Source organism: Candidatus Hydrogenedentota bacterium, from assembly GCA_016791475.1.
In the GTDB taxonomy this organism is placed as follows: Bacteria; Hydrogenedentota; Hydrogenedentia; order Hydrogenedentales; family JAEUWI01; genus JAEUWI01.
Map to the genome: position 1 here is coordinate 1 of JAEUWI010000007.1, position 115,343 is coordinate 115,343.

The 115,343-nt window shown below is 61.2% G+C and carries 76 protein-coding genes (1 of these 76 running past the window's edge); 40 read left to right on the plus strand and 36 right to left on the minus strand.

What is annotated here, in order from left to right; genetic code table 11:
• The 3 genes from JNK74_05210 to JNK74_05220 form a co-directional block, all read right to left on the minus strand.
• On the minus strand, nt 1-3,647 hold a 3,647-nt coding region (locus tag JNK74_05210; protein ID MBL7645572.1), incomplete at its 3' end, for a hypothetical protein.
• Between the two features lie 305 nt (nt 3,648-3,952).
• Nucleotides 3,953-5,011: a methyltransferase domain-containing protein gene (locus JNK74_05215; protein MBL7645573.1), complete on the minus strand. Its 1,059-nt coding sequence runs from the start codon at nt 5,009-5,011 to the stop codon at nt 3,953-3,955.
• A gap of 91 nt (nt 5,012-5,102) precedes the next feature.
• The gene (locus tag JNK74_05220) at nt 5,103-5,684 is read right to left on the minus strand and encodes a TetR/AcrR family transcriptional regulator (protein ID MBL7645574.1); all 582 of its coding nucleotides are present in this window, start codon (nt 5,682-5,684) and stop codon (nt 5,103-5,105) included.
• Nucleotides 5,685-5,881: 197 nt separating this feature from the next.
• On the opposite strand from JNK74_05220, the gene JNK74_05225 reads away from it, so the two are divergent.
• The 8 genes from JNK74_05225 to JNK74_05260 all read left to right on the plus strand — a co-directional run bounded on the left by JNK74_05225 (nt 5,882) and on the right by JNK74_05260 (nt 15,972).
• Nucleotides 5,882-7,819 carry a DUF1592 domain-containing protein gene (locus JNK74_05225; GenBank protein ID MBL7645575.1) on the plus strand — a complete coding sequence of 646 codons (1,938 nt, stop codon included), beginning with the start codon at nt 5,882-5,884 and terminating at the stop codon, nt 7,817-7,819.
• A gap of 71 nt (nt 7,820-7,890) precedes the next feature.
• Nucleotides 7,891-8,151 carry a type II toxin-antitoxin system RelB/DinJ family antitoxin gene (locus JNK74_05230; GenBank protein MBL7645576.1) on the plus strand — a complete coding sequence of 87 codons (261 nt, stop codon included), beginning with the start codon at nt 7,891-7,893 and terminating at the stop codon, nt 8,149-8,151.
• Nucleotides 8,151-8,423: a type II toxin-antitoxin system YafQ family toxin gene (locus JNK74_05235; protein ID MBL7645577.1), complete on the plus strand. Its 273-nt coding sequence runs from the start codon at nt 8,151-8,153 to the stop codon at nt 8,421-8,423. The genes JNK74_05230 and JNK74_05235 overlap by 1 nt, the downstream gene beginning before the upstream one ends.
• Nucleotides 8,424-8,846: 423 nt before the next feature.
• Entirely contained in the window at nt 8,847-10,169 is a 1,323-nt protein-coding gene (locus JNK74_05240; GenBank protein ID MBL7645578.1) for a DUF1552 domain-containing protein, read from the plus strand.
• 223 nt (nt 10,170-10,392) lie between these two features.
• Nucleotides 10,393-11,895, plus strand: coding sequence for a metallophosphoesterase (locus JNK74_05245; GenBank protein MBL7645579.1), 1,503 nt, complete (start codon nt 10,393-10,395; stop codon nt 11,893-11,895).
• A gap of 18 nt (nt 11,896-11,913) precedes the next feature.
• Nucleotides 11,914-12,642, plus strand: coding sequence for a hypothetical protein (locus JNK74_05250; GenBank protein MBL7645580.1), 729 nt, complete (start codon nt 11,914-11,916; stop codon nt 12,640-12,642).
• A 27-nt stretch (nt 12,643-12,669) separates the two neighbouring features.
• The gene (locus JNK74_05255) at nt 12,670-14,436 is read left to right on the plus strand and encodes a YHYH protein (protein MBL7645581.1); all 1,767 of its coding nucleotides are present in this window, start codon (nt 12,670-12,672) and stop codon (nt 14,434-14,436) included.
• A 6-nt stretch (nt 14,437-14,442) separates the two neighbouring features.
• Entirely contained in the window at nt 14,443-15,972 is a 1,530-nt protein-coding gene (locus JNK74_05260; protein MBL7645582.1) for a sulfatase, read from the plus strand.
• A gap of 67 nt (nt 15,973-16,039) precedes the next feature.
• On the opposite strand, the gene JNK74_05265 is transcribed toward JNK74_05260, so the two are convergent.
• On the minus strand, nt 16,040-17,050 hold the full coding sequence (locus JNK74_05265; protein ID MBL7645583.1) for a nucleoside hydrolase: 1,011 nt from the start codon (nt 17,048-17,050) through the stop codon (nt 16,040-16,042).
• Between the two features lie 238 nt (nt 17,051-17,288).
• Between JNK74_05265 and JNK74_05270 the strand changes: the two genes are divergently transcribed.
• Nucleotides 17,289-18,149: a sugar phosphate isomerase/epimerase gene (locus JNK74_05270; GenBank protein MBL7645584.1), complete on the plus strand. Its 861-nt coding sequence runs from the start codon at nt 17,289-17,291 to the stop codon at nt 18,147-18,149.
• A 17-nt stretch (nt 18,150-18,166) separates the two neighbouring features.
• Here JNK74_05270 and JNK74_05275 read toward each other — a convergent pair whose 3' ends face one another.
• The 3 genes from JNK74_05275 to JNK74_05285 all read right to left on the minus strand — a co-directional run bounded on the left by JNK74_05275 (nt 18,167) and on the right by JNK74_05285 (nt 22,414).
• Complete coding sequence (locus JNK74_05275; GenBank protein ID MBL7645585.1) at nt 18,167-19,405, minus strand: hypothetical protein; 1,239 nt, start codon at nt 19,403-19,405, stop codon at nt 18,167-18,169.
• 35 nt (nt 19,406-19,440) lie between these two features.
• Nucleotides 19,441-21,702 carry an SUMF1/EgtB/PvdO family nonheme iron enzyme gene (locus tag JNK74_05280; GenBank protein MBL7645586.1) on the minus strand — a complete coding sequence of 754 codons (2,262 nt, stop codon included), beginning with the start codon at nt 21,700-21,702 and terminating at the stop codon, nt 19,441-19,443.
• Nucleotides 21,703-21,796: 94 nt separating this feature from the next.
• On the minus strand, nt 21,797-22,414 hold the full coding sequence (locus tag JNK74_05285; GenBank protein ID MBL7645587.1) for a DUF502 domain-containing protein: 618 nt from the start codon (nt 22,412-22,414) through the stop codon (nt 21,797-21,799).
• 296 nt (nt 22,415-22,710) lie between these two features.
• On the opposite strand from JNK74_05285, the gene JNK74_05290 reads away from it, so the two are divergent.
• On the plus strand, nt 22,711-24,825 hold the full coding sequence (locus JNK74_05290; GenBank protein MBL7645588.1) for an alpha-galactosidase: 2,115 nt from the start codon (nt 22,711-22,713) through the stop codon (nt 24,823-24,825).
• A gap of 510 nt (nt 24,826-25,335) precedes the next feature.
• Here JNK74_05290 and JNK74_05295 read toward each other — a convergent pair.
• From JNK74_05295 to JNK74_05310, 4 genes are all read right to left on the minus strand, one after another.
• On the minus strand, nt 25,336-27,360 hold the full coding sequence (locus JNK74_05295) for a hypothetical protein (protein ID MBL7645589.1): 2,025 nt from the start codon (nt 27,358-27,360) through the stop codon (nt 25,336-25,338).
• A 248-nt stretch (nt 27,361-27,608) separates the two neighbouring features.
• Nucleotides 27,609-28,586 carry an OmpA family protein gene (locus JNK74_05300; GenBank protein ID MBL7645590.1) on the minus strand — a complete coding sequence of 326 codons (978 nt, stop codon included), beginning with the start codon at nt 28,584-28,586 and terminating at the stop codon, nt 27,609-27,611.
• A 162-nt stretch (nt 28,587-28,748) separates the two neighbouring features.
• A complete protein-coding gene (locus JNK74_05305; protein MBL7645591.1) occupies nt 28,749-29,066 on the minus strand; it encodes a type II toxin-antitoxin system PemK/MazF family toxin in 318 nt (105 codons plus the stop codon).
• The gene (locus tag JNK74_05310) at nt 29,063-29,272 is read right to left on the minus strand and encodes a hypothetical protein (protein MBL7645592.1); all 210 of its coding nucleotides are present in this window, start codon (nt 29,270-29,272) and stop codon (nt 29,063-29,065) included. Before JNK74_05310 ends, JNK74_05305 begins: the two co-directional genes overlap by 4 nt.
• A gap of 216 nt (nt 29,273-29,488) precedes the next feature.
• On the opposite strand from JNK74_05310, the gene JNK74_05315 reads away from it, so the two are divergent.
• Nucleotides 29,489-30,388, plus strand: a complete 900-nt coding sequence (locus JNK74_05315; protein ID MBL7645593.1) for a trypsin-like peptidase domain-containing protein — start codon at nt 29,489-29,491, stop codon at nt 30,386-30,388.
• 214 nt (nt 30,389-30,602) lie between these two features.
• Here JNK74_05315 and JNK74_05320 read toward each other — a convergent pair whose 3' ends face one another.
• Both JNK74_05320 and JNK74_05325 read right to left on the minus strand, forming a co-directional pair.
• Nucleotides 30,603-32,039, minus strand: a complete 1,437-nt coding sequence (locus JNK74_05320; protein ID MBL7645594.1) for a DUF1501 domain-containing protein — start codon at nt 32,037-32,039, stop codon at nt 30,603-30,605.
• Nucleotides 32,040-32,398: 359 nt separating this feature from the next.
• Complete coding sequence (locus JNK74_05325; GenBank protein ID MBL7645595.1) at nt 32,399-35,440, minus strand: PSD1 domain-containing protein; 3,042 nt, start codon at nt 35,438-35,440, stop codon at nt 32,399-32,401.
• Between the two features lie 338 nt (nt 35,441-35,778).
• Between JNK74_05325 and JNK74_05330 the strand changes: the two genes are divergently transcribed.
• The 4 genes from JNK74_05330 to JNK74_05345 all read left to right on the plus strand — a co-directional run bounded on the left by JNK74_05330 (nt 35,779) and on the right by JNK74_05345 (nt 39,601).
• On the plus strand, nt 35,779-36,975 hold the full coding sequence (locus tag JNK74_05330) for a hypothetical protein (GenBank protein MBL7645596.1): 1,197 nt from the start codon (nt 35,779-35,781) through the stop codon (nt 36,973-36,975).
• A gap of 14 nt (nt 36,976-36,989) precedes the next feature.
• Nucleotides 36,990-37,934: a hypothetical protein gene (locus JNK74_05335; protein ID MBL7645597.1), complete on the plus strand. Its 945-nt coding sequence runs from the start codon at nt 36,990-36,992 to the stop codon at nt 37,932-37,934.
• 45 nt (nt 37,935-37,979) lie between these two features.
• Entirely contained in the window at nt 37,980-38,888 is a 909-nt protein-coding gene (locus JNK74_05340) for a hypothetical protein (GenBank protein ID MBL7645598.1), read from the plus strand.
• 269 nt (nt 38,889-39,157) lie between these two features.
• Nucleotides 39,158-39,601: a hypothetical protein gene (locus JNK74_05345; protein MBL7645599.1), complete on the plus strand. Its 444-nt coding sequence runs from the start codon at nt 39,158-39,160 to the stop codon at nt 39,599-39,601.
• A gap of 95 nt (nt 39,602-39,696) precedes the next feature.
• Here JNK74_05345 and JNK74_05350 read toward each other — a convergent pair whose 3' ends face one another.
• From JNK74_05350 to JNK74_05365, 4 genes are all read right to left on the minus strand, one after another.
• Nucleotides 39,697-40,845, minus strand: a complete 1,149-nt coding sequence (locus JNK74_05350; GenBank protein ID MBL7645600.1) for a hypothetical protein — start codon at nt 40,843-40,845, stop codon at nt 39,697-39,699.
• Nucleotides 40,820-41,422 carry a hypothetical protein gene (locus JNK74_05355; GenBank protein ID MBL7645601.1) on the minus strand — a complete coding sequence of 201 codons (603 nt, stop codon included), beginning with the start codon at nt 41,420-41,422 and terminating at the stop codon, nt 40,820-40,822. Before JNK74_05355 ends, JNK74_05350 begins: the two co-directional genes overlap by 26 nt.
• Nucleotides 41,423-41,514: 92 nt before the next feature.
• The gene (locus JNK74_05360) at nt 41,515-44,622 is read right to left on the minus strand and encodes a PSD1 domain-containing protein (GenBank protein MBL7645602.1); all 3,108 of its coding nucleotides are present in this window, start codon (nt 44,620-44,622) and stop codon (nt 41,515-41,517) included.
• A gap of 126 nt (nt 44,623-44,748) precedes the next feature.
• A complete protein-coding gene (locus JNK74_05365; protein MBL7645603.1) occupies nt 44,749-45,651 on the minus strand; it encodes a LysR family transcriptional regulator in 903 nt (300 codons plus the stop codon).
• Nucleotides 45,652-45,865: 214 nt separating this feature from the next.
• Between JNK74_05365 and katG (JNK74_05370) the strand changes: the two genes are divergently transcribed.
• The 11 genes from katG (JNK74_05370) (at nt 45,866) to JNK74_05420 (ending at nt 61,826) form a co-directional block, all read left to right on the plus strand.
• Nucleotides 45,866-48,037, plus strand: a complete 2,172-nt coding sequence (gene katG / locus JNK74_05370) for a catalase/peroxidase HPI (protein MBL7645604.1) — start codon at nt 45,866-45,868, stop codon at nt 48,035-48,037.
• Nucleotides 48,038-48,418: 381 nt separating this feature from the next.
• On the plus strand, nt 48,419-50,587 hold the full coding sequence (gene katG / locus JNK74_05375) for a catalase/peroxidase HPI (protein ID MBL7645605.1): 2,169 nt from the start codon (nt 48,419-48,421) through the stop codon (nt 50,585-50,587).
• A 190-nt stretch (nt 50,588-50,777) separates the two neighbouring features.
• Nucleotides 50,778-51,479, plus strand: a complete 702-nt coding sequence (locus JNK74_05380; protein MBL7645606.1) for a GAF domain-containing protein — start codon at nt 50,778-50,780, stop codon at nt 51,477-51,479.
• A 136-nt stretch (nt 51,480-51,615) separates the two neighbouring features.
• The gene (locus JNK74_05385) at nt 51,616-52,503 is read left to right on the plus strand and encodes a sce7726 family protein (protein ID MBL7645607.1); all 888 of its coding nucleotides are present in this window, start codon (nt 51,616-51,618) and stop codon (nt 52,501-52,503) included.
• A gap of 6 nt (nt 52,504-52,509) precedes the next feature.
• Nucleotides 52,510-53,454, plus strand: a complete 945-nt coding sequence (locus JNK74_05390) for a sce7725 family protein (GenBank protein MBL7645608.1) — start codon at nt 52,510-52,512, stop codon at nt 53,452-53,454.
• Between the two features lie 7 nt (nt 53,455-53,461).
• Nucleotides 53,462-54,508, plus strand: a complete 1,047-nt coding sequence (locus JNK74_05395; protein MBL7645609.1) for an RES family NAD+ phosphorylase — start codon at nt 53,462-53,464, stop codon at nt 54,506-54,508.
• Between the two features lie 87 nt (nt 54,509-54,595).
• Nucleotides 54,596-56,650, plus strand: a complete 2,055-nt coding sequence (locus JNK74_05400) for a hypothetical protein (protein MBL7645610.1) — start codon at nt 54,596-54,598, stop codon at nt 56,648-56,650.
• 104 nt (nt 56,651-56,754) lie between these two features.
• On the plus strand, nt 56,755-59,088 hold the full coding sequence (locus JNK74_05405; GenBank protein ID MBL7645611.1) for a PAS domain-containing protein: 2,334 nt from the start codon (nt 56,755-56,757) through the stop codon (nt 59,086-59,088).
• A gap of 116 nt (nt 59,089-59,204) precedes the next feature.
• Entirely contained in the window at nt 59,205-60,239 is a 1,035-nt protein-coding gene (locus JNK74_05410; GenBank protein MBL7645612.1) for a DUF1559 domain-containing protein, read from the plus strand.
• 54 nt (nt 60,240-60,293) lie between these two features.
• On the plus strand, nt 60,294-61,433 hold the full coding sequence (locus JNK74_05415) for a radical SAM protein (GenBank protein MBL7645613.1): 1,140 nt from the start codon (nt 60,294-60,296) through the stop codon (nt 61,431-61,433).
• Nucleotides 61,434-61,520: 87 nt separating this feature from the next.
• Complete coding sequence (locus JNK74_05420) at nt 61,521-61,826, plus strand: winged helix-turn-helix transcriptional regulator (GenBank protein MBL7645614.1); 306 nt, start codon at nt 61,521-61,523, stop codon at nt 61,824-61,826.
• On the opposite strand, the gene JNK74_05425 is transcribed toward JNK74_05420, so the two are convergent.
• Nucleotides 61,806-64,196, minus strand: coding sequence for a response regulator (locus JNK74_05425; protein MBL7645615.1), 2,391 nt, complete (start codon nt 64,194-64,196; stop codon nt 61,806-61,808). The two genes, JNK74_05420 and JNK74_05425, sit on opposite strands and share 21 nt — an antisense overlap.
• A complete protein-coding gene (locus JNK74_05430; protein ID MBL7645616.1) occupies nt 64,193-64,867 on the minus strand; it encodes a RedB protein in 675 nt (224 codons plus the stop codon). Before JNK74_05430 ends, JNK74_05425 begins: the two co-directional genes overlap by 4 nt.
• Before the next feature lie 1,077 nt (nt 64,868-65,944).
• Here JNK74_05430 and JNK74_05435 point away from each other — a divergent pair.
• Entirely contained in the window at nt 65,945-67,252 is a 1,308-nt protein-coding gene (locus JNK74_05435; protein ID MBL7645617.1) for a hypothetical protein, read from the plus strand.
• A 128-nt stretch (nt 67,253-67,380) separates the two neighbouring features.
• Here JNK74_05435 and JNK74_05440 read toward each other — a convergent pair whose 3' ends face one another.
• Nucleotides 67,381-68,832 carry a DUF1501 domain-containing protein gene (locus JNK74_05440; GenBank protein ID MBL7645618.1) on the minus strand — a complete coding sequence of 484 codons (1,452 nt, stop codon included), beginning with the start codon at nt 68,830-68,832 and terminating at the stop codon, nt 67,381-67,383.
• Nucleotides 68,833-68,840: 8 nt separating this feature from the next.
• A complete protein-coding gene (locus tag JNK74_05445) occupies nt 68,841-72,410 on the minus strand; it encodes a PSD1 domain-containing protein (GenBank protein MBL7645619.1) in 3,570 nt (1,189 codons plus the stop codon).
• Between the two features lie 405 nt (nt 72,411-72,815).
• On the opposite strand from JNK74_05445, the gene JNK74_05450 reads away from it, so the two are divergent.
• From JNK74_05450 to JNK74_05475, 6 genes are all read left to right on the plus strand, one after another.
• Nucleotides 72,816-76,541: a PAS domain S-box protein gene (locus tag JNK74_05450; protein MBL7645620.1), complete on the plus strand. Its 3,726-nt coding sequence runs from the start codon at nt 72,816-72,818 to the stop codon at nt 76,539-76,541.
• A gap of 135 nt (nt 76,542-76,676) precedes the next feature.
• Entirely contained in the window at nt 76,677-78,920 is a 2,244-nt protein-coding gene (locus JNK74_05455) for a hypothetical protein (protein MBL7645621.1), read from the plus strand.
• A gap of 104 nt (nt 78,921-79,024) precedes the next feature.
• A complete protein-coding gene (locus JNK74_05460; protein MBL7645622.1) occupies nt 79,025-80,416 on the plus strand; it encodes a sulfatase in 1,392 nt (463 codons plus the stop codon).
• A gap of 20 nt (nt 80,417-80,436) precedes the next feature.
• Nucleotides 80,437-81,648, plus strand: a complete 1,212-nt coding sequence (locus tag JNK74_05465; GenBank protein ID MBL7645623.1) for a metallophosphoesterase family protein — start codon at nt 80,437-80,439, stop codon at nt 81,646-81,648.
• A 47-nt stretch (nt 81,649-81,695) separates the two neighbouring features.
• Complete coding sequence (locus tag JNK74_05470) at nt 81,696-82,496, plus strand: hypothetical protein (protein ID MBL7645624.1); 801 nt, start codon at nt 81,696-81,698, stop codon at nt 82,494-82,496.
• Nucleotides 82,497-82,815: 319 nt separating this feature from the next.
• Nucleotides 82,816-84,345, plus strand: a complete 1,530-nt coding sequence (locus tag JNK74_05475) for an arylsulfatase (protein ID MBL7645625.1) — start codon at nt 82,816-82,818, stop codon at nt 84,343-84,345.
• 89 nt (nt 84,346-84,434) lie between these two features.
• Here the strand turns inward: JNK74_05475 and JNK74_05480 are convergent, their stop codons facing one another.
• On the minus strand, nt 84,435-85,805 hold the full coding sequence (locus tag JNK74_05480) for a Gfo/Idh/MocA family oxidoreductase (GenBank protein MBL7645626.1): 1,371 nt from the start codon (nt 85,803-85,805) through the stop codon (nt 84,435-84,437).
• Nucleotides 85,806-86,158: 353 nt separating this feature from the next.
• Between JNK74_05480 and JNK74_05485 the strand changes: the two genes are divergently transcribed.
• Together JNK74_05485 and JNK74_05490 are read left to right on the plus strand one after the other, a co-directional pair.
• Complete coding sequence (locus JNK74_05485) at nt 86,159-86,338, plus strand: DUF1328 domain-containing protein (protein MBL7645627.1); 180 nt, start codon at nt 86,159-86,161, stop codon at nt 86,336-86,338.
• A gap of 73 nt (nt 86,339-86,411) precedes the next feature.
• On the plus strand, nt 86,412-87,344 hold the full coding sequence (locus tag JNK74_05490; protein MBL7645628.1) for a hypothetical protein: 933 nt from the start codon (nt 86,412-86,414) through the stop codon (nt 87,342-87,344).
• Here the strand turns inward: JNK74_05490 and JNK74_05495 are convergent.
• Together JNK74_05495 and JNK74_05500 are read right to left on the minus strand one after the other, a co-directional pair.
• Nucleotides 87,331-88,248, minus strand: coding sequence for a tetratricopeptide repeat protein (locus JNK74_05495; protein ID MBL7645629.1), 918 nt, complete (start codon nt 88,246-88,248; stop codon nt 87,331-87,333). The genes JNK74_05490 and JNK74_05495 overlap by 14 nt on opposite strands.
• 4 nt (nt 88,249-88,252) lie before the next feature.
• Complete coding sequence (locus tag JNK74_05500) at nt 88,253-90,274, minus strand: metallophosphoesterase family protein (protein ID MBL7645630.1); 2,022 nt, start codon at nt 90,272-90,274, stop codon at nt 88,253-88,255.
• Nucleotides 90,275-90,562: 288 nt separating this feature from the next.
• Between JNK74_05500 and JNK74_05505 the strand changes: the two genes are divergently transcribed.
• Entirely contained in the window at nt 90,563-93,385 is a 2,823-nt protein-coding gene (locus tag JNK74_05505) for a PAS domain S-box protein (protein MBL7645631.1), read from the plus strand.
• Between the two features lie 4 nt (nt 93,386-93,389).
• On the opposite strand, the gene JNK74_05510 is transcribed toward JNK74_05505, so the two are convergent.
• The 3 genes from JNK74_05510 to JNK74_05520 all read right to left on the minus strand — a co-directional run bounded on the left by JNK74_05510 (nt 93,390) and on the right by JNK74_05520 (nt 96,779).
• A complete protein-coding gene (locus tag JNK74_05510; GenBank protein ID MBL7645632.1) occupies nt 93,390-93,911 on the minus strand; it encodes a rhodanese-like domain-containing protein in 522 nt (173 codons plus the stop codon).
• Between the two features lie 67 nt (nt 93,912-93,978).
• The gene (locus JNK74_05515) at nt 93,979-94,287 is read right to left on the minus strand and encodes a helix-turn-helix transcriptional regulator (GenBank protein ID MBL7645633.1); all 309 of its coding nucleotides are present in this window, start codon (nt 94,285-94,287) and stop codon (nt 93,979-93,981) included.
• 98 nt (nt 94,288-94,385) lie between these two features.
• Nucleotides 94,386-96,779, minus strand: a complete 2,394-nt coding sequence (locus JNK74_05520) for a DUF4838 domain-containing protein (protein ID MBL7645634.1) — start codon at nt 96,777-96,779, stop codon at nt 94,386-94,388.
• Between the two features lie 346 nt (nt 96,780-97,125).
• Between JNK74_05520 and JNK74_05525 the strand changes: the two genes are divergently transcribed.
• Nucleotides 97,126-98,988 carry a metallophosphoesterase gene (locus JNK74_05525; GenBank protein ID MBL7645635.1) on the plus strand — a complete coding sequence of 621 codons (1,863 nt, stop codon included), beginning with the start codon at nt 97,126-97,128 and terminating at the stop codon, nt 98,986-98,988.
• Nucleotides 98,989-99,343: 355 nt separating this feature from the next.
• Here JNK74_05525 and JNK74_05530 read toward each other — a convergent pair whose 3' ends face one another.
• Nucleotides 99,344-100,582: a hypothetical protein gene (locus tag JNK74_05530; protein MBL7645636.1), complete on the minus strand. Its 1,239-nt coding sequence runs from the start codon at nt 100,580-100,582 to the stop codon at nt 99,344-99,346.
• A 164-nt stretch (nt 100,583-100,746) separates the two neighbouring features.
• On the opposite strand from JNK74_05530, the gene JNK74_05535 reads away from it, so the two are divergent.
• Both JNK74_05535 and JNK74_05540 read left to right on the plus strand, forming a co-directional pair.
• Nucleotides 100,747-100,983: a hypothetical protein gene (locus JNK74_05535; protein ID MBL7645637.1), complete on the plus strand. Its 237-nt coding sequence runs from the start codon at nt 100,747-100,749 to the stop codon at nt 100,981-100,983.
• Nucleotides 100,967-101,386, plus strand: coding sequence for a putative toxin-antitoxin system toxin component, PIN family (locus tag JNK74_05540; protein MBL7645638.1), 420 nt, complete (start codon nt 100,967-100,969; stop codon nt 101,384-101,386). Before JNK74_05535 ends, JNK74_05540 begins: the two co-directional genes overlap by 17 nt.
• Before the next feature lie 366 nt (nt 101,387-101,752).
• On the opposite strand, the gene JNK74_05545 is transcribed toward JNK74_05540, so the two are convergent.
• The 5 genes from JNK74_05545 to JNK74_05565 form a co-directional block, all read right to left on the minus strand.
• A complete protein-coding gene (locus JNK74_05545; GenBank protein ID MBL7645639.1) occupies nt 101,753-104,542 on the minus strand; it encodes a hypothetical protein in 2,790 nt (929 codons plus the stop codon).
• Between the two features lie 130 nt (nt 104,543-104,672).
• Nucleotides 104,673-106,121, minus strand: coding sequence for a hypothetical protein (locus JNK74_05550; GenBank protein ID MBL7645640.1), 1,449 nt, complete (start codon nt 106,119-106,121; stop codon nt 104,673-104,675).
• 16 nt (nt 106,122-106,137) lie between these two features.
• Entirely contained in the window at nt 106,138-106,920 is a 783-nt protein-coding gene (locus tag JNK74_05555; GenBank protein ID MBL7645641.1) for a glucose 1-dehydrogenase, read from the minus strand.
• Between the two features lie 292 nt (nt 106,921-107,212).
• A complete protein-coding gene (locus JNK74_05560; GenBank protein MBL7645642.1) occupies nt 107,213-108,259 on the minus strand; it encodes a galactitol-1-phosphate 5-dehydrogenase in 1,047 nt (348 codons plus the stop codon).
• Nucleotides 108,260-108,378: 119 nt separating this feature from the next.
• Entirely contained in the window at nt 108,379-109,791 is a 1,413-nt protein-coding gene (locus JNK74_05565) for an Nramp family divalent metal transporter (GenBank protein MBL7645643.1), read from the minus strand.
• A 342-nt stretch (nt 109,792-110,133) separates the two neighbouring features.
• Between JNK74_05565 and JNK74_05570 the strand changes: the two genes are divergently transcribed.
• Nucleotides 110,134-110,361 (plus strand): amphi-Trp domain-containing protein, encoded by a 228-nt coding sequence (locus JNK74_05570; GenBank protein ID MBL7645644.1) that lies wholly within the window; start codon nt 110,134-110,136, stop codon nt 110,359-110,361.
• A 34-nt stretch (nt 110,362-110,395) separates the two neighbouring features.
• On the opposite strand, the gene JNK74_05575 is transcribed toward JNK74_05570, so the two are convergent.
• The 3 genes from JNK74_05575 to JNK74_05585 all read right to left on the minus strand — a co-directional run.
• Nucleotides 110,396-112,519, minus strand: coding sequence for a hypothetical protein (locus tag JNK74_05575; GenBank protein ID MBL7645645.1), 2,124 nt, complete (start codon nt 112,517-112,519; stop codon nt 110,396-110,398).
• Between the two features lie 123 nt (nt 112,520-112,642).
• The gene (locus JNK74_05580; protein ID MBL7645646.1) at nt 112,643-114,511 is read right to left on the minus strand and encodes a hypothetical protein; all 1,869 of its coding nucleotides are present in this window, start codon (nt 114,509-114,511) and stop codon (nt 112,643-112,645) included.
• Nucleotides 114,512-114,861: 350 nt separating this feature from the next.
• Nucleotides 114,862-115,343 carry the 3' end of an acyl-CoA dehydrogenase family protein gene (locus tag JNK74_05585; protein MBL7645647.1) on the minus strand. Its footprint extends 667 nt past the window's final position, so the window shows 482 of its 1,149 coding nt (coding positions 668-1,149); its start codon lies off the right edge, out of view; the stop codon is at nt 114,862-114,864.

Here is a 115,343-nt window from a genome sequence, read left to right on the forward strand (position 1 = left end):
CCTTCACCCTCACCCTCACCCTCACCCTCACCCTCACCCTCACCCTCACCTTCACCTTCACCTTCACCTTCACCTTCACCCTCGCCCTCGCCCTCGCCTTCACCCGCATTACCCTCGCCATGAAGGACCAATCCGCCATTCGTTTCTGTGAACGCGACTCGGTTCACAAAGAAATCCGTCAGCGAAGTCGCATCAATCAGGCTGAGGCTTCCGTCCGCGACGAAGGTGAGCGAGGCATCGTTGGTGAAATACACGCCCGTCAAATCGCGGAAGTTTATTGCCCCGCCATTGGTGGCGGAAATGCCGAGGCTGGCACTGCAACTCGGTATCTCGATCCAAATCGTAAAGAGCTGAGGCAGGTCAATTATGGACCCCAGGCCGTCGGCCGACAGAAAGGTATCATCGGCGCAGTTTGCGCTTTGCACAATCGTTGCGACGTTCGGCAGCGTTACCTGTGCGCCGCCGGTGACCGCGATTTGAAGACTGTCGATATCCGCCAGCAGCGGGGCAGCGAATGTGCCTGTGCCGTCCACGGTCAGGATGCCCATGTTGGTGTTCGTTGATCGGTAGGACGCAAGCTCCGGAACATCGAGCGTTCCGCCCGTCGCTACCGTGACGGAACTCGTCGTCAGCGTCGTCAGGGAAGGGAGATTCCAGGTGTCCCCTGCCAGAACGGAGATCTGCGAATCGCTCACCGTAGCGAGCGCGTCGAAAGCTACGGCATCGCCCACGTCGGGCACGTCGAAGAAGACTTCAGAAACCGTGGCGAGACTGGGTGCGGTCAATCCTCCGCCGTCGAACACACGGAAGCGGCCTTTCGCAACGGAAGCAAGGGACGGCAGCGACATGGACGCGTCGGCGCTCACATCAAAGTCGGTTCTGGAGACCGTGGTCAGACTCGACAGATCGATGGCGCCGCCCGAGCGCACGTCGAAGGAAAAAGTACTCAGATTCTCAGCGGTAACGGTCTCAAGGGCCGACAAGTCCAAGGTTCCACCATCGGACGCTTCCACAAAGGGGGTTTCGGTGCAATTGGGCGGGTTTACGTTAATCGAGACCAGCGCCGGGAGGCTGAGCACAGAATTCTCTCCGGAAACGGAAAAGATCGCGTCACTGGCGCACAGCAGGTTCCAGTTGCACTCGGTTACGGCGGGCATTTCCACATTGGCGCCACCATCGATCCGGGCCCGCAGGTTGGAGATGTCGCTCAGCATCGGTACGGAAAACAAGCTGACGCCGGATACCCTCAGCCCGAAATCGCTCGCGTTGTCAAAGGTGAAGCTTTCCAGCGAAGTTGCTTCAAGGCCGGCGCCGTCCGGGATTGTAACGACCGTATTAAACATGGAAGTGAGCCCGGGGAGGCTCCATACGCCACCCTCGGCGACCAGGATGTTGGAGTTGGTGATCGTGGTCAGGCCATCGAAAGCCACAGCGCCCCCGGTGCTGACGATGGAAATATCGGAGTCGGCTACGGTCGCCAAGGTCGCCGACGTCAACAAGCCTCCGGGTGACACGGTGATCGTGCAGCCCGTCAAAGATTCCAACTTTGGCAAATTCAATGCGGATGACTCGTCTATGTTAAGGACGGTCTCCGTTGCCGACTCGAGCGATTCCAAATTGATTTCGCCGTCGCCGGACAGGTCGAACCTCAACCGGTCCCGGTCGCTCGTTGTAATGGTTTCGAGGTCTGGCAAGTTGAGCGAGCTGCCATTCAAGGATTGGATGATCGGCACAGCGCCGCAGTCCAGTGCGCCAAGATTGATGCTGCTGAGGTTCGGGAGGCTAAGAATGGAACCATCGTCCACCACGATCAATACTCGGTTGGCACAATAATTCCACTCATAGGAAAAAACCGACGGCAGGACTACGATCGCATCCAACACCAATCGGAAACGCAGGTTGGTGATGTTCGAAAGCTGCTCGGCGTTAAAGTCCCCCGTGCCACTGACGGTAAGAATGGTCGAGCCGTTATCGGAAGTGAAGCTGGTTAGCGCGGGCAGGTTCAGCGCCGCGTCTTCCGGAACCGTGACGGACGTGTTCAGGAGCGTGGTTACCCCGGGAAGGGACCAATCATCCGCTTCCATGAGTGTAAGAGCGGTATTCGAGATGGTCTGCAGCGAATCGAAGGAAACGCTGCCACCGACGTTGTTTGAACTCAGGGTGACCGCGTCCATCGTCAGGAGGTTGTCGGCGGTCAAGGCGCCACCCGGGAGAACTTCGAAAAGACCGTGGGAGAACGTCGCCAGCGCCGGGAAGTCGATTGTTATGGACGCGTCAATTTCGATATTGGTGTTCGTGGCGGTCTGCAGCGAAGAAAAATCCATTTCCCCACTCGTTTCGAGGTCAATGTTAAGATGATCGTCTTCGCCTGTAGCCACTATAGAGGTCAAGCCGGACAGGTCGATCTGTCCGCCCATTGAAGCTTTGATCCATGGCTCACCCGCGCAATTCGGCGTATTGAGGGTGAGTGTATCGATTCCAGAAAGGCCAAGAGAGGATCCGGCGCCGTCCGACAGGAACACAATGGGGCTGCCGCACGCCGCGAATTCATAATTCGTGACCAGCGGAAGCGAAAGTGTGGCGCCGTCCAGAACCTCGATCCGCAAATTATCGATGTCGACCAGCATCGGCGCAAGCATTTCGCCCGTGCCGGTGATGCTCAGCAAGGCGTCCGCACCCCCTTCCACGGTGTAGCTGTTCAATGCGGGGACGTTCAGCGTGCCGCCGTCCTGAATGGTCACGGCGACGTTGAGCATGGTGTTCAATTCCGGTAGATCCCAGGTGCCTCCCTCGATCAGGGTGAGCCCCACAAATCGGATCGCTTTCAAGCCATTAAACGCGACGTCTCCGTTGATGTTTGTCGCAGAGATGGTAACGTTTTCGATACTGGCGAGATTGGCGGCGGTAAGTCCGCCGCCATCGGCCACGTCGATGGAGCCATTGGCGGCGCTCACTAGGGCAGGCAGATCGAGCGACGAAGTCGCGTCCACCTGGAAGACGGCGCTGTTCGCGATTTCCAGCGCGGAAAGATCCATCTCGCCGCCTCCGGCAAGATTGAACTTCAATTTGCTGGATGAGGCTATGGAAAAGCCTTCGAGTGCGGGTAGATTGAGCATCCCGCCGTTCGTGGCCTGCAGGAGGGGAATTGAAAAACACTCCGGCGCGGCAAGATTGATCGATTGCAGATTGGGGAGACTCAGGAGCGAGTTCGCTCCATCCGCCGTGAAAAGGGTATCGTCACCACACTGGCCCCGTGTGTACGTGGTGACGTTGGGAAAGGTCGCCTGGCCATCGTCCGATACCACGAGCCTGGAATCATCGATAATCGTGGGACCGTTGGCCACAAATACGGAACTGCTTCCAGAAATCGTCAGAATCGCATTGCCGCTCAGCGTGAGTGAGCCTTCAATGGCGAAATCGCCAACGAATGTAACCTGCGCGCCGTTGATGGTGACATTGTCCGAAGGTTGGGGGACCTGATTGTTGCTCCAATTGCCCGCCGTGAGCCAGTCCCCGCTCGATGGACCCGTCCAGAAGACGTCCTCCGCCGCCGCGGGCAGCACCGAGAGGACTGGCGCCAGCGCCGCGACAAGAAGAAAGACGAGGTCAGGGGCGCGCATTGCATCGAAGCGGTTGGAGAAGGACATGGCGAACTCCATGGTATTGGCGCGATAGTGCCGCCGTCTTGGGAGACTCACTGCAGTGAAGACAAAAGCCCAGATAGTCGTGCGCGGTCATTATTGATCAGACACACCGATTAGTCAATAGTATTCGGCGAAGGAGGTGGCGCAGAAATAGACAGAGCTGATAGAGTGGAGAGCTACTATTGTGTCGGGGCGTAGAAAGGGTGGCAGGGGGCGAAGAAAACCTGCAGCGACGCGGTCGATCCTCAGGCTGGTTGGCGTGGGCGAATATTGGGGCGGGCCGAGCCGGGCCCGCCCCGTGGGCTAGGTTAGTTTTTCGCTTCCAGCACCAGGTTGAAGGGGCTTTCGGCGGCGAGGCGCACGTTGCGGTAGCCGCCTTCGGCGAGGACCGCGCGGAGTTTGGATTGTCCCGCCTGGGCCCCGAGGGCGAGGCCCACTTCCTGGCTGAGGGAGGAGGGTGTGCAGATGGCGGTGGAGGCGGCGTAGAAGGCGCGGCTTACCGGGTTCAGGTTGTGCTCCAGGTGGTCGTGGGCAAAGGGCTCCACGATGAGCAGTGTGCCGTCGGCCTTGAGCTGCGTGCGGGCGTGGGCCACGGCACCCACGGGATCGCCCATGTCGTGGAGGCAATCGAAATAGGCGATAAGGTCGTAGGGTCCGCCGGAAAGGGCCTTTGCGGCGGCGACCTCAAAGCGCACGTTGCTCAGTCCCGCTTCGCTGGCGAGCTTGCGCGCTTCCACGATGGAAGGTTCGTGGTAGTCAAAGCCGAAGAAGCTGCTCTCCGGGTAGGCCTTTGCCATGAGGACGGTGGAGTAGCCATAGCCGCAGCCCACATCCGCCACGCGGGCGCCCGCCTCCAATTTCGGTACCACGCCCTCCAACGCGGGCAGCCAGGTCTCCACCAGATTCGCGCGGTAACCGGTCTGGAGAAATTTCGCCGTGCCGCAGAAGAGACAGCCGTCGTGGTTGCCCCAGTCGATGCCCTGGCCCGACTGAAAGGCGGCGTCCAGCTTGTGACCGTCGCGGATCACGGAGATGGAGGTGGTGAATCCCCCCAGGAGGTAGACCGGGCTTTCCTCGTCCACGAAGATCATTTCCTGCTCGGGGGAGAGGGAGAACTGCGTCGTGGCGGGGTCATAGGTCACATAGCCCGAGGCCGCCTGGGCCGAGAGCCACTCGCGGAGGTAGCGCTCGGCGCACCCGGTGCGCTCGGCGAGTTCCTCCGAGGTGGCGGGTCCTTCCGCCAGGGCCTTGAAGAGGCCGAGGCGCTCCCCGGCCGCCACCAGGGCCGCGTTGGAAATGGCGCCCACGTCGTTGATTACGGTGCCCGCCAGGGCATGAAGTTTTTCCAAATCGATGGTTGTCTGCATGATGCTGTTCCTTTCGTTCACTGTGGTGTGTTCTGCCCAACACGTAGTTCTTCTAAACCGACCAGTTGGTTTAGTGTACAGGTAAAATTTTTTATGCGTACTTCAGGCCATCCAGGTAAGTCCGAAACTGGCGCAGGGCCGCCGGGATGCGTTCGGGGTCGTTGTAAGCCCTTGCCAGGACGATACTTCCCTCCAGGGTGGCGATATAATGCTCGGCCACCTGAAGCGGGGTCACCGGGCAAGACACCGGCAACAGCGCCTGAAACATCGGAGCCAGACCGGTGATGATGTCATCGAAGAGCCGGACCACTTCCGCCCGAATCCGGGGATGGGACTCGGCCATGTCCACCACGAAGGTGGCCAGCAGACAGCCCTGCTTCCAGTGATCCGCCGCAAGCGCCTCCGTGTGGGTGAGAAAGCCATCGGCCCGCTTCGCGGGATCGGCCTCGCTGGCAAAGGCGCCGTCCATCAACAGCGCCGTGCCGTTGGCGTAATAGACCCGCAGCGTCTCCAGCCCGAGATCTTCCTTGGATTCAAAATAGTGGTAGAAGCTGCCTTTGCTCACACCGGCGCGCTCGCAGATCTGGTCCACGGTGGTGGAGGGAAAGCCCTGCTCTGCGATGAGTGCCAGGGCGGCCTCGATTAGTTTGTCTTTGGCGGTAATACGACTCATGGTGTAATTTTAGACTGACTAGTCGGTTTTGTCAAGGGCGCTGCGGATTTACGGAAATAGATTGGGCCCGGTGAAACCTTCTGGTACAATTGTGCATCCAAACCATTGGGATAACCACAATCTCGCCAGAGCCTCCGGGCTCGCGGCGCGGAACTTACTGTTGCCCGCCGGGGGGCGCAACTGAACGGGAATTGACCGTGATCAAGAAGTTGAGCGATTACGTTTTGTCTGCCGGGGCCTCGCTGGGCCTTTCGGGGCTTGTTTTGCTTTCCGTCGCCGCGCGGGCCGAGGATGAGATCCCTTTCGAGACTGCGGTTCGTCCGCTGGTGGTGAAATACTGCACGGAGTGTCACGATGCGGATGTGACGAAGGGCGACCTAAACCTGGATCGCTTCACCACGCGGGATCAGGCGATTGATTCGCTGGCGCTGTGGCAGCGGGCGGGGATGCGGATCGAAAACAAGGAAATGCCGCCGCGCAAGGAAGAGAACCAGCCCACCGATGAGGAGCGGGCGCTGCTGACGAAGTGGATCGGCACACTCCAGATCGACGAGGCGGACTGTAATCTGCTGGCGAATGAAGAGTCCGTGGCGTGGTACAGCGGCGACGTGATGAGCCGGCGTCTGAACCGGATGGAGTATGAGTACACCCTGCGCGATCTGCTGGGCGTTGAGCTGAGCGTGGCGCATTTATTTCCTGCGGACGGCGCGGGCGGCGAGGGCTTCGACAACGACGGCGCGGCGCTTTTCCTCTCGGCGATCCAGATGGAGAAATACCTCGCGGGCGCGGATGTGGCGCTGGAGACGGCCCTGCCGGAGCGCGCGGAAGAAGCCGGGGAGCGTTTGGCGAAATTGATTCCCGTGCAACCTTCGGGGAGCCTGTCCGCGCGCGACGCGGCGAAACAGGTGCTGGAGGCTTTTGCCTACCGCGCCTGGCGCAAGCCACCGCCTGCGGAGTCGCTTGAAGGCTTGTTGCAGATGTTCGACCGCGGCCAGGCCCGGGGCGACAGCTATGAGAAGTCGATCAAGCTGGCGATGAAGGCCGCGCTGGTGTCGCCCCATTTCATGTTCCTCGCGGAGCCTCACCCGGAAGAGAAGGGCAACTATGCCCTGGGCGGCTACGAGCTGGCCTCGCGCCTGAGCTATTTCCTGTGGTCCAGCATGCCGGACGACGCGCTCCTGGCCTCCGCCGCTTCGGGCGCGCTTCAGGATCCCAACGAGATCCAGGCGCAGGTGAAGCGGATGCTGCTGGACCCGAAGGCCGAAGCGCTGGGCAAGCAATTCGGCGGGCAGTGGATGGGCATTTCCCAATTGGGCGAGATGGTGAAGCCCGACGAGAAGCGTTTCCCCGAGTATACGCCGGCCCTGCAGTCGGCCATGCGCGCCGAAGCCTACACCTACTTCAACAGCATCATCCGCGAAGACCGGAGTCTGCTGGAGTTGATCCAGTCGGACTACGCCTATGTGAACAAGGACCTGGCGGCTATCTACGGGATCCCCGGTGTGGAGGGCGAGGCCCTCCAACGCGTGCAATTGGCCGATGCGAGCCGGGGCGGGCTGCTGGGCATGGGGGCCATGCTGATGCAGACGTCGCACCCCCTCCGCACGAGCCCGGTGCTCCGAGGCAAGTGGGTGATGGAGACGATACTGGGTGCCCACGTGCCGCCGCCGCCGCCCAACGTGCCCGCGCTGCCGGAAGACGACCACAATACGGCGGGACTGACCTTCCGCCAGCAGCTTGAAGTGCACCGCGAGAACGCCGAGTGCGCCGGATGCCACAGTAAGATGGACCCGCTGGGCTTTGGCCTGGAAAACTATGACCCCATCGGACGCTGGCGCGCGACTCAGGCCGACCAGCCCATCGACGCCTCCGGCGTGTTACCCACCGGCGAGACCTTTAACGGACCGGCGGAATTGAAGACGATTCTGCTGAATCAGAAAGACGCCTTCGCGAATAACTTTACGCGGAAGATGCTGGGTTATGCCCTGGGCCGGGGACTGAACCGCTTCGACAATTGCGTGGTGGACGACAGCATGGAGGCGCTGCGGGCGAATGACTACAAGCCCAGCGCACTGATCAGCCAGATTGTGTTGAGCTATCCGTTCCGGCACCGATACAGCAGCGGGACGAATTGAAGAAATCTGATCGGTCGGCAGCAGGATGTGTCCCGTTTGTGCTACAATTGTTTCAGCACGGAGAAAATAGCATGAGCAAGAGCGCCGTAGTGCGGGCACGTATTGAGCCCGAGTTGAAGGAAAATGCCGAAGCCATACTCGATCAGCTTGGGCTGAATCCTACACAGGCCATCACGATATTCTACCGTCAGGTTGAATTGCGAGGCGGCCTCCCGTTCGATGTGTCCATTCCCAATGCCGCGACGCGGCGAGTTTTCGAATCGACGGACGCGGGCCGCGAACTCGTCGTATGTGACGACGCGGAGGATATGTTCGCGCGACTGGGTATCTGATGTTGACTCCGATTTATACTCGCCAATTCGAGAAGGATGTGAAGCGAGCAAGGAAACAGGGTAAGAATCTGGAAAAGTTCAAAATCATTGCAAGCGCCTTACTCGACGAGCAACCATTGGATCCGATCCATCGCGATCATCGTCTGGTCGGGGCCTATGCGGGACGCCGTGAATGTCATATGGAGTCGGATTGGCTCTTGATCTATAAATTGGAACCACCAAAGCTAATATTCGAGCGAATGGGAAGACATTCCGATCTTTTCAAGAAGTGAATCGGGATTCTTCGCTGTGTCTTGGAGGCGTTGCGGGCGAACGAGTATCGGCCTGGCGCGCTGATCAACCAGATTGTATTGAGCTATCCGTTCCGGCATCGGTACAGCAGCGGGACGAGTTGATTTGTTACCACGAAGAACACGAAGAGCACGAAGAAAATAGAGGAAGGGTGGTGGAGGGAAAAACCTGGAGCGCCCTTTGCGTCTTCGCGCCTTTGCGTGATTCTATTGAAAATTTCTCACGCAAAGACGCAGAGCCGCAAAGGTAGGAATTGGAAATGTTTTCATCGTGTGCATCGCGGTGAGACCTGGTTGTATGCCGCAAAGGCCCGAGGTTATAGTAGTTCGCAGTAAGAAACAACGGGATTTACCATGAACATTATCAAGAATCACCGGATCTCCCGGCGCACGATGTTGCGCGGCATGGGCGCGGCCTTGGCCCTGCCCGCCCTCGACCTGATGATGCCCGCGCGGGCGTCGGCGGCCGCCAAAGCGCCCGTTCGCATGGCCTGCCTCTATTTCCCCAACGGTGTCTGGCAGGACAACTGGATCCCCAAGGAGTCCGGGCACAACTACACCATGCCCTACTCACTGGAGCCACTGGCGGAGTTGAAAAAGGACTTTAACGTGTTCTCCGGTCTGGACAAGGCCAACAGCCGCCAGGGCGACGGGCACTATGCGAAGACAGCAAACTTTCTCACGGGCGAACCCGTGGCCAAGACCACCGGCAAGAATATCAGTGCCGGCGGTATCTCCATGGACCAGCTCGCCGCGCAGCAACTGGGTCATTTGACGCCCCTGCCCTCCATGGAGCTGGGCATCGACCCGGTGATCTCCGGCATCGACAGCAACGTGGGTTTCACGCGCCTCTACGGCTCTTACATCTCGTGGCGTTCGGCCACTCAACCCGTGGCGAAGGAGATCAATCCCCGCTTCGCCTATGAGCGTCTCTTCGGCAGCAAAGACGGTGGCGGTGTGGTCGCGAATGCGGATTTCCAGAGCTTTCTCGATCTTGCGCTGGAGGATGCGAAGCGCCTGCGCGGCCAGCTCGGCCGGGATGATCAGGTGAAGCTGGACGAATATATGGATTCCGTGCGCGCCGTGGAAGAGCGGATCGCATTTGCGTTGAAGCCCGATCCGCGAGACTGGAAGCCCGATACCCCGGCGGATCTGCCGGGATCGCCGGTGGTGCCCGCGAGCTTTGAAGAGCACGTACGCATCATGATGGACCTCATGGTGCTCGCCTTCCAAACCGACTCCACGCGGGTCATGTCCTTCATGTTTGCCAACGACGTGTCGGGCCGAAATTTCTCCTTCGTGCCCGGCGTGAGCGGCGGCCACCACGACATGTCGCACCACGAGCACAAGGAAGAAAAAATCAAGCAGTACAGCGAGATCAACCGCTGGCACTGCGGGCAGTACGCCTACCTGCTCAACAAGCTCAAGGCCATTCCCGAGGGCGAAGGCAACCTGTTGGACAACAGCATGATCCTCTTCGGCTCCAGCATTTCCGATGGCAACCGCCACGACCCGAACAACCTGCCCATCCTCGTGGCGGGCAAGGGGGGCGGCGTTTTCGAGACCGGCCAGCACGTGGCCAGCCCGAAGAACACGCCCCTGTGCAACCTCTACCACACGATGCTCGGTGCCATGGGCGTGGAGACAGAATCCTTCGGCGACAGCAACGGCGTTTTGAAAGATGCGCTGGTCTCGGAGCGGTATTGCGATCGGAACGGGATCTGCTGAGGATCGGCGACAGAGCGTTTTTTGAAAAGGCCCTTCGGGGCCTTTTTTATTGTTGCGCTGCAACAAGACCGATGGGTTCCAGCGGGGATCCGGTTATCGGGTTCCACATTACAAAATTGTAATCCTGGGAGGGGAACCTGCGCTCGATGCGGGTGTTTAGATGGGGCAACAGGGCATGGCGCCCGCGCACATCTAAGCCGCAACGAGCACAGGATTCTGCCAAGTGAAGTATACCCGTATAACAGTATTGGCTCTGGCTGCCTTCAGCGTGGCGGTAGTCTGCGTGCAGGGGCAGGATTTGCCGAAGTCCGGACCCCGTCGCGCGAAGGAAAAGGGGGCGGGTCGGCAGGGACAGCAAAGCGGCGGCGCATCTCCCCAGTCCTTTTCGTTCCACACCGAAGTGCCGGCCCACGACGCAGATATCGTGTTGTGCCGACCAACCGCAACAGGGGTTACAGCGAGCGTGCTGGTCTATGCCGGAGCCTCAGGCCAGATTCGCTTCGGCCTGACCGCCGAGAAGCTGGACCAGCAATCACCAGTTCAGGCTTTAACCGCCGGTGAGCCGGCCTCGATAGTGCTGGATGGTCTCATGCCGGATCGGCAGTACTTTTACCAGTTCGAGGCCCGCAGTGAGAATGGCCAGTTGCTTGCGTCGCCCCCCGTTTCGAGTTTTCACACCCAGCGCGCCCCCGGAAGCGCCTTTACCTTTGCGATTCAGGCGGACTCGCACCTGGACGGGGCGACCAACCCTGCCGTGTATCTGGAGACCTTGAACAACGAACGGGAGGCAAAGGCGGACTTTCTGATCGACCTGGGCGACACGTTTATGACGGACAAGCATCCGGATCGGGAATCCGCCCACCGGCAATATCTGGCGCAGCGTTACTACTTCGGCCAGGTAGCCCACGCCACCCCGCTGTTTCTGGTGCTTGGGAATCACGACGGCGAATCAGGACGACTGGCGGCGGGTCCGGACAGTCTGGGCGTCTGGTCCAATGGGAGGCGAAAGAAGTACTTTCCCAATCCGGTACCCGACGGCTTCTACACCGGTAACAGTGCAGCCCATGCAGAGGCGGGCATGCTGGAGAACTACTACGCGTGGACCTGGGGCGATGCGCTTTTCGTCGTTCTCGATCCCTTTTGGTATACGGGCACGAGCAATCGTGGGCCGACGGCCTTCTGGGATCGAAGCCTGGGCGAGGCGCAATACGGTTGGCTGGTGCAGACCCTTTCCCAGAGCAAGGCGGCGCACAAGTTTGTCTTCATTCACCATCTGGTCGGCGGCGCGGACAAGAACGCGCGCGGTGGAGCGGAGGCCTCACACTTTTTCGAGTGGGGCGGTCACGAGCTGGACGGAAGCGAAGCATTTGACGCCAGGCGTCCGGGTTGGTCGGAACCCATTCACGATCTGATGCTGAGTCAAGGCGTATCGGCCGTGTTTCACGGGCACGATCACTTCTTTATGAAGCAGGAGCGCGACGGTGTGGTGTATCAACTCTTGCCGCAACCCGGCCACAAGGGTCAGGGTAGTTCGCGGAGCGCGGCAGAGTACGGCTACATCTCGGGTGACATTGAAACGGGCTCGGGCTATCTGCGCGTTTCAGTTCGCCCCGAGTCGGCCACAGTGGCGTTTATGAGGACGCCCCTGAGCGCGGGCGGCAGTGGGGCGTTACCGAACGCAGAGGTGGCCTATGAATATACGATTCCCGCCCGCGGTGCAAAGTGAATGGAAAGGATAAGGACGATGAGACAGCGACGTGGACAGGTACTCATGGTTGTGTTTTCGATCGTGGCGCTATGCCTCGGGTGTCGTGCACCGGCTCAACCCGCGCGTGAAGCGAAACCCCGGAAGCCAACCCTACAGGACACGGTCAAACTAACCGTATACGCAGACAATTGGTTTCAACTCTACATCAACGGCGAGCTGGTGGCCGTGGATCCGATTCGCTTCCTGCCCCACAATGTCGTTTCGGTCGATGTCCTTCCCGACTACCCCATGACCATCGCGGTGATGGCCTGCGACAATGCGGACTCGAAAACAGGGATGGAGTACGCCAACACCAACGTGGGCGATGGCGGATTTATTCTCAAGCTGGGCGACGGCACCGTTTCCAATGTCTCATGGAAGACCCGGGTGGTTTCCAGAGGTCCTGTGAGCGCCCAGGGCTCCCAGCCGAGGGCGGAGCACGAGCCACTTCCCGAAGGCTGGTACTTGCCGGAATTCGACGACAGCGCCTGGGAGGCCGCAACCGAGTACAGCCAGGCCGAAGTGGATCCAAAGGGGCCCTACTTCGAGCACGATTTTTCGGGGGCGCGATTCATCTGGGGTCGGGACTTGAAGATCGACAACACGGTGCTGTTCCGCTGCACTGTGACTGCGCCGCCTGATGGTGTGGCCCGGCCAGATTTCAGCGGGATCAATGATTTGCCCATGAACGCCCCCGGCGCAAACGGAAAACGGCGTCAGGGCTAAGGCCGACTGACGCGACTGGAGAGAGAAATGAAGAGCCGAACTATTCTTGTATTGCTGTACGCGCTTGCGTTGCTTCCGGTGTCCACCGTATTCGCCCATGCGGGCCATGGGGAGTCCAGTTCAGACTATCGGCAGTGGTCTGATTCGGTTGGGGCCCATCAGTGGGATGCTGCCTTTGTGCTGGAACGAAATGGGACCGTGTTGTTGCGGAAACCCGACGACAGTATGGTGCGCGTAGGGATGGAAGAGCTCAGTGACAACGATAGAAGCTGGGTGGTGCAGCGCGTCGCCCGTATTCACGCGCTCAACATGACGCTTGCCGCACCCGCCGACGCGCCGGGTCAGTCTGCCCCAGCGTCCGCCGGAGAAGGAAAAGTACCGGTGCCCGTGCGCTACTTTGAGCCTTTTGTGCCGCATGTTTCCGTTACCTGGAACGATACCCACCTGGTCGTTGAGTCCGACGGCATGCCGGATCACCCCATGATGGTGGGGATCCGCGCTTGGAATCAGCAGGTGCCGCTTCCGCAGGCCTACCGGGGCAACAACGCCTTTCGTATACCCATTAATCCGCAGGTGGCTCCTTCGTCCACTCCGGCCCCATACCTTAATGCGATCGCGGTGGCGGTAAACGGTGTGCCAATCTTTCATCCAATCAAGCAGGACGGCCGCACCGACACCGTCGCCAATGGCGAGCTCGATGAGTATGGCGGACACTCGGGTCGCGCGGATGATTATCACTACCATATTGCACCGCGTCACTTGGAAAAAATTGTGGGCGAAGGGAATCCGGTGGCCTACTCCCTTGACGGCTATCCGATCGTAGTGGCGAAGGAGGAGCAAGGTCGACCCGTGGTAACCCTGGATGAGAATCACGGGCATCTTGACGGGGCGGGAAATTACAGCTACTACAGTACGACGGCCTTCCCCTATCTGAATATCAGTTACCGCGGCGTGGTCGATCTGGAGAATCGGCCACGGGCATTGGGTGTCCGGCCCTACACGCAACCGTTGCAGGGCGCGCGCATTACAGAATTCGAGAAAGTCGCCGATGGAAGCTATCGTCTCACCTATGATGTGGCGGGGGCGACAGGTTCCATTGCCTACACCGTTGGAAATGATGGCGCACGGTTCACCTTTACGGGCGCCGATGGGACTTCGACAAGCGAGTCTTATCCACCGGCATCCGAGGGCCGCGGTGGTAAAGGGGGTGGTGGCGATGGAGGCGGCAATAAGGAAGGCGGGAAAAGGGGTGGTGGCAACAAGGGAGGCGGCAATAAAGGAGGGGGCAACCGAGGTGGTGGCCCTGTTGTTGAGGGTGGCGGTTCTGCGTCGTCCCCGCGCGAAGGCTCCCGCGGGCCTGCCCCATCGGGTGATGGCGAGCCGCGCCAACCGTGGATTCTGGCCCACGCGGCCGAACTCGACACTGATCAGGACGGCGCTATCTCGCGCGCTGAGGTGACGCTGGAAGCCAACCGCGCGTTTGACGGCTACGACGGGAACAAAGATGACTCGCTCAGTTCCGACGAACTCGCCAAACAGTCCAGTGTTCGCTCCGCCATGGGAGGTTTCATTAAAGGCCACGCGAAAGAGGTCAATCAAAACGGGGACGCCGGACTCACCCGGGATGAACTCCTGGCGGTGGCCACGCGGATGTTTGACCGAATGGACAGCGACGGCGACGGAATAGCTTCCGCCACCGAATTGAAGGCGTCGCAGCGTGGAGCCGGACAAGAGTCGAAGGGTCGGCGAAACAACCAGAATGGCGCGGAAGACCGCAGCCGGTCGGGAGAATAGAGCATCATGAAACGAACCAATTTTCAAGAAGCATTCCGCGTGCTTACAGCCAGCGTATTCCTGGCAGCTTCCGTACTGTTCGTCTCCTGCGCGTCGGCGAAAGAGTCAGGCATGGCGAAGCGCCCCAACTTCATCCTGATCCTCTCTGACGATCAGGGTTGGGATGGGTTGTCGGTTTCCATGCATCCTGAGGTTGCCGCATCGAAAAGTCCGGTCTGCGAGACGCCCAATCTTGAGCGTCTTGCCGCGCAGGCCATGCGCTTCTCCAATGCCTACGCCCCGGCCCCGGTCTGTTCGCCGACGCGCATCAGCATCCAGACGGGCAAGAGTCCCGCGCAGGTTCACTGGACCCAGGCGGCCCCGTCCATGACCGCGGCCGATGGCTATCCCCTGGTACCGCCTTCTCAGCATCGCTCGATAGCGCCCGAGAGCGTGACCATAGGAAACCTGTTGAAGTCTGCGGGCTATGGGACGGCCCACTACGGAAAGTGGCATCTCAGCGGGGGCGGGCCGGGAAATTTTTGCTACGACGAGCATGACGGCGACACGGGAAATGAGGATGCCGCACCCTTTGTGGATCCCAATCCCGTGGATATCTTCGGCATGTCGACGCGTGCTTGCCAATTCATGGAAAAGAACGTCGCGGCGGGTCGTCCCTTCTACATCCAGCTTTCCTATAATGCGCTCCACTATTCCGAGAACGCCCTGAAGTCCACCATAGAGAAGTACCGGGCGAAGATGCCCAATGCGACAGAGCGTGTGATAACCCGTGCGGCTATCACCGAGAACCTGGACAGCGGCGTCGGGCAGGTGCTTGCCACGGTCGAAACGCTGGGTGTCGCGGACCAGACCTACGTCATCTACATGTCGGACAACGGGTCGGGCGGTGGTGGCAAAGGGGCTCGAGGAGGACTGAGCGGCGGCAAGGGCGCGCTGGCGGAGGGCGGAATACGGGTGCCCTTCATCATTCGCGGTCCCGGCATTCCCGCCAACTCGTGGTGCCATGTGCCCATTGTGGGTTATGACCTGTTGCCCACGCTTTGCAGCCTCGCCGGGGTGGAGGGGGCGCTTCCCGTCGGCCTGGAGGGGGGCAATATCGCACCGCTCTTTGCCGACGGAACCGGCGAAGTTTCGCGGCCACTGCCTGGACTGCTTTTCCACTTCCCTCACTATCAGGGAAGCAACACGCCACAGTCGGCCATACGTGTCGGCGACTTCAAACTCCTCAAGTTCTATGAAACCGGCGAGCTTCAGTTGTACAACCTCACAACGGATATCAGCGAGCAGCACAATCTAACCGCGAGCATGCCGGAGAAGACTTCCGAATTGGCCGCCCTCCTGGAAAGTCGACTTCGCGCCGTGGGAGCAGGATTGCCCGAAAAGAATCCGCAGTATGACCCGTCCAAACCCCCGTCGGGTCGAGCGAGCCGAATCGCCGGAGAAGCTGGGAAGGCTCAACGGTCAGGCAAATCGGGCAATGGGGGCGCGGGAGAGAAAAAGGTTCAGGGAATGAAGAAGCAAAAGCCTGTTCAATAGCCCAGGGCAGTGGAGAGGGGCCTGAGTTGCGGCAGCACACCGCGCTCCGGCCCCTCGCCCGCGATTCTCACTTCGTCCCCGGCTGGCTCGCCAATGTGGCCAGGACTTCCTTCACCCGCTCGGCCTGGCCGGGGCTGGCGATGAGGTGCCGGTGGGCGCCTTCGCCGGTTTCTTCAAAGCTCGTGAAGCCCTTGTCGTCAAAGCTGACGACACCCTTGGGGGAGAGGGTGAAGTAACCGCGCTCGGGGCGGACGGCGTAGAGCACGCTGGTGAGATCCCAGGAGGGCTGGTCGGTGTACTGGCCGTGGTAGGTGCGGTAGGACACGTCGAGGATGTGGTCCTTTTCGTAGTTGTAATCAAACATGAGGCTCTCCTTGTAGAGCGCCGTCTCGATTCCGATCTCAAAGCCGCTGACGATAATGGGCGTGGGCCACTCTTCCGCAAGCTTTTGCGCCGAGGGGATGTCTTCCACCACGTTGTATTCGGGGTGGGGCTGGCCGTTAAAGGGCTTGAAAGCGCCGGCCATGATGGAGATGAACTTCACCTTGCGTTTGGCGAGTTCCATGCCGTCCATGGGCGAGTAATCGTCGCCTTCCGAAGCGAGGAGACGAGCGAGGTTGGTGGAGAAACCCACCTGCGCAATGACGACGGAGTTGTCCGGCTGTTCCGCGAGGATGCGGCGCAGGAGCATGGTGGCCTCAGGCGCATCTTTGCCGTCGAGCAGATCGTGGGGATATTTCAACTTGCCGTCGACTTCCTCCTTCACGATAAACGTGTATTTGCTCGGCTGTTTCGTGGCGCCCTCCTTCACGACCCCAATGGGGATATCGGGCCGGCCATAGAAGGTGTTGACGGCGTCGATGTAGGGCGCGGCCAGGGCTTCGTCTTTGGTGACGGTAACCGCGAGCAGTTCGCATTCGCCCCGCGACTGGAGGGCATGGATTACGCCAAGTGCGAGGGCGTCGTCCACGTCGTTGCCCATGTCGGTGTCGAAGATGAGTTTGACGGGCGCCGGGGCGGCGGGCTTTTCGGCGGGTGCGCCGAGGGCGAGAAGACCGCAGAGGAGGATGTCGAGCATGGTGAATTTCCTTGTAACTGCCGGAGGTTTGTTGCGGATTGTCGAATGGACAGGGTATAGCGGGGGCTCAGGGCTTGTCAATGGTTTGAAGGATTTAAAGGACAGAAGAGACTTAAAGGTCTTGGGCGGGACCTGGGTAGGGCCTGCATCAGGCGGAGAGCCTTGCCCTTGGGTTGGTGGCGATGGTTGTTTGCGCGTAGAATGGTTTCTCTGGCGGGCACAACCTGGAAGGAACGGCATGAAGAAGAGCATCAGTTACTGGACTTTGGGCGGATTCGACGGCGCAGTGCCGGTGGTGAATGCGGCGCGGCTCGCCCGTGAAATGGGCTATGACGCCATCGAGCTTTGCTATGGCGAGGGCGAACTGGCGCCGGAGTCCACACCCGAGTCGCTGACGGCGATTCGCGCGGCGCTGGCGGAAATCGGGATCGGGGTTACCTCCCTCTGTTCTGGCAACTACTGGACGAAGTCGCTCTCGGCGGAAGACGAGGCCGAGCGGGAGGCCGCCATCGCCTTTACCGAGTCGTATATTGCGGCGGCGGAAGCGCTGGGCACGGACACGGTTCTGGTGCTGCCGGGCTCGGTCTATGTGCCGTGGAACCCGGCGCGGCCTGTAGTGCCGGCGGCCAGGGCCTGGGAACAGGCGCAGGACTCGATCCGGCGATTGATCCCCGTGGCAAAGCGGCACGGCATCGTTATGGCGCTGGAAAATGTTTGGGCGAAGTTTCTCACCGGGCCCTTTGAATTCAGGAGCTTTGTGGACGCCTTCGACTCGCCCTGGGTGAAGTGCTATTTCGATGTGGGAAACGTGGGTGCGAGCGGCTATCCCGAGCACTGGATTGAGATCCTGGGCGACCGGATTACGCGGGTACACGTCAAGGGCTTTCGCGAGCAGCCCCAGGGCGGCGGCACCATGAGCGATTTCACGGAAAGCCTCTTCGACAGCACGACCAACTGGCCGGCGGTGATGGCGGCCCTGCGTGCGGTGGGTTACGATGGCTATCTGACGACGGAGCTGATCGTGAGCGCGACGGGCCTTCCGAATGCGGAACTGGGTTGGAAGGGCGCGAAAGAGCTGGATCTGGTGCTGGCGATGTGAAGATTTTGCGGCAGGAATCAGCCTGGAGCCATAAAGAAAATTTGTCGCGTCCGCGCCGCGTCGTCTGCGAGAGCGGGGAAGGCGATGGCGTTGTTTTCGCGGTTCCAGGTGGGCGCGGGATCGATGCGGAGGGGGCCTTCGGTCCAGTTGTCTATGGGGCAGACTCCCGAGCGAAGCACGCGGCCATCCTTGCGATTGAGAAAGACGTAGGTGTTGCCTGGGCCGGAGCGGGCGCCATTGACGAGCCATTCGCCGCTGGGGGACAGGGCCACATCGCCGCCGGGTTTGGGGAATATGCCCGGGTCGCCAAGTTGACCTGCGACGGACTTCGTATCTGTATCGTATAGCACCTGCTTCCCGTCGAAGCTTCCGATGACCGTGTGTTCCTCGGCCCATTCCGGGTGGCCGCCTATGTGCGTTTCGTGCAGGGTGAGGCCGGTGCCGTCGGTGTTGATGGTGAAGGGCACGTCGATCCGCTCGCCTTTCACTTCGAAGTCGCCCCGTGCATAGAAGTAGACCCGGTCACCCTCGCGGTTGTTCAGTGTGTGATTGATGAAGAGGGCCTTGCGCTTTACATCGGGTCGCGTGGGGCGCAGCGCTTCGGCGAGTTGGTGGAAGGAGACCAGCAGCGACTTCTCGCCGGTTTGGATGTCTACTTTGAAGAGTCCGTCGTCCTTTGGGTGTAGCACACCCGCCGTCCAGTCAAAGGCATCCGGATAGCCCGTGACGGGCCGCAGCCAGGCGAGGCGGGCATAGTTCAGCCCAAGGAAGAAGCCGCCCTTCTGTGCTACGCCGCCATTGGCAAAGGGCGTGTCGTCAAAGCGAAACTCGCGGATGCGCCTTCTCTCCGCGATGTCGTAGAGCACAGTGAAGACGTGGTTGGTTTCCGTATCGCGGTCGTTGAAGAAGAGCTGGGTGTCGGGCGCTTCGGGGTTCCAGTAGAACATGGTGCCTTGCTGGAAGTTCCAGGCGCGGGTCTCTTCGATCTTCGTGACGCTGTAGTTGTCGTGGGCGTCAAGGAGGACGACATCGGCGGCCTCGTCGGGCGCGGGCATGTGATCTTGAAAGGTGGTCCGGAGGGCGACGAGGTAGCGACCGTCGCCGTTCCACGGGGTGTTGCCCACGTGGCCGATGTAGCCGAAGAAGTGGTGCTGCGGGCCATGGGTGATCTGGACGGCCTTCAGGGGCTCGGCGGCTGGGGACGGCACGGTGATGGAAAACAGGGCCAAAACAGCCAAATGGAGTGTCACGCGCATAGGACTTTCCGGGTAGTTTATGGGTCTTATGGGTCTTATGGGTCTAGGGGGGCTTGGGGCGCTGAGGCTAAGACAATACGGAAGCAGTAGCCGATGTCGGGGGCGTAGCCGTAGCGGGCGGCGGAGCGGATGAATTCGGCTTTGCTCTTGGCCCGTCCGCCGCGCATGACTTTTGCGCCGTTTCCTTCGGGGCCCATGGGGTCGGTGACGGGCTCCGTGGTGTAGACGCGGCCCACGTTGTCGAGGCAGTACTGGGACTGATTGCCGTGCATGTCGTAGAGTCCCCAGGGATTGGGCGGGAAGGTGGCGACGGCGATGATGTCGCCGCGATAGATCCCGGCCGGGTTGTAGCGCGTGGCCTCCTGTCCGTCGAAGTTGGCCTGGTCCGTGGTGATCGTGTCGCCGGTGTAGAAAGCGGTCGTGGTGCCCGCGCGGCAGGCGTACTCCCATTCCGCCTCGGTGGGCAGGCGAAAGGTGCGGTCGAGTTTTCTGCCCAGGCGCTCGCAGAACTCCATGGCGTCGAACCAGTTCACTTCTTCCGCGGGGAAGTCCTCTTCTTCGGCCTGGGAACGACGTTCTGTTGGGCCCATGACCGCGTTGAATTGCCGGTTGGTAATCATGGTGGCCGACATGTGGAAATCGCGGCTGATGGTCACGGGCTGCTGGGGATGTTCATCGGTCGCCCCGCCTTCACTTTCGGGCGAGCCCATGAGGAAGCTTCCCGCCGGGATGGGCTCCATCACGATGGTGGCCTCTCCGCCTAGATCGATGATCTGGCCGCCGGGGCGCCCACCCTCGCGCGGAGTGAGGGTGATCTCCATCGCGGCGAGGGTCGCGTCGCGCTGGGCTTCGCGCTCCTTCGCCAGGGCTTCGTTGCGCTCCTTGAAGGCGCGCCCGGCTTCCGCGCAGCGATCAATGGCTTCCTGCTGGAGCTTGCGAAATCGCTCGCCGTCGAGCAGCGCGGCCCCTTCGGCCTTGTTCGGATCGGTGGCGTTTAGGAATTCCTCAATGTTCGGGTAGCCATCGCCATCGGTGTCCGCGAGGGCCTCCGCAATCTCGTGTTGTGCTTCCCAGGTATCGGGAAGGCCGTCGTTGTCTGTGTCCGGGGCTGCTTCGCCGGCGGCAAGTTCGGGCCAGCCGCCCACGTCTATCGGCGAGTCGATGATGCGGCCCGTACCGGTGCGGATTTCCTTCATCAGGCGGGCGTCGGTGCTGTCGCGCAGGGGCAGGGTGGCCCCGGATTCCGCGAGGACCCGCTCCATCGCCACTTCCGCGGTATCCGTGGCGACGTCCGGCGCGGCGAAGGCTTCGTTCACGAACACGAGCTTCGCAAAGGCGTCCTTGTCCGCGTTCTTGGGCGTCCGGATCAGGAGCTGGTTGTTCCCGGTCTGATCCGGGCCGTCGGCGAGCACGTTGCCCGAGAAGTAGAAGCGGGGCGTGTCGTCGCCCGGTTCGAAGACGCGGGTGCGCACGCCCTTACCGGTGTCTGGCCCTGCCTTGAAGTAGTTGTTGACGTAGTTGATGAAGGCGGGGCCGGCGGTGGTGTAGCCGCCGCGATAGCCCCAGTTGTAGACGATGTTATTGCGGAAATCGAGGACGATGGTGTTGACCCGGGCGTTGCGGGCCGCGTTGTGGGCGTAGATGCAATGGTGGACCGTGAAGCCGCCCGTTCCATCGAGGATGGAGCCCTTGCTGTGTTCGCCCTTGGGGTGGAAGGAGCGCGAGAGCCCCTCGGCGATGGTGCTCCATTGCACGGTGAGGTTGTGGGCCCCGAAGGCGCTCATGACCTCGTCGATGGCCCAGGACATGGAACAGTGATCGATGATGCTGTTGCTGCCGCCGAAGATGCCGACGGACATTTGCTCTTTTTTCGTGCGGTCGCCCGAGCGAATCCGGAGGTGGCGAAGGATCACATCGTTTGTGGCGATGACGACCTGGTAGTCGCGGATAGCGATTCCACCGCCCGGCGCAGACTGGCCTGCAATGGTAATGAAGGGCTTCTGAATCCAGAGGTCGGCCTTCAGGGAGATGGTGCCCGCGACGCGGAACATGACATAGCGAGGTCCCTCTGCGTCCACCGCAGCGCGGAGGCTGCCGGGGATGGGTGCCTCCTGGCCGGGGATGTAGTCATCGAGGGTGGTGACGAAATGGATCTTGCCGCCACGTCCGCCTTGCGTTGCCGCGCCGAAGCCTTCGGCGCCGGGAAAAGCGGGAAGGAGGGACTCGGCGGGCGCCCCCGCAATTCCGGCGAGCGACAGGATTGCGATTGCGACAGGGAGGAGGAGGAATCTTAACATGGTGGAGACGCCTTGCCAGGGTTTAGCGACGGGCACGATACCGCGCTTGCGCCGTTTCACTATAGCCGCCGGGAGGCGACCGCCTCAAGGGCGGCTACAGGTCGATGCTCTCGGCCAGACCGGGTGGCTTCAGGATGCCACCGGACATGATGAACTGAACGGCTTCATCGGCGTCGACATCGAGTTCGTGGACGACGTCCACGGGAAAAACCTGGAGGAAGCCGGTGGTCGGATTGGGCGTGGTGGGGATGAAAACGGTGGCCATCCTGCGCCCGCCTTCCACGACAATCTCGCCGGTTTTGAAGCCCATGGCCCGGGTTTCCGGGTGGGGGAAAGGCACGATGACCACGGTTCGCCGGGAGACGCCGGGCTGGGTGCGGAACATTTCCACGATTTGCTTTGCCGTGGAATAGATGGAATCGATGAGGGGGACACGGGCGATGAGGCGCTCCACGAAGTGGATCAACTGGCGGCCGAGCATGTTGGTTGCCAGGACGCCGACGACGTAGAGGAGGAGTATGAGCGTCAATACGGAGATGAGCACGACGCCGGACGTTGGCATACCCGGGAAGAGGGGGCGTACGGCGTTGGTAACGATACCGACGGTAAGGTTGTAAACGAGCTTCAACACCATGAAGCTGATGACTGCGGGAATAAGGACGACAATGCCGGAGATGAGGCGGTGTCGCATGTGGGGGATAAGTTTTTCCATGGTGATTGTACAGCTCTGTCCGGAATCTGCTGAAATCCGGTCCTGATAAGACCATTGCTGGTGAGAACCAGCGTCGCGGTTCGAGAAGGGAGCCGCGTGACGCACTGGCCTTCTATTGAAGCAGATAGGGGGCGCGAAGCGCAAGCCGGACGCGCGCACTGGCCCCGCGGCGGGCCCGCAGGAGCGGCCACGAGCGCTTTTTCAGCATTGACGGTTCCGGCGGTGGGCGACTAGAATTCGACCGGGCGAATCCGCGGATTTTTCCGGGAGTACGAAGCGAGAGAGGAGTTCCATCCATGCATCCGTGTTCCTTTTTTCGATTTATTTGGCTGATTTCGCTGTTTTTTGTGTCGGGCGTCGTCGCCGTGTCGGGCGAGCGTGCCGAGATCCGGATAGACGATGACGCCGGGCCCAGCCTGCGTTATACGGCCGGTGAGATGCTCTACGTGGAAACCCTTCGCGACGGACGCCTGAATGTCGACTTTCGCTCGGGCGACGGACGGCTCAATATGTCCAATGAGGTTTGGGAGAGCCCGGCCTTTGCGCTGGACATTGGCTACCAACGCCTGGACACGGGTTGGGCCTATGCGGGGTTTTCCCAGACCAAGGGGAACAACGGTTCGGTTGAGGGGGTCTTGTCGCTGCGCCACGCCGGGATGCGCCTCCGTGTCGATGTACACACGGCATTGGACGGTACCCCGGTGATGAGGCGCTGGCTGCGCATCACAAACGAGTCCGATGCGGCCCAGCCCCTTTCCTGGGTGTCGCCCTGGGCCGGGCGTCTTTCGCGCGGGGAACAGTTTGAGCTCGGGCGCTTCACGGCGGACAACCACGGCAAAGAGGGCTGGTTTCAATGGCAACCGCTGCCGAGGTGGGATTCGCAGTATTTCAGCCTGAAAGGGCAGGGGCACGATGCGCCATTTTTCGTGCTGCGCGGAGCAACGACGGGGGAGATGTTCATCGCTCACCTCTCCTGGCCCGCGAACTGGCGGCTTCAGTTTGTGAACGACCTGCGCGGGATCACCACGTTTGAGTTTGGTCCCTATGCCGAAGCGCCCGCCCGGATTATCGCGCCGGGTGAAACGGTGACTTCGCCCGCGATCCATCTGGGGCACCTGAGCGGCGATCTGAACGAAGCGGTCCAGGCCATGCACAGCCACCTGCGCCAGTCGGCCATACCCCGGCCCCCCGCGGGCGCGGACCGGATCCAGTTTGTGTTGCCGGGCGATTTTGGCTATTACATGCCGCTGGACGAAGCCGGGGCCCTGGCGAGCATCGAGCTGGCCCACGAAACAGGCGTCGAGCTCTTTATTCTCGATGCCTACTGGTGGGACATTACGGGAGACTGGGTGCCTTCACCCGAGCGTTTCCCCAATGGCCTGGAGCCGCTGGTGAAGCGGGCAAGGGAACTCGGCATGGGCTTCGGGCTGTACATCGAACCCGAAGGCGGTCGAGGCAACGTGCGCGAGAGCCGCATGGCCCGGGAGCACCCCGCGTGGCTCGGTCCGAAAGATCAATTCAATCTGGGCATCCCGGAATGTGCCGCGTGGGTAACGAGCGAGTGTGTGCGATTGATCGAGCAATACGAACTCGATCTGCTTCGGATCGACTACAACCCGGAAGTGGTGTGGAACAGCATCCATACGGTGCAACAGGGCCTGCCCGAGAACAACTACTGGCGCTATTACGAGAATTTCTATCGGATATTCAACGAGCTCCGCGCCGCGTATCCCGACCTCATTCTGCAGCAGGCGGCGGGCGGCGGCGCGCGCAACGATATGGGCCTTTCGGAAGTCTTCCACCAGTTGTACCTCACCGACGGCAACTGGCTGCCCCGCATGCCCATGAGCTTTGCGGGCCAGCTCCTGGCCTTCCCGCCCGAGGCCATCGTGGGGCTCTTCGGAGCGAACGGGCACCTGAGTCCCGGTTATCCGGAGAACTTCGACACGGCCCTGCGACTTTCCTATACCCTCTGCACGCCCCAAATCTTTACCGGTATGGTGGCGCGCAACGTGGACGAATTGACCCCGCAGCGGCGGGACAAGTTTCTCCATTATGCAGCGATCTATCAGCGCCTGGTGCGCCCGGTGTTAAAGGATGCGCTGGTCTTCCACCACGCACCCATTACCGACACGGCAAGCGTGGACGATGGCGCTTGGTTTGCGCTGGAGTTCGCCGCGCCGGATCGATCCCGGGGCTGGGCCACCTTCGTGCGCATCGCACCGGAGGGGCCGGAAAGCTTTCAGTTCCGCGCGCGGGGACTCGACCCCGGCGCGACCTATCGCGTGGGTTTTGATCGCGACGGCACCACGGCGGAATTATCGGGAAGCCAGTTGATGCACGAGGGCATACCCGTGCGCCTGCCCGCCATGGCGGATTCGGAATTGCTGCTCTTTGAGCCGGTTGAGTAAGTGGCCGCGCTGTGATTCCGGTTAGGAAAAGAGGCTCATCCGGTTCGAGCGTACATTTCGGCGTTACCGGCAGATTCATCGATACGTTGCTTGCTGTATTCGGAAGATCTGAACCACGAATGGACACGAATCCACACGAATAGGAAACCGGGATTCAACTCATGAAATGGACGTCTTCTCAGGATCGCAATCGGATCTCCAAGAAATAAAGAGGTACGTCAACCTCAAAGAACTCAATCGGCGCAAAAGAGGACTTATGATCGTTCTATTTGAGTGCTTTGAGGTTAGATTCCTTTCCGCCTTCTCTCGAACCACGCGTGAGTCCACAATATTTCACGCGGCCTCGAACCGCGTCAATGGTCCGCCTTATTCGTGTAAATTCGTGTCCATTCGTGGTCAAAAGTTTCAGTCCTGGAATCCTGCGCTCTCCCTGACGGTATGTACGCTTTAACCGGATGAACCCGAAAAGAGAAGGCGTAGCCCGGATGAGTTTGTGGAGTGCGGGATTCACTATCTCGGAATCGACACCGTGGTCTGGTAATTCGAGTAGTTGTAAAGCGGGTTCTTGTCCGAGATGAAAGCCAGCTTTTTCGGGCTGTCGCTCTGGGTGTAGACCCACAACTCGGCGGGATCCCAGACGACCACTTCTTCCCGTTCATCGCCCATGATGTTGAGGACCGCGTTGCACATATCCGGGTGACCATCGGCGGGAAAGCGCACGACGCGGCGGCCCCAGCCGTCGTACATGCCGCCCTCTTCCACGTTGGCCGAGAGGATCCAGAACTCGCCGGGTTCGCCCGTCCAGTTGATGGGGAGGCACATGCTGCCATGCTGGGCGGGCTCGAACTCGTGAATGCGCTGATTGTGCGCGTCAAAGTAGTTCACAATACCCTGATTGCCCCAGAAGTTGATCGACACGGCTTCGAGGCCAGGCAGATCGGGGCGAAAATCGGCAATGGCGGGGTTCTGCACATGGCCGAGGAAGTAGTGTTCGGTGATGTTGCCCTTCATGTCGGCGAAGAACATGCCCTCGTCGCTTGCGGCGCAGAGCAGACGCGGCTCGCCGCCGGGGAGGAAGGGGAGAATGGCGACGCCGTCGGCGTGGTCCGTGATTTTGTCCTCCACGGTCCAGCGCACGGAGCCGTCGCTGTTGAAGAGGGTGTAGCCCATCTGGAGCTCGTCTTTTCCGTCGCCGTCCACGTCGTAGGCGTAGGGGTAGTGGCCCGTGTTGCACTGGGCGCTCCATAGGACTTCCAACTTGTCGTTCAGCGCCCAGAAGCTGAGGTAGCGATCCTTGATGATGATGTCCGCATCGCGCCCGGTGCCGCGCAAGTCGCAGAAGTAGAGGCTGTCGCCGAGGATGCGCGGAAATTTGGCGTGCTCCGCCTTTGTATTTTCAGGCGTGTCGGGTGTGAGCGCTTTGTATTTCGTTTCGCCGGTGGCGCCATCGGCCACGATGATCTCCATGTTCATGACATAGATAACTTCATTCTTTCCGTCGCCGTCGAGATCGTGGATCTGGAAGGCCACGTCGTTGGTCAGGGTGTTTTTCCAGGGGTCCGGCTCGCCCACCTGCCAGAGTTGCTTGCCCTCGAAGGTCATGGCCGTGAGACAGCTCAATTCGCTGTTGCGATCTTTCGGGCCGTGGTGAACGATCTGGCCCAGGAGAAAGTCGGGTGTGGCGTCCCCGTCGAGATCGCCGAAGCGGATACTGCGCGCCATGCCGAAATCTTTCAGGTCGATCTTCTTCACGAATTGAAGGGACGGGTTCGCATCCTGCAGCGCCTTTTCTTCCGCTTCGCGGGCGGCGATGGCTTCTTTAATCCGCGCGGCCTCGGCGTCGGAGGCTTTCACGTCCACGGCGTGGAAGAGCGTCGGATTGTCGGAGAGGATGGCGACTTTGCCGGTCTTGTAGGTGTCATCCTCCGCGGCCAGGTCAACTCCCTTAATGGTGGCCCGAATGCGGTTGCCCTCCGCGAAAACAACCACAGGGATGGTTTCGCCCGCTTCGCGCTTCAACGGGGCCTCCGCCAGGATCTGTTCATCCAACTGGTGCACCGCCACCTCGTGGTTCGCGCGCATGAGGATGGCCTTGTCGTCCTTAACACCCGCGAAGTAGTAGCACCGGTCGTTTTGATAACGAAAAGCGACCCCCGCGATCTTCTCCGTGGTCTGGGGCGCCATCTCCACCGCGACACTGTAATCGCCCCAGGCGATGTCGCCCGTCACCAGCATGGGGTGGCTCTGCTTGAAGGAGTTCTTGTAGGTCTGGTGCATGGCGCGCTTGCCGCCCACCTCCACGATGCGCCACGCGCGCTGGTTGGGGATGCTGGAGCGAAAGGTGGACACGGCCCAGTTGCCCTTCGCGGCGGCCTCGGGGAGATAGTGATATTCCAGGTGCGCGCCCACTTCGGAGGAAAAGGCGCCGGCGGGATAGGCGGTGAAATCGTCGTGGAGTAGCGAAACCAGTTCCTCCGCATGGGCGGCAGAAATGAAGAGCACGGCCAGGGTGTATGCAATGAGTATCTTTTTCATGGGTTACTTTCTGCCTTGATGGGATTATGCCTATCGCTCGCGGAGCCAAAGGAGGTTGGACATTCTTGTCCGACACAAAGCGGGCTGTATGTTCTATAGCGCCCTTCGATTTTACTCGGAAAACTGGCCTCCGCCAAGCGTGACACTTCTGGATTTACTCGATGCGCGCTGCACAAGCGTCGTACCGCTCAGGTCTGAAGTGTGCCGTGTGTCGGACAGGAATGTCCAACCCCCTGTTGCCTCACCACTCAACGTTCCACCAGTTCCACGCGACGATTCTGCTCGCGGCCGCCTTCGGTGGCATTGGTAAACACGGGAACCAGGGGCCCCACACCGTGGCCCTCCAGGCGCTCGGGTTCAATGCCGTAGTTCTTCACCAGCGCCTCCACGACGGCCTTCGCGCGATTCACAGAGAGGGTCTGATTGTCTTCCAGCGTGCCCTCGGAATCCGTGTGGCCCACGACATAAAACTGCCGCTCCGGGTGGGCCTTCAAGTATGCCGAAATCTCCTTCAAGGCCGCCGCCGACTCCGCTTTCAACGTGGCCTTGCCCGTATCGAAGAGGATGCCGTCCAGCACGACGCGACCAAACTCTTTGATGCCCTTGCCGATGGCCGCGGCATCCGCCACGATGAGGCCGGTCTCCGCCTCGCCGGTTTCCAGCACATCGACGAGCGTGCTCACATTGTCGTTGCTGAAATGATAAACGGACACGGCGACATAGAGCGTATTGTCCGCGCGCTCTTTCTTTGCGATGATGGAGCCGCTTCCTCCCGCCGTGGAAGAGCCGCTCAGCATGTTGTTGGCGGCGCCGTCATTCTCCCAGGGGTTGGCGGAGAAGAAGATTTCCTGCCAGTTGCGGGTGCCCACTTCGGGGCCACGACTGTTCTTCTCATGCAGTCCGGATGCGAGAATCTCGAAGCCGGCCTCGCGGAGGGCCTTCATGTAGTTGCGATAGACCTCGCCGTGGGTCCGCTTTCCGCCTTCGAGCGCATAGTAGATGCGGGTGAGGCGGCCTTCCGTGTTGATACAATCGCCGATGAGCCGATAGCCCGTGGCGGGGCCGGTCGGCACTTTGTAGGCCCGATGATTCTCTGAGGTGTACCACTGGATCACGGAGCCGGGATAGCGCGTGACGGCGGGGTGGTCGTGGCTGCCTTCCATATCCTGGGCGGGCGCGACGAGGGAGATCGCGAGGGCGATACAGGCTATGCAAAGCGTACGCATGGAAAAGCTCCTCCGGGCGGATTGATTGGCATTAAAATGGTGTCGGAGGACTACTCTAGCGCTACAGGATGGGGCGGGTCAATGGGGTGTCGGCTGGGGATCAAAAGGGCAATGAATGCTCGAGAGCGTACCGGATGAGTCCGGAGCGGAACACGGAATTGGTCAAGCTGAAAATCCGCAGGCAGAAAGAAGAGCCAATCGGACTTCTGGCCATTTCGCTTCGGGCAACTCGCAAAGCATACTTCCCAGTCGGCCTCGCTGCGCCAGTGACACGTGGTCGAAATTCAATACACAGGGGGACTGCATTCCCTCATTCGGCCCGAGGAATACTTCGCTAGGAATGCCCCGGATAGTTCGTGTCGCCGGAACGACAATCAACTCGTTAACCCGGCCAATTATATCTCCACGGGTCAGAATGAGCACCGGACGCTTCTTGTCCGGCAGGCGAAATGTGTACCAACGAATTTCGCCCCGCCTCAATAGAATTCCTCCCAGCCTTCCGCTTCCCACGCAAGTGGTTCTTCGTCTGAAGAGAATTCATCTTCTCCAGGTGGCATCAATGCATAGGCTTCCGCATCACTGGATGTAGTCTGCTGGACAAGCAGACGAACCAGCCGCACGCGCTCATGGCTCGATAGCGTCGAAAGCATTGGCAGAAAATCTTCGGCTGTCTTGGGTTCGATCATGTCCAGATTTTAACACATATTGGCAATGCCGGCAATGCCACCCGACGTGCCTCCTCGATACGCGAAAGTCTCCCGCGCCACCCGCGCGGGAATGACGCCTGGGGACTCTACATGGTAGACTCATCGCACGCAGTGCAAGTCAACCGGCTAACAATACCCCAGAATCTATCGTCTAATGTTGCGATAGGCAAGCAAACAACGGTGAGGGAGAAAACAATGAAACAAGCGGCATCCATTCTTCTTATCGTACTGTGCGTGGCAGGCTGCGCGGGACGCCAACGGCTCGAAACGAAAACGATGGAGCGAAAGGCTGCGTCGCTGGCGGACTACGGGCCGGAATCGATTCAGGCCATCGTCCCATTCCCGGAGGCACCCGGGAGCGACACCGACGTGCGGGGCATCGCCCCGACGACTTTCCTCGCGATTCACTCCGGAGTGCTGTTGTCCGGTGACGGCTTGGACGAGGACGAGTTTCTGGCGCAATTCGAAGAACGACAAGAAACCCGGCGTGATAGGGGAATTGATCTGGAATTGAATATCCAAACGGAGGCACTCGGCGGTGCGGGGGCCTGTGTTCCCGTCTCCAATGACGGCTATTTTCTGACGGCGAGCCACGTCTTGGATTATACCGATACGTACGTCATCTATTTCACCTCGGACGAGACCCACACCTATGCCCGCAGCGCCCGGTGCCGCCTCGTAGAGCGATATGGATCGGATTTGGCCGTGCTCCATGTGGATATCAAGACGCCACGCTACCTGCGTCTGGCCGACGAACCACTGACGAAAGGCGACGAGGTCTTCGGAGGTAACGTTTGGGTGGGCCAGGCCGCGGCCGGCAAATACCTGCGCGAGATAGAGGGACAATATGTGACCTCCCGGCGTGAGGTGGAAGGGACCTTTATCTACACGGACATGCCGGCCCTTCCCGGCGACAGCGGCTCGGCGCTTATAAACAGGAAGGGTGAGCTCTGCGGTATTATCGTAAGCGGGGCGGAATCCGAACGCCTGCTGGGCCCGATTTCCGTCCGTCGCGACTATGCGATCGCGGCCCCGTTATATAGAGAGGCGATAGTAGAAGTCATCGCACGGGACCGGACGGAGAACGGGCTGTAGGGACTGACACGGATTCGAATCGTTGGTACGCGTCGTCCGCGAGACGCCAACAAAGCTAGCCACTGAACGCACAACCCGCCACAACATCCGTGGCTGTCTCGCCCCGGTCGCAGGACAGCCACGGATGTTGGCGTGCATTTCGCACGAGCATGGTCTGGCCTGATTGGGTCATGACAGTGCAGCTATCGACGACTTGTGTCCGTGTCAGTCCCCCCTACACCAATATATCCCGCACCACGTGCGCTTCCTCGACCCCCGTAAGTCGCGCGTCGAGGCCCTGGAAGCGGTAGGTGAAGCGTTCGTGGTCGAAGCCGAGCTGGTTCAAGATTGTGGCGTGGAGATCGCGGACGTGTACCCTGTTGCTGCCCACGTTGAAGCCGAGGCCGTCGCTCTCGCCATAGACCGCGCCGGGCTTGAATCCGCCGCCGGCCATCCACATGGTGAAGGCGTTCGGGTGGTGATCCCGGCCGTCGTCGCCGTCGCCCTGGACCATGGGCGTGCGGCCGAACTCGCCGCCCCAGATGACCATGGTGTCTTCCAGGAGCCCGCGGGCCTTCAAATCTTTCACGAGGGCGGCGCAGGCCTGGTCCGTATCTTTGCAGTTTTTCTTCAAGCCGTTGCGCAGGTCGCCGTGCTGGTCCCAGGCCTCGTGGAACAGTTGCACGAAGCGCACGCCCCGCTCGACCATGCGCCGGGCGAGGAGGCAGTTGTTCGCAAAGGAGGGTTCGCCCGGCTTCGCGCCGTACATGTCGAGGATGTGCTGGGGTTCGTTGGCCACGTCCATCAACTCGGGCGCGCTCTTCTGCATGCGGAAGGCGAGCTCGTAGGAATTGATGCGCGTGGCGATATCGGGATCGCCCATGATGTCGAGGCGGCGTCCGTTGAGCGCATTGAGCGTGTTCAGCGTGTCGCGCTGGGCCCGGTCGTCCACGCCGGGCGGGTTCGACAGGTACAGCACGGGATCGCCGCTGGTGCGGAAGAGGACGCCCTCGTGCACCGTGGGGAGGAAGCCGCTGCCCCAGTTGCCCGAGCCGCCGCTCGGCCCTTTCGAGCCGGAGCTGAAAACAATGAAGGCGGGCAGGTTCTGGTTTTCGCTGCCGAGGCCATAGCTCGCCCACGCGCCGATGCTGGGTCGGCCAAACTGCTGGGAACCCGTGTTCATCAGGAGCTGCGCCGGGGCATGGTTGAAGGCGTCGGTGGACATGCTCTTTACGATGGTGACGTCGTCCACGATGGTCTGGAAGTGGGGCATGAGCTCGGAGACCCACGCGCCCGCCTGGCCGTATTGCTTGAATTCGAAGCGCGGCCCGAGAAGTCGGGAATTGGGATTAATGAAGGCTGCGCGGTAATTCTTCAACAGCTCCGCGGGCGGCAGGGTGCCGTCGAACTTCACGAGATCGGGCTTGTAGTCCATCAGCTCAAACTGGCTCGGCGCACCGGCCATGAACAGGAAAATGACGTTTTTCGCCCTGGCCGGGAAATGGGGCTTCTTCGCGGCGAGGGGGCTCTCTGTGGCGGCGGACGCCATATCGGGTCCAAGGAGGCTGCCCAGCGCGGCCGCGCCGAGGCCCACGCCGCATTGTTGCAGAAACCAGCGGCGGGCCACATGGGGCCCGGCGGCGGGGAGGCTGTGATTGCAGTTTCTTGCCATGGGAAGCTAACTCCTTTTGCTACTGCCTGCGTATGGGATGATTCTACGCCATTTTCGGCGGATTGTCACGCTTTCCGGGGACGGACCCGCGCCGGTTCACTTCAACAGCGCGGGGCTTCCCGGACAATCGGGTGAGTCGCGATCCGTCGTGCTCGACGTCAGGGCGCGGGCCTGTCCCAGTGGGATTAAGGGCTGACTCGAACAAAGAGTCGCTCCCACCTCACGACTTCGACTTTCATGTCGTGACCTTACATCCCAAGGGACATGCCGCCGCGCTGTGGGGCGCTGTTCTCGTTGAAATTGCGATGGTGGCCGTGGCTCTCTTACACCTCGTAGTACGCGTCCGGCGGTACGTCCCTTCACTGGCGCACAATCGTTTCGTCGAGATTCAAGATCACCCGCGCGGCCAGGGTCCACGCCGCCAGGTCGCTCGAAGCCCCCTCGCCGAGGATCGCCTTGGGGTCGAGTTCGCCCGCGCTAAGGCGGGCGCGCTGCTGGGCGAGGTAGGTCTCCAGCGCATCCAACTCGTCCGCCTCCGGTGCGCGGGTGACGCAGCGGCGGAAGGCGAAGGCGAGACGCTCGCGATCCGTGCCACCGCCTTCGGCCATGGAGTACTGCGCGAGCTTCACCGCCGTCTCGAAGAAGAGGGGCTCGTTCAGCGTGGTCAATGCCTGCAAGGGACTGTTGCTCCGTTCGCGGGCGGTGCAGGGCGACTCGCCCGAGGGCGTGTCGAAGACCTGGAGCGCGGGAAAGGGCACGCTGCGGAAGCGGAAGGTGTACATGGCGCGGCGGTATTTGTCCGCGCCGGTGTCGTAGGCCCAGGTCTTGGGCCCATAGCTCGCGGGCGGCAGGAAGAGGAAGTCGGGTGCGGGCGGATACACGCTGGGTCCGCCAACGGACGGATTGAGCAGACCGCTCGCCGCCAGGGTGATGTCGCGAACGGTCTCGCCCTCCACGCGGAAGCGGGAGCCCCGCGCCATGAGGCGATTGTAGGGATCGCGCTCCAGCAATTCCGGCGTGGCGATGGACTGCTGGCGGTAGGCCGCGGAGGACACGATGAGCCGGTGCAGATCTTTCATGCGCCAGCCGCGCTCCATGAATTCCACCGCGAGCCAGTCGATGAGCTCCGGGTGGCTGGGCGGGTCGCCCTGCATGCCCAGATCGCCCGTGGTCGTGGCGAGGCCCTTGCCGAAGTAGCGCTGCCATGCACGGTTCACATAGGCCCGGGCGGTGGTGGAGGCCTTGGGCGATACAAGCCAGCGCGCGAAGCCGAGGCGATCGCGGGTGTCCTGATCATACGCATGGAGGAAGGCGGGCGTGGCGGGGCTGACCTCCTCGGCAGGGCTCAGGAAGTCGCCGCGCTCCAGGCGGTGGGTTACCCGATTGGTTTCGCGGGGCTGGAGCACGAGTTGCGATGCGCCCTCGGGGTGGGCCAGCCACAGGCCCTCGATGCGACTGTTCGCCCCGTGGAACTCGGGCACGCCCTCGCGCCAGTAACTGAAAAGGGCGGCCTGCTGGGCCTCGGTGCGTGTTTCGCGGGGCGTGGCGAGGATGGCCTTGATCCCGGCGGGTATCGCGCGCGTGGGCAGGGCATCCGCATCGGTGACGCTGACGCGGAAGCGCCCCATGTTATTCGTCTGCTTGTCGTTGTTGTTCCAGCCGCCGTGGCTCTGCTGGGGCATCAGGCCGAGAACCATGCCGGGCGTTACGGTCAGGGGCTCGGCGAGCTTGAAGATGGCCTCGCGCGCCTGGTTGCGCCGTCCCGGATCGATGTCGCAGGTCCATGCGGTCTCCGGTCTGCCGTCGATGGCCAGTTCAATCGGCCCCGTGTAGCGAACCAGCTTTTCCTTGTGGGGAAACTCCGGCCCGAGCACCCGCTGGGGCGGATTCAGGTCCGCCAACGCCGAAGCGATGGGCGAGAGGGTCCACTTGTCGAAATCTTTCGTCGGCAGACCCTCGGCCGTGCTGCGGAAGCTCACCTCCGAGAGGGCGAAGCCGCCTGCGCGGTTGCGGCCCGGACCGCCCCGGGGCAGGTTGGGATCATTCATGAACTCGATGCGCAGGGCCGTGATCTTCTGGAGGTTGGTCGTTCCGCTCATCTTGGGTGAGGTATTTGTCGGCGAGAAGCCCTGGCCCAGGTAGGAGCCGTCTTCCTGCGGTAGGAACTTCTGGCCGCCCGTGGAGTTGTCGTCAAACGCGAGGGTCAGCGTTTCCCACGCGGGCTCCGGCTCCTTTTTCAATTCCTCCTCCCACTTTGCCATGCGCTCCGGCCAGTCGGTGTTCTCCGCCTTGATCTCCGCTTCGACTTCCGAAATGAGAGACATCAGCGTCTCGCGCTGGGCATTCTCCTTGTCGGAATACACGGGGATGTTCGCCTCGTGAGCATCGTTCAAGAAAGCGAGCATCTGGTAATACTCGGTGTGGGTCAGCGGGTCGTATTTGTGCGTGTGGCACTGGGCGCAGGCCACGGTCAGCCCCAGCACGCCGCGCCCCACGAGGTCCATGCGGTTGAACAGGGCCTCCATGCGGAACTGCTCCGGATCGATGCCGCCCTCCTCGTTGATCATGCTGTTGCGCAGGAAGCCCGTGGCCACGCGCTGATCCTGCGTCGCATTCGGCAGGCGATCCCCCGCGATCTGTTCCACCACAAACTCGTCGTAGGGCTTGTCCGCGTTGATCGCGCGGATGACCCAGTCGCGCCAGGCCCACACCTGCCGCCGCGCGTCCTTCTCGAAGCCGTCCGAGTCGGCATACTGCGCGGCGTCGAGCCAGTGCCGCGCCCAGTGCTCGCCATAGTGCGGCGAGGCGAGCAGCCGCTCCACCAGCGCGTCATACCAGTCTTCGGACGTGTCCGCGCTCACGCGGTCGATCTCTTCCAGCGTCGGCGGAAGGCCCGTGAGATCCAGGCTCAAGCGACGCAGCAAGGTAATGCGATCCGCCTCCGGTGACGGCGCCAGGCCCTCGCGATCCAGCCGCGCCAGCACAAAGGCGTCGATGGGATTGCGCACCCACGCGGGATTCGAAACGGCGGGAATCTCCGGACGCTGCGGCGTCTGAAAGGCCCAGTGGGCCGTGCGCTTCGCACCTTGCGCGATCCACGCGCGGATCAGTTCGGTGTCTTCGGTGGAAAGGGCGTCATGATCCGGTGCGGGCGGCATCCGCTCCTCCGGGTCCGCGCTCGTGATGCGCTGGAGAATCTCGCTCTCCTCCGGCTTGCCCGGCACGATGGCCTTGGAATCCGCCACCTCCACATCCAGCCGCAACTCTCCCTTGCGCGACGCTTCATCCGGCCCATGACACTCGAAGCAGTTGTTGCTCAGGATGGGCCGGATCTGGCGGTCATAGGAGACCGGCTCCAGTGCCGACGCGGAGGTCAGCGGTGCGAGGACGGCAATAAACATGAAGGTACGGCAAGACACGGCGGTTAAACCCTTTCGTGCGTGTGGAATCACTGCGCTGAAGGGTTCAGTGTAGCGGAGAGGAGGGATGGGTGCAAATGGCGGACGAATGTTCCAAATTGAGAATAGGGTGTCCCGAAATGGGAATTTCCCGGCGAGCCTCATGCGGTTTGCTGAGGTTAATCTGGAGTTGCGTATTTTTATATGAAATTCGAGTGCGCTAGGACGATGTAGAACTAAATTTCTTGACAACGAAGGGGGGCTGATCTATGCTGGAGGCGTTCTTTCAACCAACCAACAGGAGGCTAGGTGGTATGAAAAGCGCAAATTGGAAGTGTTTCGTGGTAGTAGCCTTGGGGCTCATCGGCGTGGGGCAGGCGGCCTGGGCGGCAAGCAATTCTCCCGAATCCCTCGATGAGGCGCGGCTCGACGCCGTGGCCCTGATTGGAACGGGCCAGCGGCTGGAGGCGGCGGATCTGCTGCTGAAATCGCTCAGGGAGATCCCGCCGGATCGCCCTGACCTGGCGCTGGGCGCCGTCGGCGTGGTGCAGGCCCTCCTCTTCGACACGGAGTACCTTATGCAACCGGGAGAGCGCAAGGTATTCTTCACGCAATCGCTTGACGAAACCGGCCACCTCATGGATCTGCTCCTGGCCACGCTCATGCGCTATTCGGACGATGCGGGGATCACCGTGGACGAGGCCGAGCGCTGCGTGCAGGATCTCTACCGCCTCACCCGGAGCGACAATCAGGTGGTCCGCCTCGGGGCGCTCTTCACCATGTCCAGCCCCTATTTTCTCTATGATACCGGCTGGGCGCAGACCGCGCGGGATCGCATCGTGAAGGAGTTTCCCGACACGGAACTGGCCCTGGAGGCCCAGCGCCTCCCCCTCTACCGCGCGGAACAGTTTGGCCCCGATGGCCTTGATCTGCTCTTCAACGCGGCAAATCAGAAGGATGAACTCCGCGCCCACAGCCAGCGCCTGCGGGCAGACGCCATCGGCGCGGCGGTGTACAACAATCTTGAAGCGAGGGGCGGGGCGCGCGATGATGCCGCCCTGGCCGATACCCTGGCGGCGGCGGCGGCGAACGCGCCGGGATGGATGGAGCAATACGCGGCACTGAGTATCCTCGCCGATCTCGACACGAACCGGGCGGGCGCTCGGGTGCGCGATGCGGCAACGGCGGCCATCGCGCGCAACGCCGATCCCCGCGTGGCCTTCCGCGCGCGGACCCTGCGCCTCCTGCTTGCCCGTAAGAGCGGTGATGCGGCCACGCTGCTGGAGGACACTGGCGCCCTGCTGGACCTTCAGGACTTGCCCCTCGTGCCGGAGCGCAACAATTACGAAGAGTTGATGCACCATGTGCGCCAGAGCGCGGCGCGGCTCGCGGAGCTCGGCAAAGGGGAAGAAGCCCAGGCCCTTCTCCGGCGGCTGGCGAATCGCGCGCCCGGATCGGCGCTCGCCGGCGAAGTTGAAGAGACCATCAATTCGATTGAGGAACCTGGTGCCGGCGATGCTGGCGTAGCGGCAAACTGAGGGGGTTACACATCATGTCTCGTGCGAAGAAAATGCCCGTATTATTAGTTGGTGGTGCTTCGGTGTTGACGGCGTTGCTTGCTGCGCTCCTCCTGGCCGGTGGCCTATTTGGACTCCATGAGGCGGAGGCTACCCAACCTCCGCCCCCGCCGCCGAGCTACACGGTCACGGTGAACACGAGCGGCGGCGACAGCACCTGTGAAGTGCAGATCCTGGCGCCCACCGAAACGGCGTGGGGCAGTACCGCGAGCGGTACCTTTACCAGCGGTACCGGCGTTGATTTGCGGTTTAGAGTGACTTGCCCGAGTGGTTATGCTTTTGACCACTGGGAGAGCAACAATGAGGACTTGGATGGGCAAACGAACCACGGAGGCCATAGCGGTGATTTCACGCTCTACGAGAATACGACCGCAACGGCGGTGTTCTTGCCCGTCGTACTACCCGATGCCGAGTCCACTATCTGGCACGATCACTATACGCAGAGCCCTCATTGGGGGGATATGTACTGGCATCAAGTTTCATCGAGCTCCAACCCGACATACAGCTTCGCCGGTCTTGTCATTAATGAGGACTTTTTGATCGCTGAAATGGATACGAGCGGTTGCAGCATGACGTTGACTCAGCAGCAGAAGGAAGGTTTTCAGAATAGTTGGGATAGCGATTGGTTGATCGACAGCAACAACTATCGACAAGAATTGAACGGAGCCCCGCCGAATCACAAGTATGATTCCCACGGTTTCAATCCAGATGCTGCACCTTGGGATCAAATTCAATCCAATGAAGTGTTTCGGCTGACACAGCGGATGCGAGTAAAGGGCTGTCCGAGCACGAACAATCAAGGGCCGTGGTTTGCAACCCATTCCATCCACTTCAAGGTCGTCTACAATACACAGCTCGCGAAAAGGGAGGTGTTCGTGAAGAAAAGCGGTGTCCAAGGGACCGGCGACCCCAGCTTCTAGACACCCGGATATCCTCCGCCCTGCTATCCTATGGAGCGATTCTATATGACACATAAAACCACAATTGTAACGGCTATGCTGATAACAATGGCGGTCGCACGGGCAGGCTTCGCTGCTGAGATCCGGCCTGCGGAGTCCGATCCATTGGAGCGCTCTGAGGATGCCTGGGTGAGATCCAAAGTGTCGCTCTTGGAACGCCAGGCGCACACCGGCGCCAAATTGGAGACACCCGTAGATCTCCACGAAATAAAAAGTGTAGTGGAGGATTGCTTTCACGTGGAACTGGCGATCGAGCCCCTGCGTGAGCAGTGCGCCGGGGCAGACCCATTGGCGGTTCCTCTGGAACCATTTGCGATTGTCGAGGGTGAGAAATTTGGCGAGGTGATCGTGCGGCTGACGACGGTCTCTGGCGGACGTTGGATTTTCCAGGAGATTCACGGTGTTCCGCTGCTGCGTCCCGACAGTACGGTGGACGGGCATGGGACATTGTTGGATACTATCGTCAGTGTGGAAATAGACGCTTCGTCCATGTGGGAAGCCCTGTGTGCGCTGGCGCTCGCCGTGAATCGGGCGAAGGATGTTCAACCGGACAAGGGGCGGCCGTTGATTATTCGGTTCCTTGCGCCAACGCTGATGAGGCTACCCCCTCCCCTATTCCTTGAAGAGAGGGCGATCCACGTTGCTCTGAAAGAGCAATCGGCCCGCGAGGGGCTCTGTGCAATCTTCGCGCAAGTGGGGGAGAATATTCGGTACTCATACACCTGTGTCGCCGAAGGCTTTGCACCATCCTATGACTATATCGACATCAGTGCATACAATGCTGAAGCCAGGTTGGTTGATGGTGGAAGGCTATCTGGTGAGCGTCTTAAGGTGCTCGCGGACACGGCGGATTGGATGTCGGATGAACGCATAATGTCGGTACAGATTCCCGAAAAGGGAAAGACCGTCAATTGAGGCTGAGGCTTATGTTCCATGAGGATTCCCGTTCAGGGCTTCTCTGGCAAAAGAAAGATCGTATGATCATGCCGAGTTCTTGGAACCGACGGTAGTGCGTTGAGTATGAAGTGATACAAGGAAGCAAAAAAGAGGGGTAACGTGAAATATCTGCGAAGTGTCTTGGCAAAAGAGGTCGTTCGAATGATTGAGGCGCGAAATCCGTAGGCCACCAGGTATTGGGGTGTATCTTCAGTGCAAGATACTGGCGATCAGTGGAGACAGGAACTATGATGTCGAGAATCGCAGGCGGGGTATTGCTCGCCCTCATCGCGCTGGGGGTGCTCCAGAATTTCGCGGCGCACCTTTACCATTCAGGCGGGGCGAATCTATCGCGCTCGGTGCATCAGGGTATGGAGCTTGGGGTCCCGTTTCTGGTGCCGCTGGCGCTGTTGTGCTTGTCGCGCAAGCGTTCGCTTGCGACATGGCTCATCCTCTACGGCACCGTGGTCCTGATGATAGCGAGTGCGACGTATCTCTATTGTGAGTTGTTTCTGGACCCCGACCGGAAACGGCTCTATTTTCTAGACGTCTATTTGAAGCAATGGCTCCTCGCTGGGGCAGGGCTGATAGTCTATCTGGCTATTCGCGCGGTAACGGCTGCGTTACGCAGGTATGGAATGCTCACCAAACAGGAGTCCGCGTCGCCAACGGGAGCGGCGGAGTCGGGGTAGATTGTCGAGATGGATTACAAACGTGGCGATATCGTTCGAGCGCTGCCGTTCAGGGTGGCCGAATAGCGAGACCACGGCAGTCCATGATCCGGCCACTATCGCGTCATCAGCGCTTTGAATGCGGAATGAAAGTACCCCAAGGGCAGGATGCCCCCGGATGAATGAGATCCCGCCAGTGCAGTCATCCATCGCGCACGATTAAGCTTCTCAAACACCGGCCCCATCACCAGACCAATCTCCGATTCCAGCACACGCGGTTCCAAATCTTCCGCGCTCAATTCTTCAACCAAATGCCAGACCCGTTCCGCCGCCGACAGGAGCACGGGCCAGTTGATCCAGTCCATCTCGCTGGCGTCGCGGTCGAGGAAGGGTAGGTTGCCGACGCTGAGGCGGTAGATGCGTTCGCGGGCGCCTTTCGAAGATTGGATCACGCCGGAGCAGGCGAGATCGGCCATCGTGTCGTGGACGGACTTCTGGGAGTAGTAAAGTTCGCGGGCGATTTCGCGGGGGTGGCCGGTGCCGTTGCGGGCGAGGTAGTCGAGGATCTCGCAGCGGGCGTTGACGCCGAAGAGTGCGCGGAGTTTGAGTAGCCGCGCTGCGGGGGCGTCGGCGGGGAAGGGCCGGGAGTAGCCCCGGGGCATCAGGGGATTGCGTTGGAAGCCGTGCTGGAGAAAGAGCGGGTCTTGCTTCTTCGAGGGCGGCATGGGGCGACCGTTGGGAAGAAAGAATAGGGAGTTGATAGTTGATAGTGGATAGTTGATAGCGAATTCGGGTTCTTCTTGTACTCGGCTGTTGGGTGCATGACTCGAAGACTCGTCGGCGGGTTCAGGCTTCTTCGTAGAGGGCTGCCTTTCCTGAACGCCGACAGGTGGCGTTGGATCGATCTTCGCCGGCCGCTTTGCGAGTAGCTTCCACTTGCTGGAGGCACCCTGGGTGGTTAGCCAGTCGGCGATGGCGCTGAGGACGGGGCCGCCGCGGAAGTCTTCTTTGGCGAGGATGTTGCGGAGGCGCTGGATGTTGATGAAGCGGCCGTTCTTCAGGAGCCAGTCCATGACTTCGTCGAAGAGGCGCTGGTCGTGGCGGCCAAGGGTACAGGTGAAGAGGAGGAGGGCTTCGGGATCGCTGACGTGGCGCGGAGGTGTCGCGTCGGTGCCCGCGACGCCGAGGGCGGTCCACTCGCGCCAGAGGAAGTTGAGCAGCGTCTCACGGTATTGATCTCTAAATTGCTTGAGCGGCGTTGACATGGCCGAGGGATTCCAAAAGGGTTTTCAACAGGTCGCGGAAGCCTGGGGATACGTCGTGGGTCATGGCCCAGCGCGCCGCGCTAGTCAACTCATCGTCCGTCGGTTGCAGCAACTCCAGATCGCTGATGTGATAGCCGCCACGATCCACGGCGGCATAGAGCTTGAAGTGAATCTGGTCAATGCGGTCAATGAAGTACACGGTCAGGTGAGATCCGTAATTCCGGGGATGGAGCCTCGCTGCGAAGCCTTCGGGGAGGCCCATCTGAAACAGGCCGCCTTCGTCACGGCTTGGGCCGTTGTTGAGCCAGTCGGCAGGTAACTTCAACGTCAGGGCGACTTCCATCGCGGCTTGAAGGAGGTGCTCCGGGAGCGGAGCGGGCGCGTATAGCGTGCGTGCCTCGTCCGACAGGGCCACGATATCCACATCGTTGGTCGTGCGCTGGTTCAGGCCGAGCACGATCAGGGCTGCCCCGCCGCACACGACGATGCCGGTGGGTGGCGCGCCGTTGCGGGCGAGTCGTCCATTTAGCAGATTGAGAGTGCGTTGAATTTCGGAATCTGAGAGTGAATGTGGCATAAGTTATTCCACTTATTATGAGTGGAATAAGTATAGCACAAATTCCTAGAATTCAACATTGTGACGGTTCAGGTGTACCGCGGTACTTCCCCTTATTGCCGGATAATCGTCTCGTCCAGGTTGAGGATCACCCGCGCGGTGAGGGCCCAGGCGGCGAGGTCGTTGGCGTCGCCGTTGACCTTGCCGCTCAGGGGCGCGAGGATGGCGGCGGGGTCGAGCTCGCCGTTGCCGATGCGGTTGCGCTGCTCTTGCAGGAAGGCCGCGAGGGCGTCGAGCTCTTCGGGGGAGGCTTCGCGGCTGGTGCAGCGCTGGAAGGCCTGGGCGATGCGGGCGCGATCATCCGCCGGGGCTTCGGCGAGGGTGCGTTCGGCGAGGTGAACGGCCGACTCGTAGTAGACCGGTTCGTTTAGCACGGTGAGGGCCTGGAGGGGGCTGTTGCTCCGCTCGCGCGCCGTGCAGGGGGCGTCACCTGCGGGGGCGTCGAAGACCTGCAAGGCTGGATAGGGCACGCTGCGGAAGCGGAAGGTGTAGAGGGCGCGGCGGTAGGCGTCCGGGCCGGTATCGGTGTTCCACGTCTTGGGGCCGTAGCTCGCAGGGGGCACGAAGAGGAACTCGGGCGCGGGGGGATAGACACTGGGTCCGCCGATGCGCTCATTGAGCAGGCCGCTGGCCGCCAGGGCGATGTCGCGCACGGTTTCGCCTTCCACGCGGAAGCGGGCGCCCCGGGCGAGGAGGCGGTTGTAGGGATCGCGCTCCAGCAGTTCGGGCGACACGTTCGAGGCCTGGCGATAGGTGGCCGAATGCACAATGAGGCGGTGGAGATCTTTGAGCTTCCAGCCGCCTTCCATGAACTCGACAGCGAGCCAGTCGAGGAGCTCTCGGTGGCTGGGCGGGTCGCCGGCCATACCCAGGTCGGCCGTGGTGCTGACGATACCTTCGCCGAAGTGGCGCGCCCACACGCGGTTGACGGCGGCACGGGCGGTCGTGGGTGATTCGGGGGCCACGAGCCATTTTGCGAAGTCGAGGCGATCCGGCGTGCCGTCGCTCTTCAGCGGATGGAGGAAAGCGGGCACGGCGGGCTGAACCGTCTCCGCGGGGCTGAGAAAATCGCCGCGCTCCAGGCGGTGGGTCTCGCGCGGGGTGTCGCGCTCCGCCAGCACGAGTTGGGTCGCGCCGAGGGGGTGGCCCTGCCAGAGGCCGTCGATGCGCTGGTTGGTCCAGGCCAGCTCCGGCACGGTGGTGCGCCAGTGGTTGAAGAGGGTGTTGATCTCTTCCTCGCTTCGATTCGTGTCGGCGAGGGCCGCTTTCACCGGCAGCGGCAGGGCCTCCGCTGGGAGGGTCGCGTCGCCCGTGACGGCGATGCGGAAGCGGCCGATGTTGTTGGTCTGGTTGTCGTCGCTGTTCCAGCCGCCGTGGAGCTGGCCGATGCGGAAAGCGAGGGTGGCCCCGGCGGGAACGACCAGCGGCGTTTCCAGCTTGAAGATGGCGTACTGCGACTGGTTGCGACGGCCCGGATCGATGTCGGTGGTCCAGGCGGTGTCGCCGTTGCCGTCAATGGCCATCTCGATGGGACCCGTGACGCGCTTCTCCGGCTTGTCGCGCTCGGGGAACTCAGCGCCAAGCTTGCGCTGGGGCGGATTCACACTGGCGATGGCGGAGGCGAACTTCACGGGCGTCCACTGGTCATAGTTCGCGATGGGTGTGTTTCCCGTCGTGATGCGCATCTCCATTTCGGAGAGGGCGAGGCCGCCGTGGATGGAGCGTCCCGGGCCGCCCCGGGGCAGGTTGGGATCGGCGATAACTTCGAGGCGCACGGCCGTGATGGTGGTCAGGGCGGTGGTGGTGGTCATTTTGGGCCAGAAACGTGTGGGGGCGTAACCCTGGGCGAGGTACGAGCCGTCCTCCAGCAGCAGGCACTTCTGGCCGCCCGCGGAGCTGTCATCGAAGGCGAGGGCGAGAACTTCCCAGGCGGGCTCGGGCTCCGCCTTGGCCTTTTCTTCCCATGCGGCGATGCGATCGCGCCAGTCGGGAAGGTCGCGCTTAATACCCGCTTCGATGTCGCGAATCACGTCGAGAATTCTCGACCGCTGGTCCAGGTCGTCAAACGAATACACCGATGCGGTCGCCTCGTGGGAATTATTGAGGAACGCGAACATCTGGTAGTACTCGGTCTGGGTCAGCGGGTCGTATTTGTGGGAATGACACTGGGCGCAGGCCACGGTGAGCCCGAGGACGGCGCGGCCCACGAGATCCATACGGTTGTACATGGCCTCCATGCGGAATTGTTCCGGCTGGATGCCCCCCTCTTCGTTCACCATGCTGTTGCGCAGGAAACCCGTGGCCACGCGCTGCGGCTGAGTGGCGTCAGGCAACATATCGCCCGCTATCTGCTCAAGCACAAACTCGTTGTAGGGCATGTCCTCGTTCATGGCCCGAATCACCCAGTCGCGCCAGGTCCACACCTGCCGGGGCTTGTCTTTTTCGAAGCCGTCGGAGTCGGCGTACTGCGCGGCGTCCATCCAGTTGCGCGCCCAGTGCTCGCCATAGTGGGGCGATGCCAGAAGACGCTCGACCTGCTTCTCATACCAGTCGGGTGATGTATCGGCGCGCAGCGCGGCAATGTCTTCCAATGTGGGTGGCAGGCCGATGAGATCGAGGCTCAAGCGCCGCAGCAGGGTTTCTCGATCCGCTTCGGGCGACGGCGCGAGGCCCTCCTGATCGAGGCGCGCGAGAATGAAATTGTCGATGGGATTGCGCGTCCACTCCGGCCTGCTGGCGACGGGCACGGCGCCACGCTCCGGCGTGGCGAAGGCCCAGTGGCTTGTGCGGTGCGCCCCCTCTTCAATCCACTTGCGGATCAAGGCAATCTCTTCCGAGTTAAGCGGCTTGCCGGTCTCCACGGGGGGCATGAGGTCATCGTGGTTGGTCGTCGTTATCCGCCTGAAGAGTTCGCTCTCTTCCGGCTTGCCGGGGGCAAGGACCACCGGGGCGTCGGGGCCGGCGTCGGCGACGTCGAGGCGCAATTTGGCCTTGCGTGCGGCCTCGTCGGGACCGTGGCACTGGAAGCATTTGTCGCTGAGGAGCGGACGTATTTGCTGGTCGTAGGAGATCGGCGCAGCCGCCGCGAGGGGGGCCAACAGCGCGGCGCCAAGGACGATAGAAGCAATGCGAATCACGGTGCTCTCAAACCTTTCTGTCAGTGGCGGACTGATGCCATAGAATTAGTGTAGCGGAAATCGGGGTGCCGTTGACAATGCTGCGCTCAGGACGAATAGGACGGACAGGACCGATTTTGAATATTGGTTGTGTCGGTCGAATCCGTCCTATCAATCTACGTTCAACCGGCTCATACGCTTCTGTACCGCGGTGGCGAGTTCCCGCAGGCTCGCGGCCTTCGGGTAGGTCTTGCGATAGACCAGGACGATATCTCGCCGTGGCGTGGGGGAGTGCAGGGGGCGAATGGCGATGGGCGAGGCCGCCGCGAAGGGACCGATGGTGCTCAGCTTCGGCAGGAAGGTGCAGCCCATGCCCGCGCTGACCATCTGGCGCAGCGATTCGATGCTGGAGGCGCGGTAACCTTCGGGATCGGAGGGCTGGGTGCCCCGGCACAATTGAAGGGTCTGGTCGCGCATACAGTTGCCCTCCTCCAGCAGCAGGATCGCATCATCCGCAAGCTCCTGAACGGCCAGGCTCTTTTTACGGGCCAGTGGATGGTTCAGCGGTAACCCGGCGACAAATTCCTCACGAAAAAAGACGGCCCACTCAAGGTCGGAAGCCTCGATTGGAAGGGACATGATGGCGGCGTCCAACGCGGAATGCTGGAGTTGCTCCACGAGATTCCGGGTGATGTCTTCGCGGAGAAAGAGCTTTACGCCGGGGTAGATGGCCTTCAGTTCCGGCAGCAGGTGGGGCAGTAAATAGGGGCCGATGGTGGGAATCACGCCGAGATAGAGCGGCCCGGCCAGTTCCCCCGCAGCGCCCCGGGCCAGTTCGCGGATTTCGTGAATGCCATCGAGAATACTTCCGGCCCGGGCCAGGATTTGCTTGCCCGCCGCCGTGAGTCCGATGCGGCGCTTGCCACGCTCGAAGAGGGGCGTGCCCAGTTCCTGCTCCAGTTTGGCGATTTGCATGCTCAGGGTGGGCTGGGTGACGTGGCAGCGTTCGGCGGCCTGGCCGAAGTGGCGTGTTTCGGCGAGTGCGACGAAGTATTCGAGATCGCGGAGGGTCATGGGCTTATTTCTCCAGAGCAGGCGCCAAGCGTATCATAGATAGAATCTATTATGACAATTTGAAATATCGATTGGACGAATCGAAAGGAAAGTGCTACGCTGACCTCACGACACCGGCCTTGAGAGAGCACGGTATAGCGGCCGGAAGAAGCAACCGTTCCAATCAAACACAAGGAGGCTTATCGTGTCTGAGAATCCCAGCAAATGCCCGGTGATGTCCGGCGCAACGACCCGCATCGCGATTGGGACCACGGCCAACCAGCACTGGTGGCCGAATCAGTTGAACCTGAAGATGCTCCACCAGAATCCTCCCGCGGGTAATCCCATGGGGGAGCAGTTCAACTATGCGGAGGCCTTCAAGCAAGTTGATCTGGAAGCGCTGAAGAAAGACATGCTTGCCTTGATGACGACTTCGCAGTCCTGGTGGCCGGCGGACTACGGGCACTATGGCCCGCTGTTCATCCGCATGGCGTGGCACAGCGCCGGCACCTATCGTGTCAGTGACGGCCGCGGCGGTGCGGGTTCGGGCACGCAGCGCTTTGCGCCGCTGAACAGTTGGCCCGACAATGCCAGCCTGGACAAGGCGCGCCGCCTGCTGTGGCCGCTGAAGCAGAAATACGGGCGCAGCGTATCCTGGGCCGATCTGATGGTGTTTGCCGGGCATTGCGCGCTGGAGTCCATGGGCCTCAAGACCTTCGGCTTCGCGGGCGGTCGCGAAGATGTGTGGGAACCGGAAGAGGACATCTACTGGGGCCCCGAGGGCGAATGGCTTGCGGACCAGCGTTACAGCGGGGACCGGGAGCTGGAGAATCCCCTGGCGGCCGTTCAGATGGGCCTGATCTACGTGAATCCCGAGGGGCCCAACGGCCAGCCGAGCGCGACGGCCGCCGCCCGGGATATCCGCGAGACCTTTGCGCGCATGGCGATGAATGATTACGAGACGGTGGCGCTGATCGCGGGCGGCCACACCTTCGGCAAGGCTCACGGGGCGGCCGATCCCTCGAAATATGTGGGTCCCGAGCCCGAGGGGGCGAGTCTCGAGGAGCAGGGCCTGGGCTGGACGAACAGTTACGGCACGGGCAACGGGGGCGACACGATAACGAGTGGTCTGGAAGGCGCGTGGACGCCCACGCCGACCACGTGGGACAACAGCTACTTTGATACGCTTTTCGGGTACGACTGGGACCTGGTCAAGAGCCCGGCCGGTGCGTGGCAATGGAAACCGACCGATCCCGCCGCGGCCGCCACGGTGCCCGATGCTCATGATCCATCAAAGAAGCACGCGCCCATGATGTTTACGACGGACCTGGCGCTGCGCATGGATCCGATCTATGGCCCGATCTCGAAGCATTTTCACGAGAACCCCGCCGAGTTTGCGGACGCTTTCGCCAAAGCCTGGTACAAACTTACCCATCGCGACATGGGACCCGTCTCGCGATGCCTGGGGCCGTGGGTGCCCGAGCCGCAGTTGTGGCAGGACCCGGTACCCGCGGTCGACCATCCGCTGATCAACGCGCAGGACATCACAAGCTTGAAGGCCCGTCTGCTTGCTTCGGGCCTGACTATTGCCCAGTTAGTTTCCACGGCCTGGGCATCGGCGGCGACTTTCCGGGGCACGGACAAGCGCGGCGGGGCGAATGGTGCGCGCCTTCGTCTTGCGCCCCAGAAAGATTGGGCGGTGAACAATCCGGCCGAACTTGGCATGGTGCTGCAGGTCCTGGAGCAGGTGCGTAGCGACTTCAACAACGCCCAGTCCGGCGGAAAAAAGGTTTCTCTGGCCGATGTGATCGTGCTCGGCGGCTGCGCGGCGATCGAACAGGCGGCGAGAAAAGCCGGTCACGAGGTGGAAGTTCCTTTCAGGCCGGGCCGCACCGACGCGTCTCAGGAGCAAACCGACGTGGATTCCTTTGCGGTGCTTGAACCGAAGGCGGACGGTTTTCGCAACTACTACGCCCAAGGTCTAACGCGACCTGCAGAGGAGTTGCTGCTGGATCGGGCCCATCTTCTGACCCTGACCGCGCCGGAAATGACGGTGCTTGTGGGCGGGATGCGGGCGTTGAATACCAACACCGGCCAATCCGCGCTGGGCGTGCTCACCAGCACACCGGAGACGCTGACGAACGAATTCTTTGTGAACCTGCTTGATATGGGCACCGAATGGAAGAAATCCGCCCGTTGCGAGCACTTCTACGAGGGTCGGGATCGGGAAACCGGCGAACTCAAGTGGACGGCCACGGCAGTGGACCTTGTCTTTGGCGCGAACTCCCAACTTCGGGCACTTGCCGAGGTCTATGCCTGCGACGACGCGAAGGACAAGTTCGTGGCGGATTTTGTGGCGGCCTGGAGCAAGGTTATGAATGCCGATCGATTTGAAGTAACCGCCTGATCGCGGTTGATACCTCGACCGCACGGGGAAGTGCGATCGGGGGAGTTGCCGCCGCCGGGGAAGCGCCTGAAGAATGGACCGGGCGCTTCCCGGGGCGGCTCGGGGGATTTGGATCGTGTCAACCACGATCAAATCCAGCACATCAAGAGACCATAATTTGAGTGCTAACTGTCGCGCTCAATGAAAACGAGGAGAAGAACCATGTCAAGACGTACAACAAGAGAGAAGCAAGCCGCACTGAAGGGAAAGGGCAGGGTCTGGCTCGCCGCCCTGGCGCTGGGTGGACTTGCCGGCACCCAGGGGATTGCGGCGGTGGCTGAAGATGCCGCCGCCCATCCGCCCGCGGCGGGCGGAGCGGCGAAATGTCCGGTGACGGGGCAGATGCTCCCCTCGGCACAGCCCACGGCGGCGGGTCACATGTCGAACGACGACTGGTGGCCCAATCAGTTGAATCTGGACATTCTGAGCCAGAACTCCGCCAAGACCAATCCTCTAGGCGCGGATTTCAACTACGCCGAAGAATTCAAGAAGCTTGATCTCGAAGCGGTAAAGAAGGACCTCGAAGCGCTGATGACGACGTCCCAGGACTGGTGGCCCGCGGACTACGGCCACTATGGCCCGCTGTTCATTCGCATGGCGTGGCACAGCGCGGGCACCTACCGCGTGTCTGACGGCCGCGGCGGCGCGTCCGACGGCACGCAGCGCTTTGCCCCACTCAACAGTTGGCCCGATAACGCCAACCTCGACAAGGCGCGCCGGTTGCTCTGGCCCATCAAGCAGAAGTATGGCCAGAAGATCTCCTGGGCGGACCTGATGGTTCTCACGGGCAATGTCGCGCTGGAGTCCATGGGCTTCAAGACCTTTGGCTTTGCCGGCGGTCGCGAGGACGTGTGGGAGCCACAGGAGGACATCTACTGGGGTCCCGAGAGCGAGTGGCTGGGTGACAAGCGCTACAAGGGTGACCGTGAACTGGAGAATCCGCTGGCGGCCGTTCAGATGGGTCTGATCTATGTGAACCCGGAAGGCCCGAATGGCAATCCCGATCCCCTGGCGGCTGCGAAGGACATCCGGGAGACGTTCGCCCGGATGGCTATGAATGATGAAGAGACGGTGGCGCTGATCGCGGGTGGTCACACCTTCGGCAAGGCCCACGGCGCGGCGCCCGCCAGCAACGTCGGCCCCGAACCCGAAGGCGCCAGCATTGAAGAGCAGGGCCTCGGCTGGAAGAACGCCTTCGGCAAAGGCAACGCCGGCGACACCATCACCAGCGGGCTCGAAGGCGCCTGGACCAGCGCGCCCGCGCGGTGGTCGCACATGTATTTCTCCAACCTCTTCGCCTACGAGTGGGAACTCGTCAAGAGCCCCGCGGGCGCCCAGCAGTGGGCTCCCAAAGATGGCGCGGGTCAGGGTACCGTTCCCGATGCCCACGATCCGTCAAAGAGCCACGCTCCGATGATGTTCACCACCGATCTGGCCCTGAAGATGGACCCGATCTACGGGAAGATCTCGAAGCGCTTCTTCGAAAATCCGAAAGAGTTCGAAGTCGCCTTCGCCAAAGCGTGGTATAAGTTGACTCACCGCGACATGGGGCCCGCCTCGCGTCTGCTTGGCCCGCTCGTTCCCGAGCCCCAGTTGTGGCAGGACCCGGTCCCCGCGGTCGATCACGCGTTGGTTGGTGATCAGGACGTCGCCGCCCTGAAGGAAAAGATCCGCGCCTCCGGGCTCTCCGTTTCCCAGTTGGTCTCGACCGCCTGGGCGTCGGCCTCCACCTTCCGCGGCTCCGACAACCGGGGTGGCGCGAACGGCGCACGACTCCGCCTCGAACCGCAGAAAGACTGGGCGGTGAACGAACCGGCCGAACTGGCCAAGGTCCTGCCGGTCCTGGAAAAGATCCAGCAGGAGTTCAATAGCGCCCAGACCGGCGGCAAGAAGATCTCGCTGGCGGACTTGATCGTGCTCGGCGGCTGCACGGCCGTGGAAGATGCGGCGAAGAAAGGCGGCCACGAGGTTCAGGTTCCCTTCTCCCCCGGGCGGACAGATGCCACCCAGGAGATGACCGATGTGGCGTCCGCCGCCGTTCTGGAGCCGAAAGCGGACGGATTCCGCAATTATCTCGGCGAAGGCCAGGATCGGTCGGCGGAGGAACTGCTGGTGGACCGTGCGCAACTCCTGACGCTGACCGCGCCGGAGATGACGGTGCTGATCGGCGGCATGCGCGTGCTCAACGCGAATGTCGGCGATTCTCCGCTGGGCGTCTTTACAACGCAACCGGAAACCTTGACCAATGATTTCTTTGTGAATCTGCTGGACATGAACACGTCCTGGCGGAAGTCCGAGAAGGACGGGAATGTCTTCGAGGGGACCGACCGCGAATCCGGCGAGGTCAAATGGACCGGTACTTCCGTGGACCTGGTCTTCGGATCCAATTCCCAGCTTCGGGCCCTGGCGGAAGTCTATGGCAGCGAAGACGGGAAGGATAAGTTCGTGAACGACTTCGTGGCGGCCTGGACCAAAGTGATGAACGCCGATCGCTTTGACTTGAAAGTCTGACCGTAAATGCGAATCTGACAAGGTGCGCAAGCCGCCGGGCCCCGGGCCCGGCGGCTACGTTCTTTTTTGATAAGGTCCCACGCGGAGGTTTCCCCGACCGACGCCTCGGCGGTCCATCGAAACTTGCTAGCGACCGCGTCAGCATCTTAGACTGGCCCCGCGGAATTGAGCGACCAGCGGAGAACGATCGATGCAGGCACCGTTGCCCGATGATGAACAGAAACGTTTGCGGAAGTTGAGAAGTCTCGGGATTCTGGACACCTTCCCGGAAGCGGTCTACGATGACATCGTGTTCCTTGCTTCCGAAGTGGCCGATGCTCCGATAGCCCTTGTGACCCTTGTCGATCAAGACAGGCAGTGGTTCAAGGCGAAGACGGGCGTTGAGATCTCGGAGACCCACCGGGACTATGCGTTCTGCGCGCACGCCATACGCAAGCCCCACGAGTTACTGGTGGTGACCAATGCGACGAAGGATCCCCGGTTCGCCGATAACCCCTTCGTCACCGGTGGACCGAGCGTTCGCTTCTACGCGGGCGCACCCCTGGTCTGTTCCGATGGCGTCGCCCTGGGAACCCTCTGCGTCGTGGACAACAAGCCGCGGACCCTGACCCCGCTTCAGGAGCGGGCGTTGAAGGTCCTCTCGCGCCAGGTGGTCGCCCACATTGAACTGCGCGAAGCCCTGGCCCAGGTGAAGCGTCTTGAAGGTCTCTTCCCCATCTGCTCCGGGTGCAAGCGCATCCGGGACGACCAGGGGTACTGGAATCAGATCGAGGTGTACGTGAGCGAACATTCGGAAGCGGAATTCTCACACAGCATCTGCCCGGAATGTGTCGAGCGGCTCTACCCCAACGAGGCCGCTCACATGCGGAGGGGAGGCGAGCAGAGCCAGTAATGGGATCCGCAGTGCGACGCATGGCCCCAAAGCGGTGCTTAGCCCTTTGAGCGAAAATCCTTGTGTCTCTGGAGACATCTCCCGTAGAATCGAGGTAGAAGCTTTAGACACCAACCATGGATTGACCGGAGAGAACGTGAATCAGAGCGCTACTCAGTTGTCCGCGCTGACGCGTATATTTTCGTCCGCAGTCTACCAAGGACTTGCGCGGAAGGGGCGGTCCGCGCTCTTTCGGCGTCTCATCGATATCACTGGACTTGAATCGCGATGTGAGTCCAATGGAACGGTTGCCGACAGTTTCGACGCAGCATTCGATATCCTAAAAAGGGGCGGCTTCCGGGACCAGTATATCTACCGCTCGGCCCTCACCCAAAACATCTTGTTGGGCACGCACTCACTCCGCTCTGCCTCAATGCTCAGCGAATTTCGCGCCGGAAAATCCAGGACAGATTTGGTAATTCTCAATGGAACGGCGACGGCCTACGAGATCAAATCGGAACGGGATACGTTGGTACGCCTCGCCAACCAGATAGACAATTACCAGCGCGTCTTTGCCAAGATTTATGTAATTGCGAGTGATCGCCAGTTTGATGAAGTTTTGAATATGCTACCCATTGAAGTCGGTGTCATGTCTCTTTCTCCGCGTCTGAAGATCTCGACGAGACGAAAGGCGATTGAAACGTTTGACCGAATTTGTCCCTTAACCATATTTGAGTCACTTCGAACCGCCGAGGCAATGGCCATATTGAAAGCCCACGGCATTGCCGTCCCAGAGGTCTCCAATACCAAGATACGAAGCGTAATGCGCGCAGCTTTCTCCGATCTGGATCCTAAACAGTTGCATACTGTTATGGTCCGCACAATGAAGCAGACTCGAAACCTGGCTGCACTCAGCGAACTTGTCGAGCAAGTCCCGAAATCGCTCCATGCCGCTGCCTTGTCGACCCCCATCCGAAAAAAGGATCATGAGCGATTGACGGAAGCGCTCAGACTGCCGCTATCGTCTACCAGGGCTTGGAACTAGCTCATCATGGCGCTCCCCTACTACCCCTATTTTCGCGGCAAACAGTACGAACTGATCACGATTCGTGAATGTGCTGGGTTGATGAAGAGTGCAGGCTTCGTGCCGATCATCGAGCCCGTAAAAGAGTCGCTTGGAGGGCTGGAAAGAACGCTGGCGGCGATATGTGATGTAAGAGGTGAAGCAATCGTCATTGTAAATCCCAGTCATGGCGACCTCAAGCATGATGGCGAGAATATTTCCAATTTTCTCCGGAAGGAATTTGACCTACATACCATTTCTGCTGGAATCTTACTCACAAACGGAATGGACAGCGACCAAGCCATGAGCTACTGTGAAAAGAACAGAGATAGTAAGCTCGCGCTAGTACATGCAGGATTCACTGAACCTCGCATTCTGTCTGAGCGCTTATCGAGTGCCGGTGTGGGTATATTTCGGCATATATTCATTGAACAACACGCCGGGCGCTTGTATCGACGACATTTTGATAGAAGTGAAGGCGTTCTAATACAAAACGGGTTTAGTCGCCAACGGAACGCAGATTATCCAAGGATTGAGAAGTTTTCTGAATTGCATCTTACGTTTCATTACGAAAATGTATCTGGCTTCGGCGATTTCTTAATCGTGGGCGACGAGTATTCGGAAAGCGGCGGACCGGCCTATGCGGTCGCTATTCATTTGACCTTTATTAACCCGGACGATGAAGACATAATGTATATATATCATTTCATTTCAGACACAAATGATACACCAACCGATCCTGCGGGCAAGTTTGCGCAAGCACTGGGAAAGCTAGTTGAGAAGCTCGAATCGGGCACCTCACACCTGTTTGAGACCGAGGCGGTAAAGGAATTCCAAGAATTGCATAGAAAGGGGCATTTCCCAGGGCTTGGTTTCGTAAAAAAGCTCTCGATGAAGCACCACATCGAAACGTTAGCCCACTACCAAGGCTAACCCGACTATGGCCCGCAAGCTTTGCTGCCCTGAATGCTTTGATGATCGCTTTCTGCGGGACCACATATTTCCAAGCCTTACGACTGCCAAAGGGGATTGCAGCTTTTGCGGAGCCGCAAATGTCCCTCTAATCAAGCCAAGAGCTCTGCGAGATTACTTCGAACTCCTCGTGAGTGTATATGAGCCCAAGAATGCAGGAAAGACACTCGTAGAATGGCTGAAAGACGATTGGCAACTGTTCGAACGAGTTATACGTAGTGAAGACCAAGTATACGAGTTGCTTGGCACGATACTTGGCAACCAAAGAATTGTACGGAAGGCATTCCTGCCTTCAGAAGACTATACGAGTGAGGGGTTGGCAAAGTGGGATACGCTTCGTGACGAGATGATGCATCGGAATCGGTGGTTCCTGGATGAGAAGATCGATTTCGTGAGAATGGGGCAGTTGCTCGATCACCTTGTATCCCGTGAAGACGCGCGCAAGTGGTATCGCGCGCGTCAACATTCTGGTGGCAGAGCGTTCGCAGCAATTGAAATGGGGGCACCGCCCAAGCGTCTTGCCTCGCATGGGCGGGCCAATCCGGCGGGAATTCCGTACTTATACTTGGCATCCACTTCCAGAACTGCCGTTGCGGAGATTCGGCCCCACACAGGAGATTCCGTATATGTTGCGGAGTTTCGGACTCCAGAGCTTCGTGTCGTAGACCTCCGAAATCCCCTCAAAAGCGTTTCTCCCTTTCTTCTATCAGATCCGGACGAAATAGGACAGCTGCGTGCCGATCTGCCCTTACTGCAGCGGCTGGGTGAGGAATTGACACGCCCTGTACTGCCCCACGCTGCGGCGATCGACTATATTCCCAGCCAGTATCTCTGCGAATTCATAAAACGGAGCGGATTCGATGGCGTAATCTACAATAGTTCGGTCAGCAAAGGGTTCAACTTGGCCCTGTTCAATCCAGAGGTTGGGTCCCCAAAATCTGTTACGGGCTACAAAGTCCGAAAAGTATCGGTCGATGTGGAGCCATTCCAGAGGGCTCTACCTTCTGAAGGCTAAGCTTGATGAAATCGCAAACCACTATTGTGCCCTGCTCGCGTAGGTATCTGGCAAAATCACTTGATGTTACGATGGGAGAACACCACGATGTCCATATACAACTTTCTTGCCGCAAGGCGCACGCTGGTCTTCGATCTTATTGCGCTACTCTGCATTGCGGCAGCACCCGCTGAACCTATCGCCGAAAAAAACACCGTGGTCGTCCTCCGCGAAGCCGCTTCTCCGGCGGAACAGGCCGCGACTCAGGTGTTGGTCCAGCGGCTCGGGCTTCACCCCGGCGCAGCGGTTCCCGAATTGCCGGTGGAGCTTTCAATTCACCTCGCAGTTGCCGGACGCGACGCGGCATTTGATGCGCTGTGCGCGAATCAGGGGCTCAAGCTTCCCGGTCGCGAGAAACCATTCGCGGAAGGTTACGCGGTCAAGTCCCTCCTGATCGACGACAAACCCACCATTCTGGCCCTTGCGGCGGACGACCGGGGAGCGCTCTATGCCGCCGGAGAAATCATCCGTCGCGCGCGCGTCGGTCACGGCACGGTCATCTTCGAATCCTTCGAGGTCAGCACGGCGCCGGCCTATCGCTTTCGCGGCTTTTCGCCGAGTCAGGGCGGCTCGATGATGAAGCGCACGGGGGCGCGGGGCTGGACGGAGGCGGAGCATCAGGAGCGGCTGTTTGATTCCATCCTGGCGGGTGCGAACACCTTTTACGCGGGGCGAAATGAAGACGACAACTACCGGCAGCTCAAGTCGCTCGGGCTGATGACCGTGACCGACGCGCGGCCCAACAACTACTATGAAAAATTTCCGGAAGAGTGGCGCGCGGGCAAGCGGGAGTCCTGGGAGGGGGACACGTGGATCTGCCCGAGCATCCCGGAGGCGCGGGCGGCGCTGTTGAAGCAGTGGCGCGATGATTTTTCACAGCGCGCGGACCACGACATCATGCGTTTTTACTCGGGTGATCCCGGTGGCTGCAAGGATGACCGCTGCGAACCCTGGGGCAAGACATGGGTGGAGCTTTGCGCGGAGATGGCCGCGATCTGGCATGAGGCGCACCCGAACAGCAAGATTTTTATCGCCAATCAGGATCTGGACAATCGGGGCGATCAGTTGATCTTCGACTACCTCCAGGCCGAGCCGCGCACCTGGCTCTACGCGCTGTGCTACGCGCCCGGCACCAACGCCATGTCGCCCTACTTCCGCAATGAATTGCGCGAGGACCTATTCGAGTATCCGGGCGACGGCTGGGTCAACCGTTACCTTTCCCACACGCTACACCAGTTGCCGCCGCAGCAGAAGATCGTGCACTTTTCCGACATCACCCACTGGATCAGCGCCCAGTTTGCCGTGGCCAATCCGGACGTCTACATTCAGAAGTCCTTCGGGCGGCGGACCTTTCACGCGCGTCCCCGCGCGTATTACAAGATATTCCACCAGATCATGCCCTTTTCCGAGGGGGACATTATCTATTCCGAGGGGCACCATGATGAGTTCCACCAATACCTGTGGGCGCGGCTGTTGTGGAACCCGGACATCTCCCTGGACGATCTGCTGAAGGAGTACTGCACGCTGTACTTTGGCGAAGAGGCCGCCGAACCCATGGCCGAGGCGCTGATGCAACTGGAGCTCAATTTGGAAGCACCCCTCGCGGAGAACACAGGAATCCAGCGTTACTTTGACCTCGTCGTGGAAGGCGGCGAGCGTATGTCGCCCCATTTCATGAAGGACAATTACCGCTGGCTGCTCCACCGCCAGAAAGCGTCGCTGGATTGCTATGTTCAATTGCGCCTGCGGCGCGAACTGGATCAGGAGGCCCGTGTTCGCCGTGTCCTGAAGCCCGCGCTGGATGGCGGCGACCTTTCCGCGGCGCTCGAGGCGGCACGCGTCATTGCGGCGGAAGCCCCGGAGACCGAGCGCATGATCGAATTGCGTGAGGAGGCCGGCCGCCTGGGCGACCAGTCCAACGAGGTTTTCGGCGTACGGAATATCGGCTACTGGAAGATCGGGCAGCAGCTTCGCGATATCGAGGGCCTTCGCACGGCGCTGGACAAGGCCGTTGCGGCCCCGCCGGCGGAACAGCGGGGCCTGGCGGAGGCGGCAGTCGGCGTAACGGAGAAAGAAGCGGTGCGGGGGATGATTTTCTGGTAGGCCTCATGACATAGTAGTAGCAAAGCGGATCGGGCGGCAGCCCCGGTCCGAGCTACACGCCGATTTTCCTGTATACTCATCCGGGGGGCGGGAGAAGAACGCAAATGACCGACGCGGGTGACCTGAAGCGGATGCGGCTCCGCGTCTTCTATTTTCTCGTCGCCGCGCTTTCGCTCACCCTGGTCGGCGCCTCCACTTCCGTGATGATTTCCGATTCGGCCTATACCGTGGCCACGTTCATGATCGTGGGAATGACGGGGTGGATGGTGCGCTGGGCGGAACTCTCCAAGTTTGTCTGGAAGCTGGTCAGTATCGCCATGGTCCTCGTTTGCATCTCCCAAACGCTGGACCTGACCGAGAATTTTCCCCGGTTGGACGATGTCCCGGTTCTGGGGTCTCATTCCGCGTGGAACGGACGGGTTGCGTCTCTCAGCTTCCTGGCGGGGCTGGTCCTTACTCTGGCGACGCTCATGTTTGCTCTGATCGAAGCCCGTCTCGCCCTGGATCACTATCGCTTGCTGGCGGACAATGTCTCCGATGTAATATCCATCTTCGATCTCGACCAGCGGTGTACCTATGTGAGCCCCGCCATCGCCCAGCTTCGGGGCTTTTCCGTCGACGAGGTACTCGTCCAGCCTCTTGAGGAACGCATGACGCCGGAGTCCCGCACCGTTGCACTGGGGCATATGGCGCGGGAGCTGCAGCGACTCCAAGACGGCCTCCGCGCGCCCACGGACGTGACCATCATGGAGCTCGAATTGCTCCGGAAAGACGGCACGACCGTTTGGGCGGAGACCAGCATGCGTTTTCTTGCGGATCGCGACGGCAAGCCAAACCGCATTCTCGGCATCAGCCGCGATATCTCGGCGCGGAAGGCCGCGGAATCGGAAGCCCGGCGTCTTACGGAGCGTCTCACTCTGGCCATCCGCGGCGGGGATCTCGGCGTGTGGGACTGGGACGCCGTCGCCGACGAGCTGGTTTGGGACGAGCGCATGTATGCCATTTACGGCGTCGATCCCGGCGAACATCCGGGCGCGTACCGCGACTGGCGGAGTTCGATCGTGCCGGAAGATCTGGCCCGCTCGGAGGGGGAACTTCGGGAGGCGATCAAAAGGCGCGGCGAGTTTCACAGCCAGTTCCGCGTGGTCCGTCCCGACGGTTCGATTCGCCATGTCGAGTCCCGGGCGGTCGTACTGTGCGACGATTCGGGCCGCGTGGTTCGTGTTACGGGCATGAACGCCGATATCACCGAGCGGGTGGAAACCGAGGCGGAGCGCGCCCGCCTGCAGGAACAGTTGAGCCAGGCCCAGAAGATGGAATCCATCGGCCGGCTCGCGGGCGGTGTGGCCCACGATTTCAACAACATGCTACTGGTTATTCTCGGGCACGCTGAACTCGCGGGCGCCGGGGCCGTCAATGGCGCGCTGCAAAACCATGTCGAGGAAATTCGGAGCGCCGCATTGCGGTCGGCCGATCTGACCCGGCAATTGCTGACCTTCGCCCGCCAGCAGGCTGTCGCCCCCAGGCCCATGGACCTGAATCTGGCCACGGAGGGGATGCGCAAACTGCTCGAACGCCTGATCGGCGAAGGGGTCCGATTGAACTGGCGGCCCGGTCCCGACTTGTGGAAGGTCAAGCTGGATCCCTCTCAGGTGGATCAGATTCTGGCCAATCTGTGCGTGAATGCCCGCGACGCTATCAATGGTGTTGGCGAGATTATCGTGGAGACCGCCAACGTCACGGTCATCGCGGCCGAAGGCGCCGAAGGTTCCGATGAGTCCGATCTTGCGTCGGGAGATTACGTCCGTCTTTCCGTTTGCGACAACGGCTGCGGGATGGACCCGGCGGTGCTCGCGCGGATCTTCGAACCCTTCTACACGACCAAGAAGCCCGGAAAGGGCACGGGACTGGGCCTCTCCACCGTCTACGGGATCGTCCGGCAGAACAATGGCTTCATTCGCGTGGAGAGCGAGCCGGGACGTGGCACGAAGTTCACCATTGACTTGCCCCGATTCACCGGCCCGGCCCAGAGCGAGGAGCCCGCGGGCTGCGCCCCGCCGCCGCTGCCGGGAGGTGAAGTGATCCTCGTTGTCGAAGATGAGCTATCTATCCTCAAGCTCACTCAGTCCATGCTGAAGAAGCTCGGCTATACCGTCCTTACCGCCGCCACGCCCGGCGAGGCCCTGCGGCTTGCCGAATCGGGGAGCTCCCCCATTCAGCTTCTCTTGACCGATATCGTGATGCCCGAAATGAACGGACGCGATCTGGCCGCCGCCCTGATGACCACCTTTCCCGATCTCCGGCACATTTATATGTCGGGCTACACCGCCGATGTCATTTCGCAGGACGAGATCCAGCGCGAAGGGGCAAATTTTATCCAGAAGCCTTTCGGAATTCAGGAGCTCGCCACCAAAGTGAGGCATGCGCTGGACTCCTGAGGGTGTCGGCCTGGGTCGGGGTGAAATAAAAGCGCTTTCATATGAATACAAATTCATGTATAATGCCATCCGGAGCAGCGGTTGGAGCGGTTCCCAGGAACAACAGGAGTCAGAGCATGGATCAGAGCAAGAGAACGGCGTGCCGTCACCGTTTCAAGTTGCGGTCGGGGTTTACCTTAATCGAACTGCTGGTGGTTATCGCGATCATCGGCATTCTGGCGGCGATCCTGCTGCCGGCGCTGGCGCGTGCGCGGGAGGCGGCGCGCCGGGCCAGTTGCGCGAACAATCTGAAGCAGTTGGGCCTGGTTTTCAAGATGTATGCGAACGAATCGGTGGGCCAGAAGTTCCCGGCGATGGCGGATGGCTTCTCCTACGAGGCGCGTGATCTCAACCCGGCCGATCCCGCGGCCAAAGTGGATTACAGCAATTACGAGCCGCCGGTGAACGGGGAGTGTTTCTACAACAATCCCTTCGAACCCACGCCCGGTGCGGGCGGTCAGGGCGCGGTGGCCTTCTTTATGGATTCGCCTTCCGTGTATCCCGAGTATCTCTCCGACCCGCAGGCGCTCCTGTGTCCTTCGGATTCCGATCAGGACACGGCGATGAACGGCACCGGCGGGCTCTGGTACAACCAGGATGTGCTGACGGCCACGGGCCGAAAGGAGTTCGACCCCTGCGCTTTCACGCCGGAGTCCTACATCTACATGGCCTGGGTATTTACCAACCAGCCGGGAAAGGACCACCTGGCGCTCGGCGCGGACCCGAATGATCCCGCGGTAAACGCCGGGAATATTGTGGGGCCGTACATCAGCGTGGATTTTGTTACCGCGTTTACCACCCAGACGGTTACGGTGGCGATGGGCTTTGGCGACTACGACAAAGATATCGCGGGCGGCTCCGTGAGCGTACCCCGCACGCGCGAGGGCGTCGAGCGCTTTTTCGTGACCGATATCAACAATGCGGGCGCCAGCGCCAGGGCCCAGAGCAACATCGCGGTGATGTACGACTTTACAAGTACCGTTCCGGACGCCTTCAATCACGTCCCCGGCGGTTCCAATGTGCTCTACATGGACGGCCACGTGGCCTTCGTGAAGTATCCGGGCGACTTCCCAATCACGCGGGTTTATACGACGTTTGTGTCGCTGTTCTGAGGGATAAGAAGAAATCGCGGCGCTGACGGGCAATCGTCGAAGGAGAAAGTCCCCGTGGACGCAAATTCCGCCACCGTGCTTGAATCGCTCGACCTGAAATGTGCGCTCCTGGGATCGGGCGTGCGCTATCCCGCTCGGGTATACGATGCCGTGGCCGGTCGCGCGCGGCTGGAGCCGCCGAACAATCCTTTCGCCTGCAATTGCCTTATTCTGCCCGGCGAGGTGGCCGTACACCTGAACGCGAACGACGCCTCGCCCTTTGCGCTGGAGGTGGGCGAAGACGGCCAAGTCTATCTGTGGGGCGGGGGTGAAAAGCATTGCGCGGTGGACTTTCCGCCGGCCACCACGTATTACCAGCAGCGCACGGCCTCGGGCATTCCCTACGGTGCGCTGGCGGTGCTGGAGGGGGACGGGGTGCTGGCGTTCTTCTACATGTGGCCTTGCGAATATGTAAAGACGAACGAGACCTGCACGTTTTGCTTCCAAGTACGGGCGGAACAGATGGGCATTACGCTACCCAGCGCGTCGCCGGAAGACGTGGCGGAAATCATAGCCTGGGGCATTGAGCACGCGGGCGTAAGAGAGATCCAGCTCACCGCGGGTACGCGATTCGCCACACAGAAAGAGTGCGCGCAATACGCCGAGGTGCTCCGGGCCGTGGACGCCAGAGTCGGGCTGGAGCATATATCGTCTGAGATTTACTGCTACATGACGGCACCCAAGGAGCCCGCCTGGATCGATCAAGTATTCGCGGCGGGCGCGGACCGGGTGGCCCACGATCTCCACGTGTGGGACCCGGCCCTTCATGCAACCTTCGCGCCGGGCCACGCCCGCGCCGTCGGGCGCGCTGCTCAACTGCGGGCGCTGGAGCATATCTCGGCGAAGTTTGGCCCCAACAAGGCCTTCAGCGCCTTTGTCGCGGGAACGGAGTCGTTGGAGTCCATGCTCGAAGGGGCGGAATACCTGGCGGCGCGGGGGATCGTGCCCGCCTTCTCGGTCTGGATGCCGCCGGCGGGGTCCACCACATCGGACAGCCAACCGCCGGGGCTGGACTACTATCGCGCGGCGCGGCGCGAGTTTGCGCGGCTCTACAAAACCTATGGGCTCAATCCGCCGGGCATCCCCAAGGGGTCCCACGTGTCCATGTGCCGGGACATCTACCGCAATATGGACGCAATCCTCGCGGACGGATGACGGGCCGCGATACCGGTCGCCCGGTCCGATTGTGGTAGCATAGGGAAATAGACTTGACCGTTTCCCGTGTTCCCCTGGAGAGGCCCGATGGCGAAGCCCGCCGACAACTGCGCGACAATTCTGAAGGTACTGGCCGATGAGACCCGGCTTGCCGTGGTCCGTGCGCTGATGTCGGGGCCGCAGCAGGTGAACGAAATAAACGGGATGCTTCAATTGGAGCAGAGCCTTCTCTCTCACCACCTGAGGGTCCTCCGCGACGCGGGGATCGTATGCTCTCAGCGTGAGGGTAAAGCGGTGCTCTACCGCCTTTCGGAAGAAGTGCTGGCCGACATCCAGTCGGGTGAATCACTCAATCTGGGCTGTTGCCAGCTCTCATTCAAGCCGAGTGCCTGAAGCGGTTTCCGAGTCGGCGAGGCCGGGCAGATGGGCCACGATGGTCTCCCGGAGCGATTCAAGTTTGAGCGGCTTGCTGAGGTAGCCGTCCATGCCGGCTTCCAGGCACTTTTCCCGGGACCCTTCGATGGCGTTGGCCGTGACGGCCACAATCGGCAGACCGGCGCATTCGGGAATTGCCCGCAGCGCCCGGGTGGCCTGATAGCCGTCCATGCCCGGCATCTCGCAGTCCATCAGAACGATATCATAGCGCTGGCTTCTGCAGGCGTCGATGGCGGATTTTCCATCGCCCGCCACATCCACGCGCAGCCCCAGCCGCCCCAGCATCTTGACGCCCACCTTCTGGTTGACCGCGTTGTCGTCCACCAGCAGCACGTGCAGTAGACTCGCCCGCTCCGCTTCGAGAGCGGTATGGCGGGTCACGATCACGGGGGCGGGCGATTCACCTTCCACACCGTCCTGAAAAATTCCGCTGATACAGTCCAGGAGCCGCCGTTCTTTCACTGGTTTATTCAGGTAGCCCGAGAATCCGGCGTCCGCGGCCATGCGCGCGTGGCCCCGGGAGGAGAACGAAGTCATCAGCAGCATGGGGAGCGGTACGTCGCCACTCTTATCTCGAAGGAGACGACCGAGCTCGAGCCCGTCCATCCCGGGCATGCGAAAGTCCACGATGGCGAGGTCAAAGGGCCTCTCGCCCATCCGCCACTCTTCCACCGCGGCCAATGCCGCGACCGGTGAATTGGCCGTGCAGGGGATCATGCCGTGTCGGCGAAGCTGCATGTCGAGGAGCTGGCGGTTGGTCTCATTGTCATCGACCACGAGCACCTGTTTTCCCGTCAGGGCCTCGCGCGTGGGATTGCCCGTGGTTGAGACTTCGGTGATCGGGAAGCGCGCCGTAAACCAGAACTCCGACCCTTTACCTTCCTCGGACGCCACCCCGATCTCGCCGTCCATGCGCGCCACGAGCTCGCGGCAGATTGCCAGCCCCAGTCCGGTGCCCCCATAGCGCCGGGTCGTGGAAGCGTCGGCCTGGGCAAAGCGTTCGAATATGAGCCCGGCTTTGTCCGCCGGAATTCCAGGCCCGGTATCCTGGATGGAAATTCGAACCGTGAGCACACCATCCTCCTGCGAAAGAATACGGGTGCGCAGGACGATTTCGCCGGAATCCGTGAACTTCAAGGCGTTGGAAAGTAGATTGAGGATGACCTGCCGCAGGCGTCCCGGATCGCCGGTCACGCGGTGGCGCAATGGATCCTGGAACATGCAGATTAGCTCGATCTCCCGGGCCTCGCAGGGTTCGGTAAAGAGATCGGTGCAGTCCTCGATGGTCGTGCGGATGTCGAAGGGAATGGTCTCGAAGTCGAGACGTCCCGATTCGATCTTGGAGAAGTCGAGAACGTCATTGATGATGCTCATCAGCCGTTCACCGGAGCGCTGAATAACCTGTACGAACTCGCGCTGTTCCGCGTCGAGGGCTGTATCGGAGAGGAGTTCGGTCATACCGATGACGCCATTCATGGGCGTGCGTATCTCATGGCTCATGGTGGCCAGAAAATCGGACTTGGCCTGGTTGGCCTGATTGGCAACCTGGGCGAGTTCTTCCGACCGCACCGTGGTCTCGACCAATATTTCATTCTGGTACTTGAGTTCTTCCTCCGCCTGCCGGAGGAGGCGCCGTTCCTCCTCAAGCTCCCGCGTACGAGCGCGCACTTCCCGCTCGATCATCGAATTGGTGTTTTCGAGGCGCGCCCGCTGCCGAGCGTCTTCGCTCAATTCCCTGCGGCCCCGAGCGCACTGCCAGATGAGGAAGACGTCTTCGAAGACCACCCATGCGGCGTGTTCCATCCAGCGCCAGTGGGGGGCCGTGAGCACTCCGAAAATCGACTGGGGCCAGAAATAGTTCCGGGCGGCATGGTCGATGGTAACGATCAGGGAGGCCGTGATGAGAACCCGCCAGTCGCGGTAGATGGACAGGAAGGCGAGCGAGCCGAAAATGTGGAAATGGGATTCGATGCGCCCGCCGGTCAGATGGATCAGCAGTGCGCCCATGATCATCTGGCCGATGGCAATGCAGTGGCGCGTAAGCGGCTGTCCGGGCCAGCGCCAGACGTAGTACATCGGGCCCACCGTGGCCAGCCCCCCGAGCAGTACCGTCGCGATGACGTGGGGGTGAACACTGCTGTCGGGGCCGTTCCAGGTCAAGGGGGTGAGGAAGAAGGCCGCCGCCACGCAGGCCAGCCACTGGACCGGCATCAATACGGCAAAGCTGCGGTCCACGCGCACGCAGAGGGTCTGAAAGGACCTGGCTTCCAACTCGGCCGCCCGCTCGGCGCAGGGTGCCAATTGCGCTTTGGCCGTGTCTTCGATCACGTTTTCGCTCCCTGGTCTTGGTCGATTCCCATCAGGGAACACCCGAAAACCGGCATCGATGCCGCGTCCGGGACTCTTCCCGCGCCGATGTCCCGCAGGGCAAGGCCGCCGAGACTCTCGCCCTCGTGCCCCCGCGACGCGGTGATCCCGCCGGTGAAGCGCCGGTTTCCTCCGGTGTCGAAGGCCTGGACCGTGCCGGAATACCGCGCGCCGAATTGCCGCGCGAGTTCGCCGGCCGAATCGATCAGGAGCGTGGTCTCCGGAAGGCGCAACGCGGCCTCGGCATTGGCGCCCGCTTCCCAGGTTTCGGGCACGCCCGCAGGCCTCACGAGCAATACCCAGGTCCGAAAGCGCCCGGGGCTGCGGCGCAGCACCCGATCCAACTGGGTGATGCTCGCGGCGCTGCAGGGGCACCGGGGGTGAAGAAACATCACCAGGGTCGGACGCTCCGAATCGAGTTGGACGACCGAATTGTCGGGCCAGTGCTCGGCGACTCCCGTCGTCATGGTCCCGTTGAACTCATATCGGGACAGGGCACACGCGCCCGCCGCCAGGAGGAGCGTCCAGAGAAGGAAAAGTGCCTTCCCGGGTGTTCGGTGGAGCGTTCCAGCCGACTGGCACGCCAACGCACCCGCGGGGATCCGGGTGTTGAATCGAAATGGGTAATGCATGGGATCTGTCCAACCGTTGGCGGAGCCGCATGGTGAACACACGGACCACTGCTGCTCGTTCCGGGTGGGCGATTCCGCAGCCACAAAGCCACCGCACCCTCAAGCTGAATAGTACCCTGTATCGAAATATACGTCAATATCTGTATTGGAACGGAACGATTCCGTCGCCTTGCCGCATTGGTTTGGTGAAACGCCCGATTGCGGCCAAGAGCTGCGCTCATTTCATTCGCGTTCCAAATCCACCGGATGCAACAAGCAACGAGTCGTTGAACCTGGCGCCAAGCGCGCAAAAGGCGGGATGGACGGTTTACCGGCGATATTCTGGATGGCGCGATTCGCTTATTTGGACGCCACAACGTTGCTACGCTATACTGAAGGGCTTGGCGAGGAAGCATCGTACTTCCCGCCAGGGAAGTTCAGTTCATGTTGCAGCCTGACCGAAAGCGTACGTTCTGGTCGCGCGCTCTTGCCGTGACCCTGGTGTTCTTTTTGCTTCTCGCGTCGGCCCGTGGGCTTGTGCCCGGCATTTGTCTTACCCTTCGGGAGGCGGGGCAACCTTCGGAAGTGGAATCGGGCCCGTGCACGGCGCGAATCTCGGGACTTCGTTCCTGCTGCGCGGGAAGAGCCAAATCTCCCACACCCGCTTCGCGAGAAGACACGCCGCGCGCTCCCTCCAGGCATTGCGCGTTCTGCAATCTGGCCAAGGCCTGCACCGATTTTTCCCCTTATTTCTGGCGCGATCTCGCCGCAACGCCGATCTCGCAGGATATACCCGCCCCGCGCATTCAGCACGCGCGGTCCTTCGCCCCGTACCCTACGGGCCCCTCACGGGCGCCACCCGCTTTCCCGGCCTGAACTCCGCCCGAGCACCGCGCCTGCATCACATCGTCCGCCTTGCGGTCGAGATGGAACCAGGCGACTGGCCCCGTGCGGAAGTAGTGGTGAATACCCCCGTCATTGCGCCTTGGCCGGGTGCCCGTGAATCGTCGTGTCCCGACGGCGTCCGATACGGCGCGCCGGCTGAGCGCACAGGCGGGGGGCAGCAGTGAGTCTAGTCTTTACCTCAAGGAAAATAAGATGTATTCCAACAATTTCTCCCTTTCGACATTGCTGGCCGCCGGCGCCGCCATTGCGTGTTGTATCGGAACTTCCGCATCGGCGGAAAACGCCGAACTGGCCCGGCAGCGCATCCGTGCTTTCGAAGCGGCCGAAGGTTACGCGGAACGCGGGGCGGATATCCATCCGTCCCAACTGGACCGTTACCTTCCACCACCGCCCCGGGACGCACTTCCCTATGAGGTGCGCGAACCCCTTCGGAATGGACGAACCGTTCCCGTCAAGAAGCGGTGGCTCTGGGTGCCGGAGGCGAGTCGCATCACCTTTGAAAAGTTCATAGAGGACGGTGTGGCGGTGGACCATATTGAGGTCCCCGAAGGCGCCATGTGGTGGAAGGAATTCTACATGGAGACGAGCCAGGGTTCGCAGCTTATCGAGCGGCGGGTTCTTCGGAAACTGGCAGGGAGGGGCGATTGGCGGCTATACACCGCGCACTACCTTCCCGAAGGGGCCGATGGCGTGTCGGGAAACCTTCAGGACATCGTGAGCTTCCTGTGGACCCCCGAATCCTCGGCGTACTTCTTCCGTCCGGACGAGTGGATGCCTACGGTGGCGAAATCCGCGCCGACGCAGGTGACCTTTTATGACAACACGGGCGGGGAGTTCCCCTACGTGTTTCCGGGCCGTACGGCGTGTACACGTTGCCACAACGGGGCCGCGGCTGCGTACGACGAGGCGGACGGCGAACGCACCATCGCCTTCGGACTTCACCCCCGGAACCTGACGACCCGCTCGATTCAGAACTTCATCGAGCAGGGGCTCTTCGATGCGGATTCCTTTGCGCCGGTGCTGGCGCGGGAGGAAGCAGCCGTTCGTGACGAGCAGCGCGCCCGTGTGCTGCTGCGCCCGGCGAATGCGCTCCACGCGGACAAGTCGGAGTTGATGGAAGCCAAGACGAGGCAGCTTCTGGCCGTTTTCCGCAACAATTGCGTGTCCTGCCACAACTTCTCGCCCATAGCCGATGCGCGCGTGGCGGCATTCAAGCTCGATCCCAACCGCGACTACACGACCGGGGAACTGGTTGAAGCGCTGGGACAATCCTCCAAGCGCGGGCCATCCACCGATGGATTTCCCCTGATTACCCCCGGTCGCCCGGATCAATCGGAGCTCTACCTGCGATTGCTGGGTATCGGCGGTCGCCAGCGGATGCCTCTGGCGGAGGGGGGGCTACCCGAGCAGGATCCCTTCTTCCTCAGCCTGATTGAGGATTGGATCATCCAGTTGGGTGAGGCTGAAGCCACTCCAGGACTGAACAGCGGGAATCCGTAACGGGTGGGCCTTCCCGCAGCCTTGAAATTGATCTGACCCCCACACACAGAAACGCCCCCTGTCCTTCCGAGAATCGTCAAGGACAGGGGGCGATAAACTTTGAAATACGTACCCGCATCCCCGCGCGTTTACGCCAGCAGCGCGGGATTCACCTTGCCGTGGACGTCGGTCAGGCGGAAGTATCGGCCCTGATACTTGTACACCAGTCGCTCATGGTTCAGTCCCATCTGATTCAGGATGGTGGCCTGGAGGTCATGAACGTGAAAGGGATCCCGCACGATGTTGTAAGAGAAGTCGTCGGTCTCGCCGTGGACGTAGCCCGGCCTGATGCCGCCGCCCGCCATGAAGATACAGAAGTTCTTCGGGTGGTGGTCGCGTCCATAGTCATCCGCCGTGAGGGTGCCCTGGCTGTAAATGGTGCGGCCGAATTCACCACCCCAGATGACCAGGGTGTCGTCGAGCATGCCGCGCTGCTTCAGATCCATGATGAGGGCGGCGGTGGGCTGATCCACGTCGCGGGCCTGATTCGGGATTTCCTTCGGCAGGGAAGTGTGCTGGTCCCAGCCCATGTGATAAAGCTGGATGAAGCGGACACCGCGCTCAGCCAGGCGTCGGGCCAGCAGGCAGTTGGAGGCGTAGGTGCCGCGCTTTTGCGAATCGGGACCATACATGGCAAAGGTGCTCTCGGGCTCATCGGAGAGGTCCGTAAGTTCGGGCACCGAGGTCTGCATGCGGTAGGCCAGTTCGTATTGTTCAATACGCGTAACAATTTCCGGATCCTGGTATTCCGAATGGGTCTGATGGTTCAGGGCGGCGATGTCGTCCAGCATCTTGCGCCGGATGTCCTTGTCCACGCCGGGGGGGTCGGAGAGGTAGAGGACCGGATCGCCCGTGCCGCGAAACTTCACGCCCTGGTAGACGGAGGGGAGGAAGCCCGCGCCCCAGAGTCGATCATAAAGGGGCTGGCAACTGGGCCGCCCCGTGCCGCGGGAGCTGAGGGCCACGAAGGCGGGGAGGTCTTCGTTGGCGGAGCCGAGCCCGTAGGAGATCCAGGAGCCCATGCTGGGTCGGCCGGCAATCTGGAAGCCCGTCTGAAAGAAGGTCATGGCCGGGTCGTGGTTGATGGCCTCGGTGTGCATCGTTTTCACGATGCACAGATCGTCCGCCAGACCGGCGATGTGGGGCAGGAGTTCCGAGATCCAGGCGCCGCTCTGGCCGTGCTGGGCGAACTTGAAGATGGTCGGCGCCACGGGGAAACGGGCCTGGCCCGAGGTCATTCCCGTGAGGCGCTGCCCCATGCGGATGGAATCCGGCAGGTCCGTGTCGAAGAGGGCCTTCATGGCGGGCTTGTAATCGAAGGTCTCCAACTGGGAGGGCGCCCCCGACTGGAAGAGGTAGATTACGCGCTTGGCTTTGGGCGCGAAGTGGGGCGGTTTGGGCGCCATGGGATTGGGCGCGCTGGACGCGAAGACATTTGGGTTCACGAGGGACGCCAGTGCGGCCGTGCCGATGCCCGTGGCGCAGCGCCCGAAGAATTGTCTGCGGTTGATGTGCAGTTTCTGTTCGAGTATGGGATCCATGATGAAAACTACTCCCGGGTAATGAGTTCGTCGAGATTAAGCATGACCGACGCGAGCATGGTGTAGGCGGCCAGTTCGGAGTCCGCCATGGCGGCGTCCGGCTCGGAGTCGCCCACGGCGATGAGGGCTTGTGCGTCTTCGCGGCGGCTGATGAAATGAGACTGATAGTCGCTGAGCCCACCCAGGAGGATCTGCTGCCTTTCGGCATCCGGTTCGTGGGCCAGGGCCAGCTTGTAACCGTAGCGGATTCGATCCGCGGCGCGCGTGCCCCCTTCCCGGATCATGCGCTGGGCCAGATGGCGGGACGCCTCGATGAAGGTCGGGTCGTTCAGGGTCAGCAGCGCCTGCATGGGCGTGTTTGTCGCCTCCTGACGCAGGGAACATTGCTCGCGGCCGGGCGCGTTAAAGATCTGCATCTGCGGCGGAGAAATGGTTCGCTTCCAGTAGGTGTAGAGGCCGCGGCGGTACAGGTTTTCGCCGGTGTCCGGTTCGTAGTAATTGGTGTCGTATTCATCGTTGTTCTGGAAGGTGAAGGCCGACCAGAGATCGTCGGGCTGGTAAGGCTTAACCGACGGTCCGCCCAGGGTCGGGCTGAGCAGCCCGCTCACTTTAAGGGCCTGATCCCGCACCATTTCCGCGGGCAGGCGGAAGCGGGGCGCCCGGGCGAGGAGCAGGTTCTCCGGATCCTTCTCCCGAGCCTCCGGCACGACCACGGAGCTCTGCCGATAGGTCGCGCTGGTGACGATGAGTTTTTGCATGGCCTTCACGTCCCACCCGGACTCGATGAAGCGAAGGGCGAGCCAGTCCAGCAATTCGGGATGGGTCGGGGGCACGCCCTGGGTGCCGAAATCTTCGCTGGTCTTGACGATGCCCTTGCCGAAATACATTTGCCAGTAAAGATTTACCCGCACGCGGGCGGTCAGGGGGTGCTGGGGCGACACGAGCCATTGTGCGAAACCCAGGCGATTCTTCGGGAGGGATGGATCCATCTCGCCGAGCCGTGCGGGCACGCTGGGTTGGAGTTTCTCACTGGTGTCGGGTTGATCGTAGACGCCGCGCTTGAGCAGGTAGGTATCCCGCTTCTCCGCCATGTCCTCCATGATCATGGTGGTGACGATGGACTTCTCCAGTTCCGTCCGCGCCAGGCGGAGACTGGTGATTTCCTTGTTATTCGCGACCCAAAGGGGATCCTGGCCGCGGAAACGCTGTTGCAAATCCCGCAGGCCCTCCGCGCTCCGCTGGGCGATTGGCGTTTCGAGCGTCTTCATCATGGCGAGCAGCGCCTTGCCATGATCGTTGATGCGGCGGAAATAGAAGCCGGTACCGCCGCCGAAATTGACGACTTTCATCACGATCTCGTGTTCCCCTTCCGTAAGGAAGAGATCGAGGCGATCCGTGTCCGGTGCGGTGATGCGCCCTTCGGTGAAATTGTATTTCACTTCACCGTCGACCCAGATCTTCAGTGCGTCGTTGCTGCCCAGGGAAATCGACATGGCGCTCGGCACATGGACCCGGACCGTCCGGCGGATATAGTTGGCCGCCTGGCCCGTCTGGGCAAACTGGTTGACGGTGCCGTCAATCCAATCCGGCATTTCCTTCCAGCGCAATTTTTCCGGGCCAAATTCCTGATTGAGATCGAAAGGCCCCTCTTCCGGCGGAAGAACGCGATTGGCCACCTCAACCCGCTCATTGCCTTCGAGGGGAAAGGGCCCCGCATGGAGCCAGGGGCTGAATTCGGGATTGGCCCATTTCGTGATCGCGGCGGATTCGGAGATCGACAGGGCGAAGCGGCCCATGGCATGCTGGGCGTTTTCGGAATTCTGCTTGATGCGGACCGTCACCCGATCGCCCGGTGCGATGGTCGCCCCATCGCCCAGGACGAAGATACCGGTACGATTCTCCCGGCGCACATGGGCGCCCGTGGTCCATCCGGTTGCTTCGTTCCCGTCGATCGCGGAGATGACCTGATAGTCGTCGCGCTCCTGAGCGAAATCGGCGAGGGCGGTGGCGACCGTCAGCTTCTCCGGTGTCCCACCGGCGGCGGTACGCTCCACTTCAAACTCGGAAATGACCACATTGCCATTGGCGGAACGACCTGGGCCGCTTTCCGGCAGGGACGGATCGGTGAACATCTCCAGTTTGAAGGACTTCAGGGGGCCTTCGGCCTGGAAAGAAATCTCATAGGTTTCGTGATCCGGGTTCGGCCCGCCCGCCGTGATGATCTGATCTTCGCTCCGGGTGAGCTGGGCGCCATTGAGCGACTTCAGCGTCGCCGCGCCCAGGGGTTTCCAGGCGCTCTCACTGAAGCGGGTCACGAGGCCCTGCTCCCAACGCGTCTGCTCCGCATCCAGCCGTTCATCCGGTGCAAAGAGCTGTTTTTCCAGGACGGCGATCTTCTCGTCCACCTCGGCGCGCCGGGCTTCCTGTTCCGGCGTGGGCACGGCGATGAAGGGCTTGTCGTTGCCCTGTTCGCGCCCTTTGCCTTCCTCGGGGACTTGGTTGAAGAAGGCGTAGAGCTCGTAGAATTCCTTCTGGGTGAAGGGGTCGAACTTGTGTTCGTGGCAGCGGGCGCAGCCCATGGTCATGCCCATCCAGGTCGTGCTGGTGGTGTCCACGCGGTCCACGACGTATTCCACCGCATACTCCTCCGGGATGATGCCGCCTTCGCCGTTAATTCGGTGATTGCGGTTGAAACCCGTGGCGATCTTCTGCGAAAGCGTCGGATTCGGGAGCAGGTCTCCCGCGAGCTGCTCGATGGTGAACTGGTCAAAGGGCATGTTGTCGTTAAAGGCCTTGATGGCCCAATCGCGCCAGTGCCACATATCGCGCTTGGTATCGCGCTGGTACCCGTTGGTGTCGGCGTAGCGCGCGGCGTCGAGCCAGGGGGTGGCCATGCGCTCGCCATAGTGGGGCGAGGCCAGCAGCCGGTCCACCAGCCGCTCATAAGCGCCCTCGCCGGTGTCGGCCAGAAAGGCGTCCACTTCCTCCGGCGTGGGCGGCAGGCCGGTAATGTCCAGCGAGACGCGGCGGATGAGGGTCTCTTTCGGCGCTTCCGGGGAAGGCTTCAGACCGGCGGCGTCGAGGCGCGCAAGAATGAAGTGGTCTATTTCATTGCGGGGCCAGGCGGGGTCCGACACCGCGGGCGGCTCCGTTTTCACCGGTGCTTCGAACGACCAGTGGCCCTGCCAGGGCGCGCCCTGGGCGATCCAGGCGCGAAGCGTATCGATTTCCTTCTGGGTAAGCTCAAGATTGGAGCCAGCGGGTGGCATGCGCTCTTCGGGATCGCTGTGAATGATCCGCTTCAGCAGTTCGCTGCCATCCGGGTTGCCCGGCGCCACGATCGGCTGGCCATCCTTGGTGTTGCCGAAGAGTCCCGCCTTGTCATCCAGGCGCAGGCCCATCTTGCGGGTCTTTTCATCCGGCCCGTGGCAAGAATAGCACTTTTCGGAAATGATCGGGCCCACATCGCGGTTGAACGTGAGGGCGGACTCGGCGAATATCGGAGCCGCAATCAGTTGCAGCACCAGGGCGGTCGCGCCCGTGCCCAGAAATCGACGGAGGGTAAAATGGGGTGGCATGCCAGTCTCCTGCAATCACTCGATAGATAGGGGGTCCTTTACCAGTGTACTCCAGGCGGCAAAAATCCTGCAAATGGTAATGATGAGGCGGAGCGGAGGAATCGGGGTCTGTCCGACGGGCAAATTCCGCCCGGAGTTTTGAATTACACTATTTACACATATTTCATTTGATAATGTGGCATAATATTGACCAGAATGATCAAAGGCGGCCGTGGTGTATTGGTTGAAGTACGGTCGTCGCCACATTGCGGTACCCGGTTCAGCCAGCATCCCGTCCCATTGCGCGTCACGCCGCATGTTGTCCGCGCAGGCGGCATCGGGGCACGGTGCGCCACCGGAACACCGGATAAGACACTACCTCGCAGCCCATGCCCGGGCCGTAGCAGGCAAAGGAGGGCGAAATACATGCTGGGTCGCGGACTTGTCCACTTGCCCTGGATTGCAGCGCTGCTGTTATATTCCGCCGTGGTGGCAATCGAGGTATTCGTTGCGCGCCCCGGGGAAGAAGAGGGCGCGCGGCTGGCCGCGGTCGACGCGATTCGCGGGAGCTTCGGGCGCGATGTGCGGGTGATGGAATCGGCCATGCGCACGGGCGAGGTGGACGATGCCCGGGGCCTGGCCTCTGCGAGTGCGGAGATGCCGGGAATCGAGCTCATGATTCTTGTTGACCCCGCGGGTCTCGTGCTTGCCGCGTCCGACGGGGCCCTGGCGGGCCAGCCGATGGCCGCCGACGCGCCTTTCGATCAACTCCGGTCTCGGCTGGGCACGACATTCCCGCCGGAAGTCCGTCGTGAGAAGGGCCGGAATGAAGTGGAGGCCATTGCGAGCATCGCATTTCCCGCGTCGTACAGTCCCAATCAGGGGTTGCTCTATGCGCGCTGGAATCTGGAGCCGCTCGTCACCCCCATGCTCGAATCCACCCGGCAGTTTGCGATCCTGCTGTTTGTGCTCTTCGGGATCATGGTTTTGCCGGTGCAATTTGTCGTGTACTGGCTGGTCACGCGCCGTCTCCAGCGCCTCGCGGTGGACGCCCGGGCCTTTGGGCGGGGCGAGCGCCTGGGGCTTTTCCTGGATTCTCTGCCCGACCAGATCGGCGACGTCTCCCGCCTGCTCCGGGAGGCGACGAGCGAAGTGGCGGAGCGGGAGATGGTGGCCCAGCGCCTGGAACTGGCGCTGGAATCCGCCAATGCCGGTGTGTGGGATTGGGATATCCCCGGCAAGATTATCGTCACCAATGCCCAATACCATACCATGCTGGGCGACGATCCCCCCGGCGATCCCCTTCCGGCGGAATCGCTGCTGGAGCGGGTGCATCCGGAGGAAGTGGGCAAGGTACGGGGCATGATCAAGGAAGTACTGCGCAGAGAGCGACCGCTCTATAGTGTCGAGTTTCGCATGCGCGGCCTGCGCGATGGGCAGTACCGTTGGATCCGGAGCACCGGGCGCGTGGTGGAATGGGGTCCGGACCAGCGTGCGGTTCGTATGCTGGGCCAGCACACCGATATCGGCGCGCAGAAAGCGATCCAGACCCACGAAGCGGATCTGGCGCGCATCGTGGATGATTCGCCCAGCGAGGTCTACGTATTCCGTACCGATGATCTTAGAATCCTGTCGGTCAACCGCTCCGCCGCGCGAAATACGGGCTACAGCGTAGCGGAGCTGCTTTCCAGGACCGCCTACGACCTCGTGCCGGAGTCGCGCCGCCACCAGTTGGAATTTGCCCTGGAATCGTTGCGCCAGGGCGAGGCCCTCTATATCCAGCACGAGTTCCAACATGTGCGCAAAGATGGCGGGGTCTACGACGTGGAGTCGATCGTCCAGTTGCAGCCCTTTAACGAGCAGCCCGCGTTCGTGGCCATCGTGCAGGACGTTTCGGGCCGGGCGTTGCTCCAGCGGCGTTTCGAAAAGCTCTTCGAGGGAGTTTCCCACGCCATCATGGTATTCGATTGCGACGTGCGGTTTATCCTGGTGAACCAGGTGGCCGCGCGGCTGTTTCGGGTGCCCGCCGCCGAGCTGGCCGGGCGCACGCTGGAGGAGTTTGTCCCGGATTTTCACGCCCTGCTAAGAGAACGCATCGGCGGGGTGCTGGCGTCGCGGGTCGGGGGCGAATATGAGGACCGGCTCCTGATCGGCGGGGTCCAGCGCTGGTTCCAGACTTTTCTCGAGCCTCTGGAGGATGACGGCGGGCAGTACAACTGGGTACAGATGATCACCTATGAAACCACGGAGGAAAAAGAGAACGAAGCGCGCATTCACGCCCAGCAGGAGCGTTACCGCACGCTGGTGGAATCCACTTCGGCCATCCTGTGGGAGGGCGATCCGGAGACCTTCGCCTTTACTTTCGTAAATCAGGAGGCGGAAAAAGTGCTCGGTTACCCGGCCGAAGAGTGGATTGGCGACCCCGAGTTCTGGCCCCGCCACATTCACCCCGCGGATCGGGAGTGGGCGGTGAACTTCTGCCAGTCGGCAATATGTGAGGGGAACGAGCACACCTTTGAGTATCGCATGGTGGCCGCCGACGGGCGGGTGGTCTGGCTTCGCGACATTGTAAGCGTCATACGCGATAACGGGCGCCCCATGAAGCTCGTCGGGGCGATGATCGATATTTCCCGTGAGAAGCGCGAGGAGGAGCGATTTCAGGCCGCCTTTGAGAGCATCCCTATCGGCAATATCGTGATCGACGGCAAGGGTATTATCCAACTGGCGAATCCCGCGGCGCAACAGATGTTCGGTTACTCCGCCGAAGAAATGGTCGGTCGCAACGTGTCGATCCTCATGCCCGAACCCGATCGTGGTCACCATGATTCCTATATCGAGACCTACTTGAAGACCGGCGTCCAGCGGATCCTGGGTTCATCTCGCGAGGTGCAGGGGCTTCGGAAGAACGGGGAGATTTTTCCAGTCCGGCTCGCGCTGGGCGAGATGCGCGACGCCGAGCAGCGCACGTTTGTGGGTAGTGTGATCGATCTGAGCCACGTCAAGAGCCTGGAGGCCCAGTTGCTCCAGTCGCAGAAAATGGAGGCGGTGGGCCAGCTTGCGGGCGGTATCGCCCACGATTTCAATAACCTTCTCCACGTCATCAATGGATTTACCGAGATCGCCCAGAGCGCCCTCCCGCCCGACGCGCCGGTGCAGGTGGAGTTGGGCCAGATTGCCTTGGCGGGCGAGCGCGCCGCGGCGTTGACCGGTCAGTTGCTGGCCTTCAGCCGCCGCCAGGTCATGGAGCCGGACAATCTCGATGTAAACCAGGTCATCTCCAACATGGGCAGCATGCTGCGCCGGGTGATCGGCGAGCACATCCAGCTTGACGTGATCCCGAGTCCGCGCCTGGGGCGGGTCTATGCGGACCGGGGTATGATCGAACAGGTGTTGATGAATCTCTCGGTGAACGCGCGCGACGCCATGCCGACCGGCGGGCGGCTGAATATTGAGACGGAGAACGTGCTGATTACCGAAGAGTACTGCCGTGATCACGTCTGGGCCAAGCCAGGCCGTTATGTGCTCGTCAGCATTACGGATACGGGATGCGGTATGGACCGGGAGACCATGAGCCGGGTTTTTGAGCCCTTCTTCACCACCAAGGGCATGAACCAGGGCACGGGTCTCGGCCTCTCCATGGTGTACGGTATCGTGAAGCAGCACAACGGTATGATCACGGTCTACAGCGAAGTGGACAAGGGCACCACCTTCAAGGTGTACCTGCCCCATTCGGAGCGGGCGGCGGAAGACGTGGGCACGAAAATTGAAGGGGAAGTGCCCCGGGGCGACGAGACGATCCTGGTGGTGGAAGACGATGAGGCGGTGCGCGGACTCACCCGACAGGTATTGGAGGCCGCGGGCTACACCGTGCTGGAGGCGGTGGACGGCCGGGACGCGCTGCAATGCTTCCGGAAGCACCACGAGAACATCCACCTGACCCTGCTTGATGTGGTAATGCCGGGCATGGGCGGGCGGGAGGCCTACAAGGAAATGCTCAAAGTGAACCCGGCGCTGAAAGCACTTTTTGCAAGCGGGTACAGCGAGAACGCAATTCACACCAATTTCGTGCTGGATAGCGGTCTGGCCCTGCTGAAAAAGCCCTATTCACGGGATGAACTGCTGCGGGCCGTGCGGCGACTGCTGGATCAGTGACATGGCTCCGGTGTGATCGCGGGACTTTGCCCCCGCCCCGGCGCCTTCGGTAGACTGACCATCCCGGCGCCGTCGTCGGGCTTTCGAAGGACGGCGACGGGGCGACGTCCAAAGCCTTCCCAAGGAGTTCCCTGAATGCGCATGCGTACCACCCTCACGTTATGTCTTGCCTTTATCTCGGCGCTGGCCGCTCCGGCCCAGTTGGCGAAGTTCGAGAATCCGCGATGGGAACCCATCGCGGATGATGTTTATCTGCAGGAAGTGTCCCGGCAGATCCCTTCGGCCGAGCCCTTGAGTTCCGTCGCGGTCTATGGCGGCGCGGCCTATGTGGGCGGGGCCTCTGGCGTGTCCCGGGTTGCCGGCGAGGGCCTGGAATTGGTCGCGGGGCCCGAGGGCGCGCTCTCGCGGTTGAGAGCACTCGGCGGCGCGCTCTGGGCAGCGGGACCCGGCGGTCTCTGGCGCTTCGATGGCGCAGCCTGGGCCAAGGTTTCCACGGAAGCCGTGTCCGACCTTTGCGAGCACAACGGCAACGTCATAGCCGCGTCTGGCCCGGCCCTGTTCACCGCGACGGAAACGGGTCTCGCGCCGCTGGCCACCGCTCCGGGTCCGCTGTTTGGTCTCGCATCCTACGCCGGCACGATTTATGTCCACGATGGCCTGCGCGTTGGCCTTCTGGAAGGCGGCGAAATCACCTACCGTTATATTTTCGACTGGGGCACACTCCAGCGCGGCTGTGTCATCCGCGATCTCCTCGCTCAGGGCAGCCGTCTCGTCGTTGCGACGGACAAGGGCCTCGGTGTTCTGCGCGGCATGACGTGGTATGCGATTCAGGGCGAGGACGGTCTGTGCTATGAAGACACCACGAGTCTCTCGGAAGGCTTCGATCGCGATCTCTGGATAGGCAGTACCCGCGGCGCCATGCGCAATATCAAGGACGAGTACCAGTATTTTGCCGGGGTGCGCTGGGTGCCCGGCGAACAGGTAAACGCCATCGCGTCCAGCGATAAGTCGGTTTATCTCGCGACGGACGGCGGGCTCGGCATCATCAGCTACGAACCCTTCACGCTGGCGAAGAAGGCCGCGTATTACGAGCGCTGGCTTGAAGAGTGGGGCCAGAAGCGTCTCGGCTTTGTCCATTCCCTCAACCTGATTGACGGCCAGTGGGTCCGCGAAGTCAGCGACAACGACGTGGGCTACAGCAGCCATTATATGGCCGCGAAGTGCTTCGAGTACGCGGTGACCGGCAGCGAGGCGGCCCGCGCCGAAGCCGTCAACATGATGAAGACGGTGAAGTGGAGCGAGGAGATCACCTCGATCGACGGGTTCCCCGCGCGCTCCATCTACGCGGTGGGCGAGCCCACCCTGAAGGCCATGCACGGCTCCGGCGGCCTGCCCGCGGAATGGCACCGCACGGAGGACGGGCTCTTCGAGTGGAAGGGCGACACCTCGAGCGACGAAACCGACGCCCAGGTCTACGAGACCATGCTCTTTCTCAAGCTCGTTGCGAATGATGAAGAGAAGGTGTGGGCCACACAGCACCTGCAGCGGGTCATTGGTCACATCGTGGACAATGGATTCATGCTCCGCGACGTGGACGGAAAGCCGACCCGCTGGGCCCGCTGGGACCCCGAGTATCTCCAAACGCCTTACGGGTATTATTCACGGGGTCTTAACGGCATGGGCGCGATGAACTATGTGACCACGGCCTATCACTTCACCGGGGACGCGAAGTTCAAGGCGGCGAAGGAACAATTGCTGGCCTGGAACTATCAGCCCGACATCCTGCGCCAGAAGCTCACCTTTCACCCCGGCTACTTCACCCACTTCGATGATCGCCTGGCTTTCTACAGCTATTACTCGCTGCTGCAATACGAGACCGATCCCGAGCTGAAGGCCCTGTGGCTACGCAGTCTCGAGCGCGCCTGGGAAGTGAAGCGCATCGAGGCCGTGCCGTGGTTCCACTTCATCTACGGCGCCCTCACCGGCAATGACAACGAGGGTGACCGCGCCGTGGCCCACCTGCGCGACTGGCCGCTCGATCTTCACCGCTACAGCTACCGCAATTCACACCGCGACGACCTCTACACGCCCAAGGGCTACCGTGAGTACGCCGAGCGCCCCAAGCCCCTCTCGCCCCGCGAGACCGAGCCGAACCGCTGGGATGGTGATTTCATGCAACTGGACGGTGGTTCCGGCGGCGCGGTCGTGGCCGATCCCGGCGGCTGGCTGGATGCCTACTGGATGGGCCGTTACTACGGGATGATCACCCCGCCGCAGACGAATGATGTGTCGCTGACCACGGTGCCGCATCGCGGCTTGCAACTGGGGGCCGCGCCCTACGCGGGACCCGAACGCCCGAAACTGGAACACGAGCATTGAAGGTTAAAGTGTGAAGGATGAAGGCTGATAAGGCCGCTGACTGATAGGACGGATACGACCGATTCGTCCTATCGGTCTTATCCGTCCTATAGGAAAGGAACGGCATGCGCAGAATTCCAGTTACTTTGCTCGCCTGTGCCACTCTGGCTATACTCGCGAGTACTTCCGCCATGGCCAAGCCCAACATCGTGGTCATCTTCTGCGATGACATGGGCTACGGCGATCTGGGTGCCTTTGGTCACCCCACGATTCAGACACCGAACCTGGACCGCATGGCGTCGGAGGGCCAGAAGTGGACCAGTTTCTATGTGGCCGCGCCCGTGTGCACGCCGAGCCGGGCCGGATTGATGACCGGCCGGCTGCCCATCCGCAGCGGCATGTGCCACGATACGCGCCGGGTTCTTTTTCCCAACTCCAGCGGCGGTATTCCGGCGGAGGAAGTGACGATCCCGGAATTGCTGAAGACGCAGGGCTATGCCACCGCCTGCGTGGGCAAGTGGCACCTCGGCCACCTGCCTCAATACCTGCCCACGCGCAACGGATTCGACTACTACTACGGCATCCCCTACAGCAACGACATGGACCGGGATCAGAACGTACCCCATGCGCAGGCCTTTGGGAGTCCGACGAGCGAATACTTCAACGTACCCCTGATGCGCAATGAGGAAATCATCGAGCGTCCCGCCGACCAGACCACGATCACGAAACGCTACACGGAAGAGGCTGTGGCCTACATCAAGGCGAACAAGGACAAACCCTTCTTCCTGTACCTTGCCCACAATCTTCCCCATATACCGCTCTTTCGTTCTTCCGAGTTCGAAGGTAAGAGCAAGCGTGGCCTGTACGGCGACGTGATTGAGGAGATCGACTGGAGCGTGGGCCAAGTGCTCGACACGCTGCGTGCGGAGGGCATCGCGGAGAATACCCTCGTGCTTTTCACCTCCGACAACGGCCCGTGGCTGACCTACAAGCAGCAGGGTGGGTCGGCGGGCTTGTTGCGCGGCGGCAAGGGCGGCACCTATGAGGGGGGCATGCGGGTGCCGGCTATCTTCTGGCAACCCGGCACGATCGCGCCCGGCGTCGTGACGGACATGGGATCTTCGCTCGATCTGCTTGCAACCGCCGGCGCGCTGGCGGGGGCCACGTTGCCATCCGATCGCGTGCTGGATAGTTTCGACCTGAGCCCCGTGCTTCGAGGGACGGGACCGAGCCCGCGCGCGACCATGTTCTACTATCGCGATACTACGGTCTACGCCGTGCGTCAGGGCCCGTTCAAGGCCCACTTTCAAACCCGGAACGACTACGGCGATGCCACGGTGACGACCCACAATCCGCCCCTGCTCTACAATGTGGAAATCGACCCCGGCGAACAGTTCGACGTGGCGGCGGAGCACCCCGACGTGATTGCCAGTATCCAGGCGACACTCGCGGTGCACAATCGCGACCTGGTGCGCGGTGCGGACCAGATGGGCGGCAAGATCGAGAACGGAAGTTAATCAAAGCAATGGAGCATTTCATGCGACTTAAATTTGTAATGCAGTCAGCGGTATTCTTCGTTCTTGGTGTCGTGACCCTTGGCGCGCAGGCGGATCCCCGCCATATCTATCTCACCTATTCCGATGACCCCGAGTCTTCCGTCGATATCAACATCATCGTCGAAAGCGACGTCGAAGTCATGCATGTCTACTACGACACCGAGCCGCGCCACGAAGCGCGCGATGCCTACGCGAACCATGTCGAGGCGGTTCACGTGCCCACACCCATGGCCCTCGCTGACGGGCGCGCCCTCTACGTGGCCGCGCTGAAGGATCTGGCGCCAGGAACGCTCTACTCCTTCGTGGCGGGTGAATCGGAATTTGGCTACTCCCGGGAATTGAAGTTCAAGACGCTCCCCGGTGGCGACGCGCCCCTGCGTTTCGTCAATGGCGGCGATATGGGCGCGGATGGCCGCGCCCGCACCATCCTGAAGCTGGCTGCACAGCGCGATCCCGATTTCGCCTTGCTCGGCGGCGATCTGGCCTATGAAAACGGCATGCTCGGTGACGGCGAACTCGTGGACTCCTGGCTGGACAACTGGTTCAACTACATGCGCCGCACCGATGGCGGCCTGGTGCCCATCATTACCTGCATCGGCAACCACGAGGTGAACAAGACCCACTACGACGACCCCATGCTGCGCTCCCCGTGGTACTTGTCCCTTTTTGGCCGCCAGGGTGAAAAGGCTTACTTCAGCCGGCAGGTTGGGGAAAACATGGTGTTCATTGCCCTCGACAGCGCCCATCTGAACCCCGTGGAGGGCGAACAGACCGCCTGGCTCGCGGCGGAGTTGGAGAAGTATAAGGCGATCCCCCACAAGTTTGCCTTCTACCACGTGCCCATGTATCCCGCCTTCGGCGACTACGACGGCAAGGTCGCCGCGCAAATGCGTGAACTCTGGGCGCCCCTCTTCGATCAATACGGCCTCCGGGTGGGCTTCGAGCACCACGACCACGTGGCCAAGCGCACAAAGCCCATCAAGGGCAATAAGGTGGCCGAGAGCGGAACCGTGTACATCGGCGACGGCGCCATGGGCCGTGAGAGCCGCGATGTGGATCGGGAACTCCGCTGGTACAGCGCCATGGAGGTGAGCGAGGTCCACTGCTGGATTGTGGACGTGAGCAACGCGGGCGTGAAGCTGGAGGCCATCGATCGTACCGGCGCGGCCTATGATTCGGTGTCGTTGCCGTGAGCGCCCTGTGGCATTGCGCGCGGGTTGTTGTCCTGGTTTCGCTTGCAATGGGATCGCATGCCCTCAGTCAGGAGCCGCTGCGCGAGTTTTCCGCCGCCGAGGCCCGGCAAGGGGTGGCGGTGGACGGGACCCACGTTTACGCCATCGACAATCACCGTATCGGGAAGTACGATAAGTTCACGGGAGAACGGGTGGCAGGATGGGAGGCGGACGAGGCGCATCCCCTGGCGCATCTCAACAGCGGCCTGGTGCGGGATGGAAAGCTGATCTGCACCCATTCGAACTATGGCTCGCTCCCGATGACCAGCAGCGTGGAGATCTGGGACACGTCGACCCTGACCCACATCGAAAGCCACAGCTTTGGCGTGCTCTACGGTTCGTTGACCTGGCTGGACTGGCATGACGGCTTCTGGTGGGCCTGCTTCGCACACTACGAAGGGAAGGGCGGAGAGCCGGGCAAGGGCCCCGAGCACACGGTCGTTGTGAAGATGGATGATACCTGGCGCCCGCTCGAGTCGTGGGTGTTGCCGCCCGAAATTATTGCGCTGCTGAGGCCCCATAGCGCCTCTGGGGGTTCCTGGGGGCCGGAGGGACGCTTGTACATCACCGGGCATGATCGTGCGGAGCTGTACGCGATGGAACTGCCTCAGGCCGGTTCTGTCCTGCGCTGCGTCGAGACGATCCCCTTTCCCAACGAAGGGCAGGCCATCGCCTTTGACCGCTCGGGCACGGGATTGCTCTACGGGATTCTACGCAAGTCGCGGACGATAGTGGCGGCACCCGTGGCGGGGAGAGTTCTTTCCACGGACAATCGTGGAGCAGTCGCTGGCAGCGACAGAGAAAATTGAATCGCTGATTCCTTTTCGTAGTCCCATTCAGCATTGAAGATAAAGGCTGAATAGCGTGAATCCGACAGGCAGTCTTTCCCGAGAATTTCTGTACCTTCAAAGGCCCATAGAGGAATATTTTCCCACAGATTAACACAGATCCGCGCAGATAAAAGGAGGAGATGCCAGAATGGTCCGTTCGGATGGTAAGGTGATGGATGATTCTTGCTTTATCTGTGCAGATCTGTGTGAATCTGTGGGAAAAATCTTTGGTTGCGGCCAACGGCGGCTCTAAGTCCATTCGTGGTTGAAGGTGCGCGCAGTAGAAAGGGCTTCTATCATGAAGACATTGCTTCGTTTAGCCACCGTGTTTATGTTTCTTGTTACAGTCGCCGCCGCATCGGATCGCCCCAACATCGTGGTGATTCTCGCGGACGATCTGGGCTATGGCGACGTGGCGTGTTACAACCCGCAGTCTAAGATCCCCACGCCCAACCTCGACGCGATGGCGGCGGCGGGCATCCGCTTTACCGATGCCCACTCGCCGAGCGCGGTATGTTCGCCCACGCGCTATGCCCTGCTGACGGGAGCCTATGCCTGGCGCAGCGCCCTGAAGAGCAGCGTGCTCTGGGCGTGGGATGGTCCCCTCATCGCGAAGGGAACGCAGACGCTGCCGGGGATGTTGAAGGACGCGGGTTACGACACCGCCTGCATCGGCAAGTGGCATCTGGGTTGGGATTGGGCGACGAAAGACGGGTCGCGCCCTAACGATACGATCCCCATGGGCAAGTGGGATGAGGGCGTTCGGGCTTCATTGGGCTACAGCATCGATTTAGTCAAACCGGTGGCCCAGGGCCCCACAACGCGGGGCTTTGACTACTACTTTGGCGACGATGTCCCCAACTTTCCACCCTATTGTTTCATCGAGAACGATACCTTACTCGGTGTGCCGGACATTCCGAAGCCGGCCGCCATGTTTGGGTCTCCAGGTCCCATGGTAAAGGGCTGGGATCTGGCTGGCGTGCTGCCCGCGTTGATGGAGCGGGCGGTGACTTACATCAGAGAGCCTTCGAGCGTGGCGACGATTCAGCGGCGCGCGGGAAGACCCTTCTTTCTCTACCTGTCACTGACTTCGCCCCACAATCCCGTGGCACCCGCGTCCGAATTCATCGGGAAGAGCGGTGCGCACCGTTATGGCGATTTTGTGGTGGAAACGGACTGGGTCGTCGGCCGGGTGATGGAGGCGCTTAAGGTCGCGGGCGCGCTTGAGAATACGCTTGTGATTTTTACGAGCGACAATGGTTCGCCCGCTAACGACGGTGAAAACATGAGTGGAAAGCCAGGCTCCGTGCTGGCCTACGGCCACAACCCGAGTCACATTTATCGGGGCATGAAGGCGGACATCTGGGAAGGCGGCCACCGCGTGCCCTTCATCGCGCAATGGCCGGGCAAAATTCCAGCGGGGGCGACCTCGAAAGAAATCATTTGCCACGTGGACCTGATGGCCACCCTGGCCGCCATCACGGGTACGCCCCTCCACGACGATGCCGCGCCGGACAGTTACAACATCGAGCCGGCATTGCGCGGCGAAGTGCTCGCCGGGCCAATCCGGGAGGCGACGGTGCACCATTCGATCCAGGGCATGTTTGCCATTCGCCAGGGCCCGTGGAAGCTCATTGAAGGCCAGGGCAGCGGCGGCTGGACGCCCGGCGGCGACGATGGAACACCCGGCCAGCTTTACAATCTCGAGCAGGATCCTGGGGAGACCACAAACGCGTATGCCGAGCATCCGGATATTGTGAAGCGGCTATCCAACCTCCTGGACACCTATAGAGAGAGCGGGCGCAGCGTTTCGCGTGGACTGAAATAGACGCAGTGTTCCCGCCCGGTTCGACTCAAGAAAAAAGGGGCGCGTACCGGATACCCGAGTACGCGCCCGAAAAAGATAATTCGGCCGGATCAGCCCAGCGTCCACCCCTTGCGATATTCCCGATGGATGAAGCGGGCGGCTTCGGGCACGTTCTTCGCCACGAGGTTCTCCGCGTCCCACTCGATCTTCTTGCCCACGCGATAGGCCACGTTGCCCAGGTGATTCGCTTCGGTGAGCCAGCCGGCGTACTCGAAGTTGCAGGTCGTTGGGTCGCCGGTCTTGCAGGCGTGGATCCACTCTTCGTAGTGGCCGAGGGATGCGGGGATGAAGGGTTCCGGCGGCGTGAAGTCCTGGAAGGTGTCTTCCGGCAGGAGCATGTGCTTGCCATAGTCGGCCAGGAGCATGCCCTTGTCGCCCACGAAGAGGCAGCCGCTGTCCCATTGGGGAATGGCTTCCTCTTTCCAGAGTTTCGGGCGGTTCAGGCCCTGGTACCAGCTCAGTTCCAGCGGTCCGCGATCGCCCCGCGCGCCGTAGGTGTATTTCACCTCCATGGAAGCGGGTGCAATCTCCGCATTGACTGGCGGACCCGCTGCTTCGATGGTCAGGGGGTGATCCAGGTTCAACGCCCAGAAGGGCAGGTCGATCCAGTGGCTGCCCAGATCGGACATGGTACCATTGCCGAAATCCCACCAGCGGTACCACTTCGGTCCGGGGAAGTACACATTGTTGAAGGGCCGCGCGGGCGCCGGTCCGAGCCAGAGATCCCAGTTGAGCCCTGCGGGGATCACATCCTCGTTCGCGGGCCGATCCTGCACGAAAACGATGTCCTGTGCTTTCTTGAAGGCCTCTTCATTTTCATGCCAGCCCCAGGCGCGCCCGACCCACACATGGACTTCGGAGATCGTTCCGATCGTCCCGGACTGCACCAGCTCCACCACGCGGCGGTAGTTGTCGCCCGCATGGATCTGGGTGCCCATCTGCGTGGCCACTTTCGCTTTGTTTGCCGCTTCGCGGATGACCCGCGCTTCGTAGATGTTGTGCGTCAGCGGCTTCTCGCAATAAACGTGTTTGCCCAATTGCAGCGCCGGGAGCGTGGCGAAGGCGTGGGTGTGCTCGCAGGTGCTGACGACGACCGCGTCGAATTCCTTCGCGTGATCATACACTTCCCGGAAATCGCCGATCTGGCGGGCCTTGGGATACTTCGCCGCCGCCGCCGCGAGGTTGTCCGCATTCACATCGCACAGGGCCACGATATTCTGGGAGCTGACCCCCTCCAGGTTCGCGCCGCCCCGGCCGCCCGCGCCGATGATGGCGATGTTAAGTTTTTCGTTCAGGTTTTGTCCGCGCACGATAGCCGGTGCGCCGATGACAGCGGCGCCCGCGACCGCGGAAGTGCGCAGGAAAGTGCGCCGGGACAAGGTGCCTGGATTGCGCTTCGGGGTGGAGCCGGTCTTCGACATGGCTTCGGGATCCTTTTCAGTGGAGGTCGCGTTGGAAAATGACTGACAGACAGTCTAGCGGGCGATGCCGGGGGTGTCAATGTCGCGCTGCGACAGCAAACGTCGATAGGACGGATTCGACGAATACGACGTATGGAATGAATCGGTTGTATTCGACCTATGCGTCCTATGCCTCTTCGCGATCAGAGGCGTGGCAATACCAATACGGAACCTTTTGATACGCCCGGCGTATGAAATCTACACACTTGCCCTGTGAATTGTGCGACTTCGGCGCTGAATGCGTTGGCACGACCTATGCACTTTACGAGCAGGCGGACATAACGTCCGCCATCAGCCGAAAGGAGGATAGCTCCATGTTGTACTGGGCGCTTGTATTCTTTATTGTGTCGATTGTCGCGGCGGTGCTGGGCTTTGGCGGCATCGCGGCCACCACGGCGGGGATCGCGCAGATCCTGTTCTACATCTTCCTGGTGCTCTTCCTCGTGTCTCTCATTACGGGGCTGGTGCGGCGAGGCACACCGGGGCCGTTGTGACGGGAACCTTTGGGACCGGAAAGTGATTATGGCGTTGCATGGCAACGGCAAACTTGAAATAGGAGGAGACACCATGAACCTGCAGCGAAACACCGGTTGGAAGGGCAAATGCCGGATGGGCATCGTATTCGCCCTGGCAATTGTCCTGGCGCCCGCCGCGTCGGCGGTTGAGGCGAACCCCGCCCAGATCGAGATCAAGACCGCCGATCAGGTCGTTACGATCGGCGTGACCCACGAGGGAACCCCCGTGCCGGCCGCGAGCATTACCTCGGTAAAGCTCTACGTGGACAACCACGATTACGACCATATGATCACGGTCGAGAAGAAGGACGGCGCGGTGACCATTCGCCCGACCGAGGCGCTGGAGCTGGGTCACTATGATCTGGCGATCAAGACGGGCCAGGGCGAAGTGCGCGTGCCCGTGACGGCGCTACAGGATATTGCCGACGCCGGACTGGAAGCCCGCGCGAAGCGCCAGGGCGTTACGGTGGATGAAATTCGGGCCCAGCTCGGCATCAGTCAGTCCCTGGGCCAGGAACGTATCGACCTGAATCTCTCCGAGGTCTACTATGTGGGCCAGTCGCTCAAAATGAAGATGGACGTGCGGGCAGATCGCACCGCGGCGTGGATGGTGAACGGCGCGGCGGTGGAAGCCCCCGGTGGCTCGCTGAACTACCCCTTCGAGCAGACGGGTGTTTATGACCTGGCATACGTGGAGAAGGAGGGCGAAAAAACGGTGGCTCTTGCCCTGGGAACGGTCACGGTCGTCGCGGAACCCCCGATAGCCGTCACGGTGAAGGCCGGTGTAACCCAGACGCTCAAGGGCCCCGAAGGTTATGGGCGCTACACGTGGAAGCTGGATGGCGCGGATGCGGGCACGGCGTCTTCCTGGAAGGGCGCTTTTGAGAGTCCCGGTACGCACAGTGTGACCGTTCGCGCGGAGGCGCCCTCGGCGGAATCCGCCCAGTCCCTTCGCGAACTGACCTACGCCATCACGGTGGAGTAGCGGTTCCCGCTCCCAGCAGTAGATCGATTTCCAGCAGGTCCGCACCCGATGCCCCGAGGTTGCGGGCCTGCGTTTCATATTCACGGGCCCGCGTCTCTTCGCCGGCCAGGGCCAGGGCGACGGCGCACTCCGTTACCAGCCACGTGTCGGGACGCTCGGGGTTGATGCGCCCCTGCAGTTCAACCAGCGCCGCCAGGGCGTCCTCGTGCTGGTGCACCGTGTCACCCCGCTTTGCGTACATGCGCGCCCGGAGCAGGAGCCACGAGCTGCGCCAGCGGGCTTTTTCCAGCCCGGCTTCGATCTCGGCCCGTGCGGCGTCGAGCTGACCGCCATCCACCATGGCGCGGACCCAGGCGCGATGGAGCACTACACTGGGGTTGCGCGATCGGGCCAGCGCGAGGGCCGAGGCCTGATCGTCATAGCGCCCGAGTTGCCCCAAACAGCGGGACTCGCCCAGAAACCAGTCCACTTCGGGATAGGGCGCCTTGAGCGCCTCGCGCCACGCATCGAGCGCCTCGGGCCATTTCGTCTGCGCTTCCAGCACCTGAGCCAGCAGCGCCTGGCCCGGCGCGCGTCGTCCGTCATCGTCGTAGAGGGCAATGGCGCGCTGTGCGGCGGATTCCGCATCGGTCCAATGGCCCAGACGAAGGTGGGCCTCGGCCAGGCCCTGGAGCGCGGCGCTGAAGCGGGGCTGCAATGCCAGCGCGCCGTCGAAGTCGATGATGGCGGCATTCCACTGGCCCAGAGACTGATACTCGAAGGCCCGGGCGGCCAGCAGGCGCGCCGTGGGGCCCTCCTGTTCTATCCGGTGGCTCACGGCATGGATAACGTCGCCGGGGCTGTCATGGGCCGACGCGGGGGTAACCGCCAGGGCGCAGAGCAGGGCCAGGGCACATCGACGCATGGAATCAGCGCTTGATCTGGAAGGCCAGGAACTCGGCCTTACTCTTCGGCCCTACGATATAGCCCATCCGCGATTCAGGCAGTGCCGCACTCAACGCCACCGGAATCTCCATATCATCCAGGCCCTCGATCTTCAGCGTATTGCCTTCCACGACGCAGATGAGCTGGAGCCACTTCCCGGCTTCCAACGACATCTTTTTCTCCGCCAATACCTTTTCAACCCCTCCGGTCACCTGGCTGACGCGGACTACGCCGTCGGCCTGGTGGAAGATGGCGCTCAGATAGTTCTTTTCGTCCACATAACCGAAGACCAGGCCGGCCGCGGTGCCGCCCTGCTCGGGCAATCGGATCAGCGTTTCAAAATCGAAGGCGTTCCATTTCAGCGGTTCAAAGAGAGCGATAGAAGCCTGATCCGCCGCGGTAACCTGCAGGTGTTTGCGCTTGCCGTCTTCCCCGGCAATCACCGCGGCCGCCTTTTCATCGCCCCCCACGACCTTCCAGTCTGAGGGCGGGGCGCCCGCCGCGTCTTCAGAGAAATTCAGGTTGTGACGCGTAATCAGGGAGAGATCGTCTTTGGGCTGCCAGGGCTTTTCGATACGTTTCGGCGTCACCGTGCCCTCTTTCACGATGCTGAAGAGGTCGCGGGTCACCCCATCCTTGTTCAGCATGATGCCCTTCAGGGTGTCGCCATCGATATCGACGATGACCGAGCCATACTCCACAATGATCTCGCGCATCACCGGCATGGTGCCCCGACGGCTCATATCCGCGCCGCCATTGCCCGTCACCACGGAAACGTGGCCCTCGTTGGGGTGAAGGCCCTCGCTCTTGCGGTAGGCTCCGTCGCCCTCCGGATTACCGTCGCCATCGTCCAGCACCACGTTTTCCGCCACCGTCGGCGTGTGGTATGCGCCGTCGATAAGCATGCTCCGTTCATAGATGTGGGAGTGGCCGGTCAGCACGAGGTCGACGCCGGCGGACTCCAGGATGGGCATGAAATTCTCGCGCATTTCGATGAGCTGCTGCTCCTTGTTGCTGTCGTGGGAGCCCAGCGTGTAGGGCGGATGATGCCAGAAGGCGATGAGCCACTTGGCTTTGGCCTGCTCCAGATCCGCGCGCAGCCACTGGGCCATGGCGGCGTCGGGGCTGCGATCCAGATCATGGGAGTCGAGGCAGATGAAGTGGGCGTCGGCAATGTCGAAGGAATAGTAGGCCTCGGTGCCGGAAGCCACGCCACCCGCCTCGGCGGCCGTGGGACAGACATAGGCATCGTAGTAGGGGCCGGTGCCGGAGATGCCGCGAGAACTGGCGCCCTCATGATTGCCCATCGAAGCCCAGCAAACGGTGTTGCGCAGTGTGGCGTCATAGGGCGCAAAGAAATTGCTCTGAAACTGGCCGTCCGTGCCCTTGCCATAGGCCATATCGCCCACGTGCAGGTAGTGATCCAGCGGGCGCTTTGTCTCGGCAATGTAGTTCCGCATCGCGGTGTGCACGTCCGCCTGGTTCTGATCGCCCGTTCCCGAATCACCCACGACCCACAGGCGCATGCTGGATTTCGAACCCAGCGGTGGGTGGGTAAGGAAGTAATGCTCGCTGTCGCCGCCCGCAAGAAGCGTGTCGCCATTGAAGACGCCATAGTAGTACTTCGTGGCGGGCGAGAGGCCCGTCACATGGGCCTCATACTGCCGGGTGTTGGCGGGCGTGGACGGATCCTCATCGGTCTTCTTTCGCTTCGCGGCCTCCTCCGCACTTTCCGCGTAAAGCCGGAGCACGTCCGCGGGGGCATCCACATCGACCGAGACCCGCAACGTAATGGCGTCGCCGCTCACCTCGCTGGTCAGGGCATCCGGCGCGGCGCCATAGCGCAACACGGGCGTTGTCTCCGCGTTGGTGCGCCAGACCACCACCACGGTTTCCGGCGTGGCCTGTTGCAGGTAGGGTCCGCGAAACAGGGGCGCGGCGGCGTTGACGGTAATCGCGAGTGCGCCGGTCGCGGCGAGGGCGAAGGCGAGAAGGAGCCTGTGCATGGGATGTTCTCCAGTCGATAACGGGCGCCTCGACACAAAGCGCCACTTTTTGAAAGGTTCAGCATAGTGACTGAACCGCGTTTATTCAAGAAAAGATCGGCTTCCGGGCTCCGGATCGTAGGGTTGCACGGAATCACGTGGGCTGAGTAAGATAGTTTCGGCTATTAAAATAGTCTGCGTAGTGTTAATCGGCTTTCTGGACGTTACGCGGCGCGCGCTGCCTGTGCGTCGACTCCGGCACCCCGCTGGACCGTCCGGTTCTGCCCTGTTGCTGGAGAACTGGAACGCATGAGTGGGGACTTTGCACAGGCAACGTTGGACGCGCTGGCGTCCCACATTGCCGTTCTGGACGACGGGGGTGTCATTGTCGCTGTGAACCGTGCATGGCGGACGTTTGCCGAAGAAAACGGGGCGAATCTGGAACGGGCGGACCTGGGGGCGAGCTATTTTGAAGTCTGTGATCGCGGCGGCGAGGACGGCCGGGCGGTTGGCGCGTTGTTGCGGGCCATACTTGCGGGCGAACGGTCGGAGGGGAGCTACGAGTATCCCTGTCACGGTCCAGAGCAAGAGCGCTGGTTCACGTGCCGGATTACCCGGATGCCGGCGTCCGAACCGCCGAAGCTCGTAGTGGCGCACGAGGATATCACCGCGGGCAAGCGCGCGGAGTTGGAACTGCACTGCAGAGAAGAACAACTGCTGCTCCAGCGAAACGCCCTGATCGCCCTGGCGAGTGACGCCCGATTGAGCCAGACGGATATATCCCTGGCCCTGCGCCATATCACGGAGACGGCGGCGAGGACCATCGATGTGGCCCGCGTAAGTGTCTGGCGCTTCAACGACGAGCAAACCGCGATTCGCTGTCTCGATCTCTATGATTCCGTTTTGAACACCCACGCCGAGGGTATGGAAATCCAGGCATCGGAGTACCCAGCCTACTTCGGGGCGCTCCAGGATGCGGATATCATCGCGGCGGACGATGGCTCGCGGGATCCGCTCACACGGGAGTTTGCCCGGGACTATTTTCCCGCCTACGGCATCACTTCCATGCTGGACGCCCCCATCCACCTCGGGGGTACACTCTTTGGCGTGCTGTGCCACGAACACACGGGACCGATCCGGAGCTGGTCTTCGGACGAGAAGACCTTTGCGGTCGCCCTGGCGGGCCTGATCTCCCTCGCGCTGAAGGAAAACGAGCGCCGCGAGGCGGAAGAGCGGCTCCGCCTTCACAGCGCCGCGCTGAACGCCGCCAATAACGGTATCGTCATTACGGATCTGGAGGGCACCATTACCTGGGCCAATCCCGCGTTCGCCAAGATCTCCGGCTATGCGTTGGACGAGGCCATTGGCAAGAACCCCCGCGATCTGGTCAAGTCCGGGCAGCACCATCGGAAGCTCTTCGAGAACCTGTGGGCCACCATACAGGCGGGTCGGGTCTGGCGGGGCACCCTCATCAACCGGCGCAAGGATGGCGACCTGTACAGCGAGGCACAGAGCATTTCGCCCATTCGCGATGGGTCGGGCAACGTCACCCATTTTGTAGCGGTCAAGGAGGACGTGACCGAGAAGTTGCGGGCCCAGGCCACCCTGCAGGAGGCGCGCGAGCGGCTGCAGCGCGCGGTGACCGCCGGAAATATCGCCCTCTGGGAGTGGAATCGGGCGACGGGCACCGTACTGTATTCGGCCGAGTGGATGGAGCAGGTTGGTCTGGAAGCGGCTGAGGTGGTCAACACCATCGACGACTGGTTCCGACGGGTGCATCCCGAAGATATCGGCCCCCTCCGTAAGACGCTCGATGACTGCGTGAGCGAACCCTGGCGGCGCTTTCAGCGCGAGTTCCGCATCAAGCGCGCGGATGGAGAGTTGCGGTGGATACTCCTCGGCGCGGCCGCGGTGGCGGACGAGTCCGGGTCGCCATCGCGCATTATCGGCACCAATGTCGATATTACGGACCGAAAGCGGCTTGAGCTGGAGTTTCTGCAGGCGCAGAAAATGGAGAGTATCGGCCTGCTCGCCGGGGGTGTCGCCCACGACTTCAACAACCTCCTGGGCGTCATTGGCGGCTACACCGAGTTGATGCTGGAGTCCGTGGGGGCGGAAGGTCCCCTGCACGAGAACGTCATGCAGATAAAGCGCGCCGCCGACCGGGCCACCGGATTGACCCGGCAGCTCCTCGCCTTCAGCCGCCGCCAGATCTTGCGGCCGTCCGTGGCGGATCTCAACGGGATCATCGAAGACGCCGAAAAAATGCTTCGCAGGCTCATTGGCGAGGATATTGAGCTTCGCGTCGAACTGACCCCCGGGCTCGGACGCGTCATGGCGGATCCGGGGCAAGTCGACCAGATCCTGATGAATCTTGCGGTAAACGCGCGGGACGCGATGCCCGGGGGCGGGCGGCTCACCATCGCCACGCGAAACGAGGAGATCGACGAGCGCCAGGCCCGGCAACGTCCCGGCGGGCGCCCCGGCCGCTACGCATGCGTTGAGGTGCGGGATTCCGGTATCGGAATGGACGCCGAGGTGCGGGCGCGGATCTTCGAGCCCTTCTTCACGACCAAGGAAGTGGGCAAAGGCACGGGGCTTGGCCTGGCGACCGTGTACGGAATCGTGAAACAGAGCGGCGGAAACATCTGGGTGGAGAGCGAGTCGGGAAAAGGCACGGCCTTTCAAATCTACCTGCCCTGGATCGAAGCGGCCCCGGCCCTCGAACGTCACGATAGTCTGCCCGAGGGTATGGTTCCGGGCGGTGAGACGATTCTACTGGCGGAAGACGAAGAGGCGCTGCGCGCCGTCATGCGGATAACCTTATCGCGGGCGGGCTATACGGTGCTGGAAGCACACGACGGCCTGCACGCGCTGTCCTTGTTGAAGGCCCATCCCGGCCGGGTGGATCTGGTGCTGACCGATGTGGTCATGCCGGGGCTGAACGGCCCGGATCTCGTGCGCGAGATCGCGGGGCTCCAGCCCGGCGTCAAGGTACTGTTCATGTCCGGCTACGCGGACGACACGATAGTTCATCAGGGCGTGCTGGACGACGGCATCGAGTTTATCAACAAGCCGTTCAGCTTCATACAGCTTAATCGTAAGGTTCGGGAAGTTCTGGATAGGCGCTGAACGTTCAGGCGCTTCCTCGATTCCAGGGCATGCGCGCCAGGATCATCGCCATGCCGCAGGTGTCGGTGACGCCGGCGAAGACCAGGCCCGTACCCACGAAGGCGGGCAGCGCAAGCCATGCGGGATGGACGAACCAGGCCAGGGCGCTTCCGAGCACCACCAGCGCGCCAGCGGCGATCCGTACCTGGCGCTCCAGCGAAATGGCCTTCTTTCCGCGAACGGCTTCCAGGCCGGCGTCGACCCAGCCTTGGGTGCCGCCCTCGACCAGCGTGAGATTATCCACGCCGCTCCGGGCCAGTTGCTCGCAGGCGTTCTTTGCGCGTTGGCCGCTGCGGCAGATGACGTAGACGGGCGCGCCATTGGCGGCCTCGCGCACCGACTCGGGCGTTATTCGATCCAGGGGCACGTTGACCGCGAAGGGTACGTGCACTTCGCCAAACTCCGCGGGGGTGCGCACATCGATAAGGACGAGGGCTTCGCCCGCTGCTTTTTTTTCATTCAGGCTCTCAGGGGAGATCGTATTCATGCGTGTTTCCTTCTTCTATGTGTCGTAATATCGTAAATATACGATAGGTGTGGGCAAAAAAAATTGACTATCTGAACCGGGCCTCTACACAGGCCATGATGTTGGCCAGGTGCGGCTCCGCGATCTGATAAAAAATCTGGCGGCCGCGACGTTCCGCCTGGAGCAGACCTCGATCTTTCATTTTGCCCAGATGCTCCGAAGCCATGTGGCTGGGGATACCGCAGGCCTCGGCCAGTGCACCGACGGTGTGCTCATCGCGAAGCATCATCTGAACCATGCGAAGGCGGTGGGGATGTGCGAGGGTGCGGAGGCACTCGGCGGCCTGGGAGAGCCCATCGAGAGAGGTCAGCTTTGTGGGGGGGCTTTTCAGCGCCATCTGGGAGGTACTCCAATCCGAAGCGTTGCTGCTTAACGCTCACGACGGGATTATATATCGTTATATGACGATATGTCAAGCGCCGGGTCCTTCGCCCGCTACTCCGGCACGGCCGGGGCCGCCACCGTCGGCTCCACCGCATCCGCAGCACCGGTCGGACTCCAGAGGAAGACCCTTCCATGCAGGCCACCGCGCGGGTTTCTTCCAGGTTCGCGGGTGTGGACGAGGATCGCGATATCGTTTCTTTCGCCGGGCTTGATGAGGTCCGTCACGTCAATCTCGAAGGGCGCGGTCTCTTCCTGGTAGCCCAGGCGCCAGTGGCGGGTCATCTCGAATTCTCGCAGGGTGCCATTGACCCAGACCCACACGCCCCAGTTGTAAACCCCCGAGACGGCGAGCCAAAGCGGCTTGCCCTTCAGGTCGGCGGGCACATCGAAAGCGGTGCGGTACCATGCGTCGCCCCAATAGCCCCAGCCGGACTTGTCCTGATAACCCTGAGCCTCCCAGTAATAGGTCGTATCGATGGGCTCCCAGCCCTCGGCCTTACCGGGGAGGTACCATTGCTCGATGGTGCCAAGGCGCTTCGGGTCGGTCTTGAAATCCCACGCGCGGGGCAGGAGCGCGACCATTTCACCCCGCGGGCCATGTTGCCGGGTGGCCATGAACTCGAACGCGGGTTTGCGCGAGGTGAGGCTGGAACTCTGCCCCTTTGCGATGTCGATCTCGGGCGGCAGCAGTCCCGTCTGTACGGCTTCGATGGGGCCGCGCATCTCGAGCATTTCATCGGCCTTGGCAATCGCGGTGGCGTAGTCCGCGTTGGCGGCGGCCTCCTCCATGGCGAGGAAGGCCTTCATGTGCTCGTGGGTGCCGCGCAATACCTGGACCCGCTGCTTTTCTTCGGGGGTTGCGCTTTTCGATTCTGCTTCGGCCATGAGGCGATCAAGCTTGCCGAGCACGGGCGGCAGGATAAGCCGCCACTGCATGAGACGGCCCCAGGTTTCATGGGTGTCGCTCTTCTCCACGGCCTTCTCCAGGGTCCAGATATATTTCTCCACGGCATTCGCCGCCGGGCCGTAAAAGCGCTCGCAGTAATCACGAACGAGCGCGTCCACATCGAGATCCGCGTTCCACATGAGCTTCGCACGAACGTAGTAGTTGAGGTGAGTCGTCATCCATGTGTTGGTGCCTTCGGTGTAGAAACCCCAGGCGCCCTGATCCCGAAGCCAGGGGATATCGTGCTTCAGGCAATGGAGCGCGGGGAAGGGCAAATTGTCGATGGCTTTTGCGGGGTCGTAGTCATAGATGAAGACGACTTCCAGCTTGTCGAACCAGCGTTCCATGATGTCTTCATAGACTGTGCGCTGCCAGCAGCGGGGATCGCCGGTGCGGTGGATGGCGCAGGCGGCGATGACGGCGGACTGGATGCCGAGATTGGGCGAGAAGTCCGCGATACCTTCGGGCAGACGCACACGGTTCGCGTAGCCGTTGGTAAGCACCCAGCGATCGGGGAACTCTTTATTAACTTCCGCCGCGATTTTATTGGCGAATTTGAACCACACCTCGCTCAGACTGGGGTCGCCATGGCCGAGGCCCTCAAAACCGGGAAAGAAACGCTGGCACCGCTCGCAGTGACACACGGGGAAACCGTCGGGCGGGGCGAAGCCGTAGCTCAGGCGATCCGGGTCGTCGCGAAAGGCTTCCTTGATGGTCTCCACGGCGATGCGCACCGCCTCCGGCTCGGACATGCAGAGCATGTCCTTCATACGGTTGCCCTTCCCATCAATGGCGTAGATCTCGGGCTTCGATTCGAAGTATTTCTCCGCAGGCGCAAGGTACTGCACGCTGCCATCGCCCGGCAAGCTCAGATCGAGGGCGTTCAACTTGTTCAGATCGCACCATCGTTTCATCCAGGCGTTGTCCTGCTCGGAAACGGGAAACCAGCCGGAGTACCAGATGCGGCGGATGCGGAAGCTGGGCCGCTCAGTGCGGTCCAACGCGCCGATGATAACGGTCTCCTGCTTCGGGATGACTTCACCAAAGGGGCCGGGAAAGAACCAGCGGCAGCCGAGGTCCTTTTCCAGGAAGTCGGCTACGGAAAAGATCGTGCCGCGATAGTTCCAGTCTTCATTGCCCGCGAGAACCAGGTCGTCGCCGACCGTGCGCACCGTAAAGGCTTCTTCGTTCATCTGATGCGTATGGCCCTCGGGCAGGGTGAGGCCCAGTGCGCGGACGGCATCGCTTCGCCCCACGAATACGCGCGGGCCGCTGCTGATTTCGCCCTCTCTTTGAACCGGCAATGTCGCCCCGCTCATCTTCTTCACATATTCCTGGAGTAAACTGGCGGCCTCGACGGCCTGCGCGCTGGCATTCGCGCCAATCACAATAGTAGCCCGGGGCTGTCCCGAGTCGACCAGAGTGATCTGCGCCCATGCCGTGGTGACAACATGGAATGCGGCGAGACAGAAAAGGTACAAGCGAAGTCGTGGTCGCATGATTGTTCTTTCCGATGGTTGGCTGCGGAAACCATAAGGCCGGGCACGCTGCGGCCCCGGAGACACGCAGTACAGTCTAGCCAAAGTAAAGAGGGTCATCAAGCGGGAGCGATTACACCAAGAGGTATGCGAGGCAGCTTATGGCCGAAACAAACTCTTTCACCGCGAAGGCCACGAAGAGCACGAAGAAGTGGGAGGGGGGCGCCGCCAACCGCAGATCTCGGTTCTTCGTATTCCTGAACGGAGCCGCGTGTACATCCCAAAGTGTAGTATCATGGCGTGTGCGGAATCGTCGACCGCCCGCCCCAATTGTTTCATCTGCCTCAAACCAAAGGGAGCGCACGTTATGCGCCGAATTGTCCTGTTGTCGTTTACGTTGTTGCTCTTGATTGCCTCCAGCACCCTTGCCCACGAGGCCGGCGGGCCACCGGAGCGCTTCAGCCACGAAGTGACCACCGCCCCGAAGCCCTGGACGAGCGACATGCCGCGACAGGGCGCGCGAGACTTCCACTTCGTGGTGGTGTCGGACAATTCCGGTCGGCCGCGGCCCGGTATCTACCGCGAGGCCATGGAAAAGGCCGAGTTGCTCCAGCCGGCCTTCGTGATGAGCGTGGGTGACATGATCGACGGTGTGGATGCGGAGCGCGAGGGCGCATCCGCGTTACTCAAGAAGCAGTGGGACGAGTTCATGACCTACCTGGAACCGCTGAAAGCCCCTTTTGTTTTCGTTCCCGGTAACCACGATATGCGGGAAGGTCTTCAGGAAGAGGACTGGGCCAGGCGCTTTGGTCCCGGCTACTACAGCTTTCTCTACCAGGACATGCTTTTTCTGGTGCTCGACAGCAACAACTACGACGACGCCCAGTTCGCCTGGCTTGAGGAAACGCTTAAGAAGCATGCGGACGTTCGCTGGACCTATCTTTTTCAGCACCATCCCTTCTGGATCAGCAACCGGCCGACCTGGGGTCCCGTGGCGAAGCTACTGGAAGGCCGCGAGAAGCTCACGGTTTTTGGCGGACACATTCACAACTACGCCTACACCAGCCATGGGAATATTCAATACGTCACCCTGGCGACCACCGGCGGCAGCTCGCAGTTGCGCGGGCGACGCTATGGCGAGATGGACCACCTCATGATGGTCACCGCGACGGACGCCGGCCCGGTAATGGCCGGTATCGAGCTGGAGGGAATCTTCCCCGCAGACTACCTCACCGTGGACATGATGGAGGCCATCCGGCCCTTTGAGAACGAGGAGATCGTGACCGCGCCGACCATGGCGCTTTCCGGGGAGACGTTCACCGAGGCAAGCTGGGAAGTCACGATCAAGAATCCGTGGGACAAACCCATGCGCTTCAAGGCCCTCGTGGAGGCGGATGAAGCGTTGCGGGTATCGCCCTCGGCCGTGGCCGCGGTGATCCCGCCCAAGGGTTCGCTGGTTCGCACCGTGGAGATCAGCGCCGACACGCCCGTCTCCGCCGCGGAGTTCCAGGCCCTCTACCTGCACTGGAGCGCAAACTACGATCAGGACAACGCCGCACCCATCGCCTTCAGCGACATCGTCCGACTGCGCGGGGATGCGCCCCACACGTCACAGCGGCGCGACGATATCGCCGTCGATGGCAATATCGCCGAGTGGGGCGCGCTCCCCTTCAATATGGCGCGTCCCGGTGAACTGCGGGACAACGAGCTCGCCTGGCGCGGTCCCGAGGACGGAAGCTTCCGCTTTGCCGTGGCCCACGACGAAACCATGGTGTATGTGGCCATGGATGTGAAGGACGATTCGCTGGAGGACGCGAACGAGGCCCATCTGCGCGATTTCGGGCGAGCCATGTTCCGTGCGATGGGCTCCGATCCCGCGTCGGCGAAGCTCCCCATTGAAGCCGTATTGTCGGTGGTGGATGGGCCGGGCCTCACCGCGGAGGATCGGACAGGATTCGAGAAGTCGCGCAAAGTGCCGAAGTCATCGGCGGAAGTGGGCGGTAAGTTCGCCCATCGCGTTTCTGAAGGCCGAATGACCATGGAATTCGCCATGCCCCGCGCCGCACTGGAGGCGGCTTCCGGCACTACAACCGATTACGTGCAAATCAATGTGGCCTACAACGACTACGAAGGTGCCGACGCGCGCTTCGGATTGTCGTACCTGTATTGGCACCCCCTGTGGAATGGGGAGAGCGACTCGGCGATTTTGGGAGTTTTCAAGCTGGATTGAGAAGCGGCCCGTCTTATTGGCCGCGAGAGATCACAAAGGGCACAAAGAGGTCAACACTCTTTGTGCCCTTTGTAATACTACCTGCAAGCTTGATGGATTTTTCGTAGAAATTGAAAGACTGTAAAACCTGCATACTTGCCTAATGTCGCGCCCTTACAGGGCTCATATATTTTTTGAACGCGCTTAACCCTGGGCGTTGCCCAAGGCTAAGATGTCGGTGGCCCTTCGGGCCGGAATACCATGTTCCTATCAAACGCCAATTTTGATTTTCTTATTCGTGAAAATTTGTGTCCATTCGTGGTTCAAAATTTTGGTTGTGGCTACGCCACGCTGTGATCTTTACAACGCAATTAATTCACGCCAGCTTTTCGCCCAGCCAGGCGAAGGCCTTCTCCTGCATTTCTCGATTGAACTCATGGGGTCCGTCGAAGAAGACGCCTTTGAAGCTTTCCGGTGCGTTCATCTTTGCGAAGATCTTTTCCACCTTTGCGAAGGCCTCCTTCGCATTTTCCAGGGGGTAGAGCTCGTCCTTCAGGCCGTTGATGCACATGAGGGCGCCGGGCCAGTGAAGGCCGGCGAGATCGGGCCAGTCGAGTTTGTTGTAGAGACCGGGGACGAGCTTGCTGAAGCCCACGATGTAGCGGACGTTGTTGCGGATCAGGGGCTGGTACCCGCACATCCAGCAGACGGCTACGGAGGCGCGCACTTTCGGATGGAGCGCCCCAAGGAAAATGGTACGGACGGAACCGACGCTGAGGCCCGTACAGCCCACGCGGTCCGGGTTCACCTCGGGCCGGCTGCAGAGGTATTCCGCCGCGCAATAGTCGTCTCCCGCGACGATGCCGGAGAGGGTGGTGCCGGTGGCGAGGGCTGTGCGTCCGAGCAGTTCTTCGTGCGCCCAGGAGCGGGCGTTGAATTGCTTGATGTCCTCTTCGGTGACTTCCAGCGTGCGCTTCTTGATGCGCTCGGGGTCGGCCTCGAAATACATGGCGCGCTCGCCCCAGTGGAGCATGTCGGGCACCGCGACGACATAGCCGAGGCGTGCCAGCTCATCGGCAATATCGCGTCCGCTGTAGTATTTGTCTTTGAATTTCTGCAACTCCGGGTGGACTGGCTCGACGCGGGTGAGCTTTTCCTTGCCCCAGAAGTAGAAGCCGCCGTGGTCGTGCAGCGCCACGATGCCCGGCGCGGGCCCGTTGAGATTCTTTGGCACGAGCAGGTACAGGGCGGTACGGAAACCCGCCGTGGTGCTGATGATGACCCGTTCCCGCGTGAAATCGCCACAATCCGTCTTGTCCACGACCTCTGGATTCAGATCGAAGGTCTTGCCGAAGTGAAAGCAGGCGCGGAACTCGGCGCGCGCCGCCTCGGCCCACGCGGCGGGATCGGAGTACCGATCTTCAAGGAAGCTCATCCGGGGCACGCACTGATCCGACAGCTTCTGAAACAAATTCCAATGGGTGCCGAGATCGGGATCGGGCTTCCACTGGGTTTCGGGAAGCTTGTCGGATTGGGCCAGGGCGGGAATGGCGCCAGTGCCGAGGGAAGCCCCCGCGGCCAGCGCGCCGGATTTGAAGAAGTCGCGTCGTTTCATTGGGTGCATCTCCGCTGAATTATTTACTCCGTGATAGTAGCCGATTGCCTGGGCAGGAGATCAATCGTATGGCGCGAGCCTTCTCCCAGCCGGACAGATCTACTTGTCACAAAAGAGTATTTATTGTAAAGTCATGTGTATGAGAAAAAGGAATGGAGCAAAGCATGACCCAGTGGAACTTAGTCATACCCGAAGAAACCGACCGAAGTGTTCGTAGTTTCCTGGCTCGGAACCCCGGGGGAAAAGCCGACCTCTCGGCCTATGTGGACCATGCGGTTCGGCAGGCGCTTTTCTGGGATACAGTAGAGAACATCCAAGTACGCAACTCGGACCTTTCACCGGAAGACGCGCAGGCGCTGGCCGATGAGGCGGTAGCAGAGATTCGTGCGAATCCTACTTGACACGAACGTCCTGATCAGCGCATTGTTGTCCAGTAGCGGCCCTCCAGGACAACTACTCAGCACCATTCGCCAGGGTCGGCATGTCCTGATTTCTTCCGATTACATCGCGCACGAGCTCCGCTCGGTCAGCGGTCGACCCCATCTCCGATCACGGATTGCTTCCGAAGAAGTCGAAGCCCTCATCTACAACTTGGAAGCTGTTGGATTCGTAGTTTCCGAAGTGCCCGAAATTGACGTGTCTTCCGACCCCAATGACAACCCTATCCTTGCTACGGCCATCGCAGGAAAAGCGGACCTTATTGTCTCAGGCGACAAGAGCCATATGCTGAGTCTCGGTCAGGTGCACGGCATTCCGATACTCACGCCCCGGGATGCACTCGAACGGCTGGAGAGCGCGAGGTAGGCAATCGAAAAAAGGTGCGCGAGTCTGAGTACCATCAGCCACCGCGAGGCTTGCGCACGGCGTCCAGGATGTCTTTTGTTGTTGCCTTTGTCGTGATGAACGGAACTTCAAAGGGCGATATCCCTCGCGATTCGAAAACGACTCTGAACGTGTCACCGTTTTGCCTCGTGACATACACGTCTTCCGTCCTCGCACGATTCAACACCTCGGATAATCGCCGCCGTCCTTAGGAAGCCTTGAATACTCTCATTCTCACACACTCCAAAACGCGCCTTACGGCGCATCTTCGAAGCTCCCAGTCTTGCACAATTGCTTTGAAAATTGTAGTCGTGGTGCCAAACCTGAATCAGCGTATAGGTTCCATTGCTACTGGGTGGTTCGCTCCAGATAATACAGCAGCGTATGGGTGTTCCAGTAGCAGTTCATGACCGAGTTCACCGTGCCTTCGGCGATGGTCTGGTTGTACATAGCGCGGCCCTGTTTCAGAAACTCGTCGTCGCCGGTCAGTTCATAGGCGTAGAGCACGGCCGGGGCGATGAGAATGTGGTAGGTGCTGCTCTTCTTGAAGTGGGGATTGTGGGAATAGCCGTACACGTCGCCGTCGACGCCGCGTGTGCGGTTCTCCGCGAGCATGGATTCGGCCATGCCCACGACCGCCTCTGCTGCCGCGAGGTCGCCGCTTTGGCGGTAGTAATCGTACATCGGCTCCATGAGCTGGGCCACCATCCAGGGCACGTTGCCTCGATAGCCGTAGTTGCCGTGGATTTCCGCGTAGGTGCCCCGGCGCGGATCGATGCGCTTCATGGCGTCATGGGCGAGTTCGCGGGCACCTTCGAGGTACTTGGGGTCGCGGGATTCATCGTAGGCCGAAGTGAGGGCATAGAGTACACCGGCATGATCGCGCACGCTTACCGCGCCAATGGCTCGCTTGGCGGCCAATGCGGAGTCTGCCACACCGAGCGCCGCCGCGCGTGCGTCGCGGTCGCCCGTGAGCCGGGCATAGTTCAGCATGCCCTTCATGCGCTGGGTGGGATTCCACGGATCGCCCGTACTGTGGTCCTTGCTGTAGAGTCCGTGAATTGAGCCCACCCAGTCGGGGTGCTCCACGGAGGCATAGCACACATCGATATCCATGATGTGGCGCACGGAAGCCTCAAGGTGATCGAACCAGCGCGGGTCACCCGTCATGAGATACTCGGAGAAGAGTCCCTGCTGAGTATCGTAGTATCCGTTGCGCCAGGTGCCCTCCTCCACGTTGTAGGGCAGATCGCCCCAGTGGCGGATGCCGGTGGTGTAAAACATGGAGCCGGGAATATCGCCGTAGGTCTTCTGCATGAAGGCGGTCAATTCGGGGAAGCGCGCGGCATCGTGGGGCGCGGCCGGCCCGAATGCCCCGGTGGCGCACGCATAGTCCGGATCGAAAAGCGCGGGCGGGTTCAGCATCGATTCGGCGCGGGCCGCGAAAGATTCCGTCGTCTGGCCGGGCTCGGTAAGGCCCAGCCAGATCTCGTAGCGCTTGGCCTCGCCTTCGTGGGGCCCATAGGCCGAAATCGCTTCCGTCGGGCTCAAGAGATCGAGCGTAAGCGCGCCCTCGGCCCAGGCCATCTGGCTGGGGAACTGTTCTGCGAAATGGCGTATGCACGCGATCAGCGCGCCGCGGTTGCCCGAGACGCCCATCCATCCCGGCGCACGGCCCGTGCGGTGGGACTCATCGGCCCCCGTAAGGCGCCAGGCCTCGGCATCCTGCTGCGTCACCGAAACCGTTTGTTCCGGACCAAAAGTCTCGCCACCCGCCACAACCGATCGTACCGGCTGGCCCGTCCAGGGAAGTCGCAGGGCCATGTGCGATATGGTGCGCGTGCCGGGGAGATCATGGAAGATGCGAAACTGCAACCGGGCGACCGGCGCTCCGGCAAAGGTCAACGCCCGCAACACGAAGCGTCCAAAGTCGGTCTCGCCGCTCTTAATTCGGCCACGCACTTCGACGTCCCGATGCACGGGACTCTCTTCGAGCTCTTCGGTGACTTCGGGGTAGAGTGCCGCGTCCAGGCCGTCGATAGTGAGCTTGCCCCGGGCTCCCTCCACGCGCCCGTCTCCGTTGGCCAGGTGAAAGCGCAGTGTGCCATCGGGAGCGGTCTCCGTGGCGAAGGTTACACCGCCCTGGGGCGCGACGGGCGCCACCGGGGATGGATTGACGTTCAACTGAAGCGCCTTCGTTCCCGCAGGCGCGAGCGCCGTCACCACCGCAAAGCGGATGCTGCCATCGGGCCAGGTATTCATCGCGCGTGCGGCGATTGGAATGGCGACGCCCGCGTTGTCCGTCAATTGGATGTGCGTCGCGTCGGAGACGGCGCCCACGGGAAAGGGGACACCGCTCTGCAGGGGGAATGACACGTTGGACGAAGGCGCGTGACGCAGGGGGAGCGTCACGGGAAAGGTGGCGGCAGTGCTGACCGGCGCAAGAGGCCACCGTGAATCGTGTACGGAACGTGTGAGCGCGACTGAGGGCATCGCGCCCGGCTCCACCGCTTCGTCAGCGGGAGCAAGGGTTACATCGCCCACATAGAGATGGGTCATGAACTTCCAAGGGTCTTCTTCCTTGATCCCGTCCGTATCGCCTACGCGACGGTGGTCGCCGGGCAGGCGCTCCATGCTGCCTGCCACGTCCACCAGCCGAAAGGCGACACGCAGGGTGTCGCCCGGCTTCACGCTCTCGGGCAGGTCCACCGAGAAGCGCGTGGGCAAGGCAACGTCGGTTGCATCGGCCACATCCTGTTGCCAGGCGACTTCACCATTGATCAGTAGTTGCTTGACGCGGTGTCCCGGCAGGTTGATCTGGCCAAGCCAGCCTTCAGTCACCGGATCCGTTGCGCCGTCGTAGTCGTCGCTCATGTAAAAGTGAAGTCTTATGGGGCCGGTCCACGCCGCGGGAATCGTCACCGTCTGTTCGGCGGTGGCGGAGAAGTCCTTTTCAGAAACATCCCAGGGGTGATACAGCACCAGCAGTCCGCGCCGGTCGGTCCACGATTCGAACTTGCCGGTGTTGGTGAGCTGCCACGCGGCGGACTCAAGCGTAAGCGGGGATGCCTGGGTCCACGGTGAAACAAGGAAGGCGGCGACGAGGGCCGCCCGAAAAAGAATCGAGCGCAGAATCATAGTCCGGGATTCGCTTTCAAAGTCGCAGGGATATCAAAAACAACAGGGACGGCAGCGACAGCAATAAAAGAAACCTATCGTCGCTGTTGCCTGCGCAGCCCCCGTAGACTAAACGTCACGACCCTTCAATTCAATTCGCGGTCTGGGCAGGGTTCTCATTCTTGAAATACCTGATGACGAACCACGTGGTAAGAATCGCCGAAGCGGTAAAAATTCCGTGGACCAGGATCAGTGAAGCGTGATGGCCGAACATGGCTTCGAATCGTCCCACACCTTCCTCGGGGAAGAGCAATCCTTTGTGAAAAAACGAGCGGGCGCAGCCGGACAGATAACAGGCCCAAACGACGAGCAAGAGAAGGTTCTCCACCGGGCGCGGACGATTCATGAAGCGGTACACCAACACACCGATCACGATCGCGCACAGAATCGGAATAATCTGTTGCCAGCTTTCCGCCAGGGTATACCCGAAGGCGTCGGGTTTGCTCAGGTCACGCGTGTAGTCGAGGACCGTGTGGTAAACAGTCCAGGTGATTGCAGCCTGCAGCGCGGCATGACGCGAGTACATGCCAAAGATGCAGGTGATCGCGCCGATGCTCATGAAAATGAACAACGCCGATAGAAGTTGGGCGAGCACAAAATGCTCATCGCGAAAGTTATCGGGCAGGGCGCCGAACAACCATCGTCGTCCGACCGAAATGAATACGACATAGGCCAGAAAGGCCGCAAATACCGGCCAATTCGGTTCGGGGGCGTCACCTTCCTGGCCGGCTCTTTCGAGGTGTTCGCGATGGAGCCAGGCGCACCAGCCGAGCGCGGCGCCAAACACGAAACCGAACGAGAACTCCATCATCTTCCACCAGCCCACCCATTGCCAGCTATCGGGGCCGAAGGCCAGCCACAGGCAACCACCGCCAAAACCGATGGCCCCGCCCAGGGCGCCCCAGAGAGAAAACTGCAATGGAATCGCGAAGGCCTCCTTCGGGCCCAGGGCGCGGAGCATGGCCAGGAGCGCGATGGGGGCGAAGAGCAGTCCCGCCCACGACTCGCCGCGCGGCGGATCTTCGGGCGTCCCCACGGGATGGGAGAAATAGAGCCAGGAATATTTGGGTTCGTTGATATAGTTGACGGCAAACATGAACACAGGAATGGTTATCAGTAGCGCGGCGATGACGGTCGAGCGCTTGTATTGCGTGCGGTCCAGGCCCAGGCCGAGCACCGCGCCGCCGAGCAGGCCCCAAACGCCGCCTTTCACGATGCATCCAAGGACACCCCACGCGCGGGTGTCCCACCCCTGAATTTCTTTGAACCGATCCAATTCCCGTATCAATCCCAGGGTCTGCCCGTAGGTTTCCGTGCCGCCCTGACCCACGCCCATGGCGCCGAAGACGGCTGCGATGACGGCGGTCTCCAACTTATAGCCCAGCAGCAGGCCGATGGACAGTGCGACGAAGACGCCCGGTATCATGGCGCCCCAGGTGCCGCCGCCGATGTAGCCGCGCAGGCCCCAGCCGAGGAGCATAGCGGTGGCGGGCAGCAACACATATAGCCAGGCGGGGTGATCGTTGCGCGTGTTCGTCATCGCGAGTCCTTTCGGTTTATACCGTGGCCTTCGTTGCGCCGGTGGAGATACCGCCGTCGACGAGGAGTGTTTGTCCAGTAATATAGGCGCTTGCATCGGAAGCGAGGAAGACCACGGCACCGTCCAAATCGTGCGGTTGTCCGGGGCGCTTCAACGGGATTCGATCACAAATGTATTCGACCCAGGCCTCGTTTTCATAGAGCGCCTGATTCTGCGCGGTCTTGAACCAGCCGGGCGCCAGGCAATTGACCGTGATGCCGTGAGGGCCCCAGTCGTCCGCGAGGCTCATGGTGAGCTGGCGTGTGCCACCGCGACTTGCGCAATAGGGGCCGAGGCCCGCATAGCCGAAGACGGAAGTGACCGAGCCGATATTGATGATGCGTCCACCCCCCTGAGCAATCATCTTGCGCGCGACGGCCTGGGCCACGAAGAAGGTGCCGCGCAGGTTGGTTTCGAGGACAAGATTCCAGTCGTCCCAGGTGACGTCCAGCGCGGGCTTGCGCGCGTTGCAGCCCGCGTTGTTTACGAGGATGTCGATATGGCCATAGTGGGCATGGGCCGTTTCGATGGCCTGCTGGATGCTCGCGTGATCGCGCACATCGAGCGGCACGGGAAAAGTGCGACGACCCAGGGCCTCGATCTCGGCTTGAAAGGGAGCGAGGGTGCCGACATCACGACTGGTGATAACAAGGTCGGCCCCGGCACGGGCCAGAGCGCGGCCCATGTACTGGCCGAGGCCCCGGCTGGTGCCGGTGACCAGGGCGACTTTGCCGGTGAGATCGAAAGGGTTGGGGGTCATTGATGCAACTTTCCAGTTGTGAAATGCTGATTGGGGACAATGTAAGGATACGTACAATCTTCATCGCCTCCCCGTTTTAGCGACGGGCGCCAACGTGGGTTAGGCTTCCAGCCTGACACAAGGCCCACGTTGTCTATCGGAGGACCCAAATCGTCTTTGGGATACTCGGCAAGAGTGAAGGCGCGGACAGGGCCTTCAGCGTTTAAAGCAGCCCTGAGGTCAAGCTGGAAGCTTAACCCACCTTGGCGCGCCTTCCCATGATAGGCCGCTCTACAGGATCCGAATTGTCTAATCATGACTGGGATTTGTTTGGGCAAAGTACCACCTTCATCAAACCGGGCTCTTTATTGTAGAGCCGATCAAACCAGGCCGCGCCTTCCGCCAATGGGGCCACGGCGCTCATGAGGGGCGACACATCGATGGCGCCTCGGGCGATCATGTCGAGGCAGGCGGGGTATTCGCCTTGCGATGCACAGACGCCGAGCAGGGTGATTTCACGGGTGACGGCGAGTTGCAGGGGGAAGTCGATTTTGGGCGACAGGTTGCCCACGAGGGTGATGGAGCCGCCCTTGCGCACACATTGAAAAGCCGAAGCAACGGTCGCGCCGATGCCCACGCATTCGAAGGCGCGATCCGCGCCGCGACCGTCGGTGAGCGACAGCACTTGTTCCGCGAGCGTTTCGGAGCTCGCGTTGAAGCCGTGGTCCGCGCCGAGTGTCATTGCGAGGGCGAGCTTATTGTCATCCACGTCGACGGCGATAATGCTGCCGCACCCGGCGAGGCGCAGGGCCTGGATCACCAGCAGTCCAATCATGCCCGCGCCGTAAACGACAACGGAATCGTTGAGCGCCATCGGTGTGCGGTTGACTGAGTGAAAGGCGATGGATACGGGCTCGACCATCGCGGCTTTTTCGAAGGAGAGGTCGTCGGGCAGGCGATAGAGTATATGCTGAGGCACAACGACATAATCCGCGAAGGCCCCGTGCTGGCGGTAGTCCTCGCAGGAGACGCCGAGCACGCGGCGGTGGTCGCAGAGGTTGATCTCGCCGCGACGGCAGAAGAAGCAGGCACCGCAAGAGATCGTGGAGTCGAAAGTGACGCGATCACCAACGGACCAGCGGCGCACGTTGCTCCCGACGGCGGCAATCGTGCCGGCCGCCTCATGGCCCATGATGATCGGTGGACGGCGGCGTCCCGTGCTGCCGTCCATGCCGTGAACGTCGCTGCCGCAGATGCCGCACGCCGCCACGGCAATGAGGACGTCCTCGGGACCGGGCGCTGGATCGGGCGCGGTGGTGTAATTAAATCGCTTGTAGTCTTCGAGGATGAGGGCTTTCATGGGAGGGAGCGGCGTACCTTAGTGTTGGGAAAAATGGGTCTTATGGGTCTTATGGGTCGTATTGACTATTTCATTGGGCTGATACGATCTATACGACCCATTCTTCTTCGCGTCTCTGCTTACAAATAGTCGCCTAACTTAAACACACACACAAATCCAAACAGCACGAATGCGGCCGCGAGGCCGACGCCGATGATCGGGTTGGGCCTCACCAGGTGGCGCAGTTCTTCGCGGAAGTACCTGGGCATGACGCGATAGAGCACCCAGCCCACCACGGCCGCCTGGATGGGCGTGAGCAGCAGACCGTCCAGCACCGCGCCCGTCTTTACGAGGAGCACGGGCTGGTGTCCCTGAAAGAAAAGGATGAGCATATTTGAAATGCCGATGAGCAGGAGAAAGGCCTGAAACTGTTGCTTCCACTCCCAGCGTTGGGAAACGGGGAAAAGCAGCCGCGTGCAGTCGGCCAGGAGTCGCGGCCATCCCGCAAACTGGCCCATCATGGTGCTGATCATGGCGGCAAGTCCCGCGATGATAAACAAGAACGCGCCGACCTGGCCCCACTGCTCGCTGAAAATATTGGAAAGCTGAAAGGCCACTTCCGCGCCATCCGGTTTGAGCTGTTTGGGCCCGAGCACGCCCGCGCCCGCAATCATAAACGCCATGGTCACCAGGATGCCCAGTATGACAGCCGACACCGCGTCCACCGTCACCGCCCGCCGCCACCCGCCGATGCGCTTCAGTTCTTCCTCGCCAAGGGCGGCGAGCTCGGCCTCGTCCAGCGGCTTTCCATAGCCGCGGCCGCCGGTCATTCCGTAGCCCGCGCCGATCACCCAGTAGGTGTACCACACCTGGCTGGCGAATCCACCGGCGGCCCAGCCCAGGAGGGGCATGATTTCTTGCCAGGGGGATGCGCTCGCGCCGGGATCGAGGGCCCAGGCGGGCGTCTGGGGAAGATGAAAGCCAAAGACCCCTCCGAGCACCGCGCCGAAGCCGGGCCAGGTGGTCCAGGCTACCGCCACGGTGCCCGCGATAATGGCGAGCACCAGGAGCGACATAATCTGTTTCAGGGGGCCAAAGAGCCCGCTCCAGACGACGAAGATCACCATCAGGGCCGACAGCGCCGCGAATACGGCGGATGGCACACCGGGAATCAGGTAGTGGGCGAAGGCCCCGGCCGCACTGGCCACGGCCGACGTGGAGATCATCCCGGAGCAGATCTGGCCGATGAACACGGGCCATATGACCCAGTTGCGCGGTCCGGGCGCGCGACTGAGCATGTCGATCATGCCTTCGCCCGTGGTGACGGTGTAATGCGCGCCCGCGAGGCCAATCCAGAATTTCGTGAAGATGGCCATCACCGGCACCCACAGGATGGCGACGCCGAAGATGGCGCCGGAGCGGGTGGACAGAATAACTTCGCCGGTGCCGATGTATTCCCCGCACCAGACCAGGCCGGGGCCGATGGCGAGCAACAGCATCCAGCCGCGCGGCGGAACGGCAACCGCATTGGATTTCTCGTGATGATTCGTCATGGTGGTGCGCTCTCTCCCTGCCCGGCCAGACCCATGCGCGGGGTGTCCGCGCAAAACCCGCTAAGCTTATCGGAACCGGGCCCGGGTATCAATTTTCGGCCACTGGACGATCATTGCAACCTCCCTCTCCCGCACTCCATAATGGGCGGGAATCCACAAGGCACCACGGGGCCAGGCCCCTTGAAAGGAATCAATATGAAACACCTCACCTCCCTGACTCAGGCTCCCCAGCCTGCCGAATCCATCTTCCGCGCCATGCTTGAGACCAAGCGCGAGCTGATGGAAGACAATTCCTTGTTGAAACAGCTTTTCTGATCAAGGCGCATACCCAGGGGATTCCTCATGAGCGACAAGAGCGAGCGCGATATCGAAAAGGTTTACTCCACCGCCGACTATGTGGCCAAACTGCGTCGGCTGGCCGACGCATTGGAATCGGGCGACAAGTTTGAAATCCAAATCGCCGGCGAGCGCATTTATGTGCCCGTTCGGGCCGAATTCAGCATCGAGCACGAGCGCGGCGAGGACGAAGAAGAGATCGAGTTTCAGATCCGCTGGAAGCGGGAAGTCTGATCTCCATTCCCGAATTCACCTCGGTGTTCGAGCCTTATTCTTCCCTTTCCAGGCCCAGACGGAGCGTGAGGAACTCGTCCATCGCACGACACACCCCCATCAGGCTCGCATCGATCTCCGCGGGGCTCAGGCCATGTCCGACGAGACGCTCGACGCCTTCGCGGTGTTCATCGCGCATTTCTCCGAGCGTCGTTCCCGAGCTGTGTCGCGCCAGGATGCGCAGACTGCGGAAACTACCCTCGCTCAACCCGTTGCCCGTCGTGAGCGACGTTTTGTCCTCGAAACGGGTCGTGAAGTCGTGCCATTGTTGTCCATAGGGCAGGAGGTAGTTCGCGCTGTACGTCTTCTCGGCCGCGTTGGCATAGCACCGCAGAATGCCTCCGCCCACTTTTTCACACACCACCGCGCCGAGCAACCTATAGCCCAGTTCCGCCATCTCCTTGTCGGTTTCGCGAAAGGTTTTCGCCTTTGCGCGCATCATCGTGTCCATCGACCTGGCCTTATAGTCCGCCTCCAGAAATCGGCTCGACTCACCGGCGTAGATCACGTTCTCCGTGGCCGGTAGAGCGTTCTCCCGGGCCATCTCTTCCTCGAACTTTCGCCAGTCTCTGAATTTCGTTGCGTTGTGGCGCTCGATCTTCGAGAAATCCCACCGCTCTTTGAGCCGGTGACGGAAGAAGAGCCCGCAGAGCACTTCGGTCTCCCGCCGATCACCGGGATAGAGCTGTAATCCCTCCCGGCGTGGCGGATCGTTGCAAAGCACCATGTGCCGGGCCGCGCCATGGAGAACGGCCTCCACTTCGGATTCGTCCCGCGCCGTTACGGGAGCGCGCGATTCCGCCCCGCGAAAAAGCTCCAGCATCCAGCGCACATCATCGGATGACATCGGTGTGGAGGCGGATTCAATCAACCACGCCCCTTCCTCCACGCGGCCCGCCATTCGTGTTCTGGCGCACTCTCCCTTCCCAAGCAGCTCCAGCCTCGCACCGTCGGGCAGCGAAGCGAAGAGCTCGCCGAGCCGCTGTCGGGCTCTGGGCATAATGGCGGTATTCATGCCGTCCAGCGTGATGTTTACACCGAAGCCCTTCTTGACCGGCGTACAGGTCGTGTAGCTTGGTGTCTTGCACGCGGGCCAGTCCAGCGCGCTGTCGAAGCGAACACAGACCGCGTAGGCGGGGTAGGTGTCCTGGTAGAACGTCAGGCGCGCCATCAGAAACAACGCGTGCAGGGGAACCCGCGCCGGACCACCCTCCAGCGCGTGCAACGGGAGTTTTCCCGCCGCCCTGATGATTCGCAGCGCGGGGTCCTCCGGCGGCTGCGGCGTTTCCACACGTTCAAACTCCTCCAGGGCCTCGGCAAACTTCGGGCCGAGGCCGAGGTGGTGAAGGAAGCGCCAGAGATTCCCGATATCGCTTTCGCGCTCTCCATCGCTGAGATTCTGGCCAGTCAGAATGCGCAGAACCTCGACACGATCATGGGGTATGGAGAATTGTGTGAGCGCATCCGCGATATACTCCCCGTGGAGCGCGAGGAAACGCGGGTAGACCTCCTCATCCGGACAGCCCGCCAACTCCGCCAGCATGGCGTCGGGAAGAGGGATGCCGCTCTCACTGTAGCACGCGGCGATATACGCCAGCGGCGAAGTTTCACCGGAATCCTCCTCCTCCTCCTCGTCATATTCGTCGTTGTCGTCAAGATCATCCGAGTAGGCCTCAAAGAACTCATCTTCGAACTCGAGCGACGGAAGGCGCTTCGCAGGCAATGCAGGGAAGCCGGGCAACGCCACCGATACGACCTCGACGTCCTCCTCCCCCTCGTCGTCCTCATCGAGGTCAACCCAGTCAGACTGGACTTCGGCGGGAACGACCGCATAACCGATCCACTGGAATTCGTGGACCGTATCAAAGGGCGCGACGCCTTTCGCGCGGACGTGCAGACGCCAGCGGCAGGCATCCTCCGTCGTCGTAAGAAAACCGGGCCCATCCAGTGATGCGAGGGCCGTTACGAGGTCATCCGCGCCCGTGGTCCAGACCGAAGCCATGGCCCAGCACCAACCGTTGGCCTCCTCGACCTCCGATACGTTTAATCCGGCCAGCGCGGCGGTGAAGGCTTCGGGCGCGGTGTTGCGCGCGGCGACGATGTGTCTGCGGATGGCCATGGAGAATCCCTTTGTCTGGAACTGAAAGGATGGTCAGGAACTCTATACTGCGCTATCATCCTACGCGGGTATCGCGGGACAGTTCAATACCCTTGGGGAGAAGAGAGAGGGGCGGCGTCCGGCCTACAGGCCTCCGAGCCGCCGCATCAGGTACAGGTCGATCATGCGGCAGGCACCTTGAAGGCTGCCATCGATAGAAGTCGGGTTCAGACTGTGTTTCTTGATACGGGCGACGCCAAGGGTGTGTTCTTCGTAAAGTTTTTCCAAAGTCAGGCTTGGACGGCTTTGAGTGAGAATCCGAAGGCTGCGAAAACTGCCCTCACTCTCCCCCGTGGTGGTGATCAGCAGTGTTGCGTCGTCAAACAGGGTGTAGAAATCAATCCATGTCGTTCCTGCCGATTGGGCATGATAAAAGCCAAAGATCCCTATCGTCCCATTCGCATAGCAGCGGCGTATGCCCGGTTCGGCGCGCTCGCAAATGACCGCGCCAGCACAGGTAAAGCCGAGCGCCGCCATCGTCTCATCCACATGCTTGAAATTCTGCGCGGCATTTCTCATATCGCGTTCCATAGCGCGGGTGCTAGAGTCCGCCTGATAAAATCGGCTTGCCTGACCGTCGAGTACCATTTGCTTCGAAGCGGGCTGGGCAAACTCCCGCGCGGTCTTGGAGTCGAGCGCCTTGACGCGCTTCAAGAGATCGACCTGGCGCAGATCGAACGCGGAAAAGTTCCACCGGTGCCCGAATCGATGGCGAAACAGCAACTGGCCGATGCTTTCCGCTTCGGCAGCTTCACGGGGAAGCAGCGCAAGCCCTTCGCGACGGGGTGGTGTCTTGTAAAACACACTGTGCCCTGATGACGCAAGGAGGATGGCCTCCATCTCGCGGTCATCCCGCATGACTTGCGGCCTCCGTGCTTCTGCTGTTCGGAACAAGGCAAGAATTTCATCCATGTCATCATTGGCCAGAGGCACCGAGGCGGCTTCCAGCCGCCACTGATCGCCCTCCACCTGTCCGGACAGGCGCATGCGCTCATACGCGCCGTTGAGGAGGAGCTCCAGGCGTGCGTCTGGCGGAAGATGCCTAAGCAGTCCGCCCAGACGGCACCGTTCATTGTGCGCGCATTGATGCGGGCCGTTCCCGACAAAAAGGCAGAAGCCATCGGACATGGACGTGTATGCGGCGTAAGGCGGTATCCACGCCGATGGGCGCTCCAGTGGCTTGTCCGACCACATGCGCGCAACACATTCGGTTCGGTTGTCCCGATAGCTCACGCATCGTATGAGGAGAAACACCTCCGCCAGCGGGACGAAGAACGGCCCCGCTTCAATCTCGTACAACGGGAGTGCGCCTGCGGCCTCGACGACTTCCGTGGCGGGGTTCTCGCGCAGCTCTTCTCCGGGAATTACATATCGGCCAACCAATTTCCGCTCTATGTCAGGAGCGAGACCAAGGTGGCGGAGGAAGCGCAGCATGTTGCCCGAAGACTGTTCGAGCTCACCGAAAATAAGGCTTTCCCCGGTGAGCATCCGGATAACTTCGCCGCGGTCATGGGGGATTTCGAACTGCTTCAGGGCATCGGCGACGTATGCGGCATGTCGCGCGAGGAATCCGAGATAGACTGCGTTGTTGGGCAGTTCCGCCAGTGTCGACACCAGCGATGGGGGCAGCGTAATTTCAGCATGCTGAAACGTGTCCGCGATATACGCAGCCACACTTGGTTGGGGCCGCTGGTCGCGGTCTTCGCGATAGGCGTCGAAGCTCTTGTCCGCAAATTCGAGGGGAGCGAGGGATGAAGGAGGTACAAGATAGTGATGAATAAGTTCGATCAGGGCTGGTGTGCGCAAGATGGTGAAAGGCTCTTCCTCGTCATCCGCCGTGCAGATGGTTCCCGGTTCGCGTTCAATCCAGTGATAAACGTGCATCGTATCGAAGGGCTGTTCGGCTAGTTTGCGAAGGTGGAGCCGCCAACGCCGCGGGTACTCTTCGGTCACGAGGAGACACGGTCCCTCCAATGTGTCGAGGCTTCTCAAGGGTGATGGCGTACCTGGTACGAGTACGGGAATATAGGCCCAACACCAGCCGTTGGCCTCTTCAACTTTCAGCAGGTACCTGGGTGAGAGCGCAGTGGCGAGAGCTTCCGGCGTGGAATTTCGCGCACCGACGATGTAGCTGTGGATCACGGTTGCTTCCTTGGTGCCGCACGAGATTGGATGTTGGCGACGATGACCTGATCTGACTGGAGTGTATGCGCCAGTCTATCGGTACTACAAGAATCGGGGCAAGCGGGGATTGGAGTCCACGCTTGCCCCGACTATACGTCGATTTAAATTTCGCTTTCCGCCTACAACCCCAGCCAGCTCGCGATGATGTTGCGCTGCACTTCATTGGTGCCGGAGTAGAGGGTTCCGCCGATGGAATCGCGGAGGGTCCGCTCGACTTCGTGCTCGGTGAGGAAGCCGTGACCACCGAAGATCTGGACGGTGTCCAGCGCGGTCTTCTGGAGGCACTCGCTCACGTAGACCTTCACCATGGAGGCGTTCATGGCGTTGTCGCGGGCCTTGCCCACGCGCATGGCGGCCTGGTAGACCAGCAGGCGGGCGGATTCCAGACGGATTTTCATGTCGGCAATTTTGTGGGCGATGGCCTGGTGCTTTCCGATGAGCTTGCCCTGGGCCGTGCGGGTGCGGGCGTAGTCGATGGACTTTTCCATCAGGTGCTGCATGGTGCCGAGGTGGCATGCGGCGATGCAGACGCGCTCCCATTCCATGGATTCGCTGAAGACGACGGGGCCGCCGCCGGCAGTGCCGAGAATGTTCTCCGGGC

Excerpts from the sequence above, each read along its gene's own strand:
- JNK74_05215 (MBL7645573.1), bottom strand. The coding sequence starts at position 5,011 with ATGCAGACAACCATCGATTTGGAAAAACTTCATGCCCTGGCGGGCACC.
- JNK74_05220 (MBL7645574.1), bottom strand. The coding sequence starts at position 5,684 with ATGAGTCGTATTACCGCCAAAGACAAACTAATCGAGGCCGCCCTGGCA.
- JNK74_05230 (MBL7645576.1), top strand. The coding sequence starts at position 7,891 with ATGAGCAAGAGCGCCGTAGTGCGGGCACGTATTGAGCCCGAGTTGAAG.
- JNK74_05235 (MBL7645577.1), top strand. The coding sequence starts at position 8,151 with ATGTTGACTCCGATTTATACTCGCCAATTCGAGAAGGATGTGAAGCGA.
- JNK74_05240 (MBL7645578.1), top strand. The coding sequence starts at position 8,847 with ATGGGCGCGGCCTTGGCCCTGCCCGCCCTCGACCTGATGATGCCCGCG.
- JNK74_05250 (MBL7645580.1), top strand. The coding sequence starts at position 11,914 with ATGAGACAGCGACGTGGACAGGTACTCATGGTTGTGTTTTCGATCGTG.
- JNK74_05255 (MBL7645581.1), top strand. The coding sequence starts at position 12,670 with ATGAAGAGCCGAACTATTCTTGTATTGCTGTACGCGCTTGCGTTGCTT.
- JNK74_05260 (MBL7645582.1), top strand. The coding sequence starts at position 14,443 with ATGAAACGAACCAATTTTCAAGAAGCATTCCGCGTGCTTACAGCCAGC.
- JNK74_05265 (MBL7645583.1), bottom strand. The coding sequence starts at position 17,050 with ATGCTCGACATCCTCCTCTGCGGTCTTCTCGCCCTCGGCGCACCCGCC.
- JNK74_05270 (MBL7645584.1), top strand. The coding sequence starts at position 17,289 with ATGAAGAAGAGCATCAGTTACTGGACTTTGGGCGGATTCGACGGCGCA.
- JNK74_05275 (MBL7645585.1), bottom strand. The coding sequence starts at position 19,405 with ATGCGCGTGACACTCCATTTGGCTGTTTTGGCCCTGTTTTCCATCACC.
- JNK74_05280 (MBL7645586.1), bottom strand. The coding sequence starts at position 21,702 with ATGTTAAGATTCCTCCTCCTCCCTGTCGCAATCGCAATCCTGTCGCTC.
- JNK74_05285 (MBL7645587.1), bottom strand. The coding sequence starts at position 22,414 with ATGGAAAAACTTATCCCCCACATGCGACACCGCCTCATCTCCGGCATT.
- JNK74_05290 (MBL7645588.1), top strand. The coding sequence starts at position 22,711 with ATGCATCCGTGTTCCTTTTTTCGATTTATTTGGCTGATTTCGCTGTTT.
- JNK74_05295 (MBL7645589.1), bottom strand. The coding sequence starts at position 27,360 with ATGAAAAAGATACTCATTGCATACACCCTGGCCGTGCTCTTCATTTCT.
- JNK74_05300 (MBL7645590.1), bottom strand. The coding sequence starts at position 28,586 with ATGCGTACGCTTTGCATAGCCTGTATCGCCCTCGCGATCTCCCTCGTC.
- JNK74_05310 (MBL7645592.1), bottom strand. The coding sequence starts at position 29,272 with ATGATCGAACCCAAGACAGCCGAAGATTTTCTGCCAATGCTTTCGACG.
- JNK74_05315 (MBL7645593.1), top strand. The coding sequence starts at position 29,489 with ATGAAACAAGCGGCATCCATTCTTCTTATCGTACTGTGCGTGGCAGGC.
- JNK74_05320 (MBL7645594.1), bottom strand. The coding sequence starts at position 32,039 with ATGGCAAGAAACTGCAATCACAGCCTCCCCGCCGCCGGGCCCCATGTG.
- JNK74_05325 (MBL7645595.1), bottom strand. The coding sequence starts at position 35,440 with ATGTTTATTGCCGTCCTCGCACCGCTGACCTCCGCGTCGGCACTGGAG.
- JNK74_05335 (MBL7645597.1), top strand. The coding sequence starts at position 36,990 with ATGTCTCGTGCGAAGAAAATGCCCGTATTATTAGTTGGTGGTGCTTCG.
- JNK74_05340 (MBL7645598.1), top strand. The coding sequence starts at position 37,980 with ATGACACATAAAACCACAATTGTAACGGCTATGCTGATAACAATGGCG.
- JNK74_05345 (MBL7645599.1), top strand. The coding sequence starts at position 39,158 with ATGATGTCGAGAATCGCAGGCGGGGTATTGCTCGCCCTCATCGCGCTG.
- JNK74_05350 (MBL7645600.1), bottom strand. The coding sequence starts at position 40,845 with ATGTCAACGCCGCTCAAGCAATTTAGAGATCAATACCGTGAGACGCTG.
- JNK74_05355 (MBL7645601.1), bottom strand. The coding sequence starts at position 41,422 with ATGCCACATTCACTCTCAGATTCCGAAATTCAACGCACTCTCAATCTG.
- JNK74_05365 (MBL7645603.1), bottom strand. The coding sequence starts at position 45,651 with ATGACCCTCCGCGATCTCGAATACTTCGTCGCACTCGCCGAAACACGC.
- katG (MBL7645604.1), top strand. The coding sequence starts at position 45,866 with ATGTCCGGCGCAACGACCCGCATCGCGATTGGGACCACGGCCAACCAG.
- katG (MBL7645605.1), top strand. The coding sequence starts at position 48,419 with ATGCTCCCCTCGGCACAGCCCACGGCGGCGGGTCACATGTCGAACGAC.
- JNK74_05380 (MBL7645606.1), top strand. The coding sequence starts at position 50,778 with ATGCAGGCACCGTTGCCCGATGATGAACAGAAACGTTTGCGGAAGTTG.
- JNK74_05390 (MBL7645608.1), top strand. The coding sequence starts at position 52,510 with ATGGCGCTCCCCTACTACCCCTATTTTCGCGGCAAACAGTACGAACTG.
- JNK74_05395 (MBL7645609.1), top strand. The coding sequence starts at position 53,462 with ATGGCCCGCAAGCTTTGCTGCCCTGAATGCTTTGATGATCGCTTTCTG.
- JNK74_05400 (MBL7645610.1), top strand. The coding sequence starts at position 54,596 with ATGTCCATATACAACTTTCTTGCCGCAAGGCGCACGCTGGTCTTCGAT.
- JNK74_05405 (MBL7645611.1), top strand. The coding sequence starts at position 56,755 with ATGACCGACGCGGGTGACCTGAAGCGGATGCGGCTCCGCGTCTTCTAT.
- JNK74_05410 (MBL7645612.1), top strand. The coding sequence starts at position 59,205 with ATGGATCAGAGCAAGAGAACGGCGTGCCGTCACCGTTTCAAGTTGCGG.
- JNK74_05420 (MBL7645614.1), top strand. The coding sequence starts at position 61,521 with ATGGCGAAGCCCGCCGACAACTGCGCGACAATTCTGAAGGTACTGGCC.
- JNK74_05430 (MBL7645616.1), bottom strand. The coding sequence starts at position 64,867 with ATGCATTACCCATTTCGATTCAACACCCGGATCCCCGCGGGTGCGTTG.
- JNK74_05435 (MBL7645617.1), top strand. The coding sequence starts at position 65,945 with ATGTATTCCAACAATTTCTCCCTTTCGACATTGCTGGCCGCCGGCGCC.
- JNK74_05440 (MBL7645618.1), bottom strand. The coding sequence starts at position 68,832 with ATGGATCCCATACTCGAACAGAAACTGCACATCAACCGCAGACAATTC.
- JNK74_05445 (MBL7645619.1), bottom strand. The coding sequence starts at position 72,410 with ATGCCACCCCATTTTACCCTCCGTCGATTTCTGGGCACGGGCGCGACC.
- JNK74_05450 (MBL7645620.1), top strand. The coding sequence starts at position 72,816 with ATGCTGGGTCGCGGACTTGTCCACTTGCCCTGGATTGCAGCGCTGCTG.
- JNK74_05455 (MBL7645621.1), top strand. The coding sequence starts at position 76,677 with ATGCGCATGCGTACCACCCTCACGTTATGTCTTGCCTTTATCTCGGCG.
- JNK74_05460 (MBL7645622.1), top strand. The coding sequence starts at position 79,025 with ATGCGCAGAATTCCAGTTACTTTGCTCGCCTGTGCCACTCTGGCTATA.
- JNK74_05465 (MBL7645623.1), top strand. The coding sequence starts at position 80,437 with ATGCGACTTAAATTTGTAATGCAGTCAGCGGTATTCTTCGTTCTTGGT.
- JNK74_05470 (MBL7645624.1), top strand. The coding sequence starts at position 81,696 with ATGGGATCGCATGCCCTCAGTCAGGAGCCGCTGCGCGAGTTTTCCGCC.
- JNK74_05475 (MBL7645625.1), top strand. The coding sequence starts at position 82,816 with ATGAAGACATTGCTTCGTTTAGCCACCGTGTTTATGTTTCTTGTTACA.
- JNK74_05480 (MBL7645626.1), bottom strand. The coding sequence starts at position 85,805 with ATGTCGAAGACCGGCTCCACCCCGAAGCGCAATCCAGGCACCTTGTCC.
- JNK74_05485 (MBL7645627.1), top strand. The coding sequence starts at position 86,159 with ATGTTGTACTGGGCGCTTGTATTCTTTATTGTGTCGATTGTCGCGGCG.
- JNK74_05490 (MBL7645628.1), top strand. The coding sequence starts at position 86,412 with ATGAACCTGCAGCGAAACACCGGTTGGAAGGGCAAATGCCGGATGGGC.
- JNK74_05495 (MBL7645629.1), bottom strand. The coding sequence starts at position 88,248 with ATGCGTCGATGTGCCCTGGCCCTGCTCTGCGCCCTGGCGGTTACCCCC.
- JNK74_05500 (MBL7645630.1), bottom strand. The coding sequence starts at position 90,274 with ATGCACAGGCTCCTTCTCGCCTTCGCCCTCGCCGCGACCGGCGCACTC.
- JNK74_05505 (MBL7645631.1), top strand. The coding sequence starts at position 90,563 with ATGAGTGGGGACTTTGCACAGGCAACGTTGGACGCGCTGGCGTCCCAC.
- JNK74_05510 (MBL7645632.1), bottom strand. The coding sequence starts at position 93,911 with ATGAATACGATCTCCCCTGAGAGCCTGAATGAAAAAAAAGCAGCGGGC.
- JNK74_05515 (MBL7645633.1), bottom strand. The coding sequence starts at position 94,287 with ATGGCGCTGAAAAGCCCCCCCACAAAGCTGACCTCTCTCGATGGGCTC.
- JNK74_05520 (MBL7645634.1), bottom strand. The coding sequence starts at position 96,779 with ATGCGACCACGACTTCGCTTGTACCTTTTCTGTCTCGCCGCATTCCAT.
- JNK74_05525 (MBL7645635.1), top strand. The coding sequence starts at position 97,126 with ATGCGCCGAATTGTCCTGTTGTCGTTTACGTTGTTGCTCTTGATTGCC.
- JNK74_05530 (MBL7645636.1), bottom strand. The coding sequence starts at position 100,582 with ATGAAACGACGCGACTTCTTCAAATCCGGCGCGCTGGCCGCGGGGGCT.
- JNK74_05535 (MBL7645637.1), top strand. The coding sequence starts at position 100,747 with ATGACCCAGTGGAACTTAGTCATACCCGAAGAAACCGACCGAAGTGTT.
- JNK74_05545 (MBL7645639.1), bottom strand. The coding sequence starts at position 104,542 with ATGATTCTGCGCTCGATTCTTTTTCGGGCGGCCCTCGTCGCCGCCTTC.
- JNK74_05550 (MBL7645640.1), bottom strand. The coding sequence starts at position 106,121 with ATGACGAACACGCGCAACGATCACCCCGCCTGGCTATATGTGTTGCTG.
- JNK74_05555 (MBL7645641.1), bottom strand. The coding sequence starts at position 106,920 with ATGACCCCCAACCCTTTCGATCTCACCGGCAAAGTCGCCCTGGTCACC.
- JNK74_05560 (MBL7645642.1), bottom strand. The coding sequence starts at position 108,259 with ATGAAAGCCCTCATCCTCGAAGACTACAAGCGATTTAATTACACCACC.
- JNK74_05565 (MBL7645643.1), bottom strand. The coding sequence starts at position 109,791 with ATGACGAATCATCACGAGAAATCCAATGCGGTTGCCGTTCCGCCGCGC.
- JNK74_05570 (MBL7645644.1), top strand. The coding sequence starts at position 110,134 with ATGAGCGACAAGAGCGAGCGCGATATCGAAAAGGTTTACTCCACCGCC.
- JNK74_05575 (MBL7645645.1), bottom strand. The coding sequence starts at position 112,519 with ATGGCCATCCGCAGACACATCGTCGCCGCGCGCAACACCGCGCCCGAA.